The sequence below is a fragment of the Enterobacter sp. R4-368 genome (genome assembly GCF_000410515.1).
GTDB lineage: Bacteria > Pseudomonadota > Gammaproteobacteria > Enterobacterales > Enterobacteriaceae > Kosakonia.
In genome coordinates this window covers 3,502,967-3,616,335 of sequence record NC_021500.1, presented here as the reverse complement: position 1 = coordinate 3,616,335, position 113,369 = coordinate 3,502,967, and the positions used below count along the sequence as shown (strand labels likewise).

Sequence of the window (113,369 nt, the reverse complement as noted above, 5' to 3'; positions counted from 1 at the left end):
CACAGCTTTGATAGGTACGAGCAGATCCCGCGTCTTCAATTCAGCAATGTTACGCTTACCGATAATAGCAAAGAGATTATCTTCGAGGCTTTTCAATACACGAGCACTATGCGATGCAGACCACTTCTGATTACTGGCATGCCAGTCTCTGGCAACCACTTCAAACGTTATCGCCTCTTGTTCCTGCTCTACTTTAACTGCTTTCTTGTTCTCAGTGGGATCGACACCATTAGCTAACAGCTTACGGGCTTCATCCCGCCGTGCCCTGGCATCCGCCAGCGAGACTTCGGGATATTTTCCCAACGCCAGCATCTTTTCTTTACCGCCAAAGCGATAACGAAGTCGCCAGTATTTAGAACCGTTAGGGTGAACCAGCAATACCATGCCGTCACCGTCAGTCAGCTTATAGGCTTTTGCTTCAGGCTTAGCCGAACGAACCTTCACATCACTCAGAGCCATGATGAGCATCCTTTCAAGGGTTCTGTGTGGGTACAAACATTATCGAACCGGGATATACCCGCAGTTGTACCCGCATCAGTAAGTTGATGTAGATTGAATCAGGTTGACTTAGGTTGAGTGAAAAAGCGAGGAAAGCCTTGCGGATACTGGATTTCAGGCACAAAAAAAGACGTCCGTTGACGTCTATTGATGTTCCGATGGTGCCGAAGGCCGGACTCGAACCGGCACGTATTTCTACGGTTGATTTTGAATCAACTGCGTCTACCGATTTCGCCACTTCGGCACTGAAGGGGATGCGGAAACGTGTTGGATTATACCTGCCGCGGGCGGCTATGCAAGTCACGATGTTGTCATACGCCGCTAAGTGCTGAAAAAATCAACGTTCTGCATGCTGTCACCTCTCTCTTTCTAAATCCTTTCCTTCTTAACCTCTTTTTGACCTCTTAATCCCTTACCCGCTGCCCCCTTCGATCCATAACGTTCATCCTTCCAGCACCCATCGTTGAACATTCCACATCAGCCCCTGCCCTTCCAACATCACAATCCGCCAGCACTTCAACCTTCCCTTCTTCTGCCAGTCTCGCAAATAACCCGACTAGCGAAATAAACGTTCGCGCCACTCTGCCGATATTTGTAAAAACAAAGCTTGCTAACAATCCGTAAAATAGCAATGCGACCATTCTTTATATATAATATTTTCTTCATCAGTTTAAACCATCCAATAATGTTTAAACCGTCATATCGGTTAAAAGACCTATGACAATTAGCCTGTTTCTTTTTTTGCATTTCATTGAATACTTTGATGATTACCAGTCTCAATGGCGAACGCTATTACGTGGAGATAATGTATGCATGTACTCATGATTGACAAGCAGTCAATATTTATTGAAGGAATGACATCAGTACTATCGCAATATATTCCGGAGGTAAAAGTTCGTGGGCTGAATAATCAAAAAGACATTGATGATACGCTTAATGAATTTCCGGCATCGTTAATTCTGCTCGATGGCGATGGTAATAAAACCTCAAGCCTCGAATTGCTGGATATTTTAGCTTGTCGTCATCCGAATATCCCCGTAGTGATGCTGATGAATAAATGTCAGCCGACATTATTACGGCTTTTTTTAAATCATCATGCCATGGCGTTTATCAGGCGTGATTCTCCCCCGGAAACCATCGCGCAAACGCTCCGTACCGCGTCGCTTGGCATGTTTTGTCTGCCACAGGAGAGCATTACGTTACTGGACAACGGGCAGAGCGCGCTTGCCCGCCTGAGTGAACGCCAGCGTGAAATCCTGAAATTACTGGCCGCCGGGGAGTCAAATAAACAAATTAGCCGCCATTTAAATATCAGCGCGGGCACGGTGAAAGCGCATCTGGAATCGATTTTCCGCCGTCTGAATGTGAATAACCGCACTCAGGCTGCGATGATGTATTCGGAAGAGTAGTCCTGATTGTCGTTATTTGATTCACGTTAGCTTGTTTTCGTTTTCCTGAGCGTAAAAGGAGCATTATGCGTGGGCATAATGCTCCTGTCGTTTAACTTAATTTCTTGGATAACTTGTTTGTACGCGCCACTGTCCACCGTTATTCACTAAGCGGATAAACGCGTGGCGATCGTTGGCGATATTATAAAAAGCCCCATTGCCATATGCCCTGCCCACGTTCGCAGTGCCATTCCCGCCCAGCGCAATGGTGAAATTAACCGCCGCGGTATGGTTGGCCGCGCCAGCACAGAACGCCTGAATGGTGTTACCGATCGAATTCCACGCCACATTCGCATCCGTCCATGTCGAAGCGGTATTCGTTTGCGGGCATCCCGGCTGGTTGGCAACAGTGCGCTGCTGCAGCCATGCGTCGGCTTTACCGACATGGCAAGTCGTCATATGCCCGCCGGCGTTATCCTGATTCTGCGCCCATTGCGCGGCAGTCAGGCCAGCACCGGGCAGGTTACAGGCCGGACCAACATTAACTGCCATCGCCGCTGTTGAAAAGCAAAATAGTGATACCGCAGCCACAGAAATAATGCTGCGCGTTTTAACCTTACGTGAAAAAACAGAGTTTACAGACATAATCATCTCCTGCGAGTGAAATAAAGGAAGTGCGAATTCGCAGGATTAAATTAGCGCCGCAGTGAATTGCTGAATATTTGCCAAGTGACCAGTGCAGACGAGATAAATGGCCTGGGCCACTTCACGGAGCAGCAAAAGAAATTTACTACTCCGCGTTAATTATTGGGCGGGTGTCTTCTTCCGTGGTGCGCGTGGGGTTGGTGTTTTTTTAGCAACAGGGACTTTTTTAGCGACCGGCGTCTTTTTCACTCCCGCCGTTTTTTTACGTATCGGTGCTTTGCTGGATTTATCATCTTTGTGCATGGTGTGCCAAAAATAATAAATTGAGATTATCCCAATACCTACATCTTTTAAGATCCAGAAAGGTAACTCCTGAGCCATTAATATCACGTTAAACAACAGGTAGGGTAAATTCAAACAGCCCTGCACGGTAAAACCGAACGCCGTAATTAAAAGCCCAATGCGATACCACAGTGGAATATCAAGCATACGGCTGCTAAGGGCGCTAATAAAAATGATCGCCGCAATCGCCACATCCACCAGCGTGATGGCCCAAAAAAGGAGTTTAAGCGTCATAATGGTTCCCCTGGTTTGCGTCGCGGCGCACGGCGACGCGGTGCGGCTTTCACGCCGCGAGCTGCGCGTTTTAACTCACCGGCCACCTGCAAAATGTCATGCCCTTCGCGGCGGTTAAAGAAGTTGGCCAGCCAGGCAATCATGCCGACGCTTATCGCGCCCACAAAATAGCCGATCCCCATGGCGATATCGCTGTCTTTAAAGTTCATCCCCAGCCAGCGGGCAATAAACCCGCCGAGCGTGAAAGTGGTGCTCACGCTAATCGCGCCAATGATGATCCCGGCGGCCAGGCGCCCGTGTTGATGCAGTTTTTTCGGCTGCCAGAAAAACGACACGCTCAGCCCGCCGAACAATCCGGCGAGCGCGGCCAGCCCCTGGCTTAGCAATTGCAGCCCATCTGCGGCCATCGTATTTCCCTCCTGAACAGGCGGCCTCAACGAATGGGATGAGGCCGCAATAGCGACTACTGGCAAGGAGGAAGCGCGACGGTTGTGGCGTCGTTATCTGTAGTGAGATAACGCGTCGCGCTTTCCGGGCTGTAAATCAGGTGCTTGTTACTGCGCAGACCGCGTACGCTATCGATATCCGCGCTGTACCACTTGCCTTTGCCCGGCAGCGGTTTACCGCTCCACGGGTCGCCGCCCAACTGCTTCTTGTTCAGCGCCCACACGCTCCATAGCGAGTCCTCCGCCTTGCCGCTCCAGCCCAGTTTGATGGCCTGATCGTGCGTGACGTAATCGGCTGGCAGCACGTCATCGCGGTTCAGGGTTTTGAGCAGAGCCGTCAGTTTTTTGTCATCCTGAACGGTTTTCTTATTCAGTTTTGCTAACTCTTGATTAGCCGCCTGCACCACCGCGCTGCACTGCGGCACTTCTGCCCACGCGGGCTGCGTTAGCAGCAGACCGACAAAGGTGACTATCGGGAGATATCGTTTCATCTCTTCACTCCTGGGATCAGTTAATCGGTGCCAGAAACAGCGCACGTTCGGCGTCACGTCGGCGCGTCAGCCCCGCCAGAATCTTGCCGCCAGCTTTATTCCAGCGCGGCAGTTGATCGGCCGCCTCCTGATACTGGCCCTGGTTGAGCAGGCGCAGCAGCGTTGAGTTCTGCAGGTTGCCAAGCCCGACGTTAAAGGCGAAGGCGACCAGCGCGTCGAACTGGTTCTGGTTAAGATCCACCGTCACATACTTGTGGATGCCGCGTTCGGTCATCCCGAGATCTGCGCGCAACAGATCTTCCGCCTCCACTTTGCTCAGCGCCTGGGGGAAGTTTTCATTGGGCAAAATCAAATGCCCGTAGCCGATGGTCCATTTGCCTACCGCGTCGCGGTACTTCTCAAGGCTTAGCCCTTCGAAAGATTTAATCAGCGTCAGCCCGGCAGCGCCGGTGCTCAGGGGTTGATTAGCCATTGTCATCGCTCCTGTCAGTTACTTGAGGAAGAACTTGTCGGGTGTACTCTTCGATAAGCCGCAGCACGCTCTCCGGCGGCTCCAGCACGGTGAACTGCATTTCGATATCCACATGTCCGCTGTCGCGCCCGCTGCTTCCATGGCTCGGTGGCGACATGCTGACGTGAAAACGGCTGACCGCGTCGTCAGGCGTGCCGGACATTGCGCTCTGCTGTTCCACCGCGTCGGTACGCACGGTAAGAAACACTTTCATTTTCTCGAGCATCAGCCCGCGCGGCGTCGCGAGCGCTACCAGCGGCAACTCAAAGTGGTGGCGATCATCAAGTGCCATTTCGATGATCTTCGGCACCAGCCGCCCGTCGTCGCTGTGTTCAAAAAAAGGATCCAGCGCCTGCATGTACTGGTGCGCGATAAGCTGGTTTGCCGCCGAGGCCGCATGCTGCATGCCGCGGGTGATATCGGCCAGCGTCACACCCGAAGCAGAAGGTGGCGTACCGTCGCCCGGAGACGGGGGCGGATCCTGTGGTGGATCGGCAGGCGGTAATCCGGCGATATCGTCGGGTGGCGGATCGGCAGGTGGCAGCCCGGCCCCCTCCTCCGGCGCAGGCTGTGGCGCGGGGGAATCCGCCTTCGGTGCCGCGCCACGGTTGCCGCGAAGCCAGTCTTTCATTGACATAGTGCGCTCCGTGAGAAATGAGGCTGCCAGGCAGCCTCAGGGTGGAGATAGCGAGAATTACGCCGGCGCTTTTTCCGCTGTGGCAGGCGTTTCGGGGTAGGCATCAAGCTGTTTCGATTCCAGCTTTTTCGCCTCTGACGGCAGGACAGCCGGGCGTGTTGCGGCATCCGTCAGGAAATCAATCACGCGCATCAGAGCTTCCGGCGGTGGCTGACGTTTAACCTGGGTATGGATGCTGTACTTCGCGCGGGTATCGCTGGAGCGGGTTTGCTGGGCTTTGTGCGAGACGCGACCGGTGATTTTCACGCTGAACGGCCCCCAGCCAACAGACGCTTCCAGCGAGGCTTCCGCTTCGGTCTGGCTGCTGCTGGCTTCGCTCTGGGAGACTTCCAGCTCGAAGTCGATGGTGCCCTCTTCGATGCTGATGTTAGGGTGGGAAATGGCCGCCAGCAGCGGGATGCGCATGGTCTTTTTCACCACGCCCTGGATAACGCCCTTGTCATCCACCACGGTTTCGTCGTAGTCAAACTGCACCGACTCCGCCTTACCGTCCTTGATACACACCGAGAGCAGGAAGTCGGCGTACGCTTTACTCGCCTGCACCTGCGCTTTGATCATTGCCTGCAGTGGGCCGCCAATCATGTGCTCCAGCGGCAGTGCATTAATGACCGATCCAATAAATTGTGAATCCATAATGCATACTCCTGTGGGTTATACGAAAACATCGCGTTGCGAATCCGCAAACCCACAGTAATAGAGCGAAGAGGCTGAAAATATTGGCTGGATGGCGGTAAAAAACGGGGAAAATGGCCTAAGACACGTGCCCGGTTAAACAGGTTTTAAAAACAGCGCGCGCTCGGCTTCACGCCGCCTTGTCAGCCCGGCCAGCACTTTACCGCCCGCTTTGTTCCAGCGCAGAAACTGGTCTGCCGCCTGCGCGTACTCCCCCTGGTTGAGCAGTTTAAGCAGCGTCGAGCTCTGCAAATTGCCTGCGCCAAGGTTAAAGGTAAATGCCACCAGCGCATCAAACTGGTTCTGATTGAGATCCACCGTCACGGCTTTGTGTACCCCACGCTCGGTCATCAGCAGATCGGTACGCAGGAGCGCTTCGGCCTCGGCTTCGGTAATCGGGTGGGAGAAGTTTTCATTCGGTAAGATCAAATGTCCGTAGCCAATGGTCCACTTACCCACGGCATCTTTGTATTTTTCCAGCCTAAGCCCTTCAAAAGATTTAATTAGCGCCAGGCCGCCAGCGCCTGTACTTTGCGGTTGATTCACCATGGTGGTTGCTCCGGGTTTGTGGGTGGGTACAGCACCTTTTGAGGATGGTTCGGACACATCGTGTTGCAAAGTCACCGCGCCAAAATAGCCGTATGGAAAATCCGAAAATAGCGGCCTGCGGCGTGCCATACACCGCCATACATTAACGAAACGGGCGGTATGTACACCCGCAAGCTGCCGCAGAGCCTGCCAATGCCCTACACTTCATGCGTCTCCCTCTAAATCAAAGGAATCCGTGATGAGCATCATTAAAAGTTACGCCGCACCGCAGGCTGGCGCCGCCCTGGAGCTGCAGGAGTATGACGCTGGCCCACTGGCGGCGGAAGATGTGGAAGTGCAGGTGGATTACTGCGGGATCTGCCATTCGGATCTCTCGATGATCGATAACGAATGGGGCTTCTCCCAGTATCCGCTGGTCGCCGGGCATGAAGTGATTGGCCGCGTGGTGGATCTGGGCAGCGCGGCACAAAATAAAGGTCTGAAAATCGGACAACGCGTGGGCATCGGCTGGACGGCGCGCAGTTGTGGGCACTGTGATGCCTGTATTGATGGCAATCAGATCAACTGCCAGGAAGGCGCGGTGCCAACCATTCTCAACCGCGGTGGCTTTGCCGATAAACTGCGCGCCGACTGGCAATGGGTGATCCCGCTGCCGGACAGCATTGATATCGAAACCGCCGGCCCGCTGTTATGTGGCGGCATTACCGTGTTTAAACCGCTGCTGATGCACAACATCACCGCCACCAGCCGCGTTGGCGTGATCGGTATCGGCGGGCTGGGCCATATCGCTATTAAACTGCTGCACGCGATGGGCTGCGAAGTAACGGCGTTTAGCTCGAACCCGGCGAAAGAGGCAGAAGTGCGTATTATGGGGGCCGATTACGTGGTGAACAGCCGCGATGCGGATGCGCTGAAAGCGCTGGCGGGTCAGTACGATCTGATCATCAACACGGTAAACGTTGATCTGAACTGGCAGCCCTACTTTGAGGCACTCACCCACGGCGGGCATTTTCACACCGTTGGCGCGGTGCTGAAGCCGCTCGAAGTCCCGGCCTTTACGCTGATCGCAGGCGATCGCAGCGTTTCCGGCTCCGCAACCGGCACACCGTATGAACTGCGTAAGCTGATGAAATTCGCCGGACGCGCGAAAGTGGCACCGACGACGGAGATGTTCCCGATGTCGCAGATTAACGAAGCGTTGCAGCACGTGCGCGACGGCAAAGCCCGTTACCGCGTGGTGTTAAAAGCGGATTTCTGATGTGAAAAAGCCCGGCACTATGGCCGGGCTTTTTTTATTTCGCAATAGCAGCAAACACTTCCGCAATCGCGACAGCCCCCGGATCGGTTACCCCGTCGAGATTTTCGCTGTTCACATACGATGAGCGCCCGGCACCCGCTTTTTGCATTGTCGCCGTGCTGTCCGCACCAGTTTTAGCCGCAGCGACCGCGGCATCCAGCCCGCTATCGCGTAGCGCTTCAAGCGCCGGTTGCAGCGCGTCGATCAGTGTCCGATCGCCGAGATCCGCACCGCCGTAATGTTTCATCTGCTTCAGCCCCAGCAGTAACGCTGCCGGCAACGGCGTACCGTTGTGTACGGCCAGACCTGCGGCGGTGAAGAAAATCGACATCAGCACGCCGCTGGAACCGCCCATCACTGTCGCCAGCCGCTCGCCAACCAGTTGCAGCAGTTGCGAGGTGTTGTTCAACGGCAGGGCATTCTGCTCCAGCAACTGTTTGATTTCCCGCGCCCCTTCAGCAAAGGTGGAACCAGTATCGCCATCGCCCACTTTCGCATCCAGCGCGTTAAGCCGATTTTCCAGGCCAATCAACGTATTCACCGCCGTACTGACCAGCGCTTTCACCTGCGGGTTGTCGGATGGTTCAATCTCCAGTCCGTCATACACCGCACTGTGTGGCTGGGTTTTCATCGGCGCGAACGGCACCGGTTTCTGCCAGCCTACGGTCTGCACATCGGCGCAAATCGCCTGCTCGAAAGTGTCATTCAGGCGCAAGACGGATAGCGAAAACCCTTTCATATCCAGTGAACTGACCAGCGGCGCGGGGCCAATCAGATAGGCGATTTGCTCTTTAAAGGCTGAGTGCGCCAGTTCTTTAGTCAGCAGCGCCATTTCCAGCGCCGAGACGCCGCCGAGGTTGTTAATCAGCACCGCTACCCGATCGTCACCTACTGCCGCTTTTAGCGGTTTAACCAGCGTATCGATAAGCTCCTTGCTGTTGTGCGTATCAACAGTGGTCGCGCCAGGTTCGCCGTGGATCCCCAGCCCCAGCTCGACTTTCCCGTGCTGAATGCGCCCCTCTTCACTATCGCCGCCCGGCAGGTTGCAGGTCTCCATCGCCAGCCCGAGGCTGAAAACGTTGTCGCAGGCCTGCTGAGCGATATCGCGCACTTCGCTCAGCGACTTACCATGTTCCGCAGCATGACCCGCAATCTTATGCACCAGCGCTGTACCGGCGATGCCGCGCGGCTGCTTATTGTCCGGCAGGGCGATGTCGTCTGCGACAATCACCATTTCCACCTTCAGGCCGTAGCGCTTGGCTTTCTCTGCTGCGAGGCCGAAGTTCAGCCGGTCGCCGGTGTAGTTCTTCACGATCAGCAGACAGCCGCGATCGCCGGTGACTGCCACAATCGCGTTCAACACCGCATCCACGCTTGGCGAAGCGAAGACATCACCACAGACGGCGGCGGTGAGCATCCCTTTGCCGACAAAACCGGCATGCGCCGGTTCATGCCCGGAACCACCGCCGGAAATCACCGCGACGCGGCTTTTATCCCAGTCGGCGCGGGCCACAATACGAATAGCGGGATCGATATCAAGTCGAACGAGGTTGCCGTGTGGTGCAGAAATTACCAAACCTTCAATGGCATCATTGACCAGCTGTTTGCGGTCATTGAAAAAGAATCTGGACATAATATTCCAAAAAGTTGTGAATCGTTCCTCAAGCATAGCCCGCGCGGTGCGGGACGGGGTAAAGAACAGATTTTACTGAATGGGTTTTACGGTGCTTTGCGACCAAAATCCACCGCGTATCCGCGCAGGTTGCGCAGCGTGTCGAGACGGTTGCCCAGCACAATCGCGCCGATAATCGCCAGTACCAGCAACGCAGCGTGCAGATACCTGGCAATATGCGAATCCAGCAGAAAGAACCCGGCGATGGCCGGAAGTGAAAAAACGCCCCACAGACTGCTCAGCGTGTTTTCCGCCGCGCTAAAACGGGCGAGCACCCGGTCTGCCTGCGACTCTTGCGGCGAACCGCGTCGCACGGTGCCAACCTGCTGCGCCAGCGCATCCGCTCGCTGGATCAGCCAGCGTACCAGGCTCAGCGCAATAATGGCCACCAGCAGTTCAAGTACCAGCACCGCACTATCGCTGAGCATGGAAAGCGCCCACTGCGCGCCAAGCATTGCTATGGTAACCAGCGTACTCAACAAACAAGAGACAATCATGGCTGAGAGATGCGTTGCTGCGCGTATCAACATGCGGTGCTCCTTGCAGAAAAAAGAAGAGAGGCCTCAGCCTCTCTTTTCAGGTATCAACTAGCTTTTTCGCGTCATCAGCCACAGACTAATGAGGAAAAAGCTGGCGCTCGGCAACAGCGCGCCGACGACTGGCGGGATGCCGTACACCAGCGTCAACGGGCCGAAAATCTGATCCAGCACGTAGAAGACAAAGCCGAAACTGATACCGGTGACAACACGTACGCCCATCGCCACGCTACGCAGCGGCCCGAAGATAAACGACAGCGCCATCAGCATCATCACCGCCACGGACAGCGGCTGGAAGATTTTGCTCCACATATTGAGCTGGTAGCGCCCGGAATCCTGGCCACTCGATTTGAGGTACTTCACGTAGTTGTGCAAACCGCTGATCGAGAGCGCGTCCGGATCCAGCGCCACCACGCCAAGTTTGTCCGGCGTCAGGTTCGTTTTCCAGGTGCCACTCACGGTTTGCGCACCGGTAACTTGTTTCGGGTCCGTCAGGTTAGATTCATCAACCTGCGACAGTCGCCAGAGTTTCTCCTGCGGATCGAACTTCGCCGACGCGGCATAACGCACCGACTGCAAACGACGCTCTTTATTGAAGGCATAAATGCTCACGCCGCCGAGTTCATCGTCGCCTTTTACACGCTCAATATAGATAAAGTTATTACCATCTTTCGCCCACAAACCTGACTGCGTGGAGAGCAGCGAGCCGCCATACATCGACTGCGCACGCTGGTTACGCGCCATTTGCTCACCCTGCGGCGCGACCCACTCGCCAATCGCCATGGTCAGCAGCACCAGCGGAATAGCGGTTTTCATTACCGACAGCGCCACCTGCATGCGGGTGTAGCCGGAAGCCTGCATGACCACCAGCTCGCTGCGCTGCGCCAGCATGCCCAGCCCTAACAGCGCGCCAAGCAGCGCCGCCATCGGGAAGAAGATCTGAATATCTTTCGGGATGCTGAGAATGGTGTACATCCCGGCGCCCAGCGCGTCATAGCTCCCCTGGCCTGCTTTTTTCAGCTGATCGACAAACTTGATAATGCCGGAGAGCGACACCAGCATAAACAGCGTCATCATGATGGTGGTGAAAATGGTTTTACCGATATAGCGGTCAAGTACGCCAAAAGCCTGCATTATAGCGCTCCTTTACGCGTAAAACGGGCGCGAACCCGGCGCATTGGCACCGTATCCCACAAGTTCAGCACCACAGCCAGCGCTAAATAGGCCAGGTTTACCAGCCACATCCACACCAACGGATCGAGTTTGCCTTTCGCACCGTTCGAGCGCAGCGTGGTTTGCAGCAGGAAGAAGACCAGATAAAGCAGCATGGCGGGGAGCATCGACAGTACGCGGCCCTGACGCGGGTTGACCACGCTCAGCGGCACTACCATCAGCGCCATCATAACGACCGTAAACACCAGCGTTAAGCGCCAGTGCAGTTCGGCGCGCGCGCGCGGCGTATCGGTTTTGAATAGCGTGCGCATGTCCATCTGCTCGGTATCTGACGGATCGAGCGCCACCGCCTGGTGGCCAATAATCGCCTGATAGTTCTGGAAATCAGTGATGCGGAAATCGCGCAGCATGGCGGTGCCTTCAAAACGGGTACCGGTATTGAGCGTCACCACCTGAGAGCCATCTTTGTGCTGCGAGAGATGTCCGGAATCCGCCACGACGACTGATGGACGGGCGGAACCTTTAGTACGAATCTGCGCCAGGAAGACATTCTTGAAGTTTTTGCCCTCAACGCCTTCGATAAACAGCACCGAATTGCCATCCGTCGCCTGCTGGAATTGCCCTTGTGCCAGCGCCGCCATGCCGGGGTTCGCTTTCGCGTCGGCAAGCACCTGATCCTGATGGCGGGAAGACCACGGGCCCGCCCACATAACGTTGACCGCAGCGACAATGCCGGTGAACAACGCGAGGATCATCGCCGCTTTCACCAATACCGCGCGGCTCAGGCCGCAGGCGTGCATCACGGTGATTTCACTTTCGGTATAAAGTTTGCCCAGCGTCATCAACAGACCGAGGAACAGACTCAACGGCAGGATAAGCTGCGCCATTTCCGGCACGCCCAGCCCCAGCAGTGAGAGCACGAGGTTCGTCGGGATTTCGCCATCAGCGGCTGCGCCTAAAATCCTGACCAGTTTCTGACAAAAGAAAATCAGAAGCAGGATGAATAGGATCGCAAGCTGGCTTTTTAGCGTCTCCCGTACCAGATATCTTATGATTATCACTTTAAATACGCCCGTAAAAACCAGTGTTTTTGCTGGAAAATAGCTTGTTTCATGGCTTAAACGTCATTTATTCTCTTGAGTCGTCGAAATGATCGCTAAGATTAATATACTCAGCGGATACGCGCGTAAGACCCGATTTTGACGTGCCGAAACCGAAGTAACATTAAGATTAACACGAAGTCACCGCAACAGCGGACACGAGTTACGAAAGCTTGCAATTCTATCCGTAGCCGCCGCCGTTGTCTTTAAGATTCAGGAGCGTAGTGCATGGAGTTCAGTGTAAAAAGCGGTAGCCCGGAGAAACAGCGGAGTGCCTGCATCGTTGTGGGCGTCTTTGAACCGCGCCGGCTCTCTCCGATCGCCGAGCAACTCGATAAAATCAGTGACGGCTACATCAGTGCGCTGCTGCGTCGCGGGGAACTGGAAGGCAAGCCGGGGCAGACGTTGTTGCTGCACCACGTACCGAATGTCCTCTCCGAACGTATTTTACTGATTGGCTGTGGTAAAGAGCGTGAACTGGACGAGCGCCAGTATAAGCAGGTGATTCAAAAAACCATTAACACGCTGAATGATACCGGCTCAATGGAAGCCGTCTGCTTCCTGACCGAACTGCATGTAAAAGGGCGGAATACTTACTGGAAAGTACGCCAGGCCGTTGAGACCGCGAAAGAGACCCTTTACAGCTTCGACCAACTGAAAACCAACAAAAGCGAGCCGCGCCGTCCGCTGCGTAAAATGGTGTTCAACGTGCCGACCCGCCGCGAGCTGACCAGCGGCGAGCGCGCCATTCAGCACGGTCTGGCGATTGCCGCCGGTATCAAAGCGGCGAAAGATCTCGGCAATATGCCGCCAAATATCTGTAACGCGGGCTACCTCGCGTCTCAGGCGCGCCAGTTAGCTGACACCTACAGCAAAAATGTGGTGACCCGCGTGATTGGCGAGCAGCAGATGCGCGAGCTGGGCATGCACTCGTACCTCGCGGTCGGCCAGGGTTCGCAAAACGAATCGCTGATGTCGGTGATTGAATACAAAGGCAACCCGGCGGAAGACGCGCGTCCAATCGTGCTGGTCGGTAAAGGCCTGACTTTTGACTCCGGCGGTATCTCCATCAAGCCTGCTGAAGGCATGGATGAGATGAAGTACGACATGTGCGGCGCGGCGGCGGTGTATGGCGTGATGCGCATGGTTGCTGAACTGCAACTGCCGATCAACGTAATTGGCGTGCTTGCTGGCTGTGAAAACATGCCTGGCGGGCGCGCTTATCGTCCGGGCGACGTGCTGACCACTATGTCCGGCCAGACGGTAGAAGTGCTGAACACCGACGCCGAAGGCCGTCTGGTACTGTGCGACGTGCTGACTTACGTTGAGCGTTTCGAGCCGGAAGCGGTAATCGATGTCGCGACATTGACCGGTGCGTGTGTGATTGCGCTCGGCCACCACATCACCGGACTGCTGTCGAACCACAACCCGTTGGCGCACGAACTGATTGGCGCGTCCGAGCAGGCGGGCGATCGCGCGTGGCGTTTGCCGATGGCCGATGAGTACCAGGAACAACTGGAATCTAACTTCGCGGATATGGCGAACATTGGCGGCCGTCCCGGCGGGGCAATCACCGCTGGCTGCTTCCTTTCTCGCTTTGCCCGTAAGTATAACTGGGCGCACCTGGACATCGCCGGTACTGCATGGCGTTCCGGTAAAGCCAAAGGCGCAACCGGTCGTCCGGTGGCGTTGCTGTCGCAGTTCCTGCTGAACCGCGCCGGGTTTAACGGCGAAGAGTAAGCCTCATAAGGCCGGATAGCTGTGTTTGCCGGATGGCGGCTACGCCTTATCCGGCCTGGAGCCTCAGCAATGCTGAATTCAATACCCAATAGATTTCGCGTTGCATCGCGCGGCAACTGAGCAAATCCCCGGCAGCATAGATAACTATGTGACCGGGGTGCGCCACAAATCTGCCGGGAGCAGATTTGAACGCTGCCTGCAGCGGCCCCTTGAGGGCGAGGCCCGGGGATGGGCCGACTATTCGCAGCCAACAAAGAGGCAGCGTGAAAGACCGACAGCAATAGCGTTTAAATCCTCAACCAAAAGCCCCATATATGAAAAATGCGACGTTCTACCTTCTGGATAATGATACCCAACAGGATGGCTTAAGCGCCGTCGAACAACTGGTGTGTGAAATTGCCGCAGAACGTTGGCGTAACGGTAAACGCGTGCTGATTGCCTGTGCCGATGAGCAACAAGCTATTCGTCTGGATGAAGCGCTGTGGGCGCGCCCGGCGGAGAGCTTTGTCCCGCACAACCTGGCAGGCGAAGGACCTCGCGGCGGTGCGCCAGTGGAGCTGGCCTGGCCTCAAAAACGCAACAGCAGCCCGCGCGATATTTTGATCAGCCTGCGCGCGGAATTTGCAGATTTTGCCACCGCTTTCACAGAAGTGATAGACTTCGTTCCTCACGAAGATTCTCTGAAACAACTGGCGCGCGAACGCTATAAAGCGTACCGCATGGCTGGTTTCAACCTGAACACGGCAACCTGGAAATAATGGAAAAGACATACAACCCCAAAGATATCGAACAGCCGCTGTACGAGCAGTGGGAAAAGCAGGGCTATTTCAAACCGAACGGTGATGAAAGCCAGGAAAGCTTCTGCATCATGATCCCGCCGCCGAACGTCACCGGCAGTTTGCATATGGGCCACGCCTTCCAGCAGACCATCATGGATACCATGATCCGTTACCAGCGCATGCAGGGCAAAAACACCCTGTGGCAGGTCGGTACCGACCACGCCGGTATCGCGACCCAGATGGTGGTGGAGCGTAAAATTGCCGCGGAAGAAGGTAAAACCCGCCACGACTACGGCCGTGACGCCTTTATCGACAAAATCTGGCAGTGGAAGGCGGAATCGGGCGGCACCATCACCAACCAGATGCGCCGTCTCGGCAACTCCGTGGACTGGGAGCGCGAGCGTTTCACCATGGACGAAGGCCTTTCTAACGCCGTAAAAGAAGTGTTCGTCCGCCTGTATAAAGAAGACCTGATTTACCGCGGCAAACGCCTGGTGAACTGGGACCCGAAACTGCGCACGGCGATTTCCGATCTGGAAGTGGAAAACCGCGAGTCGAAAGGCTCAATGTGGCATATCCGCTACCCGCTGGCTGACGGCGCGAAAACCGCCGACGGTAAAGATTATCTGGTAGTTGCCACTACGCGTCCGGAAACCCTGCTCGGTGATACCGGCGTGGCGGTGAACCCGGAAGATCCGCGCTACAAAGATCTGATTGGCAAATTCGTGGTGTTGCCGCTGGTCAACCGCCGTATTCCGATTGTCGGCGACGAACACGCCGACATGGAAAAAGGCACCGGCTGCGTGAAAATCACCCCGGCGCACGACTTTAACGACTATGAAGTCGGCCGTCGCCACAAGCTGCCGATGATCAACATCCTGACCTTTGACGGCGATATCCGTGAAAGCGCGCAGGTATATGACACTAACGGCAATGAATCCGACGTTTACCCGGCGGATATCCCGGCTGAGTTTCAGAAGCTGGAGCGTTTTGCCGCGCGTAAAGCGATTGTCGCGGCGGTGGACGCGCTTGGCCTGCTGGAAGAGATCAAACCGCACGACCTGACCGTTCCGTACGGCGATCGCGGCGGCGTGGTTATCGAACCGATGCTCACCGACCAGTGGTACGTCCGTGCGGATGTGCTGGCGAAACCGGCGGTAGAAGCGGTGGAAAACGGCGATATCCAGTTCGTGCCGAAACAGTACGAAAACATGTATTTCTCCTGGATGCGCGACATTCAGGACTGGTGTATCTCCCGCCAGTTGTGGTGGGGTCACCGTATTCCGGCGTGGTACGACAACGACGGCAACGTTTATGTTGGCCGCAACGAAGAGGAAGTGCGCCAGGAAAACAATCTGGCCGCCGATGTTGCCCTGCGCCAGGACGATGACGTGCTGGATACCTGGTTCTCCTCCGCGCTGTGGACCTTCTCGACCCTCGGCTGGCCGGAAAACACCGACGCGCTGCGCCAGTTCCACCCGACCAGCGTGATGGTTTCTGGCTTCGACATCATCTTCTTCTGGATTGCGCGCATGATCATGATGACCATGCACTTCATCAAAGATGAAAATGGCAAGCCGCAGGTGCCGTTTAAAACGGTCTATATGACCGGTCTTATCCGCGACGACGAAGGCCAGAAGATGTCCAAATCCAAGGGCAACGTCATTGACCCGCTGGATATGGTTGACGGTATTTCGCTGGCGGATCTGCTGGAAAAACGCACCGGTAACATGATGCAGCCGCAGCTGGCAGAGAAAATCCGCAAGCGCACCGAGAAACAGTTCCCGGACGGCATTGAACCGCACGGCACCGACGCCCTGCGCTTCACCCTCGCGGCGCTAGCTTCTACCGGTCGTGACATCAACTGGGATATGAAGCGCCTGGAAGGTTACCGTAACTTCTGTAACAAGCTGTGGAACGCCAGCCGCTTTGTACTGATGAACACCGAAGATCAGGATTGCGGCTTCAACGGCGGCGAAATGGTGCTGTCGCTGGCAGACCGCTGGATCCTCGCGGAATTCAACCAGACCATCAAAGCCTACCGTGAGGCGCTGGATAACTTCCGCTTCGATATCGCCGCAGGCATTTTGTATGAGTTCACCTGGAACCAGTTCTGCGACTGGTATCTGGAGCTGACCAAACCGGTAATGAACGGTGGTGCTGAAGCGGAACTGCGCGGTACCCGCAACACGCTGGTCACCGTGCTGGAAGGTCTGCTGCGCCTTGCTCATCCGATCATTCCGTTTATCACTGAAACCATCTGGCAGCGCGTGAAAGTGCTGAAAGGCATTACCGCCGACACCATCATGCTGCAGCCGTTCCCGCAGTACGACGCGGCGCAGGTGGATGAGAAAGCGCTGGCAGACACCGAGTGGCTGAAGCAGGCGATCATCGCGGTACGTAACATTCGCGCCGAAATGAACATCGCGCCGGGGAAACCGCTGGAGCTGCTGCTGCGTAGCGCGAGCGAGGACGCGAAGCGCCGTGTGAACGACAACCTGAGCTTCCTGCAAACGCTGGCGCGTCTGGAGAGCATTACCATTCTGCCTGCCGACGATAAAGGCCCGGTTTCGGTAACCAAAATCGTTGATGGCGCAGAGCTGCTGATCCCGATGCTGGGTCTTATCGACAAAGAGGCGGAGCTGGCGCGTCTGGCGAAAGAAGTGGCGAAAGTTGAGCAGGAAATTGGCCGCATCGAAAGCAAACTGGGCAACGAAGGTTTCGTGGCGCGCGCGCCGGAAGCGGTAATTGCCAAAGAGCGCGAGAAGCTGGATGGCTATGCGGAAGCAAAAGCGAAGCTGATTGAGCAGCAGGCGGTTATCGCCGCGCTGTAATCACCGCGCATAAGAAAAAGCCGGGCATCGCTGCCCGGCTTTTTTATTTTGCAGGCCAGATAAGGCGTCACCGCCATCCGGCAAGTTTTCCCGAATTACAGTACCGCCGGGTAGAACGACAAACCGCGAGCCAGCAGGTTCGCCGGATCTTTTGCGGGCTGCACACCATGGTCTTCCAGCGTCAGCGCTTCCAGGTCACCATGAACATGGGTATTTTCCAGTAAATAACGGGTCATACGCACTTTCGCCCACGGCCATGCCAGGAACAGCGTGACGCCACACACCAGCATATTGGTAATGGAAATCCAGAACATACGCCCCATCGCCACCGTCGAGGAGAAACGAATGTTCCCTTCCAGCGTCAGTTGCCCGTAAATATAGGCGCGCAGTTTCACAAACGCGAAAAGGAAGCAGACTATCGCCCCGGCAATATAGATCAAATAGCTCAGCACCAATTTGCCGTAAATCGGCCCCATCATCATCGCTAATTGTTCCGGATCGCCACCTGCTGCGTAGGCATTCTCTTGCAGAGTCATCAGTGACGGCATAACCAGTACCATTACCAGCAAAATAAACGGTACAAACAGCAGCATCGATAGCACCACAATGGTGATGCATTTTTTCATTGAAATTTCAGCGGAGAATTTCAGTTTGCCGTACTGCAAATTATTAATCAGCATGCTAAACCATTGCGCAACATATACGCCCTGCATAATGGCAATCCCCAGCAGCAATACCAATGTACCGATACCAATTATCACAGAAATAGCGCCATATGAGCCGCTACTTAATGCAGACGTCACAAAGAGGGAGAACACCACCACCGAGGCGATAATAACCAGCAACGGGCATCCCATCATCACCCACCAGGCACGCAACGGACTGGCGTAGAAATTAAAACGCACACCGTTAATCTCTGTCATCAGCATTTGATAACGCAGGCCCTGAGTAATCAACCACGGGAAGAAAATCAGGAACAGCCCCATCATACAGAGCTGTAACAGCACGTTCTGGTAGGCCACATTAATAAAGAAAATCACATACAGCACCAGCAGGCAGAGCCAGCCGACAAAAATAGAACGCCCGGTCGCGTGATAAGAAAAACGCGCACCGCTAAGTTCAGTATTCTCATAAAAATAACGACGCGCGCGCACTAACGCCCACGGCAAATATAACCCCAGCGTTATTAAGGTCAGTAAAATATTAACCAGCCAAACCACGAAATAGCCTTTCCCGCTGCCCTGAAAGAGAAAACGGCGCACGGGAACCGCCACGGAACCATGAGTTTCGGGAGTCATAACAATCCTTATCGAAAAAAAGAAGCCAGGAAAAAGGCAGTCAACCATAACAATATTGCGAAATGGTTATCTCCACTATTAAGTCTAAATAGCTGCCGGTCAAAAAAATAGCGCCCAATATTCCTGGTCTTGCCAGAACGCCCCTGTAGTGGTATTAAGCAGGATCAGCTTATAACCCCGAAAACAGAGTGCAGAGATGAATGTGACCGCGCCGGTAGAGGTAAAAATGCGCCGGATTGCTGCCGCCGACAACGCAGCAATCGCATCTGTGATCCGCCAGGTATCTGCGGAATATGGCCTCACTGCCGATAAAGGCTACACCGTTGCCGACCCCGAACTGGATGAGCTCTATCAGCTTTATAACCGACCGGGTTGCGCCTATTGGGTGGTGGAGCAAAACGGCGAAGTCGTGGGCGGCGGCGGCGTCGCACCGCTGAAATGTAGCGAGCCGGATATCTGCGAACTGCAAAAGATGTATTTCCTGCCCAGCGCGCGTGGGCAAGGGCTGGCGAAGAAACTGGCGCTAATGGCGCTGGAACATGCCCGAGCGCAGGGCTTTAGCCGTTGTTATCTGGAAACCACTGCATTTCTGACCGATGCCATTGGGCTTTATGAGCACCTTGGTTTTGAGCATATCGACGGCCCGCTCGGCTGCACCGGTCACGTAGACTGTGAAGTGCGGATGCTGAAAACGCTGTGACGCCAACGCGTACCGGCGTTTTACACCGGTACGCCGCTGTGAAAACGAAACTCCGCATCCGGTGTGGAGATAAGCGCCGCTTCCACTTCACCGAAATGGCGTACGCGCGGGCTGATATCCGTAGTCGAAATCTGCTGCGCCAGCGCCAGGTAATCCTGATAGTGGCGCGCTTCTGAACGCAGCAACGACAGGTAAAATTTCTGCAAGTCATCGTCAAGCCACGGCGCCAGTGCAGCAAAACGCTCGCAGGAACGCGCTTCGATATAGGCGCCGCAGATTAACTTATCGACCAATGTCAGCGGTTCATGCGTGCGAACCTCTTTGAGCATCCCTTTCGCATAACGGCTGGCGGTAATTTTCACGTAGGGAATGTTACGGGCGAGCATCGCTTCCCGCACCTGCCAGAAGTGGTGCAACTCCTCTTTGATCAGCAGCACCATGCTATCAATCAGCGCCTGGCCCCAGGCATCGTCCGTTTGCGGCATCACGCTTTTGCCAATCTGCTTATGCAACGCGACAAAATCCGGCTCCGGTCCTTCGCGAAAGGTAAATTCTTCATACGGTTTCAGCCACGCCAGTAGCGCGTCCGACCCGCTTTTATCCGCCACATAACGGCGCACCAGCAGCATGGCGGTTTGCGCCGCTTTCAGTTCACACACCATATGATCGGTAAGCAGCAGCGGCAGCATTGATGGATCGCGTGCTTTGTCCAGCCAGGATTGCGGTGTCGGGCAGTGCAGAAAGTTTAAAACCGGGGAGAGTATTTGCGGGTAATCCATTGTGATTCCTTGCATTGCGGCAGCGAGCGCTGCCGCAATATTTACTCAGTGACGAACACCGTCATCTTCTTCGTCGACGTAATCCTCGTCGTCATCGTCACCCTCTTCGCCGTTCGGGTCTTCGTAGTAGGTTCCCCAACCGTCGTATTCCACATCGAATTTCTCAGCCAGGTTAAGCAGTTGCTCAACTTGCGCGTCGATCAAATCGGCATTCAGCGCGCTTTCGCTCAGCACATCGCAGCAGATAACCACTTCACCTTCGTCCAGTTCCAGCTCTTCCGGCTCTGTTACTTCGTAGCCCAGTTTAAAGGCTTCAACAGCGGCTTTTTCCAGCGTTTCGAAATCATCTGCCGACAGGTGATGCTCAATGGTATACAGCGCATCAGGATCGCTGCCGTCTTCGAGCAGTTCTTCAATAATCAAACGCGTCTCTTCGCGCTGTTCTTCCAGGTGTTCCGGGTTCGCCATGGCTCGTTCCTCATCAATGTGGCAGATACACTTATTGTCACACACCGCTGGCATTGCCTCCACTCCTCGCCGAAAAGATTTATATTCCGGGGTTGCAAATGCATATTCATACATATAAATTGAATTTTAATTCAATAAGTGGCCTTCGCCATGTGAGGGGAATATGTCCGCGTTTTATCAAAAGCATTTTTTGAAACTGCTCGATTTTACACCTGCTGAAATCAATACCCTGCTGCAACTCGCCGCTCAGCTGAAAGCGGATAAGAAAAAAGGCCAGGAAGTCCAGAAACTTACCGGGAAAAATATCGCGCTCATCTTCGAAAAAGACTCAACCCGCACACGATGCTCTTTCGAAGTTGCCGCATATGATCAGGGTGCTCGCGTGACATATCTCGCCCCAAGCGGCAGCCAAATCGGGCATAAAGAGTCAATTAAAGACACCGCGCGCGTGCTGGGGCGCATGTACGACGGCATTCAGTATCGCGGTTATGGCCAGGAGATTGTCGAAACGCTGGCGCAATACGCCGGTGTGCCGGTGTGGAACGGCTTAACCAATGAATTTCACCCGACCCAGTTGCTGGCCGATCTGCTGACCATGCGCGAGCACTTGCCGGGCAAAGCTTTTAATCAGATGAAACTGGTTTATGCCGGTGACGCGCGTAACAACATGGGCAACTCGATGCTGGAAGCCGCCGCGCTGGTGGGTTTGGATCTGCGCCTTGTCGCGCCAAAAGCCTGCTGGCCGGACGCGAGCCTGGTCGCCGAATGCAAAGCGCTGGCGGTGAAAAACGGCGGCAACATTCTGCTGACGGAAGATATCGCGAGCGGAGTGAAAGATGCCGATTTCATTTACACCGATGTGTGGGTATCGATGGGCGAAGCGAAAGAGAAATGGGCGGAGCGTATCGCGCTGCTGCGGCCTTACCAGGTCAACAGCAAAATGTTGTCGCTCACCGGCAACCCGCAGGTGAAATTCCTGCACTGCCTGCCCGCGTTTCATGACGATAAGACCACGCTCGGCAAGAAAATGGCAGAAGAGTTTGGCCTGCACGGCGGCATGGAAGTGACTGACGAGGTGTTTGAATCACCGGCGAGTATTGTGTTTGATCAGGCAGAAAACCGGATGCACACCATCAAAGCGGTGATGGTCGCCACCTTAAGCCAGTGACTTAACAAGCCCGGTTGCGCAGCGCGACCGGGCATTACGCTTACGCCATCAGCAGTTTCACCACCACTTTACGCACCTGGGCTGGCGCGTTTACCGCACACAGCGGTTTGTGCACTTCACCCGGGTAGAACACCACAAAATCCCCTTCGCTCAGTACCACGGTTTTTTCCTGCGCGCCTTCCGGCAAAAAGGCGATGTCTTTATCCGCCAGCCAGTCGGTGTCCGGCGCGCCCGCTGGCTGGGTGCTAAAAGTCATCCCTTCCTGGCCTTTCAGCACAATCTGGATATCCAGATAACGGGCGTGATACTCGGCGCGGCGTTCTGCAAATGGCTGGGTCATATCTTCAGAAACGAGGAAAAACAGGCGGTTGCCGTCGATATCATGTTTGCCAACAGGCGTGGCATCGGTAACGTGCTGCTTAACGTGCTCAATAGCCTGGCGCAGCTCTTCCGGTAGCCAGGATTGTAAATTGTGAATATTGCCAACGATCATGGTGTAGCCCTCAACATAAAACATCGTTTCATTTTCAGCTTTTATACGAAAATTCACACTGCCATACCACCACTTTTTACGGGAGATTTGTTGCAACGCATGTTTATCGGAAAATATGTTATATGCCTGTTAAGGCCGATTACGCTTTTATGCAGCATAGATGCATAAAGCCGACGCCAGTGCGCGGGCGAAAAGTTTTTACCCACTGATTAACAAGTATTTATTTAAATAAACCTTTCCCGATCACACTTCAGCAGCCTGGTAATTTGCGCATTCATTCACTGGTTATTTCCCTTTTTTGCGCCCGGCAGCACCGCTCTATTCATTTTTATGCATATCTATTCCATTCACTGTTGAAAAAACTTATCAATCAACGGTTTACATATTCACGAAAATAGGTGTATAGCTACAAAACAATAACAACCATGAATAAGTTCAGCCGTTAATGCGTAAGCATTCATCCTGATAATTAGGCTAATTCTCTATTCTCTGATGCGAATCATGCATTTGAACGGCGGCGATTTAATTCCCTATTCGACGTGAGCACAATCACACTATTAATTCTTACGGCTTCTACTATGAGCCATGAAATTAATCGTTATTAACGCGCGATGAAATTAATCACATTTCATTGCCGCCCCCTTTTTATTCTGAAAAAAGTTAAAGGAATAATTATGGAAAAGCACTACGTCGGTTCTGAAATAGGTCAATTGCGTAGCGTTATGCTGCACCGCCCCAATTTAAGCCTGAAACGGTTAACACCCTCGAATTGTCAGGAGCTGTTATTCGATGACGTGTTATCAGTCGAGCGCGCCGGGGAAGAGCATGACGCCTTCGCAAACACACTGCGCGAGCAGGGTGTGGAAGTCCTGCTGTTGACCGATCTTCTGACACAAACGCTTGATATTGCAGAGGCAAAAGCCTGGCTGCTGGAAATGCAGATCTCTGATTATCGCCTTGGCCCGACCTTCGCCGCAGACGTGCGCAGCTGGCTGGCGGATATGCCGCACCGCGAACTGGCGCGGCGACTCAGCGGTGGATTAACCTACGGCGAGATCCCGGCATTTATTAAAAATATGGTGGTTGATACCCATACAGCGAATGATTTTATTATGAAGCCGCTGCCCAACCATTTATTTACCCGTGACACATCGTGCTGGATTTATAATGGCGTGTCGATTAATCCGATGGCTAAACCGGCCCGCCAGCGTGAAACGAATAATCTGCGTGCTATTTATCGCTGGCACCCCGCGTTCGCCGATGGCAATTTTATTAAATATTTTGGCGACGAGAATATTAATTACGACCACGCCACCTTAGAGGGCGGCGATGTATTAGTCATTGGTCGCGGCGCGGTATTAATTGGCCTCTCTGAACGAACCACACCGCAGGGCGTGGAATTTCTTGCCAATAGCCTGTTCAAACACCGCCAGGCCGAACGCGTTATCGTCGTTGAACTGCCAAAACACCGTTCCTGTATGCACCTCGACACGGTGATGACCCATATCGATATCGACACTTTTTCCGTTTACCCCGAAGTAGTGCGCAAAGACGCCCAGTGCTGGACGCTCACCCCGGACGGGCGCGGCGGTCTGCAACGCACGCAGGAAAGCGACCTGCTGCACGCCATCGAAAAAGCGCTCGGTATAGACCAGATCCGGCTTATTACCACCGGCGGCGACGCTTTTGAAGCCGAACGCGAACAGTGGAATGACGCCAACAACGTCCTCACGCTGCGCCCCGGCGTGGTCGTCGGCTACGAGCGCAATATCTGGACCAACGAGAAATATGACAAAGCCGGGATCACCGTGCTGCCCATTCCCGGAGATGAGCTGGGACGCGGGCGCGGCGGTGCACGCTGCATGAGTTGCCCACTGGAACGCGACGGCATTTAAAGGAGCCATCATGGAAAGAAAACCTACGCTGGTTGTCGCGCTGGGCGGCAACGCGCTGTTAAAACGCGGCGAACCGCTGGAAGCGAACATCCAGCGCCAGAACATTGATCTTGCCGCGCGCACCATCGCCGGGCTGACCGCGCAGTGGCGCGTGGTGCTGGTACACGGCAACGGGCCGCAGGTCGGCCTGCTGGCGCTGCAAAACAGCGCTTACGACAAAGTTACCCCCTACCCGCTCGATATTCTCGGCGCGGAAAGCCAGGGGATGATTGGCTACATGCTGCAACAGTCGCTGAAAAACAGCCTGCCACAGCGCGAAGTGAGCGTACTGCTCACCCAGGTGGAAGTCGACGCCAGTGACCCGGCGTTCAGCAACCCGAGCAAATACATCGGCCCGGTTTACAGCGAGGCGCAAGCCCAGACGCTGCAGCAGGAGAAAGGCTGGGTATTTAAGGCTGATGGTCGTTATTTCCGCCGCGTTGTGCCCTCCCCGCAACCCAAACGCATTGTCGAAAGCGACGCCATTAGCGCGCTGATAAACCGCGATCACCTGGTGATTTGCAACGGCGGCGGCGGCGTGCCGGTGGTGGAAAACGCCAACGGCTACCACGGCATCGAAGCGGTGATCGACAAAGATCTCTCGGCGGCACTGCTGGCGCGGCAAATCGAAGCCGATGCGCTGTTGATTCTTACCGACGCCGACGCGGTGTACCTCGACTGGGGCAAACCCACGCAGCGCCCGCTGGCGCAAGTCACCCCGGACATGCTGCAGGGCATGCAGTTTGACGCAGGCTCGATGGGGCCGAAGGTCGCCGCCTGCCGCCAGTTTGTTGAGCAGTGTCACGGCATTGCGGGCATCGGTGCGCTGGCTGATGGTCCGGCCATTCTCGCCGGGGACAAAGGCACATTGATTCGTTACTGATTTAAAAAAGGAAATCTCATGAGCATCAACCTGAAAAACCGCAACTTTCTCAAACTGCTCGACTACACCCCGGCGGAGATCCAGTACCTGATCGATCTGGCTATTCAGCTCAAAGCAGACAAAAAAGCAGGTCGTGAAAAGAAAACGCTGGTCGGCAAAAACATCGCGCTGATTTTTGAAAAAACCTCCACCCGTACCCGCTGCGCGTTTGAAGTCGGCGCATTCGATCAGGGCGCGCAGGTCACTTATCTCGGCCCAAGCGGATCGCAGATTGGCCACAAAGAGTCGATGAAAGACACCGCCCGCGTGCTGGGACGTATGTATGACGGCATCGAATATCGCGGTTACGGCCAGCAGATAGTAGAAGAGCTGGGTCAATACGCAGGCGTGCCGGTGTGGAACGGACTGACCAATGAATTTCACCCCACGCAGATCCTCGCCGATCTGATGACCATGCTGGAACACGTGCCGGGCAAACGCTTGTCGGAATTACGTTTTGCTTATCTGGGCGATGCGCGCAACAACATGGGCAACTCGCTGATGGTCGGCGCAGCGAAAATGGGCATGGATATTCGCCTGGTGGCACCGAAATCCTTCTGGCCAGAGGCTGCACTGGTGGAACAGTGTCGCGGCATCGCCCGTGAAACCGGCGCGCGCATCATGCTCACCGAGGATGTGGAAGAAGGCGTGCAGGGCGTTGATTTCGTCTACACCGATGTGTGGGTGTCGATGGGCGAGCCGAAAGAAGCGTGGTCTGAGCGCGTCAGCCTGATGAAACCCTACCAGGTAAACGCTGCGGTGGTGAAAGCCACCGGTAATCCGCAGGTGAAATTTATGCACTGCCTGCCCGCGTTTCATAACGAGCACACCAAAGTGGGCGGCGAGATCGAAATGGCGTATGGCCTGAAAGGGCTGGAAGTCACCGAAGAGGTTTTCGAATCGCCTAACTCTATCGTTTTTGATGAAGCAGAAAACCGGATGCACACCATCAAAGCGGTGATGGTGGCAACCCTCGGCGACTAACCACTCCCCCGGCGCGCCGCGGGTGCGCCGGGGTTAAGGAGCACATCATGGGCAAGTTCAAGTTCCCTTCCGCTTACACCATCCTCTTTTTGTTGATTGCCATTGTCGCCGCGCTCAGTTGGGTGATCCCCGCCGGGCAATACCAGATGGCAATGAACCCAGCCCTCGGTAAAGAAGTACCGATTGCCGGTACTTACGCGCATGTCGCCGCGCATCCTCAGGGGTTAATCGCGGTAATCATGGCGCCAATAAGCGGCCTTTACGATCCTGATACCGGCCAGGCCGGCGCAATTGATGTGGCGCTGTTTATTCTGATCATCGGCGGGTTTCTGGGCATCGTCACCAAAACCGGTGCCATCGACGCCGGGATAGAGCGCGTCACCACCCGTTTGCGTGGCCGTGAAGAGTGGATGATCCCGATCCTGATGGCGCTGTTCGCCGCAGGCGGCACCATCTACGGTATGGCCGAAGAGTCGCTGCCGTTTTATACGCTGCTGGTTCCCGTGATGCTCGCCGCCCGTTTTGATCCGGTTGTCGCCGCCTCCACCGTGCTGCTCGGCGCGGGGATCGGCACGCTGGGATCGACCATCAACCCGTTCGCCACAGTGATCGCCGCTAATGCCGCCGGGATCCCGTTTACCCATGGCATCCTGCTGCGCGTTGCGCTGCTGGTGATAGGCTGGGTGATTTGCGTTGCGTGGGTGATGCGCTACGCCCGCAACGTGCGCGCCAACCCGGCGCGGTCGATCGTCGCCGACAAGCAGGACGAAGATCGGGCGTTTTTCCTCGGCAATAAATCGCCGGAGATGCTCGAATTCACGCCGGTGCGCAAACTGATCCTGCTTATTTTCGCGCTGGCCTTTGTGGTGATGATTTACGGCGTGGCGGTGCTCGGCTGGTGGATGGCGCAGATTTCGGCGGTGTTTCTGGCAAGCGCCATCATCGTGGGTTTGATCGCCCGCATGAGCGAAGAGGAGCTGACCTCAACATTTATCAACGGCGCGCGGGATCTGCTGGGCGTAGCGCTGATTATCGGCATTGCCCGCGGTATCGTAGTGATCATGGATAAAGGTATGATTACTCATACTATTTTGCACAGTGCCGAAGGCATGGTCAGCGGGTTATCCACCGTCGCGTTTATCAACGTTATGTACTGGCTGGAAGTGGTGCTGTCGTTCCTCGTGCCCTCGTCCTCTGGCCTTGCGGTGCTGACCATGCCGATTATGGCGCCGCTGGCCGATTTCGCTAACGTCAACCGCGATCTGGTCGTTACCGCGTACCAATCGGCGTCCGGCATCGTCAACCTGGTGACGCCTACGTCGGCGGTGGTGATGGGCGGGCTGGCTATCGCCCATGTCCCCTATGTGCGCTACCTGAAGTGGGTCGCGCCATTGCTGGCGATATTGACGGTGGTGATCATGGCGGCGCTCAGCCTTGGCGCTCTGCTGTAACGCACCGGGTGGCGCTTTGCTTACCCGGTCTGTGGCTAATATACAGGCCCGGTAAGCATGGCGTTGCCGGGCGTTTTGTTTCGGCAACCAATACGGGAAAAGAGATGATGGAATATGGAGATTATTCACCGAAAGAGCAGCTACAACTGGCGGTCTGCCAGCGCCTGATTAGCGAAAAAAGTTATCTTTCACAGGAGGAGATCCGCCGCGATTTGCAGCGCCACGGCTTCGACAGTATCAGCCAGTCCACCGTTTCACGCCTGTTGAAGCTGCTCGGAGTAATCAAAATTCGCAACGCCAAAGGACAAAAAATTTATTCGCTGAATCCGCAGTCACGCCCGGTGCCGGACGCCGCCCGCTCCGTCTCCGAAATGGTGGTTAGCGTTGAGCACAATAGCGAGTTTATCCTTATTCACACCGTGGCGGGATATGGCCGCGCAGTGGCACGTATTCTGGATTACCACCAGTTGCCGGAGATCCTCGGCGTGGTGGCAGGAAGCAGTATCGTCTGGGTCGCGCCGAGAATAGTGAAGCATACGGCGCTGGTGCATAAGCAAATTAATTATTTACTTAGAACGCATTAATATTCAAAGAGAACCGTTTGCATTGCGTAAAATGTGCATCAATCGCTTGATCCGCGAAAACAGCTGCGTATAATCCGGGACAATTTGCCGGGAGGAAGCATGAATCAGTGTGTACGACAAACTGTCTTACCGCGTCTGAAAAAAGGCGCTGGCCTGCCGTTTTCCTTCCCGTTGATCACCGAATTCCACAGCCCCTCTATTGAGGGGCTTTTTTTTGCGCAGTCGTCAGGAGATAACCATGGCTAACCCGCTATATCAGAAACATATCATTTCCATAAACGATCTCAGCCGCGAAGAACTCGAACTGGTGCTACACACCGCCGCACGACTGAAGGCCAACCCGCAGCCGGAGTTGCTCAAGCATAAAGTGATCGCCAGTTGCTTCTTTGAAGCCTCCACCCGCACGCGTTTATCGTTTGAAACCTCCATGCACCGCCTCGGCGCGAGCGTGGTCGGCTTCTCCGACAGCAGCAACACGTCGCTGGGCAAAAAAGGCGAAACGCTGGCCGACACCATTTCGGTGATCAGTACCTATGTGGACGCCATTGTGATGCGCCATCCGCAAGAGGGCGCGGCGCGACTGGCAACCGAGTTTTCCGGCGGCATTCCGGTGCTCAACGCTGGCGACGGGGCTAACCAGCATCCGACGCAAACGCTGCTCGATCTGTTCACGATTCAGGAAACGCAAGGCCGTCTCGAGAACCTCAACATCGCGATGGTCGGCGACCTGAAATATGGCCGCACCGTGCATTCGCTGGCGCAGGCGCTGGCGAAATTCAGCGGCAACCGCTTTTACTTTATCGCCCCGGACGCGCTGGCGATGCCGCAGTACATTCTCGATATGCTGGACGAAAAAGGCATGGCCTGGAGCGTACACGCCAGCATCGAAGAGGTGATGGCAGAGGTGGATATTCTCTATATGACGCGCGTGCAAAAAGAGCGTCTGGATCCGTCGGAATACGCCAACGTCAAAGCTCAATTTGTCCTGCGCGCCAGCGACTTAACCCACGCGCGCAGCAATATGAAGGTGCTACACCCGCTGCCGCGCGTGGATGAAATCACCACCGACGTGGATAAAACGCCGCACGCCTGGTATTTCCAGCAGGCCGGCAACGGCATCTTCGCTCGCCAGGCTCTGCTGGCGCTGGTTCTCAATCGCGATTTGGCGCTGTAAGGAGAAACGACAATGACACACGATAACAAACTGCAGGTCGAAGCCATCAAACGCGGCACCGTGATTGACCACATCCCGGCGCGCGTCGGATTTAAACTGCTGACGCTGTTTAAGCTGACGGAAACCGATCAGCGCATCACCATTGGCCTGAACTTGCCGTCCGGCGAGATGGGGCGCAAAGATTTGATCAAGATCGAGAACACATTTCTGACCGACGAGCAGGTAAACCAGCTGGCGCTGTACGCACCCCAGGCCACCGTTAACCGCATTGATGAGTATGAAGTGGTGGGTAAATCGCGCCCGAGCCTGCCGGAGCGCATTACTGGCGTGCTGGTGTGCCCGAACAGCAACTGCATCAGCCATGCAGAGCCGGTTGCCTCCAGCTTTGCGGTGAAAAAACGCGAAAGCGACATCGCGCTGAAGTGCAAATATTGTGAGAAAGAGTTCTCGCACCATGTGGTGCTGGCTAACTAATTGCGGTTGGTATTGCGTTTTTCCCTCCCTATAATGGGGCGGAACCTCAATACCGCTGTCATTCAGGAGTTATTATGACCAAAGTTATCGCCACGGAAAACGCGCCAGCAGCGATTGGCCCTTATGTTCAAGCTGTTGATCTTGGCAACATGATCCTGACCTCAGGTCAGATCCCGGTTGATCCGAAGACCGGTAGCGTACCGGAAGATGTGGCGGCGCAGGCGCGTCAGTCGCTGGACAACGTGAAAGCGATCGTTGAAGCGGCGGGTCTGAAAGTAGGCGACATCGTGAAAACCACCGTTTTCGTGAAAGATCTCAACGATTTCGCTACCGTTAACGCCACGTATGAAGCCTTTTTCAACGAACATAACGCCAGCTTCCCGGCGCGTTCCTGCGTGGAAGTCGCCCGTCTGCCAAAAGACGTGAAAATCGAGATTGAAGCCATCGCCGTTCGCCGTTAATGGCGGAGAAGCGAGAGATAAAAGGCAGCTTACGCTGCCTTTTTTATTGCCCACTTAAAACTAAAACGCGACCAGCTTTTGGCTCTGCCCGCTTACCTTTAAATTTAAATCTCACAGGCTGCAGAGATTTCTTTCGAAGAAGTGGGTACACCTTTCCAGGGAATCAATTTATGTACGCTTATCCCCCAGGCGTTCACCGGTTGCGCGTAGCGCGCAGCAGCTTTTCCAGCGGATAGACCGCAGCTATCACCACTTCGTCCTGAATCTGCGCCGCGTTATCCAGTTCTCCCTGAATAGACGCTATCTCGCCATCGTCCAGCGTCCCCTGACGCGCCACCAAATCCGTCAGCCGCAGCCCAATAGTGGCGAGCTTATCCACCTGCAAAATCACCGGGCGCATCGCTTTTAGCTGGTAATTGCTGTCGCTGAGCGCCAGCGCATCGCTGGTGTTACCCTGCCAGCGGCTAAAGAGGTGGCGCAGCGCCACCGCGCTGGTGCTGTCTTCCGCATCGCTCACCAGCCTGTCGACCCACTGGTTCATCTGGCGAACGGTGCTGCTCTCCGGTGCCAGCGCATCGGCAAAGCGGTTCAGCGGCTCGAACTGATGATAGTTACCGGCCTGGAATTTCAGATGCTGGCGCGTGTAGTAGTGCGCCGGTTCGACAGCCTGGGCGAGGATCTGCAGCGGCAATGTATCGGCGCTGTTCGCAAGGCGCGTGAACTGCACCGATTGCTGGTTGTGTTGTTGCAGGCCGACCGATACCGTCGACCAGCTGTCCATCGCCTGTAAACGGCTGTACATGTTATCGGTGTCGTTCACATCCTGCGCCGACCATAACCGTTCCGCCACGGCAAACGCACGCGGCCACAGTTTGATATCCAGCACCGGCGCGACCACATTTTCCGCCCACAGCGCGGCTTCGCCTCCCAGTAAATTCGCCTGCTGGCTGGCGTCCGGCACCGCGGGAGCAATGCCTTTCGGCACCTCGTTTAACCGCGTGCCGGTGACGGGGTAGCGCGCGTTGCCCAGCAGGAAGTAACCGCCAAGTTTATCGTCGGTGAGAGTGATGACCGGGCGGGTTTCGCCCATCCACGTATCGACGACAAAACTCACCTGGCGATCGCTGCGCCAGTCGATATGCTGCACGGCGCGACGAGATTTGCCTTTGAAATCAATAAATCCGCGCCATCCACTTTCGCCTTTCACCAGCGTAAACGTCCCTTCCACCGGGCTGCCTTTCAGGCGCGGCATCGAAAACGACCAGCTTTGCGCGCTGTCGTTATCGGCAATCACATCCACACCATTTAAGCCCTGCGGCACAATCTCATTGCGGTAGTGATAGGCGGTGTACTGCGGCTGATCGAGGTAGAAACCGGTCGAGAGAATGCCTTTGTAACCCTGCTTTGCCACCTCGCCCAGCGCGTCCTGCCCCTGCCAGGACTGGATGACAATACTTTTGGGCAGATCCGGGTGGAAGATTTCATCCCAGCCCACCATCTGGCGCTGATGTTTTTCGAGGATCGCCTCCAGTTTGCGATTGAAATAGGCCTGCAACGCGTGGCTGTCGGCCAGTTTGTTGTCGCGCATAAATTGCTGGATCGCCGGGTTATTTTTCCACTGCGTATCGTCCACCTCATCGCCGCCGATATGCAAATACGCATCCGGGAAGATCGCCGCCAGTTCGCTGACTATCGCTTCAGCAAAGGTGTACGTCGCCGCTTTTGTCGGATCCAGCACCGGTTTCAGCACGCCCCAGTGGCGCTCCATCTGATACGGCCCCGGCGCGCTCATCAGTTCCGGGTAGGCGACGGCAATCGCCGACGCGTGTCCCGGCATGTCGATTTCCGGCACCACGCGAATACCACGCGCCGTGGCGTAACGCACCACATCGCGCATTTGTTCTTCGCTGTAAAAGAGACCATCGCTGGCAAGCTGCGTCAGTTTGGGGTAGCGCCTGGAGCTAAAACGCCAGCCCTGGTCGTCGGTTAAATGCCAGTGCAGCACGTTCAGTTTCGCCGCCGCCATGCCGTCGATCTGCCGTTTAATATCCTCAACCGGTATAAAATGGCGGGCGGAATCGAGCAGCAAACCGCGCCACGGGAAGCGCGGCGAATCGTCAATGGTCACCCACGGCAAGGTGGTCTTTTCCGTGCCGTTTTGTATCAACTGGAGCAACGTTTCCATGGCGCGCAGTGCGCCAAAGCGGGTATTTGCGGCGATCTGCACGCCATTCGCATCAATGGTCAACGTGTAGTGCTCATCGCTATCCAGCTTCGGCAGCGGCGCCACTTTTTTGGCGATGGTTATCGAAATGGTGGGATGTTGCGGTTTTTCGGCCTGCGGTTGCAGCGTCCAGCCGGTTTGCCGGGCGATGCGCTGGCGCAATCGCGTAACGGCGTCGCCCAGATCGTCGCCGCTGACGCTGACAGAGAGCGTATCCGTCAGTACCAGCGAGCCCTGCGTTGCCGGACGTTCAACCTTTGCCGGCCACGGCATCAGTGACAAGTCACCTGCGGGTGCAGCAAAAGCGGAAGAACCGAGCAGCAACCCGGCAGTTAACAGGCTGTAACGCAACATAAATGTTCCTTCAGACGACGTCAGGCGAGGGAAAACATTTTGTTAACATGCGCCCTCAGGAGCGTCAAGCGCGCCGGGCGACGGGGATCACAGCTTGCGGGAATTGAGAGAAATACCCGGCCCGCACAGAGTGCGCAGACCGGGTTTAAGACAAAAGTTTATTGCCAGCCGTAGCGACGGCTATAGAAGCCTTTCATCCACTGCGTGAGCGTCATATAACCTGCGAGGATCGCCACCAGCCACGGGAAGTACGCCAGCGGCAGCGCCTGTAATTGCAGGTATTGCGCCAGCGGCGAGAATGGCAGCGCGATGCCGACACAAATCACCATCAGCGTCATCGCCACCAGCGGCCAGGCGGCGCGGCTCTGGATAAACGGCACGCGGCGAGTGCGGATCATATGCACAATCAGCGTTTGCGACAGCAAACCGACGACAAACCAGCCGGACTGGAACAGGGTTTGCGCTTCCGGCACGTTAGCTTTAAACACCCACCACATCACGCAAAACGTCACAATGTCGAAGATCGAACTGATCGGGCCAAAGAAGATCATAAAACGGCCCAGATCCGCCGGGTTCCAGCGTTGTGGTTTGGCGATCTGTTCTTCATCGACGTTATCAAACGGGATCGCCACCTGCGAGACGTCATACACCAGATTCTGAATCAGTAAGTGCAGCGGCAACATGGGCAAAAACGGCAGAAACGCGCTCGCCACCAGCACACTGAAGACGTTGCCGAAGTTGGAACTGGCGGTGATTTTGATGTATTTCAGCATGTTGGCGAAAGTGCGGCGCCCTTCGATTACTCCCTCTTCCAGCACCATCAGGCTCTTTTCCAGCAAAATAATATCGGCCGCTTCGCGGGCGATATCGACGGCGCCATCGACGGAAATCCCGATGTCCGCCGCGCGCAGCGCCGGGGCGTCGTTTATGCCATCGCCCATAAAACCGACCACGTGCCCTTCGCGTTTCAGCAGACGGACAATGCGTTCTTTATGCATCGGCGTCAGGCGGGCAAAGAGCGTGATGTGCTTCGCCATTTGCGCCAGTTCATCATCGCTCATGTGCTCAATTTCGCTGCCGATCAGCGCATCGCCCACTTCCAGCCCCACCTCGTGGCACACTTTCGCCGCCACCAGTTCGCTGTCGCCGGTAAGGATTTTGACGGTGATCCCGCTCGCTTTTAGCGCTTTGAGTGCCGGTGCGGTGGTCTCTTTCGGCGGATCGAGAAAGGCGATGTAGCCTTCGAGGATCAGATCCGACTCGTCAATACGCTGGTAGTCACCGCTACGCGCCGGCAGATATTTGGTCGCCACCGCAACCACGCGCAGCCCCTGGCGGTTCAGTGTGCTGGTTACGCGCTCAATGCGACGCAGCATGGTGTCATCCAGCGGGAAGATCTCGCCGTTGAAGCGCACCTGCGAGCAGACGCTGAGGATCTCCGTCAACGCGCCTTTGCAAATCAGTTGATGAACATCCGTCTGCTGCGCCACCACCACCGACATGCGGCGGCGCTCGAAATCAAAGGGGATCTCATCCACTTTGCGCCAGCTCGCCGCCAGCGTCTGCGCCGCTTCCGCGTCCACCCCTTCCAGTACGGCGGTATCGAGCAGGTTTTTCAGTCCGGTCTGGTAGTGGCTGTTCAGCCAGGCGCTGTGCAGCACCAGTTCGCTGACTTTACCGCTGATATCCGTATGATTTTCCAGCACGATTTTGTCCTGCGTCAGGGTGCCGGTTTTATCGGTACAGAGGATATCCATCGCGCCAAAGTTCTGAATGGCGTCCAAATGTTTAACGATCACTTTCTGTTTCGACAGTTTCACCGCACCGCGCGCCAGCGTGGAGGTGACAATCATTGGCAGCATTTCCGGCGTCAACCCCACGGCAACCGACAACGCAAACAGCGCCGCTTCCCACCAGTCACCTTTGGTAAAGCCGTTGATCAGCAGCACAATCGGCGTCATCACCAGCATAAAACGGATCAACAACATGCTGACGCGGCTGATGCCTTTCTGAAATGCATTTTGCTCGGTTTCTTGCTCACTGACACGCCCGGCCAGTTGGCCAAACCAGGTATTGCCGCCGGTGGCGATGACTATCGCCTGCGCCGTGCCGCTCACCACATTGGTGCCCATAAAGCACAGCGTATCGGTTTCCAGCGGGTTGCGCTGCGCGGCCTGGCGCGTCGTCGCCACTTTCTCTACCGGCAAGGATTCGCCGGTCAGCGAAGCCTGGGCGACAAACAGATCCCGCGCCTGCAACACGCGCAGATCCGCCGGGATCATATCGCCTGCGGCCAGCTTGACGATATCGCCCGGCACCAGTTGGTCGATAGGCAATTCGCACCAGCCATTTTCACCTTTCTCATTCACCACGCGCAGCACCGTCGCGGTGTTGCTGACCATTGCTTTCAGCGCATCGGCCGCTTTGGTCGAGCGCGCCTCTTGCAGGAAGTTGAGCAGCGTCGAAATCGCCACCATCAACGCAATTACGCAGGCGGCGAACAGATCTTCCGAGGCATAGGAAATAATGCCTAAGCAGGTCAGCAGCAGGTTAAACGGGTTGCGATAGCACACCCACAGATGCACCCACCAGGGGGCGGGTTTCTGCGCCGGGATCAGGTTTTCGCCGTGGGTTTCCCGCGCCAGTTCCACTTCCTGCGGGTTCAGCCCTTCCGGGTGGCTGGCAAAAGTGTGCCAGAGCTGCTCATGTTCCATCGCAGCAATCTGCAGACAGCGTTCACCCATCGAGGCGGGGATAGCGCTCTGGGCGATATGTTGTACGCCGGGAAGCGGATCGCGCTGCACCAGACGACGCGGTAAATGGCGGTTGAGGCGAGCGAAAAGCTGCCGGGTAATGTTTTTCAGCATGATAGTGTCCTTGCCCCCGCATCACGCGGGTGCGATTGACAACTGGCGTAACAAAGCCGCGCCAGCTGGCGTTTTTAATCGGGCAGGGACGAAAACGACGTCGCTGCCTTACGCATCCGGTAAGGCAGCAACAGCAGGCTTACCGGAAAAAGTATCTCCGTCGCGGGAGAGGGGTGGGATCGGGATCCATCTGGCCTCCGGTAAGGTGTGAAGGGCGAATCATAACGTAGCGGTATCATAGCTCCGCTGAATTAAACCAAACATATACACACCATCAATTGGTAGCACAAAGTGCATAAACCAGACTTTGCTCATTGCTGGCGCTTGGAAGGGATGCAAAACTCCTTTATCCTGCAACCCGCCCCCATCAGGAAAGGATTGAAGTATGCAAAACCGGCTGACAATCAAAGACATCGCACGCTTAAGCGGCGTGGGCAAATCCACTGTTTCCCGTGTGCTGAATAACGAAAGCGGCGTCAGCCAGCGCACACGCGAACGGGTGGAAGCGGTGGTCAATCAGCACGGTTTCTCCCCTTCCCGCTCCGCGCGCGCCATGCGCGGACAGAGCGATAAAGTGGTGGCGATTATCGTCTCGCGTCTGGATTCGCTCTCGGAAAACCTTGCCGTACAGACCATGCTCCCGGCGTTTTACGAACAGGGTTATGACCCGATTATGATGGAAAGCCAGTTCTCGCCGCAGTTAGTCGAAGAGCATTTGCAGATGCTGAGCCACCGTAATATTGATGGCGTGGTGCTGTTTGGCTTTACCGGCGTCACCGAAAGCCTGCTTACTGCCTGGCAGTCGTCGCTGGTGCTGCTGGCGCGCGACGCCAGTGGTTTCGCCTCGGTCTGTTACGATGATGACGGCGCAATCCAGCTATTGATGGAAAATCTTTATGCCCGTGGGCATCGCCATATCAGTTTTATTGGCGTCCCGCACAGCGATGCCACCACCGGCAAACGCCGCCACGACGCCTATATGGCGTTTTGTCAAAAACACCAGCTCGAACCAACGTTCGCCTTACCGGGCCTTGCCATGAAGCAGGGTTATGAACATGTCGCCCACGTTTTAACCCCGGACACCACCGCGCTGCTCTGCGCGACCGATACGCTGGCGCTCGGTGCCAGTAAATATTTGCAGGAACAGCGCATTGATAATCTGCAACTGGCCAGCGTCGGCAATACGCCGCTGATGAAGTTTCTGCACCCGGAAATTGTGACCGTTGATCCCGGTTACGCCGAAGCGGGCCGCCAGGCCGCCGCGCAATTAATAGAACAGGTTAATGGCCGCGCCACGCCTCGCCAAATCGTGATCCCTGCCCGCCTCGTTTAAGCCGCTTTATCGTTTATTGTGATCCTCGCCAAGTTTCGGGAACGTTCCCATTTTTAATTTTTTTGCCTGCGGTTACGCTTTGCCTCGGTCATGTTACGCATCATTTCTCCCCCCGAGAGGCACCAGGATGAGCAAAGTCAATCCATCAGATATTGAACAACTTATTACGCTGGTTGGCGGACGCGAAAACATCGCGACGGTCAGTCACTGTATTACCCGTTTGCGTTTTGTATTAAATAACCCGGGCGCCGCCGACCCAAAAGCGATTGACCAGCTACCGATGGTCAAAGGCTGTTTCACCAACGCCGGGCAGTTCCAGGTGGTGATCGGCACCAACGTCGGCGACTACTATCAGGCGTTGCTCGCCGCCACCGGTCTGGCTCATGCGGATAAAGAGCAGGCCAAACAGGCAGCGCGACAAAATATGAAATGGCACGAGCGCTTAATCTCCCACTTCGCGGAAATCTTCTTCCCGCTGCTGCCCGCACTGATTAGCGGCGGTTTGATCCTCGGTTTTCGCAACATTGTCGGCGATGTGCCGATGAGCAACGGCCAGACGCTGGTGCAGATATTTCCGCCATTGAAAACCGTGTATGACTTTCTCTGGCTGATTGGTGAAGCGGTCTTCTTCTATCTGCCGGTCGGCGTTTGCTGGTCTGCGGTGCGCAAAATGGGCGGAACGCCAATCCTCGGCATCATCCTCGGCGTAACGCTGGTTTCACCACAGTTGATGAATGCTTATTTACTGGGTTCGCAGGTGCCGGAAGTGTGGAACTTTGGTCTGTTCAGCATCGCGAAAGTGGGCTATCAGGCGCAGGTGATCCCGGCACTGCTGGCGGGCCTGGCGCTCGGCATTATTGAAACGCGGCTTAAAAAGCTGATACCGGACTCCCTCTATCTGGTGATTGTTCCGGTCTGTTCGCTGATCCTGGCGGTCTTCCTGGCACATGCGCTAATCGGCCCGTTCGGTCGCATGATTGGTGACGGCGTGGCGTGGGCGGTTCGCCATCTGATGACAGGCAGCTTCGCCCCGATTGGCGCGACGCTGTTTGGTTTCCTCTACGCACCGCTGGTGATTACCGGTGTGCACCAGACCACGCTGGCTATCGACATGCAGATGATTCAGAACATGGGCGGTACGCCGGTGTGGCCGTTGATTGCGCTGTCAAACGTTGCACAGGCCTCGGCGGTAGTGGGCATCATTATCTCCAGCCGTAAAGAGAATGAACGTGAAATCTCGGTTCCGGCGGCTATCTCCGCGTTTCTCGGCGTAACCGAGCCGGCCATGTACGGCATCAACCTGAAATATCGCTTCCCGATGCTGTGCGCGATGATCGGTTCCGGCCTTGCCGGGTTGTTGTGCGGCCTTAACGGCGTGCTGGCGAACGGGATTGGCGTGGCGGGTCTGCCGGGTTTCCTCTCGATTCAACCCGCTTTTTGGCAGGTCTTCGCACTGGCTACAGCGGTGGCGGTTGTCATCCCGCTGGTGCTGACCTCCTTTGTTTATCAGCGTAAGTTCCGTCACGGCACATTGCAGATTGTGTAATTTTTGGGGCGCGTTTGCGCCCCTTCGTTTTCGCAGGAAATCATGATGAATACCCTTCCCCACTGGTGGCAAAACGGCGTTATCTACCAGATTTACCCAAAGAGTTTTCAGGACACGACCGGCACTGGCACCGGTGATTTACGCGGCGTGATTACGCGCCTCGACTACTTACAAACCCTCGGCGTCGACGCCATCTGGCTGACGCCATTTTATATCTCCCCGCAGGTGGATAACGGCTACGACGTGGCGAATTACACCGCCATCGATCCGCTTTACGGCACCCTGGCAGACTTTGATGAACTGGTCGCCCAGGCGCACCAGCGCGGTATCCGCCTGGTGCTGGATATGGTGTTCAACCACACCTCGACCCAGCATGCCTGGTTCCAGGCATCGCAGGATCCGGACAGCCCATACCGTTCTTTCTATATCTGGCGCGACGGCGAACCAGAAACGCCGCCGAATAACTGGCGTTCGAAATTCGGCGGCAGCGCATGGCGCTGGCACAGCCAGAGCGGCCAGTACTATTTGCATCTGTTCGCGCCAGAGCAGGCAGATCTCAACTGGGAAAACCCGGCGGTACGCGACGAGCTGAAAAAAGTCTGCACCTTCTGGGCCGATCGCGGTGTCGACGGTTTGCGTCTCGATGTGGTGAATTTAATCTCCAAACAGCAGGATTTCCCCGACGATCACAGCGGCGACGGGCGACGTTTTTATACCGATGGCCCACGCGCCCATGAGTTTTTGCAGGAGATGAGCCGCGAGGTTTTTCGCCCGCGCGAGTTGATGACGGTCGGTGAGATGTCATCCACCACGCTGGAACATTGCCAGCGCTACGGCGCACTCGACGGCAGCGAGCTGTCGATGACGTTTAACTTCCACCATCTGAAAGTTGACTATCCCGACGGTGAAAAATGGTCGCTGGCGAAACCGGATTTTGTGGCGTTGAAATCGCTGTTCCGCCACTGGCAGCAAGGGATGCACAACGTGGCGTGGAACGCGCTGTTCTGGTGTAACCACGATCAACCGCGCATTGTGTCGCGCTTTGGCGAAGAAGGCGCGCTGCGCGTGCCCGCCGCCAAAATGCTGGCGCTGGTGCTGCACGGCATGCAGGGCACGCCGTACATTTATCAGGGCGAAGAGATCGGTATGACCAACCCGCATTTTGCGCGCATTACCGACTACCGCGATGTGGAAAGCCAGAATATGTTTGCCGAACTGCGTGCCGCCGGGCGCGAGCCGGAAGCGCTGCTGGCGATCCTCGCCAGTAAATCGCGCGATAACAGCCGCACGCCGATGCAGTGGACCGCGCGTAAAAACGCCGGTTTCACCACTGCCGATCCGTGGATTGGTCTGTGCGATAACTATCGGGAAATCAACGTCGAAAACGCGGTCAACGATCGCGATTCGGTGTTCTATACCTACCAGTCGTTGATTCGCCTGCGTAAAAACTTGCCGATACTCTGTTGGGGCGATTATCAGGATCTTCTCCCCACTCACCCACATTTATGGTGCTACCGCCGTCAGTGGCAGGGAGAAACGTTGTTGGTTATCGCCAACCTCAGCAATCAGTTCCAGCCGTGGCGGCCAGAAACCCTGCCGGGCGATTGGCAGGTGGTCATCAGCAACTATGCGGAAGTTTCCCCTGTTCCCAGTGAAATGACCCTGCGGCCGTTCGAAGCCGTGTGGTGGCATCAAAAATAAGCGTTTTCCACTTCCCTGGCGCAAAAAAACAGCAGGCATAAACCTGCTGTTTTTGTTGAATTTTTAGTCAAAACGAGAATGCCTGAATTTACATTTCCTCAGAGCGCCCGTCCTCTGCGCTATCCGGTTTTTACTTTGTCCTGAGTCAATAAAAACGCAAACATGTTTGATGCAAATCACTATATATAGAAATTAGAATGCACCCCGGCCCTATATGTTGTATTAATCGACTACTATTCGAACAAGCTGACCACCGCGAAAGCGATACACGCTGTGGATAACACGGGCCTGGATGGGACGAACTTATTGGTTTTAGTAATGAATAACCAGCCAGTCTGCGCGTCCTCATATTGTGGATAACCTGTTTTCTAAAATGGAGTGATCATGACACCGCATGTGATGAAACGAGATGGCTGTAAAGTGCCTTTCAACTCAGAGCGCATACAAGAAGCCATTTTGCGTGCAGCTAAAGCAGCGGGAGTCGATGACGCAGACTATTGCGCCACCGTCGCAGAGGTAATTAGTCGTCAGATGCAGGGCCGATCGCAGGTCGATATTAGCGAAATCCAGACTGCCGTCGAAAACCAGTTGATGTCCGGGCCGTACAAACAACTGGCACGTGCCTACATTGAGTATCGCCACGATCGCGATATCGCCCGTGAAAAACGCGGCCGTCTGAACCAGGATATTCGCGGTCTTGTTGAGCAAACCAACTCGGCGCTGCTCAATGAGAACGCCAACAAAGACAGTAAAGTGATCCCGACTCAGCGCGATCTGCTGGCGGGAATTGTCGCCAAACACTACGCGCGCCAGCATTTGTTGCCGCGCGATGTGGTACTGGCGCACGAACGCGGTGAGATCCACTATCACGATCTCGACTACTCCCCGTTCTTCCCGATGTTCAACTGTATGCTGATCGATCTGAAAGGCATGCTGACCCACGGCTTCAAAATGGGCAACGCGGAGATTGAACCGCCAAAATCGATCTCGACCGCCACGGCGGTTACCGCGCAGATCATCGCCCAGGTCGCCAGCCATATTTATGGCGGCACCACCATCAACCGGATCGATGAAGTGCTGGCACCCTTCGTCAGCGCCAGCTTCGAAAAACACCGCAAAGTCGCCAGCGAGTGGAACATCCCGGATGCCGACGGCTATGCGCGCAGCCGCACCGAGAAAGAGTGTTACGACGCGTTCCAGTCGCTGGAATATGAAGTTAACACCCTGCATACCGCGAACGGCCAGACACCGTTTGTCACCTTCGGTTTCGGGCTGGGCACCAGTTGGGAATCCCGCTTGATCCAGCAGTCGATCCTGCGTAACCGCATAGCAGGTCTGGGTAAAAACCGTAAAACCGCCGTGTTCCCGAAACTGGTGTTCGCCATCCGCGATGGTCTGAATCACAAGTTCGACGATCCGAATTACGACATCAAACAACTGGCGCTGGAGTGCGCGAGCAAGCGCATGTACCCGGATATTCTCAATTACGATCAGGTCGTCAAAGTGACCGGTTCGTTTAAAACGCCGATGGGCTGCCGCAGCTTCCTTGGCGTGTATGAAGAGAATGGCGAACAAATTCATGACGGGCGTAACAACCTCGGCGTCATCAGCCTTAACCTGCCGCGCATCGCGCTGGAAGCGAAAGGCGATGAAGCGGCGTTCTGGAAACTGCTGGACAGCCGCCTGCAACTGGCGAAAAAAGCGCTGATGACCCGCATCGCGCGCCTCGAAGGGGTGAAAGCCCGCGTTGCGCCGATCCTCTATATGGAAGGGGCTTGCGGCGTGCGCCTGAAAGCGGACGACGATATCGCGCCGATCTTTAAAAACGGCCGCGCGTCGATTTCGCTGGGTTATATCGGCATACACGAAACGATCAACGCGCTGTCCGGCAACAAGCATATCTACGACAGCGAAGCACTGCGCGCCAAAGGCGTGGCAATTGTGGAACGCCTGCGCCAGGCGGTGGATCAGTGGAAAGAAGAGACCGGTTACGGTTTTAGCCTTTACAGCACGCCGAGCGAAAACCTGTGTGACCGTTTCTGCCGTATCGATACCGCCGATTTCGGCGTGGTAGAAGGTGTGACCGATAAAGGTTACTACACCAACAGCTTCCACCTTGATGTCGAGAAAAAGGTGAACCCGTACGACAAAATCGATTTCGAAGCGCCGTACCCGCCGTTAGCCAGCGGTGGTTTTATCTGCTACGGCGAGTATCCGAACATTCAGCACAACCTGCGCGCACTGGAAGATGTCTGGGATTACAGCTATCAGCACGTGCCGTATTACGGCACCAACACGCCAATTGATGAGTGTTACGAGTGCGGTTTTACCGGCGAGTTCGAATGCACCAGCAAAGGCTTTACCTGCCCGAAATGCGGTAACCACGACGCGTCCCGCGTCTCCGTTACCCGCCGCGTTTGCGGCTACCTCGGCAGCCCGGACGCGCGTCCGTTCAACGCCGGCAAGCAGGAAGAAGTGAAACGCCGCGTGAAACACCTCGGCAACGGGCAAATCGGTTAACACCTCCGTCGCCCGGTGAGTGGCGTTTACCCGCGCCGGGCACACAGTCAGTGATTTCACCGTACCTGATTGCCCGATGGCGCTACGCTTATCGGGCCTACGTTTTCTGCCGCTACGATTTTTCTCTGCTACGTTTCCTCTAAGCAGTTGACGTTGTAGCAAGGCGGCAAACGAGTAAATCCCGGGGAGCTTACATAAGTAAGTGACCCGGGTGCGCGAGAGTAGCCAACGCAGCTACAGCGCCAAATGCGACGAGGAAACATGAATTACCACCAATACTATCCAGTCGACATCGTCAACGGCCCCGGCACCCGCTGCACACTGTTCGTCTCCGGTTGCGTACACGAATGCCCTGGCTGCTACAACAAAAGCACCTGGCGGCTGAACTCCGGCGTGCCGTTTACTGAAGAAATGGAAGATCGGATCATTGCCGATCTCAACGATACGCGCATCAAACGCCAGGGGATTTCGCTCTCCGGCGGCGATCCGCTGCACCCGCAAAACGTGCCGGATATTTTAAAGCTGGTGACCCGCATCCGCGCCGAGTGCCCCGGTAAAGATATCTGGGTGTGGACCGGTTACAAAATGGACGAACTGAACGCCGCGCAGCGGGAGGTGGTCGGGTTGATCAACGTGCTAATCGACGGCAAATTTGTTCAGGATCTGAAAGACCCGATGCTTATCTGGCGTGGCAGCAGCAACCAGGTTGTGCATCACTTGCGTTGATTTCCTCGCGCAATTTTCACAATACTTCCCTGCATATTCTCATTTCAGTGCGACGATATGTATTCCGACGCTGAATGCGCCGGAGGAACGGCAAAACTGTTTTGCATACGTCTGACCTCCTCCGCCGGCGGTAAACCGAAGAGCCGTTTGAATTCGCGGTTAAACTGTGACGGGCTTTCGTAACCGACGGCGTAACAGGCCGCTGCGGCAGTGAGTCGCTGGCGAACCATTAACATCCGCGCCTGGTGCAGCCGTACCGATTTCACATACTGCATTGGCGGCATGCGGGTTATCGCTTTGAAATGACTGTGGAATGTTGGCACGCTCATCCCGGCTTGCTGAGCCAGTTGCGACAGCGTTAAGGGTTGAGCATAAGCCGCATGAATGTAACGCAGCGTTTTGCCAATTTTACCGAACTGCCCCTGCAAGGCTAACGCGGCGCGCATCGCATTGCCTTGTGCGCCGGTCAAAACACGAAAATAGAGTTCCCGTACCCGCGCCGGACCAAGGATTGCCGCCTCAAGCGGGTTACCGAGCGTCTCCAGTAAACGCAGCACCGCTGTTTTCAGCGTCTCGTCCATCGGGCTGGAGATCATGCTTTGCGGCGAAGCGGATAGCAGCGGAAAGCCGTGCTGTTCAATTTGCAGCATCACATCTGCGGCAACCTGAAAATCCAGATGCATGTAAATCGCCAGCAGCGGGTGGTCTGCCGATGCATCCGTTTCCATTACAAAAGGCACAGGAACCGATACCGCCAGGTAGTGCTGTTCGTCGTAAAGATAGATCTGCTGACCGAAATACCCCCGCTTGCTGCCCTGGCAGACAATCACGATCCCCGGATCGTACAGCACCGGCGTGCGGGCCAGCGGGCGATCGGAACGCAAAATGCGCACATCCGCCAGCGCGGTCAGGTTGTACCCCTCCTGCGGGGCAAGTTCCATTAACCTGGCGATCATATCTGACATCGCGTACCTCATAAGATCAGGCAATAAAAAGAGAAGATATGGCCTAAAAAGCCAGCAAATCTGAGAATACTATGCAGCTTCCATTTTTCATGGGAGTAGACGTTATGTCATCTGTAAAAACACTTTTTATCACCGGCGTCAGCAGCGGCTTTGGTCGCGCGCTGGCGCAGGAAGCACTGGCGGCGGGCCACAACGTTATTGGCACAGTGCGCAACCACGACGCGCAGCAGGCATTTGAAGCCCTGCATCCGCATCGGGCGTTTGCCCGCTTGCTTGATGTCACTGATTTTGCGCAAATCAATGACGTAGTCGCAGAGGTTGAATCACACATCGGGGCAATCGACGTGCTGGTAAACAACGCCGGTTACGGCCATGAAGGGATCATGGAAGAGTCCTCGCTTGCAGAGATGCGCCACCAATTCGACGTCAATGTATTTGGTGCCGCAGCCATGATGAAAGCCGTGCTGCCCGGCATGCGCCAGCGCCGCAGCGGGCACATTATCAATATCACCTCGATGGGCGGTTATATCACCATGCCGGGGATCGCCTGGTACTGCGGGAGCAAATTCGCGCTGGAAGGGATCAGCGAAACGCTGGGCAAAGAGGTGAAGCCTTTTGGTATCCACGTCACGGCCGTAGCGCCGGGATCGTTTCGTACCGAGTGGGCCGGACGCTCGATGATCCGCACCCCGCGCGCCATTGCCGATTACGATGCGCTTTTTGATCCGATTCGCCAGGCGCGCGAGGAAAAGAGCGGAAAACAGCCCGGCGATGCCGTCAAAGCGGCTCGCGCCATGCTGGCGATAATAGACAGCGACACGCCGCCCGCGCACCTGCTGCTGGGCAGCGATGCGCTCAGCCTGGTGCGTGAAAAACTGGCGGCACTCGCTGCGGAGATTGACGCATGGGAGGCACTGACCCGCTCTACCGATGGTTAACGGGTACGGGGCGTGCAAGCGCCCCGGTATGGGCTCAAAAGCGGCTCAGCGACTCCATCGCCACGCTTTTAAACGACGCGAAATCCGCGCAGGCACAGAGCCTCGCCGTTACACGCTCGCGCAGGAAGGTGACGAAAATATCGTAGATAGCCATCGCTTCTTCATACTCGCTCTTGCTGATCGCCAGCAAGAAGATGACATGCGCAGTTTCATCGCCCCACGCGATCCCCTGCGGAGCCAGCACGGTGTAGACCACCGTTTTTTTCGCCAGCAGCCCGAGGGCGTGCGGCAACGCAATGCCCTCGCCGAGCAGAGTGCTGACAATCGCTTCGCGCTCGACCACCGAATCGAGAAACTCCGCATCGACAAAGCCTTCATCCTGCAACTGATGGCATAAGGTGTTGAACAGCGTTTGTTGATCCATCGCGCCGTGAATGATGCGGAAATGCGCGGCATCAAAATACTTTTCCAGCATCCACGGCCGCGTTCTGTCTACCAGCACCAGCTTGCCGATCTGCTCCAGTTGATACTCGCTGGGAAACGGCGCGATGGTGACGACCGGCTTATCTTTTTCATTTACCCGCGCGGTGGAGATGACAAAATCTTCCGCGATGCCGTCGCACTGCTCGTACTCACGCAGCGTCACGGTGCGTGTTACCACAATCTGCGGATATTTACGCGACAGCACCGCTTCAATCATCCGCACCATCGCATTTCCGACATCGCACACCAGTAACACCCGCGGCTGGCGCTGATAACCCACGTTGTAATGGCGCTCAAGACCCACGCCGATATGCAGCACCAGAAAACCTATCTCGTTTTCGCTGATCACATACGGCGTGTATTTCCCCCAACTGGAGACCGCCGCCAGCGTCATATCCCACGCCATGGGGTAGTGCTGTTTAATGTTATCCAGCAACGGGTTAGGGATCATTATCTGGTAGCGCACGCGGGTGATCATGGTTTTGATATGCGTGAGCAGATCCGCATGTAGCTGGTCATCGTTTTGCAGGTTGTAGTTATAGTGCGTGTTGATGTAGCCAAGGATGTAGTTGACCAGCGCTTCGTCGTCATCGGCGCTGATGGCGCTGGGTGCGATCTCCTGCACGCGTCGCCCGGCGATATGCACCCGCAGCCAGTGCTCTTCCGCCGCCGCCAGCGGTTTTCCCGCCAGATGTTGCAGCGCAGCAGAGATATCCCGCGCCGCCTCTTTGACATTTTCGTCCCCATCTTCGGCGCTGAATTCAGAGAGCGGATAGCCCTCGCTGATGCGGCGAACCGCCACCGCGCAGTAAAGGCGGATAAACAGATCGCCCTCATCCGTCAGGCGAATATGATGGCGGTTAAAACAGTCATGCAGAATAGTAGCCAGCGCCTCAGGCACCCCCGGATTGAGCGCTTCTTCCGTGATCAGCGGGTTATCGGCATTTTGCTGCGCCAGTTCCCACAACAGATCCGTCAGACAGGCGCGCAGCGCCATTTCGCTGCCAAACAGTTTCATGCCGTGGCGCGGGCGCGTTTCCAGCGTCAGACGGTAGCGGGAAAACCACTCCCGCACCTCGGTCATATCATTTTGCAGCGTGGCGCGGCTAACAAACCACTCATCCGCCAGATCTTCCAGCTTGAGCGAGAAGGCGGAGGTGAGAAAACGCACCACCAGATAATGCACCCGCTCCGGCCCGCTACGCGGAATGCGCAGCGCGCGCGGGCGCGACGCCTGCAAGCTCTGGTAACGCGTGACGTCATCAATTTTCAGTTGATAGCCGCTGCCGCGCGTCAAAATAAACTGCGCGCCGTGGTGCAGCAGCAGAGCGTTCAGTGCGGTGATATCGGCCCGAACGGTACGCGTCGAGACCGACAAGCGCTGTGCCAGCTCATCCTGCGGTAGCGTCTCGTTTTGCAACATCATGAACAGTTGCGCCAAACGTTGGTTCGGGAATCGCACGTCGCTCTCCAGGCTTAGGGGTGAGATGAAATAACCATCTGAGATGGGCTGCCTACCGGCGTGTAGTCCGGCTCAAACTGCAATTTACCGTCGCGTTCCACGCGAAAACGGGTGATGTTATCGCTGCGCTGGTTCATCACGTATAGCCAGCGGCCATTCTCCGCCAGCGTTAGCGTGCGCGGGTAATCGCCGCGCGTCCAGACATCATCCTGATGGGTTAGCGAACCATCGGCTTTCACCGTAAAGTGCGCGATGCTGTTATGCAACCGGTTGGCAACATACAGCTGTTTACCGTCACCACTTAATACCAGCCCGGAGGCAAAACTGGTGCCTTTATACTCTTTCGGCAGCGCCGAAAAGGTTTTCCCCGGCTGCAACGTGCCGGTGGTTTTGTTCAGCGCATAGTGTGTAAGCGTCGAGGCTTCTTCATTGATCAGCCACAGGCCATCGCCCTTTGGCGTGAACACAAAGTGGCGCGGCCCGGCACCTTGCGAAGAGGCGCTAATAAAGGGTGGATCATTCGGCGTTAACGCGCCCGTTTTGCCATCAAACTGATACTGATAAATGCGATCCAGTCCAAGATCGGTGGAAAAGACGAATTTCCCGCTCGGATCGACGGCGATCATATGCGCATGCGGACCATTGTGATCGCTAATCGCAAAACTGCCTTCCACCGCCGCAGCCGGTTTCGCGGCTCCCGGTTCGCCCTGATCCTGACGCGTATCCACCGCTTCGCCGAGGCTACCATCCGCTTTCACCGGCAGCACGGCAATCGACCCGCTGACATAGTTCGCCACCAGCAGAAAACGGCCATCCGGCGTCAGCGACAGATAGACCGGTCCGGCACCGCCGGACGCCACCTGGTTCAGCACACTTAACTCGCCGTTAGCGCCAATACGCAGCGCCTGCACCGCGCCCTTTTCCACTTCGCTGGCGAGGTAGAGGGTTTTACCATCCCGCGCCACCGTTAGCTGTGCCGCATTCGGCAACGGACTGACCAGCGTTTTATTGCCAAGCGCACCGGATTGCGGATCAACGGTAAAGCGATAAAGCCCTTCGCCGTTCGGGTTGTAGGTTCCGACCCAGGCGTACTGCGTTTGTGCCATGGCGCTGGTTGCCAGCAGAGAAAGTGAAACGGTAAGCAGATGACGAGCGGTAAGCATGGTGACTCCTTACGTGACGAGGGGGGGTTCCCTCCCTTATCGGGAGGGAAGATCGTTTACTTCACCAGTGCTTTGGTCATGTCCAGCAACTGGCGAACATCCGCCGGGCGCGTGTCGCCACTCGCCTTATCAATGATCGAACTGTAAATATGCGGGATCACCTTGCGAACACCCGCATCCAGCGCGATTTGCAGGATTTCACTGAAGTTGTCCAGATCGATGCCGCCGGTCGGCTCCAGCCAGAAATCATGGCGCGCACAGGCTTGCGCCACGGCGATAAATTCGTCGCGGCATTTCAGCCCGCCCATCGGGAAGTATTTAATGGAGCTGCCGCCCATATCTTTTAGCAGTGCAATGGCGGTTTCCACCGGCACAATGCCGTCTGGCGCCTGGCTGCTCAGCGGCCCGGTGGAAATTTTTACCCTTCCCGGCGTACCGGTTGGCGAGACCAGGCCATTAACCACCGTGTCGTTCTGCCCGAGCAGCGCGCGGCTGGTCGCCACGCCGGTGAACACCTGGTTAACGTGCTGCGGTTGAACTTCACGGGAGATGGCGCTAACCATGGCCGACTGGTTTGGATCGCCTGCGCCGAGGCCAACGGAAAGTGCATTATCGATACGCGCCGCGTAGTCGCGCATATCCGCGACGGCAGTAGCGACATCGGGGTAGTTTTTCGACAGCACGCCGACCAGCACATGGCCTTCCGCGGCCTCGTAAATCGCGCTGGCGTTCTCTTTGCTGCCCGCCAGCACGTTCAGGCATACGCGGTCGCGGTAAAAATTCGGCGTCAGTTTCATGCATTTGCTCCCTTGTTCAGTTCTTCGGCGATGCGGCGATAAATGATCGTCAGTTGATCGGCGGTGACGCTGCGCACATCGGCTTCGATAATCCCTTCGTTGGCTTTATAACCACGGAAGTAAATGGCGTATTCCCCCAGTTTCAGGGCGCTGACCAGCTCGCCGGTAGCGATACCGGTGACGGCTTCATCAAATTTGATTTCGCTGCGGGCAATATCGCGCCCGGCGCTATCCCACACCACGCGCGCACTCACGCCTTTTAGCGTGTTGAGCTGCTCAATAAACGGTGTCATTTTGGCGACCATCTCCGCCCCGCTCTCTTTGCTGGCAGAAAGATAGTGTTCAATGGCGCAGGTCAGGCCGAGAATGCCCTCCTTGCCCACTTTCATTGCGCGGCCAATGCCCGCCGTCTGGCGTTTTACCCACTCCACATACTGCGTTTTGCCGATCACCAGCCCGCTGGTTGGCCCTTCAATCGCTTTTGCGCCGCTGTAGATAACGAGGTCGGCTCCGGCGCGGTAGTAGCACTGCAAATCCTCTTCGGCTGCGGCATCGACAATCAGCGGCAGGTTGTGCTTGCGTGCCACCACGGCGGCCTGCTCCACGCTGAGCATGCTTTTTTGTACGCAGTGATGAGATTTGATAAAGAGGATCGCTGCCGTGCGCGGCGAGATTGCCGCCGCCAGTTGATCGGCAGAGCATTCATTGGCGTAACCGGCTTCCACCACTTTGCCACCGCCCAGCGCCACCATGGTGCCTACCGGTGCGCCAAAGTTAACGTTGTGCCCGCGCGGCAGTACGATTTCATTGTTCTCAATCGGTGTGCTGTGCAGGTTTTCCAGCAGCCAGTCGCTGTCTTTCACCAGCACGGCGGCGACGGATTGCGCAATGCCGGCGGAAGCGCACGACACCACGATCGCGCCTTCGACATCCAGCAGTTTTGCAATGTACTCCCCGGTTTTATTCACCAGGTCTTTCATTTCGAAGTAGTGATTCATGCCGCTGACTACAGCGTCGACCACTTCCGGGCGCGGCGTGGAAACGCCGAGCGCCGTCATGCGCCCGGAGGCATTAATCACCTGTTTTAGCTGGTACTTATCATAAATCGAAGGCATGTTCGGCACTCCCTTGTTCGGTCATATAGCCCTTGCCCGCGCGAATGGCGGCAAGCGGCGTGAGGATGTGTTCGGCCTGTAACGTCTCGTTTTCCGCATCGGTGAACAGCACCGGCTGGCGTTTCAGGTCGAAAATGGTCAGATCGGCGTCGAAACCCACGGCAAGACGCCCTTTATGTTGCAGGCGCAGGCCATCAGCGGCGTGGTCGGTCACACAGGCGATCACCTGCGGCAGCGACATGCCGATGGCGAGGAATTTCGCCATCACATTCGCCAGCGAGCGCACCGGGCCATCGATGCGGTTGCGGCAGTAAATGTCGGAGCTGATGGTCTGCGGCAAAATACCCAGCGCGATGGCCTGCTGAGCCACCGCAAAGCTGAAACTGGCGCTGCCGTGCCCGACATCAAGCCGCACCCCGCGCGCAATGGCGCGCGTCACCGAGGCGCGCAGCTCGCCGGAAGGCGTCAAAATGCGGTTCGGTTTGCCGTTATAGCAGTGGGTAATGATGTCGCCGGAGGTCAGCAGTTCAGCAATCTCATCAAGGTTTGGCGGGTTGTTGCCAATATGCACCACCAATGGCAAATCGCCGTTTTCCTGCTGGATGACTTTGGCGCGTTGCAGCGGTGTGATGCCGTTGTCGCCGACCACGCTGCTGCTCATGCGCGCTTTCAGGCCGACAATAAAATCCGGGTGGCGTTTTATGGCCTCACGCGCAGCGTCGGCGTCGATATTATTCAGGTTCGCCAGCTCGTTTTGCGCAATCAGCCCGACGCGCGAGATATTCAGCAGCGCATAGACGTCCGTCGACGCCTTACGGGTAATGGCATAGAAATCATCGATGTCATCCGCGCCGGTGCTACCGGCATCAATCACCGTGGTAACACCGGTCTGAATGCCGACGCTATCGGGCTCGTCGTGATAAATGGGTGAGTTCGGGTAACAGTGGACATGGGAGTCGATCCACCCAGCGCTGACATAATGTTCGCCGCGTAAATCCACGCTTTTCGCCGCCGGGCCGTCGATATCGCCAAGCGCTGCGATTTTGCCCGCCGCGATGGCGATATCCGTCACCGTGTCGTCAACCAGACGCGCCCGGCGCAGGAGTAAATCAAACATGCGTATCTCCAGGAGTAACGGGCGCCGCAGCGCCCGTGGGTGTCAGAGGGCTACCGGGAAAATGGAGCCCAGCAGCATCGCGCCGAGGATCGCGCCCCCGGTGATCGGCTTCTGCCAGAGGTAAAACAGCAGCGCGCCAATCAGCGAACCAATACCAATCGGAATGGAAGCGGTCATCGCGCTGAGGATAATCAACGGGCCAAGGAAGCGGCCGGACGCGTTACCCGCGCCCATCATCACGTCTGCGCCGTAGGTGGAGTCGCTCTGGTTGATGGTGAACTTACGCGCCAGGATAATCAGATAGCCAATCGCCAGGCCGATGATCAGCCCGGTAGCCAGCGAAGCCACAAAGTTCGCCACCGGGAAGACAAAGCCCGCGCCGAGCAGCAGCGCCGGCACGCCAAGCCCCACCCCGGTCTGGATAGCGCCACCGATATCCAAAATCCCTACCAGCGAACCTTCGATAATGCGGGCAAACAGGAAGCTCGCGCCAAATGCCGCCACCGCGCCGTAAACGCCGGTATCCATGCCGGAACGCAGCATCGAAACAAACGCCACTTCGTTAAACGCGCCAATGCCGTACAGGTAGTACATGTGTGTCCCGGCGAACACGCCGGAAGAGAGCAGGCCGACGAAAATCGGGAATGACCAGTCGGCGTACCAAAAGCCTTTATTCTGTTCCATCTCGGTTCCTTATTTGCCGCTGAGCGAGTTGTGGATAAGCGACAGCCAGTCCGGCGCGCTCAGGTGGAAGGACTCGATCATTTTCAGATCAAAGCCGCGGAAGAACGCGCTCAGCACAAACAGCGCGACAATCGCTGTCATCATCACTTTGGTGACGCGGTTCCAGCCGCTCTCTTCCACACCTTTACCAATCAGAATGCCCAACACCAGACCCGGTACGGCGTTACCCATAATGAGCTGCGCCGCGCCGCCAAAAACGGTCGCCCAGAAACCGGATTTCTTGCCTGCATCAATTGCCGCCAGCCAGAAAATCACCGGCATCACGGTGTTGACCAGCAGGTTTGCGGCCGGAACCAGCACTTTCACCGCTGTCACCTGCAACGCCGCCGGAACGGAGGAAGCAGTCAGGTTGAGGAAGGTGACAACCACCATGCCGATCAAGCCGCAGGCGATAGCCATCTTTTTCGGATCGTGCAGGGTTTCGCCCACGTTGCGGTTTTTCACCATCAACGCAGCAGCGCCCCAGTTCGGAATAATGCGGTGGTCAACGTCCTGGGTGAACGACCCCGCCGCAACGGATGACGCCCAGGCGTTAAAGAAGAAACCCAGACCAAAAGAGAAGTGCGAAGCCGGGTCCCCTTCGCAGGAGTTCAGTTCGCCCAGTGTACGAAACGCGCCCATCCCTTGCGTGGTCGGCGCATGGAACATGCGTGCAGCCCCTGCGCCCACGCCGACGCCCACCAGGCCGCCGATAATGAGCGATTTTATTAGTATGATTAAGAACATCAGTCTGCCCTCTTCTACCCTGTGATAGTGATTTCTGGGGTATGCGGTGAGTTATTGCGTGACGAAATCCACTTTATCGAGATTGATGGCGGTCACGTTGACGGTGACGTCCAGCTCCACGCTGTACGTGCGTCTTATACGGCGCAGAAAGAGGAACAAAAACGCCTCTTTGCGCGTCGTTTCCTGCGCCTGAACAACCTGCACGTCCTGTGGCTCAATGCGCAGTAAAATGTGCGGCGACGTTTTCATCACCGCGGCCTGAACATGGTTCAGCGCATCGGCGAAGGCGCGCGCTTTCGCATCGCCCTTGCCCTTTACCCTGACCGTGGTGGTGAACTGTTCTTTCATGGTTATGCGCCGTATTTTTTCTGCCACGCCTGCACCAGACGCTCGCCTAACTCTTCTTTGTCCATAAAGCCAAAGCCCAGCACGTTGCAGCCTTCGTTAATCGCCGTCACGCCCTCTTCCACAGAACGCATGCCATATTTGGCTTTGTAGCCATGTTTGTTTTGCGCGGTGATAGCGCCCGCGCCGCCGCTGCCGCAAAAGGAGATGCCAAAGGTGGCGTTTTCCGCTTTCATCACGTCGCCAAGTTTCATATCCGCCGCCACGCCCGGCACGACCACCGCGCGGCCGCCCGCTTTTTCTACACCGGCCGCCACTTTCTGGCCTTTCCCCAGACGGTCGCCAATCACTACGGTAATCTGTTCCATTGTTCGCTCCTTAAAGGTTGTCTTTCGCCACTTCGAAATGCACCGACAGCAGCCAGGCTTCTTCTTCCGGAAGGTTGCCAAAGGCCGCCACGACGTCGCGGGCAAGGTTCATGGAATCCGCCGAGATCTCATCAAACAGGCTGGCATCCACTTCCGGTAGCGGTTCGCCGGTTACCGACCGGTGCGCCATAGCGCGGACATGAGAGGTCAGCATCTGTTGCTGCACCGCGTTCGGCGTAATGTTCTGAGAACTGAGTAAGGCATACACCTGCTTCAGCATGCGTTCAGCGAGGGTTGCCGTTTGCGCAGCCTGCTCCGCGTCGTTTATTACCGCTCCGTTATTCACTCGTCGTACCCCGTTAATGGCTTCGGAATAAAACTAACGTTGCAGGTTAAGAGTTTGTAGCGAGGAGTTTTCCACTTCGAAGTGGAAACGCGGAAGGCTTTAGTGATCTGCGCCTCAAAATGAGGCCGCTGAGGGATTTTTCACTGTATTGCGGTCACAATTTTGACCAAAAGCGGCGGAAAAACGGCAGCCCAAAAGCACAAAAAAACGGCGGGCGGGAGAGGAAAAGTGTGAGGTGAATAAGGTTTACTTATTCCTGCCCGTTGTTCAGCGCCCGCAACAGATAATCTGTGAATGATGACACCAGCGGCAGCAACGGCCTGCCGGGTAAATGTAATAAGTGCATCGGGCGCGGTGGCGGTAAATAGCCCGGCAGTACGGCACACAGGCGACCTGCGTCGATATCCCGCTGCAACATGATGTCGGCGTGCTGCACAATCCCCAGCCCGGCCAGCGCCGCCTGGCGAATCGCCTCGCCGGAATCCACCATCAGCCGCGGGGTAATCGCCACCTCTTGCTTACCGTCCGGCCCTTGCAGCTGCCAGCTGTGATCGGATCGCCACTGGCTAAAACTGATGCAGTGGTGCTGTTTCAACTCTTCCGGGGTTTCGGGCGTGCCGTGTCGCGCTAAATAGTCTGGCGATGCGGCGAGGATCATCTGGTACGGCGCCAGCGGAATGGCAATCATCCCTTCATCTTGGACAGCGCCGACGCGCACAGCGAGCTGGAAGCGCTCCTCAATCAGCGAGACTTTGCGATCGCCCAGCACTATTTCCGCATTCACGCCGGGATATTGCTGTAAAAAACGTGACAGGATCGGCGTTAAGACATGGTTGCCCCAGGCCACCGGCGCGCTGATGCGCAGCAGGCCAGAGACATTTTCATAAAGATGACTGGCTAACCCGTCTGCTTCGCGAACGGTGGCGAGGATTTGCAGACCATACTGGTAAAAACGCTGGCCCGCTTCGGTGAGACCCTGGCGGCGCGTGGTGCGGTGCAGCAGCTTGCAACCGGTACGACGCTCGAGTTCGCGCACATGTTTACCGACCATTGCCGGCGTGATGCCTAACGAGTCGGCGGCGGCGGTAAAACTGCCGAACTTGATGGTGCTGACAAACGACTCAACGCATTTGAGATAATCCATTTTCCACCCGCATTCTAAACCCACAGTATCAAATGAAGATAACAACGCCCCATTTATCCGCAACAGGACGCGGGAAATAATAGCGCCATTATCGTTTATTGGGTTCTTAATGATGCAATCGCTGGTTTTCAATGAATTTGGCGCATCGGATGTGCTGTACCTGCACAATCACCCTACGCCGCAGCCCGGCGCGGGTGAGTTGCTGGTTGACGTGTCTGCCGCCGGGCTGAATTTTGCGGATATTTATCGCCGCCAGGGGCGTTACCCGCTGGCAGGAAGCGCCCCCTGGGTTGCCGGGTATGAAGGCGCCGGTCAGGTGATTGCCGTGGGAAGCGGGGTAAGCGGCTGGCAGCCGGGCGATCGCGTGGGTTTTGCCGATGTGCCGCTGGCGCACGCCAGCCATATTGTGGTGGCGCAGGAAAACGCCATTCGCCTTCCCGACTGGCTTTCTGAAGCGCAGGCCGCGTCAATTCTGTTGCAAGGCTTAACCGCAGATTATCTGGTGCATGATGTGTTACCGGTGCTACCCGGCATGCGTGTCGCCGTGCTGGCCGCCGCTGGCGGCGTGGGCAGCCTGCTGACGCAAATGCTGGTACACCGGGGGGTGCAGGTGTTCGCCGTGGCTTCAAACCAAGCCAAGCAACGCCTCTGCCTGCGTAACGGCGCAGACGCCGCCGCCGATTACGACTCATGGCCTGAAAAGGTTCGCGCCTGGCATACGCCGGGTTGCGATATCGTGTTTGATTCGGTTGGCAGCACACTGCAACAAAGCCTGGACAGCCTGAAAGATGGCGGGCGCGTTGTGCTGTTCGGTATGTCCGGCGGCACGATCCCCACGCCGGATCCGGCGCAGTTTTTGTTGCGTTCCACCGGCGTTATCGGTGCCGATCTGTGGACTTATCTGACCTCGCAGCACGAGCGGCAGCGTCGCGCCGATCGCCTGTTTGCGCTGCTGAAAGCAGGACATATTAAATTGCCGGAGGTGACATCTTTTCCGCTCTATCGGGGTAAAGAGGCGCATGACTTGCTGGAAAACAGAGAGTTTAGCGGGAAGGTGATTTTGATCCCCTGACATAACGCGTTTTAAAAATGAAACAGCACCAGGGAAGCACATAATAAAAAGCGGACACCGGAAATGCCGGTCGAGAAGCTGAAGTAAAAAGCGGGGCGATTGCCCCGCTTCGTTTAATCAGATACCGAATTAACGGTATTTCTTGTGATACGTATTGCGGGTATCAATGAACCCTTTGGCGGCGTCCTGCGCCTCTTTCACTTTGCCTTCGTTAGCCAGTTTCAGCGCGCCGTCAATCTGCCCGACCAGCACATCAAAGCCGTGACGATAATCTTTCATCTCCGCGCTATCTGCCGCTTTACCTTCCAGTTTCGGCGGCGTCGCTTTTTGTGCATCCAGCGCAGCGGTACGCATTTTGGTTAATGCATCTTTCATCTCGCCAGCGTCGCTGGTTTTCTGCACCACTTTCAGATTGTCATTCAGGGTGCCCATATCATCTTCGAGATCGGCGGCGAACACCGACGATCCAACAAACAACGATGACACAGCAAGGATCGCTAACAGGTTTTTACGCATTGCTCACTTCCTTTTTTTATTATTCACGCTAAAGGCGCAACTCTGTGCGCCACGGAGTTATTGTCCGGCGATTTTCATCTCCGGGAGTAACACTGAACCACACTGAATATTGCTACGGTGTTCGATATCGTCACCAACGGTAACGATATTACGCCACATATCTTTCAAATTTCCTGCAATGGTAATTTCGCTCACCGGGTACTGGATTTCACCATTTTCTACCCAAAAACCGGACGCACCGCGCGAATAATCACCGGTAATGCCGCTCACGCCCTGGCCCATCAGCTCGGTGACCACAAGCCCGGTGCCCATCTCTTTTAGCATCTGTTCAAAGCTCAAGCCGCGTCCGGCAATGCGCCAGTTATGGATACCGCCCGCATGTCCGGTGCTTTTCAGCCCCAGCTTACGCGCGGAATAATTGGTCAGCAGCCACTGCATCAGTACGCCATCTTTCACGATATCGCGGCGTTCGGTACGCACGCCTTCGCTGTCGAACGGTGAAGATGCCAGCCCTTTAAGCAGGTGCGGATGTTCTTCAATAGTCAGCCACTCTGGCAGGATCTGCTTGCCAAGATAGTCCAGCAGAAACGTCGATTTGCGGTAGACAGAACCACCGGCAATCGCCCCCACCAGGTGACCAAACAGGCCGGTCGCTACTTCGTGGCCGAAAATGACCGGCGCTTTCATGGTCGGCAGCTTGCGCGGCGACAGGCGGGACAACGTGCGACGCGCACACTCTTCGCCCACCCACTCCGGCGTTTGCAGTTCGTTAATATCACGGCTGATGGTGTACGCGTAATCGCGCTCCATGTCGCCATTCTCTTCGGCAATCACGCAGCTCGACAGCGAGTGGCGCGTGGAACAGTAGCTTTGCAGCATGCCGTGGCTATTACCGAAGACTTTAATGCCGTAATGGCTATTGAAGCTGCCACCTTCGGTATTATTAATGCGTTTATCCGCTTTCAGCGCCGCCTGCTCGGCGCGCGCGGCCCATTCGATGGCTTCATCCGGCGTCACTTCCGCCGGGTGGAACAGGTCAAGATCGGGTGCCTCAAACGCCAGCAGATCTTTATCTGCCACGCCCGCGTAAGGATCCGGCGAAGTGTAACGCGCGATATCGAGCGCCGCCTGTACGGTGCGGGCAATCGCGTCCGGGCTGAGATCGGTTGACGAGGCGCTGCCTTTACGGTTCTGGTGATAAACGGTTATCCCCAGAGCCCCATCGCTGTTAAATTCGACATTCTCCACTTCGCCGTAGCGCGTGCTCACGCCGATCCCGGTGGTTTTGCTGACAGCCACTTCCGCACCGTCCGCTTTTCCGGCAGCTAATTCCAGCGCTGTGGAAACCGCCTCTTCCAGCGTTTTGCGTTGTTGTGCAACTTGTGTGATTACTTTCATTGCCAATGCCATAATTAAGGGAGAGATTCTTTGAAGTCTAACAGAGAACCGTTTTTCAGTGCGCGCCTTAACTGGTAACATTAGCCTCTTTTTTTAAGGAGCCTGAGATGACAAAGCAGCCCGACGACTGGCTCGACGACGTGCCCGGTGATGATATTGAAGACGAAGATGACGAGATCATCTGGGTCAGTAAGAGTGAAATTAAGCGCGATGCTGAAGAGTTAAAGCAGCTCGGCGCGGAAATGGTCGATCTTGGTAAAAACGCGCTGGATAAACTCCCGCTCGACCAGGATCTGCGCGACGCTATTGAGCTGGCGCAGCGCATTAAGAAAGAGGGTCGCCGCCGTCAGTTGCAGTTGATCGGTAAAATGCTGCGTCAGCGCGATGTCGATCCGATTCGCCAGGCGCTGGATAAGCTGAAAAACCGCCACAACCAGCAAGTTGCCTTTTTCCACAAGCTGGAGCAGATCCGCGATCGCCTGATTGAAGAGGGTGATGATGCGGTGCCAGAGGTGCTGAACCTGTGGCCGGATGCTGACCGCCAGCAGTTACGTTCGCTGATCCGTAATGCGAAAAAAGAGAAAGAAGGGAACAAACCGCCGAAATCCGCGCGTTTAATCTTCCAGTATCTGCGTGAACTGGCTGAAACCAGCGAGCAATAATCTTTCTGCATTATCCCTCTCCTGCGGGAGAGGGCTTTTCCCACTTCCCTTTTCCTGTTTCATTTATTCCCTTCTTAATGCGATCAAAATTTAGCTGAATCGTTAAAGCTAAAAACGTTCTCTATCACATATTTATCACGCATATATCTTTCATTTCATAGATAAATGCGATCAATATCAGCTATTTTCATTCTCATCCTCGCTCATTTTCACCAAATGAAACGGATCACATTTTCTCCCCTGCGCAAAACGTAGATTTCAGCCGTGGTGCAAATAATCGATTCAGCTAAAAAGGACGAAATGATGAAAAAAACCGTAATGCTTTCCGCACTTGCCCTGCTTGTATCTGCTCCGGTAATGGCGAAAACCTGGGTGCTGACAAGTGCTGAAGGCGGCGTTGAGCAGGGAAACTGGCGCATCAGCAGCGATCAGCTGAACATCAAAGATCAGCAGTTCAGCATTGAGCAGGTGGTACTGCATGGTGGCAAACAAGAGGGCAGCAAAGTTATCAAACTGAGCAGTAAAAACGGCCTGACTATCGCACTGAGCCCGACGCGCGGGATGAATTTACTCTATGCAGACGGTTTTGGTGTGCATATGGGCTGGAATTCACCGGTAAAAGAGGTCGTTAACCCGGCATTCATCAACCTAGAAAGCCGCAACGGACTCGGCTGGCTGGAAGGTTTCAACGAGATGGTGGTGCGCTGCGGTTACGAGTGGACCGGCCATCCGGTAACGGCGGACGGACAGATTTACACCCTGCATGGCAAAGTGGGTAACACGCCCGCTTCGCAGGTTTCCGTCGATGTTAGCGAAACGGCACCCTATGAAATTCGCATTCGCGGATTAGTGAAAGAGAGCACCTTCAAAAAAGCGGATTTGCAAACGGAAATGGAGTTGCGCTACATTCCGGGCAGCAACAGTTTCAGCCTGCATGACGTGCTGACCAACCATGCTGACTATCCGCACGATTACCAAATCATCTACCACAGCAACTTCAGCAAACCGATCCTTGAACAGGGCGCGCGCTTTATTACGCCGTATGAAAACGTCAGCCCGTTCAATGATTACGCTAAAAAGGGGCTGAAAGAGTGGCAAACCTACGCTGGGCCAACCAAGGGCTTCGACGAAATGGTGTTTAATATCAAGCCGCTGGCCGACGCCAGTAAACAGACTGTCGCGGCACTGCTCAACAGGGCCGGAGATAAAGGCGTGGCGATCAGCTATAACACTGAACAGTTGCCGGTGCTGACGCTGTGGAAAAATACCGACACGGAAAAACAGGGCTACGTCACCGGTATCGAGCCGGGCACCAGCTACGCCTACCCGGTGACCATTGAGCGTGAACAAAAACGCGTGAAACAGTTGCAACCAGGCCAGAGCACCCGCTTCGATTTAACCTATACGTTGCTGCACAACAGCGGTCAGGTGGCTGAAGTAGAGAAACGCGTGCAGGAAATTCAGGGCAGCAAAACCCCGCAGTCGATTGAAACGCCGATGGCGAAAGAGTAACGCGCAGGCATAAAAAAACCGCGCCAGGTTTCAGGCGCGGTTTTTTATTCGGCTTATCTAATCAGGCGCTTTCAGCAGCGAGTTGCGCTTTTTTCGCCAGTCCGTCCAGCAGTTTCTGGTGGATACTGCCAAACCCGCCGTTGCTCATCACCAGAATGTGATCGCCCGGCTGGGCGCTTTTGACAATCATCTCCGCCAGCGTATCTACATCCGCACTCCAGTACGCAGGCTGTACGCAGGCATCCGCCACTTCCGCCACCTGCCAGGGAATATGCGGCGGCTGCAGCAGGTACACTTCGTCGGCACGTCCCAGCGACGGAGCCAGATCGGCTTTGCAGATGCCCATTTTCATGGTGTTTGAGCGTGGCTCCAGCACGGCGATAATTTTCGCGGTGCCGCCCACTTTCCCGCGCAGCGCCGCGAGGGTTGCCAGGATTGCCGTCGGGTGATGGGCAAAGTCGTCATACACGGTCACGCCATTGGCTTCGCCACGCAGCTCCAGACGTCGGCGCGCATTGATGAAAGAGCCCAGCGCGTTCGCCGCATCTGCCGGGGCAACACCAACATGACGCGCAGCGGCAATCGCCATCAGGCCGTTATGCATGTTGTGCTCGCCCACCAGACCCCAGTTCACCTGGCCTACGCATTCGTTATCCAGCCACACTTCCCAACTGGAGGCGTCAGTATTCAGTTTTTTCGCCTGCCAGTGGCCCTGCTCGCCCACCAGCTCCTGCTCGCTCCAGCAGCCCATCGCCATCGTCTGTTTCAGGTTGATGTCGTTTTCCGGCCAGATGATTTTCCCCTGCCCCGGCACGATGCGCACCAGGTGGTGGAACTGTTTCTGAATCGCTTTCAGGTCATCGAAAATATCCGCGTGGTCAAACTCAAGATTATTGAGCACCAGCGTGCGCGGGCAGTAATGGACAAATTTGGAACGTTTGTCGAAGAAGGCGCAGTCATATTCATCGGCTTCAATCACGAAGAACGGGCTCTCACCCAGACGCGCGGATACATCAAAATTGCCCGGTACGCCGCCAATCACGAAGCCCGGTTTGTAACCGCAGGCTTCCAGAATCCAGGTCGCCATGCCAGCGGTGGTGGTTTTACCGTGCGTACCGGCAATGGCGACAACCCAACGGTCGCGCAGCACAAAGTCATGGAGCCATTGCGGGCCCGACATAAACGGAATGTTCTTTTCCAGCACCGCTTCCACACAGGGATTACCGCGCTTCATCACGTTGCCGATGATGACCAAATCCGGCACCGGATCGAGCTGGCTGGCGTCATAACCTTCAATCAGTTCAATCCCTTGATTCTCAAGCAGCGTGCTCATCGGCGGATAGACACTGTCGTCCGAGCCCGTTACCTGGTGTCCCAGCGAGCGCGCCAGCATTGCCAGCCCGCCCATGAAAGTGCCACAAATCCCCAATATATGAATGCGCATACGTCGTTATCCTTTCTTAAACTGGCGCACATTTTACTCATATGTTTACGCACAGAGAAATGCATTTCAGGATAATCCGCATATAGCTGGCGCGATTCACCTGTGCGCGAGCTTTTGAATGTTTGTTAGTATTGTTACAGGACCTTCGCGTTTTCGTTTGCGAAAGCTCTGGCTGTTACGGCGTCGGCTGTTTACTATCCGGAACTTGCTGTGAGCAGCAACCTGAAAACCACAGGCTACAATCGCTTTACTCCATCATGAAAAATGCAGGGAAAGTGTTATGAAAACGTTAGGTGAATTTATTGTCGAAAAGCAGCATGAGTTCTCGCATGCAACGGGTGAACTGACTGCTTTGCTGTCGGCGATAAAACTGGGCGCCAAGATCATTCATCGCGATATCAATAAGGCCGGTCTGGTCGATATCCTGGGTGCAAGCGGTGCTGAAAACGTGCAGGGCGAGCAGCAGCAAAAACTCGACCTGTTCGCGAACGAAAAACTGAAAGCCGCACTCCGCGCCCGCGATATCGTGGCTGGCATCGCCTCTGAAGAAGAAGATGAGATCGTCGTTTTCGAAGGCTGCGAGCACGCAAAATATGTGGTGCTGATGGATCCTCTGGATGGTTCCTCCAACATCGACGTTAACGTCTCCGTCGGGACAATTTTCTCCATCTATCGCCGCGTAACGCCAGTCGGCACGCCGGTCACCATGGAAGATTTCCTGCAACCGGGCAACAAACAAGTCGCCGCCGGTTATGTGGTTTACGGTTCGTCCACCATGCTGGTTTACACCACCGGCTGTGGCGTACACGCCTTCACTTACGATCCGTCACTTGGCGTGTTCTGCCTGTGTCAGGAGCGTATGCGCTTCCCGGATCGTGGCAACACGTACTCCATTAACGAAGGCAACTACATCAAATTCCCGCAGGGCGTGAAGAAATACCTGAAGTTCTGCCAGGAAGAAGATAAAGCGACCAACCGCCCTTACACCACGCGCTACATCGGCTCGCTGGTAGCGGATTTCCACCGTAACCTGCTGAAGGGCGGCATCTACCTCTACCCAAGCACCGCCAGCCACCCGGAAGGGAAACTGCGTCTGCTGTACGAATGCAACCCGATGGCGTTCCTCGCGGAACAAGCGGGCGGCAAAGCCAGCGACGGCAAAAACCGTATTCTGGATATCCAACCGGAAAGCCTGCATCAGCGCCGTCCGTTCTTTGTCGGCAACGAGCATATGGTGGATGACGTAGAACGCTATATGCGTGAGTTCCCGGACGCGTAATCAGCCGGGCAAAACGAGAAAAGCGCCACGATTGTGGCGCTTTTTTTTAGCATACGAAGGTGCGTTTGACGCGCTCGGACACCACAAAATAGGGGATCCAAATCGCCGCGCTTATTACGCTACGAACCAGTGAGCTTACGGTATCGTAGACATACGGCACATCAAACACCTGATGCGCCAGCCATACATCTACGCCATGAAAGGCAATCCATAACAGCAGAAAACCAATGTAAAAACGCGGAAGCAGCCGTTTCTTGCGAAAGAACAGGCTCCCGACGAAGACCGTGTAGGCGAACATTACCCCGTAGAATACCAGTTCGAAAACGAGCATCCCTTTTTGTCCACCAACGAGCACGCTGTAATGCTCCATCACCACTTTGAGCGTCGCGCTGAAAGAGACAATCACGCTGAGCAGCGACAGCACCAGCCCAATAGCAGGAACAAACAGCCAGCCGCGAATTTTTTTAAACTCGCGCGCCTCACACTCCGCGCAGAAATCACTCTCTTTCAGCGCTTCCTTATCGCATTGAATACAGATTCCCATGTCGTTGCCTTTCGTTATCCCTGCGTCTGTAAACGGAATGAAGCCATTGCCTGCAACAATTCGCGCGACTGCTCTTCCAGCGAACGGGTCGCCGCAGAAGATTGCTGTACCAGCGCCGCGTTTTGCTGCGCGGTTTCATCCATCTGGCTGACGGCGATATTCACCTGCTCAATACCGCGGCTCTGCTCCTGCGACGCATTGGCGATTTCGCGCATCAGTTTGGTCATGCGCAACACTTCTTCGGCGATTTCGTCCATCGTTTCGCCGGCCTGCATCGCCAGATCGCTGCCTTCAGACACCTGCGCCTGCGAGCTGCTGATCAGCGCCCGGATCTCTTTCGCCGATTCGGCGCTGCGGCTGGCAAGGTTACGCACTTCACCGGCTACGACTGCAAAACCGCGCCCCTGCTCACCCGCGCGCGCCGCTTCAACGGCGGCGTTCAGCGCCAGAATATTGGTCTGGAAAGCAATGGCGTCAATCACGCTAAGAATGTCGGCAATGCGATCGGAACTGGCGGAGATATCGCGCATTTTTTCAATTACATAGCAGACCATTTCGCTGCCGCGATCGGCGGTATCGGAAACCGTCTTCGCCAGTTTGTGTGCCTGTTCGGCGTTGTCGGCGTTCAGTTTCACCGTGGCGGTGATCTGCTCCATGCTGGCCGCGGTTTGCTCCAGCGATGTGGCGGTCGATTCCGTACGCTGCGACAAATCGATGTTGCCCGCCGCCAGTTCACGGCTGCCGGTATCAATTTGCGAGCTGGCATCACGCACGCGGGTGACCGACCCCACCAGCGACTGGCGCATCTCTTCGATGGCCGCATTCAGCCGGTTAAATTCTTTGCTACTGACGTCGGTTTTCAGATAGGTCAAATCCCCTGCCGCTACCTGTTCCAGTTGCTGAATAGACGTATCCAGCGGCTTGAGCAGTAAATGGCGCAGCGCCAGCCAGGCCAGTACGATGATCCCGGCCACCAGTAACGCCACCACCAGAATCAGTAGCATAACGCCGTTTTTGCTGCTCTGAACGGCGCTCACTTCCGCTTTGCCGCGCACTTCGCCCCATTTCTGGAAAGCCTGCATGTCGTTGTCGAACTGGCGGGAGATAGGGATAAGTTTGTTTTCCAGCAGATCGTAATAGGCATCGGCGCTCTGTTGGTTGAGCGCATCCTGCATCGGTTTAATGCCCTGATTGACGTAGTCGCCGTAGCTTTTCGCTAACGCCGCCAGCAGTGCAGCACCTTGTTCATCATCGACGCCCGCCTTAATCACACCAGCAAGCGATTGCTCACCGAGTTCGATTTCGCCATTGATCATTTTTACCGATTTGGCGGCATCGTCCAGCAAACCAACTTCCATCATGCGCACGGCCTGACCCGCTTCATTACGCGCACGCAGGATCAGCGTGTAGCCTTCGCTCAGGCGCGCCATCTTTTCGCCCTGAAGCTGGCTAATTCGCTCCAGCGATGAGGAACTTTTATTGAGTGCATAAACTCCGATGCCGCTAACCAGCAGCAGGAGAAACGTCATAACAGCCAGCAAAGAAAGTAAACCAGTACGGATCGAAAGCGTTTTAAGCATGATGTGAATCCCGGTAGCAGCGATACTTTTTGGCGTAAATTAAGCCGATTCGTCAGTTATCGACCGCCACCGGAATTACTTTAGGGAAAAATAGTCATTTCAATATGTTATTACTTTGTTGCCGTTGTGCTAACGCGTGTAACAGGTGAGCTTTGGCGGTTCTCCCACAGCACCGTTAAGCCACGTTGCAACGCGATAAAAATAAACAACAGGATGCCAATGGCAATCTTGGTCCACCATGAACTGAGTGTGCCGTCGAAGTTAATATAGGTCTGGATAAGTCCCTGAATACCCACGCCAAAAAGCGTACCCAACACGGTGCCGACGCCGCCGCTAAGCAACGTGCCGCCAATCACCACCGAGGCGATAGCATCCAGTTCACCCCCCACGCCTGCCAGCGCGTAACCGGCCTGGGTGTAAATGGAGAAGACAATCCCCGCCAGTGTCGCAAGACCAGTCGAGAGCATATAGATACGAATGGTGGTACTGCGCGTTGAGATACCCATCAGGTTCGCGGAAGTGGCATTACCGCCAATCGCGTAGACTTCGTTGCCAAAGCGGGTGCGGTGTGCGAGGAAAATACCGATCACCACCACGAATAACATCAGCAGCCCCATCGCGCTCAAACGCCCGCCGCCGGGGATCATCCACGCCAGGCTGGAGAGCGAATCATAGACCGGGTGATTAATCGGAATCGACTCTTCCGACAGCAGGTAGCTGACGCCGCGCAGGAAAAACATCCCCGCGAGGGTGATGATAAACGCCGGGATTTTTAACGCGTCGATCATAAGCCCCATAAACGCGCCAAACGCGGTGCCCATCAGCAGAATCAGCGGGAACGCCAGCAGCGGCGAGATGCCCCAGTCGCCAATGGCTTTCGCCAGAAAAACCCCGGTAAAGGCAATCACCGAGCCGACGGACAAATCAATGCCGCCAGAGAGGATCACGAAAGTCATACCAACGGCAATAATCCCCAGGAAAGCGTTATCCGTCAGGATGTTGCAAATCACACGTGTCGACGCGAAACCGGGAAACTGCGTCAGGCAGTAGAGGTAGCCGAGCACAAACACGCCCAGCGTTATCATCAGCGGTAAATTACGTTTTATCATGACCGCGTACTCCTTTAATCAGCGCGATAAAGCGCGGCGACTGAACAATCAGCACGCACATCACCACCACCGCTTTCACCACCTGGTTGAGTTCCGGCTGGAAACCGGAGAGCAAAATGCCGGTGTTCATACCCTGAATAATCAGCGCGCCCACCACCGACAGCACAAGATTGAAGCGCCCGCCCATTAGCGAACCGCCGCCGATCACCACCGCCAGGATCGCGTCCAGCTCCAGCCATAGCCCGGCGTTGTTGGCATCCGCGCCGCGAATGTCCGCCGCGACAATCACCCCGGCTATCGCCGCGCACACGCCGCTCAGCACATAGGTCAGCATCACCACAACACGGGTATTCACACCGGCGTTTTTCGCTGCGCGAATGTTGATGCCTACCGCTTCAATGAACATGCCGAGCGCGGTTTTGCGCGTGAACAGCCAGAACAGCACCAGCGTAACCAGCGCGATAATCACCGGGGTGGGAAACAGCAGCAGCGAACCGCTGCCCAGCCAGGCCAGCGACGGGGCGTTAAAGGTGACAATCTGCCCCGAGGTGATCAACTGCGCGACACCGCGCCCGGCGACCATCAAAATCAGCGTGGCGACAAACGGCTGGATCTTCAAAATCGCCACCAGAATGCCGTTCCATAAACCGGCCAGCACACCGGTGCCGATCGCCGCCAGCAGTACCACCGTCAGGCTGTGTCCGGCGACCGTTAACGACGCCGCCGTCGCACCGGCAATCGCCATCACCGCCCCGACCGACAGATCAATACCGCCGGTGGCAATCACCAGCGTCATACCAATGGCCAGCAGCGCCACCGGCGCGGCACGGTTAAGAATGTCTATCGGGCTACCGAACAGGCGACCATCCTGTAACACCACCTGATAAAAATGCGGCGCGACCAGGCTATCCACCACCAACACCAGCAGCAGCGCTATCAACTGCGGCGTTCCGGTCGGCCAGTTAAAACGGCGCTTTGGCGGCGTCGTTTGGCCAAGTGATTGAGGCATCACACTCTACTCCTTACGCCGCAATGGCATTCATGATCGCCGGAACGGACAACTCAGCGAGCGGGATCTCCGCCACCTGTTTACGATCGCGCATGATAATCACCCGATCCGCATAGCCGACCAGCTCTTCCAGTTCGGACGAAATAACCAGCAGCGCAAGGCCATCGGCACAGAGGGTTTCGATCAGGCGAATGATCTCCGCATGCGCCCCCACATCGATACCGCGCGTGGGCTCATCGAGGATCAGGAATTGCGGGCGCGTCAGCAGCCAGCGTGAAAGCAGCACTTTCTGCTGGTTGCCGCCGGAAAGAAATTCAATCGGCTGCTCGGCGCTCGGTGTGCGAATGCCAAGCTGGCGAATGAAACGCTCGGCAATCGCATTCTGCTCTTTGCGCGGGATCGGCCGCAGCCAGCCGCGCTGCGCCTGCAACGCCAGCACAATGTTTTCCCGCACCGATGCGGCGGCGATAATGCCGTCGGTTTTACGGTCTTCCGGGCAAAAACCGATGCCCAGACACGAAGCCTGGTGTGGCGAACGTAAAGATTGCGACTTGCCTTTGATGGTCGCGCTGCCGCTGTCGGCGGGTTTAATGCCAAAAATCACTTCGGCGGTTTCGGTACGCCCCGAGCCTAGCAACCCGGCCAGACCGACAATCTCACCGGGGCGCACTTCCAGATCGAACGGCGCGATCACCCCTTTTTTGCCGTAACCATTGAACGCCGCCACCGGTTTTTCACTCAGTAGCGTGCGCCCGGCACGTTGCAGGGCGTTGCTTTCCAGCTCACGGCCCAGCATCATTTTGACCAGTTCGATTTGCGGCAACTCACTGGTTGGTTTGCAACCGACAAAACCGCCGTTACGCAGCACGGTGATGCGGTCGCTGACTTCATACACCTGATCGAGAAAGTGGGTAACGAAGATCAAGCTGACGCCCTGATCGCGCAACTGGCGCATCAGGGTAAACAGCATCTCCACTTCCTGGGTATCGAGGCTGGCGGTAGGTTCATCAAGGATCAGCACCTTGGCGGAGAGATCGATAGCGCGGCAGATTGCCACAATCTGCTGCATCGCCACCGAATAGCGGTTAAGCGGCTCGCGCACATCCAGTGAAAAGCCGTAGGATTCCATCAGTTCAGTCGCGCGCTTTTCCATCTCTTTACGACGCAATAAACCAAAACGCCGGGGTTCGCGACCAATGAATAAATTATCCGCCACCGACATATTCGGCAGCAGGTTGACTTCCTGGTACACCGTCCCGATGCCAAGCTGCTGGGCGTGGGCGGTATTTTTCGGGTTGATTTGCTGGCCTTCCAGCCAGATAGCCCCTTTATCGGCGTGGTAAACGCCGGTTAACGCTTTAATCAGCGTCGATTTTCCTGCACCGTTCTCCCCAAGCAGGGCCATGATTTCGCCGCGGCGCAAGCTGAAATCCACGTTATCGAGCGCTTTTACGCCGGGAAAAAATTTACTTAAGCCTTCAGTACGCAGGATTTCCTGGTGTGCTTCCGCGTTCATTGTTGACCCCTTACACATTTACCCTCTCCCCGGCGGGGAGAGGGTTTTTGCGACTCAGTAACCCATGTTTTTCTTTTTCTCTAACTCCTCTTTCGCCGTATCCGGCAGATAGAGCGTCGATTTGGTAATGGTCAACTTCGGCGGCAGGGTGCCGTCTTTTTTGTATTTCTCCAGCGCGTCGAATGCCGGGCCTGCCATATTTGGCGTCAACTCAACGCTGGCATTCGCTTCGCCGTCGATCATCGCTTTGTAGATATCCGGCACACCGTCAATAGAACCGGTAAGAATGTCTTTACCCGGTTTCAGACCCGCTTCTTTGATGGCCTGAATAGCGCCGATCGCCATGTCATCGTTGTGGGCGTAAACCATGCAGATGTTTTTGCCGTTGTTTTCCGCCTTGATAAAGCTCTCCATCACCTCTTTACCTTTACTGCGGGTAAAGTCGCCAGACTGAGAACGGATGATTTTGATGTTAGAGGCTTTCGAAATGGCTTCGGCAAACCCTTTCTTACGATCGATCGCCACGCTCGCACCCACGGTGCCTTGCAGCTCAACGACGTTACACGGTTTGCCATCGACCGTTTTCACCAGCCAGTCACCAATCAGCTTGCCTTCAAGAATGTTGTCGGCGGTCACCGTGGTCATGTAGAGCGATTTGTCTTTGACATCGATGGAGCGGTCGAGCAAGAACACCGGGATTTTGGCGTCTTTGGCTTCTTTCAACACCGGCTCCCAGCCTGTTGCCACCACCGGCGCAATAAAGATGGCGTCAACGCCCTGGGCGATGAACGAACGCACCGCTTTGATTTGGTTTTCCTGCTTCTGCTGAGCGTCAGCAATCTTCAGCGTAATGCCGCGCTTGCTGGCTTCGCTTTTGGCGACGTTGGTTTCAGCGGCTCGCCAGCCGGATTCAGATCCGACCTGCGAAAATCCTACGGTTAACGGGGCGGCCATTGCCATAGACGACATGGCTGCCGAAACTGCTGTGACAAGAAGTAAGCGCTTCCACATAAGAGCATCCTCGAGGGTTATTGTTGGCTACAACTTCACCTGCGGGAAAACTATAGACAATCGAGGATGTAACAGAATGCGTTACATCACAAATCGGAAAAGTGAATGAATTGTTGATGACCAGTTGCGATCTGGCGCGCGAAAAGCGCGGTTTTAATTCACCTCATTTATCCATTGAAATTGCAGAAATTTACTGCGTACGGATTAGAACGAAATTTCGCTGTAATCGGTTACACAAAATTATTGATGATGCTGCTATGGTTATGGATAAAACGGTCATAAATGGCGTGTCAGAAAGCGTCTGAAAAAGTGTGAGTAAGTTAAAACAGCCCAAGACATTCACCGCCAGTTGGCTATAATACCCGGCACTTGTTTGCCACACATTTTAAAGGAAACAAACATGAGCTTACTGAACGTCCCGGCGGGTAAAGATCTGCCAGAAGATATCTACGTTGTTATCGAAATTCCGGCTAACGCTGACCCGATCAAATACGAAGTCGACAAAGAGAGCGGCGCGCTGTTCGTTGACCGTTTCATGTCCACCGCGATGTTCTATCCGTGCAACTACGGTTATATCAACCACACCCTTTCGCTGGATGGTGACCCGGTAGACGTGCTGGTGCCGACGCCGTACCCGCTGCAGCCTGGTTCTGTGATCCGCTGCCGTCCGGTTGGCGTGCTGAAAATGACCGACGAATCCGGTGAAGATGCCAAACTGGTTGCCGTACCGCACACCAAACTGAGCAAAGAGTACGATCACATTAAAGATGTGAACGACCTGCCGGAACTGCTGAAAGCGCAGATCACCCACTTCTTCGAGCACTACAAAGATCTCGAAAAAGGCAAATGGGTGAAAGTGGACGGCTGGGACAACGCTGAAGCGGCGAAAGCTGAAATCGTTGCCTCTTTCGAGCGCGCAGCGAAGAAGTAATCCGTTTTAGTGAAAAAAGCCCCGGTGCGCGTAATGCGACCGGGGCTTTTTTTCGTCCAGGCTTTGTGAGCTGCCGGTTTAATGACTCTGCCTGAGCCAGGCAGAGATCGGATTAAGCGGAACGCGCGTTGGCCACCTTACGCTGGCCGGGTTTTATGCCGCCAGGCAGAGAACGCCAGCACAATAACCGTGCTCAGCACCCGCTCCGGGTGGAAATAGTCATGAGTGATATTCACGCTCACACCTGGCGGTATTTGCGGTGCCAGCAGAAATTTATGCCCGGCGACAAACAGGCTAAACAGCGCCACGTTACCCAGCGCAGCCCCCAGGCTTCTTACCACAATCCGCTGCGCGGAAAAACGCTGCCGGGCATTTTGTCGTAGCATCAAAAGCAGTATCAGCAAGCCAGAAAAAGCGAACAGTAGACCGTTAATCAGCGTCGCCAGCATAGCGGCGGAAACGGAGGTCATTACCAGCCCGGCACGCCCCCAGAAAAAGTGGAGGAAAGGGTAATAAGTGAGGTAGCCAAAACTAAAGAGACCCGCCAGCAGCAGCGCTGCGGCAACTACCCAGGCTGTCTTACGTAACATGTTTCTCGTCCTTACTCGGCTGAAAAGAAAAACCGCGCCAGCGGCGCGGTTCTCTAAGTGTGATTACTTCTGGTACTGCTCGCGGTCGAGCCAGTTACCGCTCTCGATCAAGGTTTTTCCCTCAACCGAACGCTGGTAAACATACATCCAGGCGCTGCCATAAGGCGTCTGGATCAACTGGCGTTTGTATTCACCGCCCGCGGTGCGCAGAGCGTCCAGCTCACCGAGCGTTGCTGCGTCGATACGATAAACTTCGCCCTTGACGCTTCCTTCACCGGCTACTGCGCCCGGATAGTGCCCCAGACTATACAGCTGATGATTTTCGACACAAAAGTCCCCCAGCCACTGAGCATTGGTCATCCAGTGGCTGTTGCCCTGCTTGCGTCGTAAACTGCCGTAGACAAATATTCGCATTGCTAAAACTCAAACTGATAGAGCAAATCTAGTGCCTGATCTACGCCAGACACCGCTTCAAGATACAGCTTAGGCATCAGGCGATAACGTAACGTGAGAGTCGCCAGTGAGTCAAAAATTCCTACACCATATTTTACTTGTAGACCCGGTAGCACATAGCCGCTGACCACCACTTGCGAGGAGTCGCCGACGCCCTGGGTGTCCAGCGCCAGATTGCTGACGCCAAAAGTCTCGCCGATTTTACCCACAACCTGCCCACTTTGTGCAACCCCTAAGCCGATCAGCATCGATGTCATCGCCGCACTGTCGCTCTGTTCGCTCTCCAGCCCCTGACCACGTAGCAGGTACGAGAGCGCTTCTTGTTGCGACATCGCCGGATCGGAGAAAATCTCCGCTTTCGGCTCATCGGCGGTGCCGGTGACGCGAACCCCGGCAATCACATCGTTTTCTGTCGATTCCGGGTTACGAATCGCTTCGATATTCAGCATCGGCTGATCCGGCGGCCCGGAGAACAGCAGTTCGCCTTTACGCACCAGCAAATCCTGGCCGTAAGCATGGAAACGCCCTTCCGGAATGTTGATCTGCCCGTTCAGGCCCAGCCCCTGCTTATCCTGTGCGACTTTCAGATCGCCCGTCAGCCGCGCTTTCAGGCCGAATGCATTGAGCCGCACGTTGTTGCCGACATGCACCGTCAGGTTGCTGTTGATCGGAATCGACGCGCTTTTTGGCTGCTCAGGCTGCAAGTCGTTATTCAGCATCACTTCATCACTGGAGACACCCACCGCGCTTTCCGGTAAGTCATGCACCACAATGCGCGCCCACGGCACATCCACGTTGCCATCCAGCGTAAACAGGCTTGGCGTCGCCTCAAATACCACATCCGGCGAGACATCCAGGCGCACCATCGGCGGCACGGTAATGCGCACTTTGCTGCCTTTCGCCGCCACGCGCGCGCGCCAGTTATCGATTTGGCTCCAGTCGGCGTCGCCGCTCAGATTGATCTGCCCCTGCCCGGTACGCACCACGCCCTGCAAGGTCGAACTCATGCCGTTGAAATTCATCGCCAGCTGGCTGGGCTGCATATCAAACGGCATAAAGTTGCCGTCAATGTCCAGCCCGTTCAGCCCCAGTTGCCCGAACAGCTGTGGGCTTTGCACGTTGCCGCCAAGACGTAAACTGGCATTCAACGTACCTGCCGCTTTCTCGCCCCGGCTGAAAATGGCGTTCGCCATCGCCAGCGAGAGGTTGCGAATATTCACGTTGCCGCCCAGATTACGCCGCCCTTGCGGATCGGTTACCTGCACCTGGCCATCGAACTGGCCGTTATTGGTCAGGCGGATCAACCAGCCGAGATCGGCCCGGTTATCGCGCAGTTTTGCGTTGAGATTGAGGGTGTCAAACGCGAGCGGCAGCGGCGCGTCGTTTACCACCTGCGTCACTTTCACACCGCGCCCGGCGAGCGTCACTTCACCTTGTGGCAGCCCCGCTTTGGTGGTGTCCCAGCTGACATCCGCTTTACCGCTAAACACGCCGCTTGCTTGCGTGGTTTCCGGCATAAAGGGTTTCAGCATCGCCAGGTCGAAGCGGTTCAGGTTCACGACCGCACGCCCTTCTGCGCCTGCGTCGATGGTTTGCGGAATGCAGAGTTCGGCGTTCGGGTTCAGCCAGCAGTGCGGGCCGATAGCGATTTTCTGCTCCTGATTGCGGTAATCCAGCGTTACCGGGCGGTTAATCGACCACGGGCCAACCGGCGTGGCAAAGCGCGTATCGCTCAGTGTCCCTTTCCAGCGCTGCTGCTGGCGGTCAAAACTGCCCGCCAGATTAAGCTGGCCGGAAACCGGCTCGCCCTGCACGCGCAATTGGAGTTTATGCTGTTGCTCATTGCCGTCCGCCGCCAGGGTCACCAGGCTCAGGTTCACGCCTGGCTGGGCAATGCGTTCCACGCGCACGTTCAGTTTGCCACCAATCTGGTCGCTGGATTTGACATCGCCTTCCACGCGCACGCGAGCCACGGAAAGATCCTGCCAGCGCAGGTTATTGGCGGTGATATCCGCCAGCGCCTGCGGCGCATCCACCGTACCGCGAATTTTCACCAGCCCTTTCGCCGTGCCGCCCAGACCTGGCAGCGCGTTATTCAACCCCGGCGCATCAATCGTGGCATCAAGGTTGAGATCTTTAACCCCCAGTTCGCCTTTAATATCGGCGCTGTTTTTCCCCAGTTCCAGGTGCAGGCCGGGGATCGTCCACTGCAAATAGCTGTTGCCTTTTAGCTGCCCGTCAACGTTGACCTTGTTCTGCTTCACGTTGCCGCTCAGTTTCAGCTCCGGCACCTCCATTTGCCAGCTGCCGCCATACAGGCTGCCGCGCGTTTTGATCAGGCCATTCAGTTTCGATGGCCACTCCGGGAAGGCTTTCGCGGTATCGATATCTTTCAGCGTTAATTCACCGCGCCAGCTAATCGCTTGCTGCCAGTCGAGCAGCGCTTTTAACTCGGTTTTGCCTTCCAGCGCCGCAATAACCAGTTTATCGAGGTTCAGTTGCTGTTCGTTGCCCTTACCATCAAGCGTAATGGTCGCAGGCGGTACATTCTGGCCTTTCACTGCCGTGCGAAACGACAAAACATAGTCGGTCATTTTGCCGGTAAGCTTCAGGTTCAGGTCATCAGCCTGGTACTGTTTTTCCCCGCTAAACGGCCAGTAAAGCTGCTTGCTGGTTATCTGCAGATCCAGCGGCAAACCGGCTTCGGCCAGTTGCGTTTGCGCCCGCAGATCCATGTCGACCGGCCCGGAGAGATTGACGCCAACGTCGAGTTGCTTACGCATTTCGCCGCCGACTTTCAGTTTCACTTTCTCGCCTTTCAGCGGATCGATATTCAGCGTGGTATTGAGCGTAATATCTACCGGCCAGGTATCGCGCAACTGGGCGCTACCGGTGGCGCGCACCTGGCCCTGATTAGAATCCACATTCAGCGCGTCAAGCTTCATCTGCCCGTCGATACTGCTTACTTTCAGCAACAGGCTGCGCACCAGAATGTCGGTATCGCCGGTAAGACGCAGTTGTTCGCCGCGAAACTCTTCAATGTTGAGATTGAGCGGCAGATGAACATCGGTCATTTCCGGCAGCAGCGGCTTTTCAAACAGCGCTTTTAGGGTTTCGCCGAGCGGTTTTTCCTGCGGCTGCGGGTCCTGGATTTTCGGTTCAACGACCTCTTTTTGCGCCACATCGGCCACTTTCGGCAGCGCAATCAGCAGCCCTTGTAGCGATGTCGGTTTCAGCGTCAGGTTTTTCTCCTGCCAGTTCAGACCGGTGCTGAAATCCATCACCGAAACGGTGGTGTCGTCGATTTTGATATTGACATTGTTGAGCGCCACCCGGCTTAGCGTTATCGGGTATGGCGTGGAGAGGTTCAGCGGCCCGCTCTCTTCCTCTTTTACCGGTGCGGCGGGCGGCATTTTTTTGCTGTCGATAACGACATTGATATCTTTCAGTGACAAATCGTTCACGCACAGGCTGCTGTCGCGCAGGCAGCCAAGCTTCACCGCCAGGTGCACTTCGCCCGCGTTCACCGCCACGCCCGGCTGGGTAAAACGGATATTTTTTAACGTCAGATCGCGCCAGCCGCCAGTCACCTGGCTAATTTCCAGCCCCGGCACCCAGCGGTTGGCCGCGTTAAATAACAGATGCAGCCCGCTGGTAGTGCCCACCAGAAAGACCACGGTGCCCAGCACCAGCAGGATAAACACCAGGACGCCGAGGCTGATTTTCTTCCATAAACTCATAATTCCGGCCCCAACCCGATGTAAAACTGTAATCCGTGTTCTTCTTTATCACCGACCGGTACGGCGAAATCGAGCTTGATAGGCCCGACCGGCGACTCCCAGCGCACGCCAACACCCGCGCCGGTTTTCACATTACTGCGGCGGATATCGCTCACCGCTTCGCCGCTATCGACAAACGCCGCCCCCCACCATTTGCCGGTGACGTTGTACTGATACTCCAGTGAACCGGTCGCCAGTTTGGAGGCACCAATCAGCTTGCCGTCATCATTTTTAGGCGCGATAGATTTGTATTTGTAGCCGCGAATACTGCGATCTCCCCCGGCGAAGAAGCGCAGATCCGGCGGCACGCGCTCAAAGTCCCCGGTTTCGATCCAGCCCAGATTGCCGCGCATGACAAAGCGGTGGCGATCGTAAAGCGTGCGGATCCAGACGTTTTGCGCCTGTAATACCAGGAAGTCGACATCCGATCCCCAGGCGGTATTCGAGTAATCCACCGAGTAGCGCTGCGAATCCCCCCAGGTTGGCATCAGGCCGCCGCGCGAGCGGGTACGGCTGATCATCACGCCAGGGTAAAGCAGCATGGTGGTGTTGGTCACGTTCGCCTGGGTAAAGTGATCGAGGCTCCAGCGCAGGTTAATAGCGCGCTGCCAGCCGCTGGAGAGATCCCAGTAGCGCGACAGCGCGAGCGTGGTGGAATCCGCTTCGGTATCGTTCAGATCGGTACGCTTAAAGCCGCCCTGCACCAGGTAATATTGCTCAAGCGGGTTTTTCAGCAGCGGCATCTTGTAGCTGAAATCAAGCTGCTGTTCCGGCGCGGAGATGCTGGTGCTGGTGGTCAGGCTGTGGCCGTAGGAGTTCATCCACGGCTTTTTCCATGTTGCTTTGACGCGCGGCCCGACGTCGGTCGAGTACCCCACCCCGGTTTCAATGGTGTTTTCCGTGCGCGGCGATACCACGCCTTTAAGCGGCAACACTTTGGTTTTACGCGCTTTATCAAACTCTGGCGCGACCACCACCGAATTAAACCAGCCGGTGGCGGACAGGCGGCGGTTTAGCTCTGCCAGATCCTGCGTCTGGTAATAATCGCCTTTGTGGAAAGGCACCAGGTTTTGCAGGTATTCGTCGCGGATTTGCGAGCCTTCAAACGTCACCGTACCAAAGCGGTAACGCTCGCCGCTGTCGTAATCGATATCCCAGAACGCCTGGCGGCGCTCAAGGGCAATACCAAGCTGGCTTTTAAGAAACTGACTGTCGAAGTAGCCTTTACGCAGCGCCACGCTGGTGAGCGATTTTTTGAAATTGTCGTAATCGTTATGGTGCAGCACCGTGCCGATAGCGGGGCGTTTTTTGAGTAAGTCGAGATAATCGCGGTCCGTACGCGCGCCACCGCGCAGGATCACGCTATTGCCGCCAATGCGCACCGGTTCACCGGCCTGCACGCGCGCAATCAGCACCTGACGCCCTTTCGCCGGTGGCGGGCGCAGTTCGAAATCGATGGTGGGTTCGTAGTAACCTAAGGCTTTTAACCCTTCGCGGATGGCGTCATCCACGCGCGCCTGAAAACGGCGGTCCGGGGTCACTTCATCACTTTCAATGGTGGACAACTGGGCGCGCACGTTTTTTTGCAGCTCCCCGGTTAGCCCCTCCAGCTGCAATCGCACATTGGCGGCGAAAGCCGTTTCGCTCACCAGCAGTAAAGCGGCAAAACATAACAGACGGATCTTTGGCACGTTCTCTCCTGAATATCCTTGTTCCCACCCCTGGAAGGAAACGTAAGCGCAGCTCCGCGCTGAGCCAGGTTTTGCCTTACGACAGAACACAAGCCGATAAAAACCCGTTAACACAGGTTGAAAAACAGACGACTACCCCAAAATTTCTTATGTTTAAATCTAGTCTGATTTATGGCGTTTATTGTGTTAAAACACAGGCCGCAACACAACCCTAACCGCAATTAGCCCCTCCGGGAGGTATCACCGTGAGTCTGTTCGATAAAAAAGAGCTTGTTTCCCAATCAGATGCATTGCCCGGACGCAATACACCGATGCCCGTTGCCAGTTTACATGCTGTTAACGAGCATTCAATGAGTCATGTTCCGGAAGGGATGGAAGTCGCCCTGTTCGCCATGGGCTGTTTCTGGGGCGTGGAACGCCTGTTCTGGCAGTTAGATGGCGTTTACAGCACCGCCGCGGGTTACACCGGCGGGTACACGCCGAACCCGACCTACCGCGAAGTCTGCTCCGGTCTGACCGGCCACGCGGAAGCGGTGCGGGTGGTATATGACCCGAAGGTGGTGAGTTATGAAAAACTGCTGCAGGTTTTCTGGGAAAACCACGATCCGGCGCAGGGCATGCGCCAGGGTAATGATTCTGGCACCCAATACCGTTCCGGGATTTACCCGCTGACGCCAGAGCAAAGCGACGCCGCACAAGCCAGCCTTGCGCGCTTTCAGCAAGCGATGCGCAGCGCAGGCGACGCGCGCCAGGTGACCACGGAAATCAAACCTGCGACACCGTTCTATTACGCGGAAGATGAGCATCAGCAATATCTGTATAAAAACCCGCACGGCTACTGCGGTATCGGCGGTATTGGTGTTTGTTTGCCACCGCAGCTTAACCCTTAAAAAATCACGGGTTTTATCGCCGAAAAACGGCGCAAATTAAGCCTCTGGCAGCCTGCGACAGGCTTACGCTATACTACCCCTCGAAATTGCCGGTCCACCGCTTCGGGCCGGCTTTCATAAGTGTTTACCACATGGATATTCAAAAACCCCTTCCGAGGATCCGGTTAATAGCTGGATAAATTATGTTAAACAGTATCTTAGTCATACTCTGTCTGATCGCGGTAAGTGCGTTTTTCTCGTTGTCTGAGATTTCACTCGCCGCATCGCGAAAAATTAAGCTCAAACTGCTAGCCGATGAAGGCAATATCAACGCGCAACGCATTCTGAAAATGCAGGAAACGCCCGGCACGTTCTTTACCGTGGTGCAAATCGGCCTGAACGCCGTCGCCATTCTTGGCGGTATCGTCGGCGACGCGGCGTTCTCTCCCGTTTTTCACAGCATGTTGATCAACGTGGTTTCGCCGGAAATGGCCGAACAGCTCAGCTTTATTATTTCGTTCTCGCTGGTAACCGGGTTGTTCATCCTGTTTGCCGATCTCACCCCGAAACGCATCGGTATGATTGCGCCTGAAGCCGTGGCTTTGCGTATCATCAACCCGATGCGCTTCTGCTTATTTGTTTTCCGCCCGCTGGTCTGGTTTTTCAACGGCCTGGCCAACGTCATTTTCCGCATCTTCAAGCTGCCGATGGCGCGTAAAGATGACATCACTTCTGATGATATTTACGCGGTGGTGGAAGCCGGTGCGTTAGCCGGGGTGTTGCGTAAGCAGGAACACGAACTGATTGAGAACGTGTTTGAACTGGAATCGCGCACCGTGCCGTCGTCGATGACCTCGCGCGAAAACGTGATTTGGTTCGATCTGCACGAAGATGAGCAGAGCCTGAAAAAGAAAGTGTCGGAACATCCGCACTCGAAGTTTCTGGTCTGTAACGATGATATCGACCACATTGTCGGCTATGTCGACTCCAAAGATCTGCTCAACCGCGTGCTGGCAAACCAGAGCATGGCGCTGAATAGCGGCGTGCAGATCCGCAATACGTTGATTGTTCCGGATACGTTAACGCTCTCTGAAGCGCTGGAAAGCTTCAAAACCGCAGGCGAAGACTTCGCGGTGATCATGAACGAATACGCGCTGGTGGTGGGCGTTATCACCCTTAACGATGTCATGACGACACTGATGGGCGATCTGGTCGGCCAGGTGGAAGAGATGATCGTCGCGCGTGATGAAAACTCGTGGCTGATTGACGGCGGCACACCGATTGATGACGTGATGCGCGTACTGGATATCGATGAATTCCCGCAGTCCGGTAACTACGAAACCATCGGCGGCTTTATGATGTTTATGCTGCGTAAAATCCCGAAACGCACCGATGCGGTGAAGTTTTCCGGCTACAAATTCGAGGTGGTGGACATTGATAACTACCGCATCGATCAGCTGCTGGTGACCCGCATCGATACCCGCGCGGCGGTGTTAACGCCGAAGCTGCCGGACGCCGAAGGTAAAGGCGCGGCGTAATCTGTCGCAGAAATGTCAACGGCCCCTTTGGGGCCGTTTTTTTATCGTATTTAAACTACTGCATAGCACAGCTGTTAAGCCATCTCGGTCTGCAAACGCAGCACCTGACGGTTAACTTCAGACATGACAGACAGATGCTGTTTGTCTTTCACTTTCGGGATCAGGATCTTGCCTTTATCGAACTCGAAAGCGCCAACGTCCTTGATATACAACCGTCCACGAAACAGGATTTTTACGTACTTAGCCACCTGAAGTGGGTTGTAACGCTGGAAAATTTTCATTCTTGTATCTCCTGTGAAACATTACGCTCTTGCGGTTCCACAATCGGACCAACGTAGGTGAGCGCAAATTTTAATGCTCAATGACTATAGTTCAGAACCTAACCCATACATAGTGTGAATAACTTTATTTACCTTTTGATGACAATTATTCAGAATATTCTTTTCAACACCTTACTCTGCGCAGTATAAGCCCACATTTTTTCACGGTTATGTGCGTTCGCCCGCAAACTGGCATCCAGATTGCGAGAAAAACGCATTGATCGCATTTATGATTAAAACGCGAGCCCAAGTGGTCGGATCACCTGCACAAACACAAGAGATAATAAGGAAACGCCATGACCCTACGTAACATCCTGGCAGCGACATGCCTGTTACTGCCGCTGGTTGCTTCAGCCCATAATTTTGAAAACAACCAACGCGTGCCGCCTGTGGGCATAGCCGACAGAGGGGAGTTGATACTGGATAACGATAAGTTTAGCTATAAAAAATGGAATAGCGCCCAACTTCCAGGCAAAGTGCGAGTGGTGCAGCATATTGCTGGTCGAACGTCAGCAAAAGAGAAGAATGCCGCGCTGATTGAAGCGATCAAATCCGCAAAGCTGCCGCACGATAAATACCAAACCACCACCATCGTTAACACCGATGACGCCATTCCCGGTAGCGCGATGTTTGTGCGCAGCAGTATCGAAAGCAATAAGAAGCTCTATCCGTGGTCACAATTTATTGTGGATAGCGAAGGCGTGACGCGCAAAGCCTGGAAGCTGGACGAGGAGAGCTCGGCGATTGTGGTGCTGGATAAAGACGGGCGCGTACAGTACGCAAAAGATGGCGGGCTGAGCCAGCAAGAGGTGCAGCAAGTCATCGACCTGCTGCACAAACTGCTTAATCAGTAGAGCGAGACCCGAAAGCCGGGGTTAAGGAAAGATTCACGCGGGGTGTAATCCAGAGTGCGCCCCTGCCAGTCGTGAACATGTGCCCCGGCGGCGACCGCCACCGCATGGCCTGCCGCGGTGTCCCAGACGCTGGTTGGCCCAAAGCGCGGGTAAAGCTGCGCTTTGCCTTCTGCCACCAGGCAAAACTTCAGCGAAGAGCCAATGGCGGTGGTCTGGTGTTCACCAAGATGCTGTAAATACTCTTTCAGTTCATCATCTGCATGTGAGCGGCTCACCACCACCAGCGGCGGACGCGCATCGCGTACCTGAATCTGCTGATGGTGCCCCGCCTCATCTTTCCACGCCTTCCCTTCCGCGGCGGAATACATCACATTCAGCACCGGCGCGTAAACCACGCCAAGCACCGGTTTTCCGTTCTCAATCAGGGCGATATTGACGGTAAACTCGCCGTTACGCTTGATGAACTCTTTGGTGCCGTCCAGCGGATCCACCAGCCAGTAACGCCCCCATGTCTGGCGAACTTCCCAGGTGGGCGGATCTTCTTCTGACAGCACCGGAATGTCCGGCGTCAACGCCTGTAAACCGCGCACAATCACCCCGTGTGCGGCAATATCGGCGGCCGTCACCGGTGAGTCATCCACTTTGCTGGTGACTTCCATCGGCTTATGCCCGTCGTAGACCTGCATAATGGCATCGCCCGCTTCGCGCGCGAGCTGGCAAATTGCATCTAACATTTTCCACCTCTTCTGTTCAGTGGTTTGTAACTCATTGTTTTACTTATATCGTATTGCGGCGGAATCTGCCATCTGTGATAGCGATTGCGTTTTCTTTGCGCGCTTTTATGGCAGTATTCACAATTCTGTAAGCAACAAAATGTACATAACACTTTCTTTTGTGGCTTAGATCGAAAAAGGATGCCTCTGATGATTAAGTTTAGTGCAACGCTTCTGGCCACGCTGATTGCGGCCAGCGTGCAGGCTGCAACGGTGGATTTACGTATTCTGGAAACCACTGATTTGCATAGCAACATGATGGATTTTGATTACTACAAAGACACGGCGACGGAAAAATTCGGCCTGGTACGTACCGCAAGCCTGATTAACGCCGCGCGAAATGAAGTCAAAAACAGCGTGCTGGTGGATAACGGTGACTTAATCCAGGGCAGCCCGTTGGGCGATTACATGGCGGCGAAAGGGCTGAAAGCCGGGGAAGTTCACCCGGTGTATAAAGCGATGAACACCCTTGATTACGCCGTCGGTAACCTGGGCAACCACGAATTTAACTACGGTCTGGATTACCTGCACAAAGCGCTGGCTGGCGCGAAATTCCCCTATGTGAACGCCAATATCATTGATGCGAAAAGCAAAAAACCGCTGTTCACGCCTTACTTAATCAAAGAGACGCCGGTCACCGACAGCGACGGCAAAACGCACACGCTGCGCATCGGTTATATCGGCTTTGTACCGCCGCAGATCATGGTCTGGGATAAAGCCAACCTGAGTGGAAAAGTGACGGTGAACGACATCACCGAAACCGCGCGTAAATATGTGCCGGAAATGCGCGCCAAAGGGGCCGATCTGGTGGTCGTGGTCGCACACTCCGGGCTGTCGGCGGAGCCGTACCAGGCGATGGCGGAAAACTCCGTTTATTACCTCAGCGAAGTGCCAGGCGTTGATGCGATCCTGTTTGGTCACGCTCACGCTGTTTTCCCGGGTAAAGATTTCGCGGCGATAAAAGGCGCGGATATCCAGAAAGGAACGTTGAACGGTATTCCGTCCGTGATGCCGGGCATGTGGGGCGATCATCTTGGCGTGGTCGATCTGGTGCTGAACAATGATTCTGGCAAATGGCAGGTACGCGAATCCAAAGCCGAAGCGCGCCCGATTTATGACGCCGCGGCGAAAAAAGCCCTCGTTGGCGAGGACAGTAAACTGGTGGAGATCCTGAAACACGATCACGACGCCACCCGCGAGTTTGTCAGCAAACCGATCGGCAAATCTGCCGACAACATGTACAGCTACCTGGCGCTGGTGCAGGACGATCCGACCGTGCAGGTGGTGAACAATGCGCAGAAAGCCTATGTCGAACACTTTATTCAGGGCGATCCGGATCTGGCGAAACTGCCGGTGCTTTCCGCTGCCGCGCCGTTTAAAGTGGGCGGTCGCAAAAACGATCCCGCCAGTTATGTCGAAGTGGAAAAAGGCCAGTTAACCTTCCGTAACGCCGCCGATTTGTACCTCTACCCGAACACGCTGGTGGTGGTGAAAGCGACCGGTAAAGAGGTTAAAGAGTGGCTGGAGTGCTCCGCCGGTCAGTTTAACCAGATCGATCCGCACAGCGATAAGCCGCAAAGCCTGATCAACTGGGACGGTTTCCGCACCTATAACTTCGATGTGATCGATGGTGTGAATTACCAGATTGATGTCACGCAACCGGCACGCTACGACGGCGAATGCCAGAGCGTTAACCCGCAGGCGGAACGCATTAAGAATCTGACCTTTAACGGCAAGCCGATTGATCCGAACGCCGCGTTCCTTGTGGCGACCAATAACTACCGCGCCTACGGCGGCAAGTTTGCCGGTACGGGCGACAGCCATATCGCTTTTGCCTCGCCGGATGAAAACCGCGCGGTGCTGGCGAAATGGATAAGCGATGAAACCAAACAGAAAGGGGAAATCCATCCGGCTGCCGACAACAACTGGCAACTGGCACCGATCCACAGCGACGCGAAGCTGGATATTCGTTTTGAAACCGCGCCCACGGACAAAGCCGCCGCGTTTATCAAAGAGAAAGCTCGCTACCCGATGGCGAAAGTCGCCAATGACGACATCGGCTTTGCTATCTATAACATCCAGCTAAACAAATAATTATTCCACCCATGCCTGCTGGCCTTCCCGTTCATCGCGGAAGGCCAGTACCTGCTCGATATTCAGCTCGATCCAGTCGGCAAGCGCCGCGACCTTCTCGCTGACCTGCTCACCCAGCGGGGTCAGACTATATTCAACATGCGGCGGAACGACGGGATACGACACGCGGTTAATAAAACCATCCTGCTCCAGCCATTGCAGGCTCTGCGCCAGCATCTTTTCACTGACGCCGCCCATTTTGCGGCGTAAATCGCTAAAACGGTGAGTGCCCTCGCGTAGCGCCACCAGTATCAGCACGCCCCAGCGGCTGGTGACGTGTTTCAGAACATCCCGCGAGGGACAATGCTCGGCGAACAGATTGCCGTCGCGCATCTGTTCACTCAACGTTTGCGGTCGGAGTTGCGTTTTCATACTTACCTTTTTGTGCGTACTTACTAAAAGTTAGTTAAGGTGTTAGCGTACCACAACACTCACCGAACACCGAAGGAGAATACTCATGATCGCACTCACCGGCGCGACCGGCCAACTGGGCCAGTTTGTGGTAGAAGAACTGCTGAAAACCGTGGCGGCAAAAGAGATTGTCGCTATCGTCCGTAACCCGGCGAAAGCCGAAGCGCTCAGCAAACAAGGCGTACTGGTACGCCAGGCCGATTATGGCGACCAGGCCGCGTTAACCCAGGCGTTAGCAGGCGTGAACAAGCTGCTGCTGATCTCCAGTAGCGAAGTGGGCCAGCGCGCCGCGCAACACCGCAATGTGATAAACGCCGCCAAAGCCGCCGGGGTGAAATTCATTGCTTACACCAGCCTGCTGCACGCCGATAAATCCCCGCTTGGTCTGCACGTTGAACACGTTGAAACCGAGAAAATGCTCGCCGATTCCGGTATTCCTTACACCCTGCTGCGTAACGGCTGGTATAGCGAAAACTACCTGGCAAGCGCACCAGCGGCGCTGGCGCACGGGGTATTTATTGGCGCTGCAGGTGACGGCAAAATCGCCTCCGCCACCCGCGCTGATTACGCTGTCGCCGCCGCGCGCGTGATAAGCGAAGAGGGGCATGCGGGCAAAGTCTATGAACTGGCCGGTGATCGCGGCTGGACGCTCACTGAACTGGCCGCGCTGCTCAGCAAAGCCAGCGGTAAAAACGTGGTCTACCAGAACCTGAGCGAAGCCGATTTCGCCGCCGCGCTGAAAGGTGCTGGCCTGCCGGACTGGCTCGCCACCATGCTGGCGGATTCCGATGCGGGTGCCGCCAAAGGTGGCCTGTTTGATGACAGTAAAACGCTCAGCAAATTGATTGGACGCCCGACCACGTCGATTGAAAAGAGCGTCAATGACCTCCTGTAAAGGTTACAAAGTGGTTAATTTTTGTAGCCTCCCGCCAGGTCATCCCTAATAATGAAGGGATGATCCGTGTGGAGAGAGAACGTGGAAGGCGTACCCGAACAGTTTACTGACGAGCGAGATTGCGCGCGCTTTCGCCACCTGGCGTTACTGCCGGGGGTGGAGCTGTACCACGCGCATATTTCGCGCTACGCCTTTGAGCCGCACACTCATGAAGCGTTTGGTATTGGCGCTATCGAAGCCGGTGCCGAACGCTTTCGTTATCGCGGTACGCAGTATGTCGCGCCAATGCATTCCGTGGTCACCATGAACCCTGACGAGCTGCACACCGGCGAGGCGGAAACCGCCGACGGCTGGCGCTATCGCATGGTTTATCTTGAGCCCGAACTGCTCGAAGAGGTCACCGGGATCCGCCACTGGTGGTTTAGCGATGTGATGCGTCACGATCCGCTGCGCACCCGGCAGATCTGCGCACAGATCCACGGCTTGTGGCACACCGACGATCCGCTGGCGCAACAGGGGATTTTGCTGGATCTCATCGATACCTTCCGCCCGCTGGCGCACCACGCGCCGCAGCGACCGGAAGGCGCGCACCGGTTTGAGCGCGTGCGCGATTACCTGCATGACAACTATATGCACAGCCTGACGCTCGACGAGCTGGCGAAAGTCGCGGCGCTCAGCCCGTACCATTTTCAACGCCAGTTCAAGGCGCATTTTCATGTCACCCCGCATCAGATGCTGATGGCGATCCGCCTGTGGCGCGCCAAATCGTTTCTGACTCAGGGCATGCCCGCCGCCGATGTCGCCGCCGTTACTGGCCTCACCGATCAATCACACCTGACCCGCGCGTTTACACACCGCTACGGCATCACGCCGGTGCGTTACCAAAAGCAGGTTACGCGCCGTTAATGCGCAATCTCATACAATATTCCCGCCCGTCGCTCTCCTACACTGTCCGCTGCCGATGTAAACGCAGGTGGAATGATGATTAGTGGTGTGTTGTATGCCCTGCTCGCCGGGCTATTTTGGGGGCTTATTTTTGTCGGGCCGTTGATCGTGCCGGATTATCCGGCGGCGCTGCAATCCACCGGGCGCTATCTGGCGCTGGGGATTATCGCCCTGCCGCTGGCGTGGCTCGGTCGCGCGCGTTTGCGCCAGCTTACGCGCAGCGACTGGTTCACAGCCTTATGGCTGACGATCATGGGCAACCTTGTCTATTACGTCTGCCTGGCAAGCGCCATTCAGCGTACGGGCGCGCCGGTATCGACGATGATTATCGCCACGCTGCCAGTGGTGATCCCGGTGTGCGCTAACCTGCTCTATAGCCAGCGCGACGGCAAACTCGCATGGCGGCGGCTGGCTCCCGCGCTACTCTGCATTGCGCTTGGGTTAGGCTGCGTCAATATCGCCGAACTGCGCCACGGGCTGCCGAACTTCAGCGGCTGGCGCTACGGTTCCGGTATTGTGCTGGCTTTCACTTCGGTGGCTTGCTGGGCCTGGTATGCGCTGCGCAATGCCCGCTGGCTGCGGGAAAACCCGGACAAAAACCCGATGATGTGGGCCACGGCACAAGCGCTGGTGACGCTACCGGTGTCACTGGTGGGCTATATTGCGGCGTGCCTGTGGCTTGGTGTTCAGCAACCGGATTTCACCCTGCCCTTCGGCCCGCGTCCGCTGGTGTTTATTACGCTGATGTTCACCATTGCAGTGCTCTGCTCGTGGGTGGGCGCGTTGTGCTGGAACATTGCCAGCCAGCGCTTACCGACGGTGATTGTCGGCCCGTTGATTGTCTTTGAAACCCTGGCTGGGCTGCTCTATACCTTTGTGCTGCGCCAAAGCCTGCCGCAGCTGCTCACCGTCTGCGGTATTGTCTTGCTGGTCGGCGGCGTGTTGATGGCGGTACTGTCGAAGCCGGAAAAAGCCAGCATCACCGCATTAAGGACCGAATAAACCGCCGCATTCGTAGTGCTTTCTCGCCGACACGCGGCGCGAAAATCAGGCGTCTGCCCGTTAGGTAAGAGTGAATGCCAAATAATCAGGCACAGCCACTCTGTGCCGCTGAGTGCCTCACCCTCCTGTGTTTTTCAAATGGGCATAAAAAAACCCGGCATTTGCCGGGTTTCGGGAGAGCGACGCAACCGTTATCAGAACGTTTCCCAGTTGGCTTCGCTGAAGCTTTCGGTCGCTTTGGCCTGCGGTTTGCTGACTGGCGTGATTAACGCCGGACGGCGTGCGCTGCGTGTGCGGTTGACCTTGAATACCGCCACGGTTTCAGTCAGGCGTGCCGCCTGCTCTTCCAGTGCCGCAGCCGCAGCGGCGGACTCTTCCACCAGCGAGGCGTTCTGCTGGGTAACGCGGTCCATCTCAGCAACGGCCTGGCCTACCTGATCAATACCACGGCTCTGCTCGTCAGAAGCAGACGAGATTTCGCCCATGATGTCGGTCACGCGCGTGACGGCGCTGACGATTTCAGCCATGGTTTCCCCGGCTTCATGCACCAGGGCGGCACCCGCATTGACACGATTACCGGAGTCTTCAATCAGCCCTTTAATCTCTTTTGCTGCCTGCGCACTGCGCTGCGCCAGGGTGCGCACTTCACCCGCCACCACGGCAAAGCCTCGGCCCTGTTCGCCCGCACGGGCCGCTTCAACGGCGGCGTTCAGCGCCAGGATGTTGGTCTGGAAGGCGATACCGTCAATCACGTTGGTGATTTGCGCGATTTTGCTGGAACTGGTGGCAATCTCATCCATGGTGCGCACCACGCCATCTACCACTTCCCCACCTTTCTTCGCGGTACCGGACGCGTTCAGCGCCAGTTGCGTTGCCTGACGGGCGTTGTCGGCGTTCTGTTTCACCGTGGCGGTGAGCTGCTCCATGCTGGCGGCGGTCTCTTCCAGCGACGCGGCTTGCTGCTCGGTGCGTGAAGAGAGATCGTTACTGCCGGCGGAAATTTCACCCGCGCCGGTGTAAATGGTATCGGCGCCGTCGCGCACTACGCTGACGGTTTTCACCAGCGACTGCTGCATTTCCTGCACATTCTGCGCCAGCAGCGCCATTTCGTTTTTGCCTTCGGCATCAATGTCATGCGTCAAATCGCCGCTTGCGATGTGGCGGATATGGCTCATCACCTCATGCAACGGCTTCAGCAGGACGCGCTGCATCGCAACCCAGCTCATGACGATCACCGCCAGCACGACCAGCATCACCGTACCGAGGATCCACAGGATACGCTGGTAATCGCGTTCATTCTGGACGATCCCTTCACTCGCCAGTACGGTTTGCGCATCGCGCCACGCGCGATAGCTCTTCTGCATGGCAACTTGTTTCGCTTCGGCGTTCTGGCGGAACATATCTTCCAGACTACCGGCGAGCAGCAGACGGTTCATCTCTGTCAACGTCGCATGGTAGATGCCGTATTGCGTTTCCAGATCTTTCGACAGCGCTTTATCCAGCCCTGGCGTGTCCGGAATGGTTTTGTACTTCTCGAAATGCTGTTGCGCCTGGTTCAGCAAGTTGGTGGCCGTTTGCGCCAGCTCATTAAGCTGACCGCCATTAATCTGGCTGGCGGTGCTGCTTTGCAGACGCAGCATGCCGCGGTTCAGCGTCACACGCGCCTGGTTGAGGCTGATCCAGGCATCAGTAAATTCGGAAACGTTCTGGCTGGAAACCTGAGAAACGTTGAAGTTGTTTTTATCGTTATTAAGCGCACTGATGAACACGACAGCGGAGATCAGCTGCATTGCACCAAGTACAAGTAATACCATGATTAATAAAGTAATAACTTTTATTCTTTTGAACATTGTAAGCCTTTATAGCGTGCAGGATATTGTCTGGAGTCTTGGTATCGGCAGCGAAGCGAAGTTGTTTAATTGTGATGCAGGTCGCAATCCAGTAATTTCCAATAAAAACACCGCTATTCAACATGTTAAACCCATAAGATTTTTTGTGATGAATATCACAGTTTTTCGTGTAAGAAAGGAATAAGGCGATTTCCGCCACCCCAAAAGGGGTATATCATCGTCTTAAAGATGCATTTAAAATACAACTTATAAATTACACATGAGGTAACTGCTATGGCTTTCCGCGATCAACCCCTGGGTGAGCTGGCGCTCTCTATCCCCCGCGCCTCCGCACTGTTCCGTAAATATGATATGGATTACTGCTGCGGCGGTAAGCAGACGCTGGGACGTTCTGCGGCCCGCAAAGAGCTGGATATTGACGTCATCGAAGCCGAGCTGGCGACGCTTGCCGAGCAGCCGATTGAGAAAGACTGGCGCGTGGCGGGGCTGGCGGAAATCATTGACCACATTATCGTGCGTTACCATGACCGTCACCGCGAACAACTGCCGGAACTGATCCTGCAGGCCACCAAAGTCGAGCGCGTCCACGCCGATAAACCGAACGTGCCGCGCGGCTTAACCAAATACCTGACGATGCTGCATGAAGAGCTTTCCAGCCACATGATGAAAGAGGAGCAGATCCTGTTCCCGATGATCAAACAGGGCATGGGTTCGCAGGCGATGGGGCCGATAAGCGTAATGGAGAGCGAGCACGATGAAGCGGGCGAACTGCTGGAAGTGATCAAACACATTACCAATAACGTCACCCCGCCGCCGGAAGCCTGCACCACCTGGAAAGCGATGTATAACGGCATCAATACCTTGATTGACGATCTGATGGAACACATCAGCCTGGAAAACAACAATCTGTTCCCGCGTGCCCTCGCTGGCGAATAAATAAAGGCGCCCGAGAGCGCCCTGATTCATGGAAGTTTAGAGCCGCCGCGCGGCTCTTTTTTATGGCTGGCGGTTAGCCAGACGCTTTTTGCCCGCGTACAGCCAGCCCGCGCCCAGCACCACAAACCACAACGGCGTCACGATCAGCGCCTGGCGGGTATCCGCTTCCAGCGTCAGCAGCACCAGTACAAAGACGAAGAACGCCATGCACACCCAGCACATCAGTTTGCCCAGCGGCATTTTGTAGTTCGACTTTTCATGCAACTGCGGGCGCTGCTTACGGTACACCAGGTACGAGCAGAGGATGATCGTCCAGACGAACATAAACAGGATCGCCGATACGGTGGTGATCATGGTGAACGCGGCAATCGCGCTCGGATTGACGTACAGCATCACCACACCGCCCAGCAGGCAGATACAGGAGAAGGTCAACCCTTTCGCCGGAACCGCGCGTTTAGAGAGCTTAGCGAACGCTTTCGGCGCCACGCCATCCTGCGCCAGGCCGAACAACATCCGGCTGGTGGAAAAGACGCCGCTGTTGGCAGAAGACGCCGCCGATGTCAGCACTACGAAGTTGATAATGCTCGCCGCCGCCGGAATACCCACCAGCACGAACAACTCAACAAATGGGCTCTTATCCGCCACCACGGAACTCCACGGTGTCACCGACATGATCACAATCAGCGCGAAAACGTAGAACATAATGATGCGCACCGGGATCGAGTTGATGGCGCGCGGCAGGGATTTCTCCGGATCTTTGGTTTCCGCTGCGGTCGTACCGACCAGCTCAATCCCCACAAAAGCAAACACCGCGATCTGGAAACCAGCAAAGAACCCGCTGATGCCTTTCGGGAACCAGCCGCCGTCATTCCACAGATGCGAGAAGGAAGCTTCAACGCCGGTCGGGGATTTAAAGTGCATCAGCACCATCACCACACCCACGATGATCAGCGCGACAATGGCGACGATTTTGATCATCGCAAACCAGAACTCCATCTCGCCGAACATTTTTACCGTCGCGAGATTGAGGCTCAGCAGCACGACGACAACGGCCAGCGCCGCTACCCAATCGGCAAGGCCGGGGAACCAGAACTGCGCGTAAGCCGTGATGGCGACGACATCGGCCATGCCGGTCACTACCCAGCAAAACCAGTATGTCCAGCCGGTAAAATACCCCGCCCACGGGCCTAACAGGTCGGCGGCGAAGTCGCTAAAGGATTTGTATTCGAGATTCGACAGCAGTAATTCACCCATGGCGCGCATGACGAAAAACAGCATAAAGCCGATGATCATATAGACAAAAATGATCGACGGACCGGCGAGGCTGATGGTTTTCCCGGAGCCCATAAACAGCCCGGTCCCGATGGCACCGCCAATGGCGATGAGCTGAATATGCCGGTTTGTGAGATTTCGCCGTAGCGACTGTTCAGTCGACGCCTGTTCGTCGGCCACGACTTTAACCTGATCTACCATGTTGTATTCCTGTCTGTGTTGTTGGGGCTCTACTGGCCTTTTTTAGTTGCGTGTTCCGCCCTTGTATGGACGCAAAGATATTAGGTAAGAATCGGCGGGATGAATACTCGGAATTAAAAACAATGTTAAATATTTGTTTAAAGTGAGTGTCATATCACTCAGGTAACGCGAAATAGCTCACAAAAATACACCCGATTGCGCCATTTGCAAGATAATCTGTCGGTATTGGTTTTATTAACAAACGATCAGCGCAGCAGGTGCAGCCTCTCCCCTAACGGGAAGAGGCATTTATGCGGGGAATTACAGGATTTCCAGCAGTTCCACTTCAAATACCAGCGTGCTGAACGGCGGAATAGACGCGCCAGCACCGCGCTCGCCGTACGCGAGGTTGTGCGGAATAGTCAGTTCCCATTTGGAACCCACCGGCATCAGCGTCAGGGCTTCGATCCAGCCAGCAATCACGCCGTTAACCGGAAATTCAGCCGGTTCGCCGCGCGCAACGGAGCTGTCGAACACGCTGCCATCAATCAGTTTACCGGTGTAGTGCACACGTACACGGTCGGTACGCGCCGGGATAGCGCCTTCGCCCTGGGTAATAACGCGGAATTGCAGACCGGATTCGGTGCTGTTCACGCCTTCACGCTCGCGGTTCTCTTCCAGATATTTCACGCCTTCCGCCGCCATCTCTTCGAAACGGGAACGACGCACAGCGTCGGCACGCTCGTGAATTTCACGCAGCGCACGATGTACAACATCTACCGGAACAGCGGGTTGTTTGCCTTCCAGTGCATCAGCGATGCCTGCGACCAGCGCTTCCGGTAACAGCCCCTCTAACCCGGATTCGCTCAGCTGCTGTCCTACCTGCAAACCAATGCCGTAGCTGGCTTGCGCTTCGATCGTGTCAAAAGTTGGGGTTGTCATGGGTTTTCCTTTCATCGCTTTTTAAGGTAGCGCGCAGCATAACAGCCGCGCTGCACCGGGTAAAACTTTGTCGCAGGAAAGATGACAAATCGCAGGGAAAGGGAAAGAATACAGCAAGTAAGATTTATCCCGAATTGCGGTCACAAAATGCAGCTTTTTGTCGACTTTCAGGCAGTTAAAAACGGCGTACGCCGCGGTGGCGGGATAAAGTGTATATACTCAACGAGACAGGACATTAAATGACGCGGAGCAGGAGGAAAGCCATGCCCGGGCGATTTGAACTGAAACCTACCCTGGTGAAAATCTGGCAAGCCCCGGACCATTTTCGCCTGATGGATCCGCTCCCGCCATTGCACCGTCGCGGCCTGATCCTCGCGGCTTTGCTGGTGGTTATCGGTTTTCTGTTACCGTCCACTGACGACAGCAACCGCTCCACTACGCCATCCGGTGCTCGCGAAGCGCAACTCAATCTTCCTGCCTCTTCACAGCCGCAACCTTCCACAGCGGAACCCACACCGCCGCAGGTGGTGAGTGAGCCGCAGCAGACCGCGCCGAGCGCGGAAGAATCAATGCAACAGCAACAAGCCGTAGAGCAACAGCAACCGGTGCAGCAACCGCGTCAGCATGCAGCACAGAACACGCTGCCCTCTTCCAGCGGCATCGAGCAGCAGTGGCGCGCTTACCGTGTTGAAGAGGGGAAAACGCTGGCGCAACTGTTCCGCGATCATAACCTGCCGCCAACCGATGTCTATGCGATGGCCAAAGTGGAAGGTGACGGTAAACCGCTGAGCACCCTGCAAAGCGGCCAGATGGTGAAAATTCGCCAGAACGCTAACGGCGTAGTAACCGGGCTGACCATCGAAACCGGCGGCCAGCCGGTGCTGTTTACCCGCCAGCCGGACGGCAGCTTTATCCGCGCGCGTTAAGCCACTATGCCGGGTACCTGTTACCCGGCTCGTTTATTGACCCACCAGATCCCTGAGCAGACCAGTACCAGCGCGACCGCGTATTTGATATCAAGAATATTTTCACCGAGGAAAATGGCGGAGAGCACCGTACCGGCAACCGGTATCACGAAATTGAACGGCGCGATCATGCTGACGCGGTTCACTTTCAGCAGCATGCTCCACAGCGCAAAAGCCACCGCAGACAGCAGTGTAAGATAACCGAGGATCGCGACCGCGCTGAGGCTATGCACTTCTAGCGTTCCCCCCGACAGATAGCCGCCAATCAGCAGCGCAACGCCGCCGATAGCCAACTGCCAGCCGGTCATCACCGTGGGATCTACTGTCTGGGAAATGCGTTTGCCATACAGCGTGGCGGCAGAGAGGATAAACGCCGCCAGCACAATGAAACCGTCGCCGTTCCAGACAAAAACAAAGTCACGCATACCGCTGTGGAAGTTCACCAGCATGACGCCGGCAAAGCCCAGAATACAGCCGAGGCTTTTGTTGTAGCTGAGCTTGTCGTTTTGATAGATAAAGTGCGCCAACAGCACGCTGAAGAAGGTGCCGGTCGCATTCATGATCGACCCGTTTACGCCGGTAGTATAAGCAAGACCAATATAGAAGAAGGTGTATTGCAGGGTCGTTTGCGTTAACCCGAGCACCGTCAGTTGCCCAAACTGCGTAGCCGATAACCTGCCAATCGGTTTGCGCTGCGCCAGGGCGAACAGCAGCAGCAATACCCCTGCAAACAGGAAACGGTAACCGGCAAATACCACCTTTGACGGGATATCGTCGGTGGCGATGTGAAAGAGTTCGTAGCCGTTTTTAATGGCCGGGTAGGAGCTACCCCAGAGCAGACAACAGAGCGTGGCGCAGGCGTAAGCCACATTGCGGCGGGCAAAAACGGACGCGGGCAGAGCGGTTTCCATGACAAATCTCAAAGATAAAATTGCGTTTCAATTATTACCTGAGGATGCGTCAGAATGCGAGATTAAACAAGCCACAATGGCCTGTTCTGCGAGGCCTGAAAAGCAAAACGCCGGCACAAGGCCGGCGTTTTACACATTGTTTTAGAGTAACGAATTACTCAGCAACAACGTTTACAGTCAGTTTAGCGAATACTTCGCTGTGAACCTGGAAGTCCACTTCGTGCTCACCAACAGTACGCAGAACGCCGTTCGGCAGGCGAACTTCGCTCTTCGCAACTTTCACGCCAGCTGCAGTTACAGCGTCAGCGATGTCGCGAGTACCGATGGAACCGAACAGTTTACCTTCGTCGCCAGATTTAGACGCGATGGTAACAGAGCCCAGTGCGTTGATGCTTTCAGCGCGAGCGTTAGCAGCCGCCAGAACGTCAGCCAGTTTGGCTTCCAGTTCAGCGCGACGAGCTTCGAAATACTCAACGTTTTTCTTGGTAGCCGGAACAGCTTTACCCTGCGGTACCAGGAAGTTACGAGCGTAGCCCGCTTTAACGTTAACCTGATCACCCAGGCTACCCAGGTTTGCTACTTTATCAAGCAGAATAACTTGCATTACCTTATCCTCTCAAAGTCGTATTAATGGACCGTGACCGATTACTGATGACGATCAGTGTACGGCAGCAGGGACAGGTAGCGAGCGCGTTTGATAGCGCGTGCCAGCTGGCGCTGATATTTTGCACGGGTACCGGTGATACGGCTCGGGACAATCTTACCGCTTTCGGTGATGTAGTTTTTCAGCGTAGCGATATCTTTATAGTCGATCTCTTGAACGCCTTCCGCGGTGAAACGGCAGAACTTGCGACGACGGAAATAACGTGCCATTTGGCTAGTCTCCAGAATCTATCAATTCAATCTGCTCGGCATGCAGAACCATTTTGCTCAAGCCGTTCTTTGCCTTGTGGCAACTGATGAACCCCTGAACAGTTACTGCGCTGCCGACCGTTATACTGTGAGTAATGGCCTGGTTCTCCTGCCCGCTGATTATTACAGGCATTTGGCACCACGCCTGCCGGTGGAAACCGGCTTCCTCCTGCATAGAACGGTGCTCAAGCACGAACTGGCAGTGAGGAATTCCTGACGGGCTGACCTTACGAAGCGGCGCCCTGCACACTGTGCCGGACAACACCAGGCGGTTGGCCATCAGTAATTACTCTTCAGAATCCCCAGCATCTGCATCATCTGCGGTTTCGTTAGCGAAATCATCGCGACGCTCACGGCGCTCGTCTTTCGCTTTAACCATCGGAGATGCTTCGGTAACAGCGTGTTTAGTACGCATAACCATGCTGCGAATAACGGCATCGTTGAAGCGGAAGTTTGTTTCCAGCTCATCGATCACTTCCTGCGGAGCTTCAACGTTCATCAGAACGTAGTGTGCTTTGTGCAGTTTGTTGATCGGGTAAGCCAGCTGACGGCGGCCCCAGTCTTCCAGACGGTGGATCGTACCTTCTGCTGCAGTGATTGCACCAGTGTAACGTTCGATCATGCCCGGAACCTGTTCGCTCTGGTCAGGATGGACCATAAAAACGATTTCGTAATGACGCATCGAATTGCTCCTTACGGATTATTCAGCCTCCTGTCTGGGTCAGCCGAATCCCGGGGAGGCAAGGAACGTGTTAAAGGTCGGCTGAAAAATTGACGCGTCATAATACTGATGTCCCCTGCCAAACTCAAGGCAATTGCACAAATAATTCGCACTAAGCGCAAAGAGAAGCGCGCCTGGCGAATTAAAATTAAGCACAACGCATTACGGCAATTTTTTGAACGACAGCATCAGAAATGGTCGCGATACCTTTTTGGGCTAACGCATACACTTTAAACAGGCCTCAAACATAAGGAGGAGAGATGTTAAAAAACTAAAAAACGACGTTTTATCGGAGCATAACATCATGAAATACATCGCAATATTATTAACAAGCTTGCTGCTTAGCGCCAATGCCGCAGCGGCAATTAAACTCAACAACCAGCAAGCCCGTAACATGGATGATGTGCACAGCTTAGGCGTTATCTATATCAATCATAACTTCGCTACTGAGCATGAAGCTGACGAGGCGCTCAATGACGAGGCCGACGCCCACAGCGCCAAATATTACCGTGCAGAGCTCACTCATGAGCCTGGGAGCAACGGCAACCTGCACGCCAGCGCGTTTATCTACCGCTAATTATACCTTTTACAGGCCACTCTCTCTTGCATTTGCGGCCCTGCATTGGGGCCGCACACCGACGTGAGAATTCTTTTTTTATCCCCCTTATCAAACCCCTTTCCGGCAGGTTTAATAGCGTTCTGGCTGCGGTGATGAAAAGGTGCGGGAAAAGCAATGTTCAAGCGGTTTTCAACGTTAGGTCGCATACCTGCAGGCGTCTGGGTATTAGGCGGCGTCAGTATGTTGATGGATATCTCCTCGGAGATGATCCACAGCTTGCTGCCACTGTTTATGGCCACGACGCTCGGCACAAGCGTCGTGATTATTGGCCTGATTGAAGGGCTGGCGGAAGCCACCGCGCTGATGATTAAAGTCTTTTCCGGCATGTTCAGCGACTACATCGGCAAACGCAAAGGGCTGGCGCTGCTAGGTTATGGCATGGGCGCATTAAGCAAGCCGCTGTTTGCGCTGGCCTCAACATCCGGCCTGGTGTTCGGCGCACGCATGATGGATCGGCTTGGCAAAGGTATTCGCGGGGCGCCGCGCGATGCGCTGGTTGCCGATGTCACCCCGACGGAAATCCGCGGCGCAGCGTTTGGTTTGCGCCAGTCGCTGGACACCGTTGGCGCGTTCCTCGGGCCATTGCTGGCGGTCGCATTGATGCTGTTGTGGAATGACGACTTTCAGGCCGTATTCTGGATCGCGGTGATCCCCGGAGTGCTGGCGGTCGCGCTGTTATTCTTTGGCCTGCACGAACCGAAAACCCCCATCGCCCATAAGCGCACCAATCCCATTCGCCGCGAAAATCTCAAACGGTTAAGCCGTGCTTACTGGTGGGTGGTGGCGCTCGGTTTTATCTTTACCCTCGCCCGCTTTAGCGAAGCATTTTTGGTGCTGCGCGCCCAGCAGCTGGAGATCCCGCTGGCGACCATTCCGCTGGTGATGGTCGCCATGAACCTGGTCTACTCGGTCACCGCCTATCCGTTTGGCAAACTGTCAGACCGCATCAGCCACAGCCGGTTATTACAGCTGGGTCTGGTGGTACTGATCTTCGCGGATATGGCGCTGGCGCTCAGCCAGCACTGGAGCACATTGCTGCTCGGTGTCGCACTGTGGGGTGTGCATATGGGCATGACGCAAGGCTTGCTCGCGACCATGGTTGCCGATACCGCGCCAGCGGAACTGCGCGGCACGGCGTTTGGCATGTTCAATCTACTCAGCGGTGTTGCGCTGCTGCTGGCAAGCCTCGGTGCCGGCGTTTTGTGGGAAACCCACGGTGCGGCGTCAACCTTCTGGGCGGGAGCCATCATCTGTGTGCTCGCGCTGGTGGTTATGCGCTTGCGCCGAACGGCTTAAAGATAACGGCTAAAAAAGTCCGTTGTTGCACTCAGCGCTTGCGGGGTAATACGGTGCGTTACCCCGGCTTCCCACTGGTAAGTGAGATTGGTGTCCAGCCCCTGTTCCTGCAATGCTTGCTGTAAACGGAAAGATTCCGCTGCTGGCACCACATCATCCTGCTCACCGTGCCACAGCAGCAGCGGGCGATCGGCAATGCGCGCCAGTTGCGTACTGACGTCCCACTGTGAGAGCGGATCAATAATCGCGTCGAATTCACATTGCTGTTCCGGCGTGGTCACGGCCAGCGGCGGGAAAAGCGTACGCGCAAGCGTGGTGAAATAGCCGGAGCCCATCAGGCTTGCGACGCAGCGCACTTCCGGGTGTTGGGTCATAATGCCCAGCGCAGTCATCCCGCCCATTGACGCACCACCGATCGCCAGCCGCCGGTTATCAATCAAGTCAAGGCGCTCCAGCGTGTCGCGCAGCGCGGCGAACTCTTCAATATTGCCCTGTAAGATTTGCCAGAACTGATGCAAGCGCCGCTCAACATCGCCGCTAAAGCGCGCACCATGATCCGGTGCATCCGGTATCACCACGCGGAAACCGGCTTGCGCCAGCGCCACGGCAAAGTAGCTGTAGACCAGCTTTGATGAGGTGAAACCGTGATAAAACACGACACAAGGCAGCGGTTCGCCGCGTTTTCCCGCCGGGAAGGCATGCAGCGTTTCGATACCCGCAAATTGTTCAACCTGAAGTTCAATCATTACTTCCTCCTTGATCTATAGTGCTGGTATGCCACTGGCAACAGGGTGGCGCAAGTCAGATTTCGCATGAGCATCTGACGACGTTGAGAGATAGCTTACGCTTTCAAAACACTTTCATTCGAAATTAGTGCTCGGGATAACATTTCGGGAACATTCCCCCAAACGGAAATTCACCAGGAACTACACTATGGCAATCAGGAGAGATGAGAAAACCATGCGTGCTTTACCGTGCTTACTGTTCGCCTTGTTATTAAGCGGCTGCGCAGTGCTGGAAGGTAAGCCGCAATCTGCACCGCCGGTTAGCGACCATCCGCAGGAAATCCGCCGTAATCAAACGCAGGATCTCCGCGAGATTGGTGCCGTTAGCGTAACGGTACTGGGTTCTCCCATGGACGTGGAAGACGCAATCAAAGCCAAAGCCGTGGCCGCCGGCGCCAATTATTACGTCATCATCATGATGGATGACACCATAATTCCCGGTCGTTGGTTCGGACGCGCCCTGCTGTATAAACAGTAGCGAGGCGTTGATTTTCAGGACATTTACATTGCTTTGCGTCCATTGATGTTCTCCTGTGCACAATAGGATTTTTCGAATCCGTTGCGCGAAAGGAAGCCCTGCACACTATCGGGGTAACGTAAAATGGAGCTGACTATGAAACGATCTCTTGCTTTAAACTCACTGTTGCTTTCTACCGGTTTGCTAAATACAACAGCGCAGCCTGCAGAGTTCGCCAGCGCTGACTGCGTGACGGGATTAAACGAAATCGGTCTTATCTCCGTCAATAATGTCTCAGGGAGCCTACAGGACGTTGAGCGGGTTATCGCGTTAAAAGCAGATGAACAGGGAGCCTCCTGGTATCGCATTGTGCGAATGCAGGAAGATCAACAAGTTGACAACTGGCGAGTGCAGGCCATTTTGTACGCCTGAGCCGTCGTAAAAAGCCACCTAAATCTGGTGGCTTTTTTATGCCCCTACAATCATTAAGATTATGTTATTGTAAGGATACATCGATGTAACATTTTGTTACATTGACAAACTAAATGTTATCGCAATTGTGCCGTTGAAGGAGCCTCATACACAGAACAACGGACAAATTATGAGCGCCTTTTTTCGCCGCACCGGCCTCGGTGCAAAATTGTCACTTCTGACTGGCGCAAGCGTTGCAACGCTTTTCCTCTTATTCACTTTTCTGATGAGCAATAAAGCCAGCCAACAGCTGGAAACGCTGGCCATGGAAGACCTGCACAGCCAGTCTACCGGGGTGGTGGATATGGTTGAAATGTTCAACAGTAGTCTCAGTGATGAGGTGGAGAGCTACACGCGCTTGTTCAGCAGTTTTCTGCCACAGCCGCTCGCGGTTGATTCACAGCAGCGCCGCGAGATTAACGGTATCGATGTGCCGCTCTTCAAAGGCGGCGATACTGAACTGCATAACAACAACGCTATCCCGGACGATTTCCTCAACCGAACCAGCGCTATCGCGACGCTATTCGTGCGCAGCGGTGACGACTTTGTGCGTGTCGCAACATCACTGCGCAAAGAGAACGGCGATCGCGCCATCGGCACAAAGCTGGATAAAGCCAGCCCGGCTTTTGCGCCGGTAATGAAAGGTGAAGTCTATCGCGGTCTGGCGCTGCTGTTTGGCAAACGCTATATCACCCAATACCAACCGGTGAAAGACGCCAGCGGCAACACCATTGCCATTCTGTTTGTTGGCGTTGATATCTCCCGTTCGTGGGAGGTGATGCGCAATAAGATCCTCGGTCGTAAGCTGGGTGAAAGCGGCCATTTCTTCGTGCTTGATCGCAACCAGGGCAAGAATTACGGCAACTATCTGTTCCACGATACCGATGAAGGCAAACGCCCGCAGTGGGATGAAAAAGATCTGCAAACCTTGCTGACAAACAGCAGCGGTACGCTGGCGCGCCAGAGCGCAGACGGCCGCACATTGCTGATGTCCTACACCGCGCTGCCCGGCTGGAACTGGACAGTCGTTGGCGAAGTCGACAAAGCCGTACTGCTGCGCGATGTTACCACCATGCGTAACCAGTTCCTGCTGGCTGGTATCGTGGTTTCCCTGCTGTTTGCCGCGCTGTTTGTGGTGATTATTCGCCGCTGGCTCAGCCGCCCGTTGCGTAACGTTATCGAACTCGCTCAGCAGTATTCGGCAGGCGATTTGCGCGCCACCCTGGTGGTGGATCGCCACGATGAAGTTGGGCAGTTGATCGAAGCCATTAACGGCATTGGCGACGGGCTGCACAAGATTGTGTTGCAGGTGCGCGAATCCGCCGCCGAAATTAACCTCGGCACCAACGCGCTGGCCGCCGACAGCGGCGAAATCAGCGAGCAGATCAACAAGCAAGCCAGCAGCGTGGAAGAGACCTCCGCCAGCATGGAGCAGCTTGCCGCCACCGTGCAGCAAAACGCTGCCAACATGGAACAAACGCAAAGCCTGGTGAATGAAACCACCGACGCGGTGCAAAAAGGCGGGAAAACCGTCGATCATTCCGTGGCGACAATGGAAGACATTCGCGCAGCATCACAGCGCATTGCCGACATTACCCATGTGATTGAATCCATCGCTTTCCAGACCAATATCCTGGCGCTCAACGCCGCGGTAGAAGCCGCGCGCGCAGGGGAACATGGTAAAGGTTTCGCCGTAGTTGCCCAGGAAGTTCGCGCCCTGGCGGCGCGCAGCGCGAACGCGGTGAAAGAGATTGAAGCGCTGATTGGTGACACGCTGAAAAAGGTGAGCGAAGGACATTCCCAGTCAGAAGCCACGCGCGTTGCCATGCAATCGATCATCAGCCACATGGATCAGATTAACCAACTGGTGCATGAAATTAACCATGCCTCCCATGAGCAATCAGCGGGCATCAACCAGGTTAACCTGGCGATGACGCACATCGGCGACGCCACGCACGTCAACGCCGGGCGCGTTTCGCAAAGCGAGGAGACGGCCCGTACGTTGCGGGAAAAAGGCGCACACCTGAGCGAGCTGGTAAGCCTGTTCCGCCTGAAGATGGATTAATTTGCCGCCCCCGTGGCGCGTAGCAGCAGGTCATTTTGCACCTGCTCGCCAATCGGCGACGTGCCACGGGTATCCAGCATCATCTGGCACCACGCCTGCGCGATCGGCGGCGATGCGTGGCGCAGCATTTGCGCTCCTGTTCCCAGCCGCCAAAGCAGTTGCGTTATCTCCCTTCCCTGCGCTTCATCCGGTCTGCGTAGCCGCTGCTGAAGCTGTCGCCATGCGCGATCAAAATGGCGATCCTGCCCTTTCACCGCCGCAAAATCATCACTGAGCAAATCCACTATCCCCGGCTGTTTACCCAGCACGCGCAGCACATCCAGGCACATGACGTTGCCGGAACCTTCCCAGATGCTATTGACCGGCATTTCGCGATACAAGCGCGGTAACTCGCTCTCCTCGCAATAGCCGATACCGCCAAGCACTTCCATCGCTTCGGCGACAAACGGGATCCCGCCCTTACAGACCGCAAATTTCGCCACCGGAGTAAACAGACGCGCAAAGAGCGCGTCTTGCTCATTGCGGCGGCTGTCCCATGCGCGGGCGAGGCGAAACAGCATGGTGGTTTGCCCCTCAAGTTCCAGCGCCATCCTGCTCAGTACGTGACGCATCAGCGGCTGATCGACCAGGTTTTTACCAAACGCCTGACGCCGGTGTGCGTGATAGAGCGCCACCGAAAAGGCGCGGCGCATCAGACCATGGCTTCCCAGCGCGCAATCAAAGCGCGTCAGCCCACCCATTTTGAGGATCTGCCGCACGCCGTCGCCCTCTTCGCCAAGCAGCCAGCCGCTGGCATCGCAAAACTCCGCTTCGCTACTGGCATTAGAACGGTTGCCGAGTTTCTCTTTCAGACGCTCAAGCCGCACGCCGTTACGCTGACCGCCAGGCAGAAAGCGCGGTACAAAAAAGCAGGAGAGCCCGCCTTTGGCCTGTGCCAGCACCAGATGTGCATCACTTTGCGGTACGGAAAAGAACCATTTATGTCCCACCAGCCGGTATTCATCCCCGCTTTTTTCCGCTCGGGTGGTATTGCTCAGTACATCCGTTCCGCCCTGTTTTTCGGTCATTCCCATACCAATCAGCAGGCCGCGTTTCTGGTTGCCCGGCGCTAAATGAGGATCGTAACGGTCGCTCAACAGCGGTTTTAACCAGTCATGAAAAGGCATCGGCAAGGCCTGTTGCAGCAGCGGCGTGGCCGCGAAAGTCATGGTGATGGGGCACAAGGTGCCGGATTCAACCTGGGCGTGCAGCACAAACCGCGCCGCCCGCGCGACAAAAGAACCGACGCGCGCCTCCTCTTCCCAGGCCAGGTTATGCACCCGGTTGGCGCACAGCCCCTGCATCAACAGATGCCACGCCGGGTGAAAACGGACATCATCCAGCCGCTCGCCGGTGGTGTCATAACGCAGCAGCTCCGGGGGATTGGCGTTAGCTAATCTTCCCAGCTCCAGCGATTCCGCCGCGCCCAATTGTTGGCCAATGCTGGCGAGCAGCTCGGCGTCCCACGCCGCGCCTTCGCGCATCACCGCCTCGCACAAAGGGCGATCGGAAAGAAAAAGGTTGCTGTTTTTTAACGGAATGGGTTGGTTAAAAACGGTATGCGTCTGCCAGTGCATCGTGTCTCCCTCCTTCAATGGCAATGAAGATAAGTATGGACAGCCCGCGCTAACGCTGCATGGGAGTAGGCTCACAAGGCCGCAATTTGACGGTAATCATTCGTGAAACGGCTCACACAATATAAGAATAATATATTTCACGAATGCGATTACTGATGAATAATTTATTCTCACCTTGCCAAAGAGAATCCTGATGCCAGCTTCCCAACACGCACCGAATGCGCACAAACGCGCTTTGATTGCCGGCTCGATCGGCAACTTTATCGAGTGGTACGAATTCGCGGTCTACGGCTTTCTCGCCACCGTAATTGCGAAAAACTTCTTTCAACTCGCGGGCGAAACCGGGCTCACCAGTCTGATCCTGACTTATGCCTCCTTTGCCGTCGCCTTTTTCTTCCGCCCACTTGGCGCAATGGTGTTCGGGCGTATCGGTGACCGGATTGGCCGCAAGCCGACGCTGATTATCGTGCTGGTGATGATGACGCTCGCTACCGCCGCGATTGGTCTTGTCCCGGTGTATGCCAGCATTGGCATCGCCGCGCCGCTCATTATTACCGGTTTACGCATTTTGCAGGGGCTGTTTGCCGGGGGCGAATACGGTGGCGCGGTATCGCTAATGACGGAGTTCGCGCCGCGCGGCAAACGCGGGCTGTATGGTGCATGGCAATCTTTTACCGTGGCGCTGGGGCTGCTGGCAGGTGCCGGTATTGTGGCGCTGCTTTCCGTGTTGCTGACGCCAGAGGCGTTGCATGACTGGGGCTGGCGCATCCCCTTCTTCCTTGCGCTGCCGATGGGCGTTGTCGCGCTGTGGTTGCGGGTGAGCATGGAGGAGACGCCAAGTTTTGTGCAACAGCAGGCGCATCCTGTTACCGAACGCGCCCGGCTGAGCGACACGTTCAAAGCCATCATCATGGGGATCGGCCGGGTGATGGTGTGGTCCGCCGCCGGTTATACCTACCTTGTGATCATGCCTGCGTATTTACAGTCGGCGCTGCATACCGGCTTTAACCAGGCGCTGCTGATTGCGGTGATATCCAATATCGGCTTTGCGGTGACGATCATTCCCTCCGGCATCCTGAGCGATCGCATCGGGCGTCGTACGGTGATGGTGATTGCCACCGCGCTGCTGCTGATCCTGGCGCTGCCGCTGCTGAAAATCCTGCAGGCGGAATCAAGCACGCTGGCGATAAAAGCCGTGGTGGTACTGGTAGCCGGCGGTCTGGTCGGTATGCTGGCAGGACCTGGCCCGGCGATGCTTGCGGAGATGTTTCCAACCCGCGTGCGTTATACCGGGCTGGGCCTGGCGTATTCGCTGTCGAACGCGCTGTTTTCCGGCTGCGCGGGGTTAATCATCACCGGTCTTATCAAAGAGACAGGAAATGTCGATATCCCGGCCTATTACGTTATGGCAACGGCGTTAGTCAGCATTGTGGCGCTGATGACGCTCAAAAAAGATGACCATTTGCGCTCGCTTGAGGAGTAACGTTCGTTGCCCGGCCGCGTTGCGCTTGCCGGGCGGTGCATTACCCGGCGATGTAATGCGGTACAAACCGCGAGGTATCTTTGGTAATCAAGGTGCAATCTTCGCGGATGCCCATACCGACCGCTTCATCGTCTACCACCCAACTGCCAATCAGCGTGTAGCTGTCGCCAAAGCGCGGCAGCGGCTGAAAAGCCTGGTAGATCATCGGTTCTTCACCGTAGTCGCCCTCTTCATGGTCAATCACGTTGTGCGCCCCGTCGAAAAGGGTGACATTGCCCCCTTCACGGGAAAACAGCGGCTTGCGCACGTAGCTGGCACCCGCCGCGATTTGCGGCTTTTCCCCGTCAAACCAGGCGGGCAGCAGGTTCGGATGATGGGGGAAGAAACGCCACAGCAGCGGCAGTAGCCCCTTATTGCTGAGCACGCTTTTCCACAACGGTTCCAGCCACTGCTCGCGGCGTTTACACAACAAGGGGCCGTTCTCGTCGCGCATCATCCACTCAAGCGGATAGAGCTTAAACGCCTGGCGAATGACATTATCATCCAGATCCGTCAATACACCGCCCAGCCCCAGCCCAACGTCTTCGATATAAATAAACCGCGTATCGAGTCCGGCCTGGCGGGCGCAATCCTCCAGGTAGAGCACCGTGCCGCGATCTTCCTCGGTTCCTTTGCAGCAGCAAAAATAGAGCGGATGACGACTCTGGATCTCGGCGAAACGGGCAATCAACTTGTCCTGAATCGCGTTGTACTGATCGGCATCGCGTGGGAGCGTACCGTTACGCCGCGCATCCTCCATCCACAGCCACTGGAAGTAGGCCGATTCGTACAGCGAGGTTGGCGTATCAGCGTTATATTCCAGCAACTTCACCGGGTCTTTGCCGCACCAGACAAAATCCATTCGCCCGTAGAGCGACGGATCGCGGTTGCGCCAGCTTGCCGCAATCGCATCCCAGTACAACGGCGGGATCGCCAGCTGGCGAAGGATCGCCTCGTCCGCCACGGCGCGATCGACTACCTCAAGGCACATTTGATGCAGTTCGGCGGTCGGCTTTTCAATCTGCTCTTCAATCTGGCGCAGCGTAAAACGGTAAGCACGGCTCTCATCCCAGTAAACTTCGTTATCAATGATATGGAAGTCAAAGCCGTGGTCGCGGGCGATCCGCTCAAGATCCGGGCGCACAGCAACATCATGACGCAGCATCGTTAGCCTCCCCAGCTTCCGCGCGCGCTGGAAGAGCGCCCGAAACCGCCACGTGATGAAGTGGTCGCCTTTTTGGTGGTGTAACCGTAATGGTTGCTCGCGCTGCTGCTTCCACCGGAGCGCCAGCTGTAATCTCCGTCGCGGTTGCGCCACACCGGGCGGGAAGCGTAGTAACTGCCGCCGCTGCTGTAGCTGTATTGCTCATCCCGGTCTTTGCGCACGGCCTGGCTTAACAGAAAACCGCTGAGCACTGGCATCCAGCGCTGGCCAATATTGTCGTAGTAGCAATTATCGTATTGCTGCACGCAATACGGCTGCGACATATTGCGCGGGATCTCTTGCTCGAAGTTCATGCGAGCATTGTTCCACGCATCGTTACACACCTGCGCAGCGTTACCGTCGTCAACGCAATCCTGCTGCGAGGTGTAATAGACCCCGTCACCGTCGTTATCGTCTTTATGATCGTTGCAGCCTTTTAAAGCAAAAAAGGCGGCGCCGCCCATAATTGCCAGCGTCAGGTATTGCCCGCTTTTACGCTCTTTCGGCTGGGTGAAAATGGGCCGCTGGGCGCGGCTCTGCGCAGGCGAAAGAATAGGATTTCTTTGCCGATTTGCTCTCTTTCTGGCCATGATGTTCCATTACCACGTCATGCAGGCGGCATTAAAAATCCCACCCGCCAGTGCCGCTGCCCCCATAAATAACCCGGCGGCAGTATTGCTGTTAATTATTTTGTCGCTCAGTTTCGGCATATAGAGACGCACACCGCCGTAAACAAGTAACTGCACCACCAGCGCAATAACACCCCAGATTAAATAATCCGGAATACTCACCGAGTTAATCGCCGCACTGGAAAGCGGAATAATATAGCCCAGCAGAGAACCACTAAACGCTAACGATGCGGCGACATTATTCTCTTTAATTAATCGCCATTCATCGTGCGGGGTAATGCGCGTATAAACGAAAAGAAAACAGAGCACCATCGCAATGCCAATAAAAAAATAAGAGCAAAACGCCAGCAGCGATCCGAGAATATGCATGTCTAATCCCATAATTAACCAATGACCTTTAATGATGTCAGCGGAATATCCACGCCCAGCGCGCGCGAGTAGATCCACTCCGGCTGGTTTTGCGCATTAAAGGTCTCTTCGCCGTTTAACAGCAAATATTCGAACACGTCAGCGGTGACTTCGCGCTGGTACGCCATCATAAAGTTGTGCACTTCCCAGCTTGCGCCAGCGTGGTTGTTGACGGTTTCCAGCGTATAGACCGGTTCGATATCGCCCCGCTCTTCCGCGTTAAACACGCGCTGCCACTGGCAATCCCGCCAGCGGAGCACGGGTTTGCCCATCGCGTTTGCGCTCAGCATATCGCGCCAGGCTTTTTCGCCGGAAACCCCCGCGCTCTCTTCATACACAAACAGTTTGATGTCATCGATATTGTGCGTTTCCAGACCGCCCGAGGTGCTGATTTGCAGGAACTCATCGCCCGTTGTGTAGTAGCGATGAATCATGCATCCGGCGCCGAGATCGAACGACCCGCACGCGCCAATGGTGTACTCTTCGCCGGGAAGTTGAACCAGCAAATCCTCTTCGCACAGGCGAAACAGCAGCGTATCAATGGTGAAACCCGCGTGCAGATGCAACCCAAGCGGACCTCTTACCGGGGCCGCCGCATCAGGCCGCCCCAGCAGGTTTTTCAGAAAAGAGAGCATCACGGTTTCTGTTGCTGTTGCAGACGCGCCAGCACATCCTGCGCCGAAGTTTTATCGCTGCCACCAATACCGGCCTGCGCCAGTTTTTCGTCGAGATCGCGTCCGTCAGCCACTTTTTCAAGCTGCGTTGCCGCATCCAGTCGGGCCTGGCGTTCAGCCTGACGCGCCTGCAGGCGTTTCAGGGACTCTGCCGCCGTGGCCACGTTGTTGGACGCGCCCACGGTGGAGGTAGTGACAGCCTGTTGCGCGCGCTGCATCGCATCGGTGGCTTTAATCACTTCCAGTTGCTGCTCAAACTGCTCAATACGTTGCGCCGTGGCGGTTACCGCTTTTTCAACGGCATCGCGCGACGTTTCAAGATTTGCCAGCACTTGTTCTTCCGCCGCAATGGTATTTTCCAGACGGGCGATTTCGCTGGCGACTTCATTCAGCAAACCGGCATCCACATTTTTCGCCATCGCTTCCAGCGCGCGGGCTTCAAGGCTGGCTTTGCGCTCACGCAAATCGTTGAGTTTATCGTTGCTCAACTTAACGCGCGCCAGCAGGTCGACGCGGGATTTACCCGCTTTATCCAGCTCAGCGCGCGCGTCGCGAATGTGTTGCTCCAGCATGCGCACGCCCTGCGTCTCTTCAATCGACTCTTCCGCCTGAGCAATAAAGGATTTACCCAGCGTAAACAGGCTTTTTAAAATTCCCATACAACCACTCCCTGACAATGTTATTGGGTAAAATCATCGGTTAGTTCAGCAAGATCCAGCGCGTTTTGCGCAAGCGTGGAGATTTCCAGCAGGATATCGTCGAGCGAGGAGTTAAGCGACAGCGCGCCGAAGGCGACATAATACTCTTCCCCGCCGACAGGCGAGATGCCAACAGACGATAAAGGTAAAAGTTTTTGATTGCGCAGCAGGAAGGCGTTAAAAGCGTCCTGTTGTTTAATTTCACTTAAAGGACAAATATAGGTTTCAATAATTATCTGCCGGGAAGTGAGCAACAGATTTAATTGCAAATCGCCGTAGTCATCCAGTTTAATAATTAACGCATCAGCTTCGTGTTGGATATTTAACGTAAGCGGCGATGATTGCAATAATGCCGCGCCAAGTGTCTCTACAGTCCATGCCATCATTTATACCCTGATTATTCCATCGCAATAAAAGTAAAAAGAGAAAATATCTGCCGGCAAATTCTACCAGTGTTCTGGGCAAAAAAAACCACCCGAATAAGGGTGGTTTTACCGTGCGCTGGAAGTTTAAAGCGCGCGCTGGCGCACCGCTTCAAACAAGCAGATGCCGGTGGCGACCGAGACGTTGAGCGACGACACGCTGCCCGCCATCGGAATGCTGATCAGCTCATCACAGTGCTCACGCGTCAGGCGGCGCATACCTTCACCTTCCGCGCCCATGACCAGCGCCATGCGCCCGGTCATTTTGCTCTGGAACAGGGTGTGATCGGCTTCGCCCGCTGTGCCGACAATCCAGATATTCTCTTCCTGCAACAGGCGCATGGTGCGCGCCAGGTTGGTCACGCGGATCAACGGTACGCTCTCTGCCGCGCCGCAGGCGACTTTTTTCGCCGTGGCATTCAGCTGCGCGGATTTGTCCTTCGGCACAATCACCGCATGCACACCCGCCGCGTCTGCGCTACGCAAACAGGCCCCCAGGTTGTGCGGATCGGTGACGCCATCGAGGATCAAAAAGAAGGGTTGCCCGAGGCTGGCGATCAGATCCGGCAGATCGTTTTCCTGGTACTGACGCCCCGGTTTCACGCGTGCAATGATCCCCTGGTGCACCGCGCCTTCGCTTTTTTCATCCAGATACTGGCGGTTCGCCACCTGGATCACCACGCCCTGCGCTTCCAGCGCGTGGATCAGCGGCAGCAGACGTTTGTCCTCGCGGCCTTTCAGAATAAACACTTCCTGAAAACGCTCCGGGGCGCGCTCCAGCAGGGCCTGCACCGCATGGATGCCGTAAATCATTTCACTCATTGATGGTACTCATTTGGGGCGGTTTCGCCGCGTTATGTGGGCCGTGACACTCATCACTTGCGCTCATTATAACCGACACGCGCCGCAGAAAGTACCTCCGCGGGCTCAGTTGCCGCTTTGCCGAACGTGGTATGGAGTGCGGAATTTCGCTGCACCGTAATGTTTCGCCCGCGCAAAGGGAATGGTTTCGCTTTTGCCCGGTAATTGTTGAACACGTTTCCGGGAAACCACGAAAGGTTGAGTGGCGATGTGATGCATCACTTCAGTTAATGACGCAGCGGTGCAAATGCCGGGGGACGAATGAGATAAAACAGGCTGGCAGATAATCGTACTGAGCTAATGCGGCGATTTTCCAGGGCTGTTTTATACGCGCACCAATATCGGTGTAAACCGCTCAGAAAACATAACAACCCGTGGAGTATTGAATAAGTGACGCAGAAAAAAGCCCTTCACGGGAAGGGCTTTGCTGGTATTACTGGGCAGCTTTCTTTTTCGCCGCGCGTTTCGCTTTGGTCGCGGCGGCGATTTTCTGCGTTTTCGCCGACGGTTTTTTGGCTTTTTTCGCTTTGCCTTTTCCACCTTCACCACGGAAGGCGCTGTCTGGCTCGAAATTCACTTTTTTACCCATCTGGCGACGCGGCGGCTTTTTCGCAGAGCCGTTTTTGCCTGCCGAACCTTTTTTCGCTCTTTCACGCTCGGTTTTCCCCACGTTACGCGGGCTGCGCTCACTGGAGATCAGCGAGAAGTCGATCTTGCGCTCATCCATATTGACCGCTTCGACTTTCACCTGCACCCGATCGCCGAGGCGATACGTCTGTCCGCCGGATTCGCCAATCAGGCGCTGACCGATCTGATCGAAGCGGTAGTAGTCGTTGTCCAGCGAAGAGACATGCACCAGCCCATCAATAAACAGATCGTCGAGCCGCACGAAGAAACCAAAGCCGGTAACGCTGGCGATAACGCCCGGGAAGGTGTTGCCGACCTGATCCTGCATAAAGTCGCATTTCAGCCAGTCCGAAACATCACGAGTGGCTTCATCGGCGCGGCGTTCGGTCATCGAACAGTGCTGACCCAGTTGCAGCACCTCTTCCATGCTGTAGTGCCAGCCGCCAGTTTCGGTGCTGTTGCCCTTCAGCCCCTGCTCTTTCGCCAGTAAATATTTAATGGCGCGGTGCAGTGATAAATCCGGGTAGCGGCGAATCGGTGAAGTGAAGTGCGCATAAGATTGCAGCGCCAGGCCGAAGTGACCGCGGTTTTCCGGATCGTAGATCGCCTGTTTCATCGAGCGCAGCAGCATGGTTTGCAGCATTTCGTGATCCGGGCGATCGGCAATCGATTCCAGCAGCTCAGCGTAATCGCGCGGCTCCGGTTTATTGCCGCCCGGTAGCTCCAGACCCAGCTCGGCAAGCACGGAGCGGAACGCGGTGATCGCATCGTTGGTCGGTTTATCGTGAATACGGAACAGCGCCGGCTCGTCGGCTTTCTCCACAAAACGTGCTGCGGAGATGTTGGCGAGGATCATGCACTCTTCAATCAGTTTGTGCGCATCGTTACGCTGAGTCTGCTCAATACGCTCAATGCGGCGCTCGGCGTTGAAGATAAACTTCGCTTCTTCGCTCTCAAACGAGATGCCGCCGCGCTCAGCGCGCGCCTGATCGAGCACTTTATACAGGTTATGCAGCTCTTCGATGTGTTTCACCAGCGGCGCGTACTGCTCACGCAGTTCCTGATCGCCTTGCAGCATATGCCACACTTTGGTGTAGGTCAGACGTGCGTGGGAGCTCATCACCGCTTCGTAGAATTTAAAGCCGGTTAAGCGCCCTTTTGAGGAGACGGTCATTTCACAGACCATGCACAGGCGATCCACTTGCGGGTTCAGCGAGCACAGACCGTTTGACAGCACTTCCGGCAGCATCGGCACTACTTGCGATGGAAAGTAAACCGATGTACCACGGTTACGGGCTTCGTTATCAAGCGCGGTGCCGTGACGCACGTAATAGCTCACATCGGCAATCGCCACCCACAAGCGCCAGCCACCGCCGCGTTTTTTCTCGCAGTAAACGGCATCGTCGAAGTCGCGGGCATCTTCGCCATCAATGGTCACCAGCGGCAGATCGCGTAAATCTACACGCCCGACTTTGGCCTCTTCCGGTACTTGCTCTTTCAGCCCGGCGACCTGTTTTTCCACTTCCGGCGGCCACTGGTACGGAATTTCATGGGTGCGCAGCGCCATGTCGACGGCCATGCCGGTACCCATGTTGTCGCCGAGCACTTCGACAATTTTACCAATCGCTTTCGTGCGGCGGGTTGGACGCTGCGTCAGCTCAACGACCACCACAAAGCCCATGCGCGCGCCCATAATCTCTTCAGGCGGGATAAGAATGTCGAAACTCATGCGGCTATCATCCGGCACGACAAAACCGACACCTGCGTCGGTAAAGTAGCGGCCAACGATCTGCCCGGTTTTCGGCACCAGCACGCGTACGATACGCGCTTCGCGGCGGCCTTTACGATCCGCGCCCAGCGGCTGCGCCAGCACCTGATCGCCGTGAATACACATTTTCATCTGCTCGCTGGAGAGATAAAGGTCGTCTTTGCGGCCTTCAACACGCAGAAAACCATAGCCGTCGCGGTGACCAATCACCACGCCTTTGAGCAGATCGAGACGTTCCGGTAAGGCGTAGCACTGACGGCGGGTAAAGACTAATTGCCCGTCGCGCTCCATAGCGCGCAGACGGCGGCGCAGCGCTTCTTGTTGCTCTTCACCTTCGATATTGAGTTCGATGGCCAGTTCATCCCGGCTGGCTGGTTTTTCGCGTTTGGCTAAGTGATCGAGGATGAATTCGCGGCTGGGAATGGGGTTGGTATATTTTTCAGATTCGCGTTCGAGGAAAGGATCTTGTGACATTGCGGTTCCTCCGTTGTCAGCTCTGGTGGAAATTTTCGTCATTCCACCAGCAATAATTTGTAAAGCGGTTGATTCTCTTCAACCAAATCGGCCAGCGTGTAGTTATCCAGCTCCTTAAGAAAACTTTGCACAGCTTTGGCAAGCGCCTTTTTCAGGCGACAGGCACTGGTAATATGGCAAAACTCGCTGCTGCAATTGACCAGCGCCAGCGGCTCCAGCGAGCGGACAACATCACCAATACGAATATCCTGCGCGGGTTTCCCCAGCCGGATCCCACCGTTTTTCCCACGGACGGCCGCGACGTAGCCTTCACGGCTCAGCTGATTGATTATCTTGACCATATGATTACGGGACACGCCATACGTTTCTGTAACTTCAGTAATGCTGGTCATTTGTCCTGCCGGCAGCGACGCCATGTAAATCAGGGCGCGCAAACCGTAATCGGTAAAGCTTGTTAACTGCACATCAACCTCATAAAAGGGAAAAAGATGAGATACCCGCAGGTATTGACACTATTGATGATAAACCAGCCACCTGTCAGGTCGCTAATTTATTTGAACGGAAGGGTGAAAAAAGCGAAGAAAAAGGGCGCGATTTACGCGCCCTTAAACCACATTATGCGTCGAACGGATCGCGCAGAATCATGGTTTCAGTACGATCCGGACCGGTGGAGATAATGTCGATCGGCACGCCGGTAAGTTCTTCAATGCGTTTGATGTAATTCAGCGCAGCCTGCGGCAGACCACTGCGATCTTTGACACCAAAGGTCG

At 55.6% G+C, this 113,369-nt stretch carries 113 protein-coding genes and 1 tRNA gene (2 of these 114 running past the window's edge); 44 read left to right on the top strand and 70 right to left on the bottom strand.

Features of this window, described 5'->3' with window-relative positions; all coding sequences use genetic code 11:
• Nucleotides 1-459, bottom strand: partial view of a tyrosine-type recombinase/integrase gene (locus H650_RS16970; protein WP_020456331.1) — the beginning only. The gene continues 789 nt to the left of window position 1, outside the view; only the first 459 of its 1,248 coding nucleotides appear in the window; it begins with the start codon at nucleotides 457-459; its stop codon lies beyond the left edge, outside the window.
• 198 nt (nucleotides 460-657) lie between these two features.
• Nucleotides 658-742, bottom strand: a tRNA-Leu gene (locus tag H650_RS16965).
• Between the two features lie 565 nt (nucleotides 743-1,307).
• On the opposite strand from H650_RS16965, the gene H650_RS16960 reads away from it, so the two are divergent.
• The gene (locus H650_RS16960) at nucleotides 1,308-1,907 is read left to right on the top strand and encodes a helix-turn-helix transcriptional regulator (RefSeq protein ID WP_020456330.1); all 600 of its coding nucleotides are present in this window, start codon (nucleotides 1,308-1,310) and stop codon (nucleotides 1,905-1,907) included.
• 96 nt (nucleotides 1,908-2,003) lie between these two features.
• Here H650_RS16960 and H650_RS16955 read toward each other — a convergent pair whose 3' ends face one another.
• The 8 genes from H650_RS16955 to H650_RS16920 form a co-directional block, all read right to left on the bottom strand.
• Nucleotides 2,004-2,531, bottom strand: coding sequence for an RNase A-like domain-containing protein (locus H650_RS16955; RefSeq protein ID WP_020456329.1), 528 nt, complete (start codon nucleotides 2,529-2,531; stop codon nucleotides 2,004-2,006).
• A 159-nt stretch (nucleotides 2,532-2,690) separates the two neighbouring features.
• The gene (locus tag H650_RS16950) at nucleotides 2,691-3,107 is read right to left on the bottom strand and encodes a hypothetical protein (protein WP_020456328.1); all 417 of its coding nucleotides are present in this window, start codon (nucleotides 3,105-3,107) and stop codon (nucleotides 2,691-2,693) included.
• Nucleotides 3,104-3,514 (bottom strand): hypothetical protein, encoded by a 411-nt coding sequence (locus tag H650_RS16945; protein WP_020456327.1) that lies wholly within the window; start codon nucleotides 3,512-3,514, stop codon nucleotides 3,104-3,106. Before H650_RS16945 ends, H650_RS16950 begins: the two co-directional genes overlap by 4 nt.
• Before the next feature lie 56 nt (nucleotides 3,515-3,570).
• On the bottom strand, nucleotides 3,571-4,044 hold the full coding sequence (locus tag H650_RS16940; protein WP_020456326.1) for a ribonuclease domain-containing protein: 474 nt from the start codon (nucleotides 4,042-4,044) through the stop codon (nucleotides 3,571-3,573).
• 16 nt (nucleotides 4,045-4,060) lie between these two features.
• Nucleotides 4,061-4,516, bottom strand: a complete 456-nt coding sequence (locus tag H650_RS16935) for a lysozyme (protein ID WP_020456325.1) — start codon at nucleotides 4,514-4,516, stop codon at nucleotides 4,061-4,063.
• Nucleotides 4,509-5,192 (bottom strand): DUF2589 domain-containing protein, encoded by a 684-nt coding sequence (locus H650_RS16930; RefSeq protein WP_020456324.1) that lies wholly within the window; start codon nucleotides 5,190-5,192, stop codon nucleotides 4,509-4,511. The genes H650_RS16935 and H650_RS16930 overlap by 8 nt, the downstream gene beginning before the upstream one ends.
• A gap of 57 nt (nucleotides 5,193-5,249) precedes the next feature.
• Entirely contained in the window at nucleotides 5,250-5,885 is a 636-nt protein-coding gene (locus H650_RS16925) for a DUF2589 domain-containing protein (RefSeq protein WP_017459065.1), read from the bottom strand.
• Between the two features lie 135 nt (nucleotides 5,886-6,020).
• Entirely contained in the window at nucleotides 6,021-6,473 is a 453-nt protein-coding gene (locus H650_RS16920) for a lysozyme (protein WP_020456323.1), read from the bottom strand.
• 238 nt (nucleotides 6,474-6,711) lie between these two features.
• Here H650_RS16920 and ahr point away from each other — a divergent pair, with 238 nt between their 5' ends.
• On the top strand, nucleotides 6,712-7,731 hold the full coding sequence (gene ahr / locus H650_RS16915; RefSeq protein ID WP_020456322.1) for an NADPH-dependent aldehyde reductase Ahr: 1,020 nt from the start codon (nucleotides 6,712-6,714) through the stop codon (nucleotides 7,729-7,731).
• A 34-nt stretch (nucleotides 7,732-7,765) separates the two neighbouring features.
• On the opposite strand, the gene H650_RS16910 is transcribed toward ahr, so the two are convergent.
• The 5 genes from H650_RS16910 to H650_RS26005 form a co-directional block, all read right to left on the bottom strand.
• The gene (locus H650_RS16910) at nucleotides 7,766-9,403 is read right to left on the bottom strand and encodes a dihydroxyacetone kinase subunit DhaK (protein ID WP_020456321.1); all 1,638 of its coding nucleotides are present in this window, start codon (nucleotides 9,401-9,403) and stop codon (nucleotides 7,766-7,768) included.
• 86 nt (nucleotides 9,404-9,489) lie between these two features.
• Nucleotides 9,490-9,972, bottom strand: coding sequence for a hypothetical protein (locus tag H650_RS16905; RefSeq protein WP_020456320.1), 483 nt, complete (start codon nucleotides 9,970-9,972; stop codon nucleotides 9,490-9,492).
• A gap of 57 nt (nucleotides 9,973-10,029) precedes the next feature.
• Entirely contained in the window at nucleotides 10,030-11,112 is a 1,083-nt protein-coding gene (gene lptG / locus H650_RS16900) for an LPS export ABC transporter permease LptG (protein WP_017459070.1), read from the bottom strand.
• A complete protein-coding gene (lptF, locus tag H650_RS16895) occupies nucleotides 11,112-12,212 on the bottom strand; it encodes an LPS export ABC transporter permease LptF (RefSeq protein ID WP_020456319.1) in 1,101 nt (366 codons plus the stop codon). The genes lptG and lptF overlap by 1 nt, the downstream gene beginning before the upstream one ends.
• Nucleotides 12,213-12,275: 63 nt before the next feature.
• A complete protein-coding gene (locus H650_RS26005; protein WP_216848985.1) occupies nucleotides 12,276-12,326 on the bottom strand; it encodes a hypothetical protein in 51 nt (16 codons plus the stop codon).
• Nucleotides 12,327-12,479: 153 nt separating this feature from the next.
• On the opposite strand from H650_RS26005, the gene pepA reads away from it, so the two are divergent.
• The 3 genes from pepA (at nucleotide 12,480) to H650_RS16880 (ending at nucleotide 17,604) form a co-directional block, all read left to right on the top strand.
• Nucleotides 12,480-13,991: a leucyl aminopeptidase gene (pepA, locus tag H650_RS16890; RefSeq protein ID WP_017459072.1), complete on the top strand. Its 1,512-nt coding sequence runs from the start codon at nucleotides 12,480-12,482 to the stop codon at nucleotides 13,989-13,991.
• Nucleotides 13,992-14,305: 314 nt separating this feature from the next.
• Nucleotides 14,306-14,749: a DNA polymerase III subunit chi gene (gene holC, locus H650_RS16885; RefSeq protein ID WP_020456318.1), complete on the top strand. Its 444-nt coding sequence runs from the start codon at nucleotides 14,306-14,308 to the stop codon at nucleotides 14,747-14,749.
• On the top strand, nucleotides 14,749-17,604 hold the full coding sequence (locus H650_RS16880) for a valine--tRNA ligase (RefSeq protein ID WP_020456317.1): 2,856 nt from the start codon (nucleotides 14,749-14,751) through the stop codon (nucleotides 17,602-17,604). The genes holC and H650_RS16880 overlap by 1 nt, the downstream gene beginning before the upstream one ends.
• A gap of 95 nt (nucleotides 17,605-17,699) precedes the next feature.
• Here the strand turns inward: H650_RS16880 and H650_RS16875 are convergent, their stop codons facing one another.
• A complete protein-coding gene (locus H650_RS16875; RefSeq protein WP_020456316.1) occupies nucleotides 17,700-18,902 on the bottom strand; it encodes a YjgN family protein in 1,203 nt (400 codons plus the stop codon).
• A 196-nt stretch (nucleotides 18,903-19,098) separates the two neighbouring features.
• Between H650_RS16875 and H650_RS16870 the strand changes: the two genes are divergently transcribed.
• Nucleotides 19,099-19,602, top strand: coding sequence for a GNAT family N-acetyltransferase (locus H650_RS16870; protein WP_020456315.1), 504 nt, complete (start codon nucleotides 19,099-19,101; stop codon nucleotides 19,600-19,602).
• A 20-nt stretch (nucleotides 19,603-19,622) separates the two neighbouring features.
• Here H650_RS16870 and miaE read toward each other — a convergent pair whose 3' ends face one another.
• Nucleotides 19,623-20,396 carry a tRNA isopentenyl-2-thiomethyl-A-37 hydroxylase MiaE gene (miaE, locus tag H650_RS16865; protein ID WP_502690843.1) on the bottom strand — a complete coding sequence of 258 codons (774 nt, stop codon included), beginning with the start codon at nucleotides 20,394-20,396 and terminating at the stop codon, nucleotides 19,623-19,625.
• Nucleotides 20,397-20,426: 30 nt separating this feature from the next.
• Complete coding sequence (rraB, locus tag H650_RS16860) at nucleotides 20,427-20,849, bottom strand: ribonuclease E inhibitor RraB (protein WP_017459078.1); 423 nt, start codon at nucleotides 20,847-20,849, stop codon at nucleotides 20,427-20,429.
• Nucleotides 20,850-20,947: 98 nt separating this feature from the next.
• On the opposite strand from rraB, the gene argL reads away from it, so the two are divergent.
• Both argL and argF (H650_RS16855) read left to right on the top strand, forming a co-directional pair.
• A complete protein-coding gene (argL, locus tag H650_RS26235) occupies nucleotides 20,948-21,043 on the top strand; it encodes a putative translational regulatory protein ArgL (RefSeq protein WP_238328355.1) in 96 nt (31 codons plus the stop codon).
• Nucleotides 21,013-22,017, top strand: coding sequence for an ornithine carbamoyltransferase (argF, locus tag H650_RS16855; protein ID WP_020456314.1), 1,005 nt, complete (start codon nucleotides 21,013-21,015; stop codon nucleotides 22,015-22,017). Before argL ends, argF (H650_RS16855) begins: the two co-directional genes overlap by 31 nt.
• Before the next feature lie 40 nt (nucleotides 22,018-22,057).
• On the opposite strand, the gene H650_RS16850 is transcribed toward argF (H650_RS16855), so the two are convergent.
• Nucleotides 22,058-22,510 (bottom strand): YhcH/YjgK/YiaL family protein, encoded by a 453-nt coding sequence (locus tag H650_RS16850; RefSeq protein ID WP_044489779.1) that lies wholly within the window; start codon nucleotides 22,508-22,510, stop codon nucleotides 22,058-22,060.
• A 674-nt stretch (nucleotides 22,511-23,184) separates the two neighbouring features.
• On the opposite strand from H650_RS16850, the gene arcA reads away from it, so the two are divergent.
• The 9 genes from arcA (at nucleotide 23,185) to ridA (ending at nucleotide 30,494) form a co-directional block, all read left to right on the top strand.
• Nucleotides 23,185-24,405, top strand: coding sequence for an arginine deiminase (arcA, locus tag H650_RS16845; RefSeq protein ID WP_020456312.1), 1,221 nt, complete (start codon nucleotides 23,185-23,187; stop codon nucleotides 24,403-24,405).
• A 10-nt stretch (nucleotides 24,406-24,415) separates the two neighbouring features.
• Entirely contained in the window at nucleotides 24,416-25,327 is a 912-nt protein-coding gene (gene arcC, locus H650_RS25430) for a carbamate kinase (RefSeq protein ID WP_020456311.1), read from the top strand.
• Between the two features lie 18 nt (nucleotides 25,328-25,345).
• Nucleotides 25,346-26,350, top strand: a complete 1,005-nt coding sequence (gene argF, locus H650_RS25425; protein WP_020456310.1) for an ornithine carbamoyltransferase — start codon at nucleotides 25,346-25,348, stop codon at nucleotides 26,348-26,350.
• Between the two features lie 47 nt (nucleotides 26,351-26,397).
• On the top strand, nucleotides 26,398-27,801 hold the full coding sequence (locus H650_RS16830; protein ID WP_020456309.1) for a YfcC family protein: 1,404 nt from the start codon (nucleotides 26,398-26,400) through the stop codon (nucleotides 27,799-27,801).
• Between the two features lie 104 nt (nucleotides 27,802-27,905).
• The gene (locus H650_RS16825; RefSeq protein ID WP_020456308.1) at nucleotides 27,906-28,385 is read left to right on the top strand and encodes an arginine repressor; all 480 of its coding nucleotides are present in this window, start codon (nucleotides 27,906-27,908) and stop codon (nucleotides 28,383-28,385) included.
• A 99-nt stretch (nucleotides 28,386-28,484) separates the two neighbouring features.
• Nucleotides 28,485-28,631, top strand: coding sequence for a pyrBI operon leader peptide (locus H650_RS25415; protein ID WP_020456307.1), 147 nt, complete (start codon nucleotides 28,485-28,487; stop codon nucleotides 28,629-28,631).
• The gene (pyrB, locus tag H650_RS16815) at nucleotides 28,624-29,559 is read left to right on the top strand and encodes an aspartate carbamoyltransferase (protein WP_020456306.1); all 936 of its coding nucleotides are present in this window, start codon (nucleotides 28,624-28,626) and stop codon (nucleotides 29,557-29,559) included. Before H650_RS25415 ends, pyrB begins: the two co-directional genes overlap by 8 nt.
• 12 nt (nucleotides 29,560-29,571) lie before the next feature.
• Nucleotides 29,572-30,033, top strand: coding sequence for an aspartate carbamoyltransferase regulatory subunit (pyrI, locus tag H650_RS16810; RefSeq protein ID WP_017459088.1), 462 nt, complete (start codon nucleotides 29,572-29,574; stop codon nucleotides 30,031-30,033).
• Nucleotides 30,034-30,107: 74 nt separating this feature from the next.
• Nucleotides 30,108-30,494, top strand: coding sequence for a 2-iminobutanoate/2-iminopropanoate deaminase (gene ridA, locus H650_RS16805; RefSeq protein ID WP_017459089.1), 387 nt, complete (start codon nucleotides 30,108-30,110; stop codon nucleotides 30,492-30,494).
• A gap of 193 nt (nucleotides 30,495-30,687) precedes the next feature.
• Here ridA and H650_RS16800 read toward each other — a convergent pair whose 3' ends face one another.
• The 3 genes from H650_RS16800 to mgtL all read right to left on the bottom strand — a co-directional run bounded on the left by H650_RS16800 (nucleotide 30,688) and on the right by mgtL (nucleotide 36,129).
• Complete coding sequence (locus H650_RS16800) at nucleotides 30,688-33,072, bottom strand: beta-N-acetylhexosaminidase (protein ID WP_020456305.1); 2,385 nt, start codon at nucleotides 33,070-33,072, stop codon at nucleotides 30,688-30,690.
• A 158-nt stretch (nucleotides 33,073-33,230) separates the two neighbouring features.
• Complete coding sequence (gene mgtA / locus H650_RS16795) at nucleotides 33,231-35,939, bottom strand: magnesium-translocating P-type ATPase (protein ID WP_020456304.1); 2,709 nt, start codon at nucleotides 35,937-35,939, stop codon at nucleotides 33,231-33,233.
• Nucleotides 35,940-36,078: 139 nt separating this feature from the next.
• Nucleotides 36,079-36,129 (bottom strand): mgtA regulatory leader peptide MgtL, encoded by a 51-nt coding sequence (mgtL, locus tag H650_RS26135; RefSeq protein ID WP_228007843.1) that lies wholly within the window; start codon nucleotides 36,127-36,129, stop codon nucleotides 36,079-36,081.
• Between the two features lie 195 nt (nucleotides 36,130-36,324).
• Between mgtL and treR the strand changes: the two genes are divergently transcribed.
• The 5 genes from treR (at nucleotide 36,325) to nrdG (ending at nucleotide 43,765) form a co-directional block, all read left to right on the top strand.
• Nucleotides 36,325-37,272, top strand: a complete 948-nt coding sequence (treR, locus tag H650_RS16790) for a trehalose operon repressor TreR (protein ID WP_020456302.1) — start codon at nucleotides 36,325-36,327, stop codon at nucleotides 37,270-37,272.
• 127 nt (nucleotides 37,273-37,399) lie between these two features.
• A complete protein-coding gene (gene treB, locus H650_RS16785) occupies nucleotides 37,400-38,818 on the top strand; it encodes a PTS trehalose transporter subunit IIBC (RefSeq protein ID WP_020456301.1) in 1,419 nt (472 codons plus the stop codon).
• 45 nt (nucleotides 38,819-38,863) lie between these two features.
• Nucleotides 38,864-40,519, top strand: coding sequence for an alpha,alpha-phosphotrehalase (gene treC, locus H650_RS16780; protein WP_020456300.1), 1,656 nt, complete (start codon nucleotides 38,864-38,866; stop codon nucleotides 40,517-40,519).
• A 384-nt stretch (nucleotides 40,520-40,903) separates the two neighbouring features.
• Nucleotides 40,904-43,039 (top strand): anaerobic ribonucleoside-triphosphate reductase, encoded by a 2,136-nt coding sequence (nrdD, locus tag H650_RS16775; protein ID WP_020456299.1) that lies wholly within the window; start codon nucleotides 40,904-40,906, stop codon nucleotides 43,037-43,039.
• Nucleotides 43,040-43,300: 261 nt separating this feature from the next.
• On the top strand, nucleotides 43,301-43,765 hold the full coding sequence (gene nrdG / locus H650_RS16770) for an anaerobic ribonucleoside-triphosphate reductase-activating protein (RefSeq protein WP_020456298.1): 465 nt from the start codon (nucleotides 43,301-43,303) through the stop codon (nucleotides 43,763-43,765).
• 44 nt (nucleotides 43,766-43,809) lie between these two features.
• Here nrdG and H650_RS16765 read toward each other — a convergent pair whose 3' ends face one another.
• Nucleotides 43,810-44,730: an AraC family transcriptional regulator gene (locus H650_RS16765; protein ID WP_020456297.1), complete on the bottom strand. Its 921-nt coding sequence runs from the start codon at nucleotides 44,728-44,730 to the stop codon at nucleotides 43,810-43,812.
• A 104-nt stretch (nucleotides 44,731-44,834) separates the two neighbouring features.
• Here H650_RS16765 and H650_RS16760 point away from each other — a divergent pair, with 104 nt between their 5' ends.
• Entirely contained in the window at nucleotides 44,835-45,668 is an 834-nt protein-coding gene (locus tag H650_RS16760; protein ID WP_020456296.1) for an oxidoreductase, read from the top strand.
• 34 nt (nucleotides 45,669-45,702) lie between these two features.
• Here the strand turns inward: H650_RS16760 and H650_RS16755 are convergent, their stop codons facing one another.
• The 11 genes from H650_RS16755 to H650_RS16705 form a co-directional block, all read right to left on the bottom strand.
• Nucleotides 45,703-47,613: a BglG family transcription antiterminator gene (locus tag H650_RS16755; RefSeq protein WP_020456295.1), complete on the bottom strand. Its 1,911-nt coding sequence runs from the start codon at nucleotides 47,611-47,613 to the stop codon at nucleotides 45,703-45,705.
• Between the two features lie 14 nt (nucleotides 47,614-47,627).
• A complete protein-coding gene (locus H650_RS16750; RefSeq protein WP_020456294.1) occupies nucleotides 47,628-48,776 on the bottom strand; it encodes a lactonase family protein in 1,149 nt (382 codons plus the stop codon).
• Between the two features lie 56 nt (nucleotides 48,777-48,832).
• Nucleotides 48,833-49,573, bottom strand: a complete 741-nt coding sequence (dagF, locus tag H650_RS16745) for a 2-dehydro-3-deoxy-phosphogluconate aldolase (protein WP_020456293.1) — start codon at nucleotides 49,571-49,573, stop codon at nucleotides 48,833-48,835.
• Nucleotides 49,570-50,688 carry a DgaE family pyridoxal phosphate-dependent ammonia lyase gene (locus tag H650_RS16740; protein ID WP_020456292.1) on the bottom strand — a complete coding sequence of 373 codons (1,119 nt, stop codon included), beginning with the start codon at nucleotides 50,686-50,688 and terminating at the stop codon, nucleotides 49,570-49,572. The genes dagF and H650_RS16740 overlap by 4 nt, the downstream gene beginning before the upstream one ends.
• Nucleotides 50,672-51,805, bottom strand: coding sequence for an amidohydrolase/deacetylase family metallohydrolase (locus H650_RS16735; RefSeq protein WP_020456291.1), 1,134 nt, complete (start codon nucleotides 51,803-51,805; stop codon nucleotides 50,672-50,674). The genes H650_RS16740 and H650_RS16735 overlap by 17 nt, the downstream gene beginning before the upstream one ends.
• Nucleotides 51,806-51,847: 42 nt before the next feature.
• Nucleotides 51,848-52,489, bottom strand: a complete 642-nt coding sequence (locus H650_RS16730) for a DUF4310 family protein (protein ID WP_020456290.1) — start codon at nucleotides 52,487-52,489, stop codon at nucleotides 51,848-51,850.
• Nucleotides 52,490-52,498: 9 nt separating this feature from the next.
• A complete protein-coding gene (locus tag H650_RS16725; protein WP_017459108.1) occupies nucleotides 52,499-53,275 on the bottom strand; it encodes a DUF4311 domain-containing protein in 777 nt (258 codons plus the stop codon).
• A 51-nt stretch (nucleotides 53,276-53,326) separates the two neighbouring features.
• Complete coding sequence (locus tag H650_RS16720) at nucleotides 53,327-53,623, bottom strand: DUF4312 family protein (protein WP_020456289.1); 297 nt, start codon at nucleotides 53,621-53,623, stop codon at nucleotides 53,327-53,329.
• Nucleotides 53,624-53,625: 2 nt separating this feature from the next.
• On the bottom strand, nucleotides 53,626-53,988 hold the full coding sequence (locus H650_RS16715; protein ID WP_020456288.1) for an SFCGS family glycine-rich protein: 363 nt from the start codon (nucleotides 53,986-53,988) through the stop codon (nucleotides 53,626-53,628).
• 10 nt (nucleotides 53,989-53,998) lie between these two features.
• Nucleotides 53,999-54,334, bottom strand: a complete 336-nt coding sequence (locus tag H650_RS16710) for a glycine dehydrogenase (RefSeq protein ID WP_020456287.1) — start codon at nucleotides 54,332-54,334, stop codon at nucleotides 53,999-54,001.
• Between the two features lie 250 nt (nucleotides 54,335-54,584).
• Nucleotides 54,585-55,478: a LysR family transcriptional regulator gene (locus tag H650_RS16705; protein WP_020456286.1), complete on the bottom strand. Its 894-nt coding sequence runs from the start codon at nucleotides 55,476-55,478 to the stop codon at nucleotides 54,585-54,587.
• A 109-nt stretch (nucleotides 55,479-55,587) separates the two neighbouring features.
• Here H650_RS16705 and H650_RS16700 point away from each other — a divergent pair, with 109 nt between their 5' ends.
• On the top strand, nucleotides 55,588-56,550 hold the full coding sequence (locus tag H650_RS16700) for a quinone oxidoreductase family protein (RefSeq protein ID WP_020456285.1): 963 nt from the start codon (nucleotides 55,588-55,590) through the stop codon (nucleotides 56,548-56,550).
• Between the two features lie 129 nt (nucleotides 56,551-56,679).
• Here H650_RS16700 and cybC read toward each other — a convergent pair whose 3' ends face one another.
• Nucleotides 56,680-57,066: a cytochrome b562 gene (cybC, locus tag H650_RS16695; protein WP_020456284.1), complete on the bottom strand. Its 387-nt coding sequence runs from the start codon at nucleotides 57,064-57,066 to the stop codon at nucleotides 56,680-56,682.
• Between the two features lie 57 nt (nucleotides 57,067-57,123).
• Nucleotides 57,124-58,476, bottom strand: coding sequence for a metalloprotease PmbA (gene pmbA, locus H650_RS16690; protein ID WP_044489553.1), 1,353 nt, complete (start codon nucleotides 58,474-58,476; stop codon nucleotides 57,124-57,126).
• Between the two features lie 95 nt (nucleotides 58,477-58,571).
• On the opposite strand from pmbA, the gene yjgA reads away from it, so the two are divergent.
• Nucleotides 58,572-59,126, top strand: a complete 555-nt coding sequence (gene yjgA, locus H650_RS16685; protein ID WP_017459116.1) for a ribosome biogenesis factor YjgA — start codon at nucleotides 58,572-58,574, stop codon at nucleotides 59,124-59,126.
• A 303-nt stretch (nucleotides 59,127-59,429) separates the two neighbouring features.
• A complete protein-coding gene (locus H650_RS16680) occupies nucleotides 59,430-60,638 on the top strand; it encodes an aldose 1-epimerase family protein (RefSeq protein WP_020456282.1) in 1,209 nt (402 codons plus the stop codon).
• Nucleotides 60,639-60,699: 61 nt separating this feature from the next.
• Here H650_RS16680 and mpl read toward each other — a convergent pair whose 3' ends face one another.
• The gene (mpl, locus tag H650_RS16675; protein ID WP_020456281.1) at nucleotides 60,700-62,082 is read right to left on the bottom strand and encodes a UDP-N-acetylmuramate:L-alanyl-gamma-D-glutamyl-meso-diaminopimelate ligase; all 1,383 of its coding nucleotides are present in this window, start codon (nucleotides 62,080-62,082) and stop codon (nucleotides 60,700-60,702) included.
• A 280-nt stretch (nucleotides 62,083-62,362) separates the two neighbouring features.
• On the opposite strand from mpl, the gene fbp reads away from it, so the two are divergent.
• Nucleotides 62,363-63,361 carry a class 1 fructose-bisphosphatase gene (fbp, locus tag H650_RS16670; protein WP_020456280.1) on the top strand — a complete coding sequence of 333 codons (999 nt, stop codon included), beginning with the start codon at nucleotides 62,363-62,365 and terminating at the stop codon, nucleotides 63,359-63,361.
• 46 nt (nucleotides 63,362-63,407) lie between these two features.
• On the opposite strand, the gene H650_RS16665 is transcribed toward fbp, so the two are convergent.
• The 6 genes from H650_RS16665 to ytfQ all read right to left on the bottom strand — a co-directional run bounded on the left by H650_RS16665 (nucleotide 63,408) and on the right by ytfQ (nucleotide 70,130).
• Nucleotides 63,408-63,905, bottom strand: a complete 498-nt coding sequence (locus H650_RS16665) for a DUF2569 domain-containing protein (RefSeq protein WP_020456279.1) — start codon at nucleotides 63,903-63,905, stop codon at nucleotides 63,408-63,410.
• A gap of 14 nt (nucleotides 63,906-63,919) precedes the next feature.
• Nucleotides 63,920-65,485 (bottom strand): methyl-accepting chemotaxis protein, encoded by a 1,566-nt coding sequence (locus H650_RS16660; protein WP_020456278.1) that lies wholly within the window; start codon nucleotides 65,483-65,485, stop codon nucleotides 63,920-63,922.
• Between the two features lie 110 nt (nucleotides 65,486-65,595).
• On the bottom strand, nucleotides 65,596-66,594 hold the full coding sequence (yjfF, locus tag H650_RS16655) for a galactofuranose ABC transporter, permease protein YjfF (protein ID WP_020456277.1): 999 nt from the start codon (nucleotides 66,592-66,594) through the stop codon (nucleotides 65,596-65,598).
• Nucleotides 66,581-67,606, bottom strand: coding sequence for a galactofuranose ABC transporter, ATP-binding protein YtfT (gene ytfT, locus H650_RS16650; protein WP_161796292.1), 1,026 nt, complete (start codon nucleotides 67,604-67,606; stop codon nucleotides 66,581-66,583). Before ytfT ends, yjfF begins: the two co-directional genes overlap by 14 nt.
• A gap of 10 nt (nucleotides 67,607-67,616) precedes the next feature.
• Nucleotides 67,617-69,119, bottom strand: a complete 1,503-nt coding sequence (ytfR, locus tag H650_RS16645; RefSeq protein ID WP_020456275.1) for a galactofuranose ABC transporter, ATP-binding protein YtfR — start codon at nucleotides 69,117-69,119, stop codon at nucleotides 67,617-67,619.
• 54 nt (nucleotides 69,120-69,173) lie between these two features.
• On the bottom strand, nucleotides 69,174-70,130 hold the full coding sequence (gene ytfQ, locus H650_RS16640) for a galactofuranose ABC transporter substrate-binding protein YtfQ (protein WP_044489552.1): 957 nt from the start codon (nucleotides 70,128-70,130) through the stop codon (nucleotides 69,174-69,176).
• Between the two features lie 400 nt (nucleotides 70,131-70,530).
• Between ytfQ and ppa the strand changes: the two genes are divergently transcribed.
• On the top strand, nucleotides 70,531-71,061 hold the full coding sequence (ppa, locus tag H650_RS16630) for an inorganic diphosphatase (protein ID WP_020456272.1): 531 nt from the start codon (nucleotides 70,531-70,533) through the stop codon (nucleotides 71,059-71,061).
• A gap of 137 nt (nucleotides 71,062-71,198) precedes the next feature.
• On the opposite strand, the gene H650_RS16625 is transcribed toward ppa, so the two are convergent.
• The 4 genes from H650_RS16625 to tamA all read right to left on the bottom strand — a co-directional run bounded on the left by H650_RS16625 (nucleotide 71,199) and on the right by tamA (nucleotide 77,574).
• The gene (locus H650_RS16625; protein ID WP_020456271.1) at nucleotides 71,199-71,651 is read right to left on the bottom strand and encodes a hypothetical protein; all 453 of its coding nucleotides are present in this window, start codon (nucleotides 71,649-71,651) and stop codon (nucleotides 71,199-71,201) included.
• A gap of 63 nt (nucleotides 71,652-71,714) precedes the next feature.
• Nucleotides 71,715-72,065, bottom strand: a complete 351-nt coding sequence (locus tag H650_RS16620) for a gamma-glutamylcyclotransferase family protein (RefSeq protein WP_020456270.1) — start codon at nucleotides 72,063-72,065, stop codon at nucleotides 71,715-71,717.
• Between the two features lie 2 nt (nucleotides 72,066-72,067).
• Complete coding sequence (tamB, locus tag H650_RS16615; RefSeq protein ID WP_020456269.1) at nucleotides 72,068-75,844, bottom strand: autotransporter assembly complex protein TamB; 3,777 nt, start codon at nucleotides 75,842-75,844, stop codon at nucleotides 72,068-72,070.
• On the bottom strand, nucleotides 75,841-77,574 hold the full coding sequence (gene tamA, locus H650_RS16610; RefSeq protein ID WP_020456268.1) for an autotransporter assembly complex protein TamA: 1,734 nt from the start codon (nucleotides 77,572-77,574) through the stop codon (nucleotides 75,841-75,843). Before tamA ends, tamB begins: the two co-directional genes overlap by 4 nt.
• Before the next feature lie 245 nt (nucleotides 77,575-77,819).
• On the opposite strand from tamA, the gene msrA reads away from it, so the two are divergent.
• Both msrA and paeA read left to right on the top strand, forming a co-directional pair.
• A complete protein-coding gene (gene msrA / locus H650_RS16605; RefSeq protein ID WP_044489551.1) occupies nucleotides 77,820-78,464 on the top strand; it encodes a peptide-methionine (S)-S-oxide reductase MsrA in 645 nt (214 codons plus the stop codon).
• Between the two features lie 182 nt (nucleotides 78,465-78,646).
• On the top strand, nucleotides 78,647-79,981 hold the full coding sequence (gene paeA / locus H650_RS16600) for a polyamine export protein PaeA (RefSeq protein WP_020456266.1): 1,335 nt from the start codon (nucleotides 78,647-78,649) through the stop codon (nucleotides 79,979-79,981).
• Between the two features lie 74 nt (nucleotides 79,982-80,055).
• Here the strand turns inward: paeA and H650_RS16595 are convergent, their stop codons facing one another.
• On the bottom strand, nucleotides 80,056-80,262 hold the full coding sequence (locus tag H650_RS16595; protein WP_004857160.1) for a DUF1107 domain-containing protein: 207 nt from the start codon (nucleotides 80,260-80,262) through the stop codon (nucleotides 80,056-80,058).
• Nucleotides 80,263-80,597: 335 nt separating this feature from the next.
• Here H650_RS16595 and H650_RS16590 point away from each other — a divergent pair, with 335 nt between their 5' ends.
• The gene (locus H650_RS16590; protein WP_017459133.1) at nucleotides 80,598-81,155 is read left to right on the top strand and encodes a YtfJ family protein; all 558 of its coding nucleotides are present in this window, start codon (nucleotides 80,598-80,600) and stop codon (nucleotides 81,153-81,155) included.
• On the opposite strand, the gene cysQ is transcribed toward H650_RS16590, so the two are convergent.
• Nucleotides 81,149-81,889, bottom strand: coding sequence for a 3'(2'),5'-bisphosphate nucleotidase CysQ (gene cysQ / locus H650_RS16585; RefSeq protein WP_020456265.1), 741 nt, complete (start codon nucleotides 81,887-81,889; stop codon nucleotides 81,149-81,151). The two genes, H650_RS16590 and cysQ, sit on opposite strands and share 7 nt — an antisense overlap.
• 189 nt (nucleotides 81,890-82,078) lie before the next feature.
• Between cysQ and H650_RS16580 the strand changes: the two genes are divergently transcribed.
• On the top strand, nucleotides 82,079-84,022 hold the full coding sequence (locus H650_RS16580; protein ID WP_020456264.1) for a bifunctional 2',3'-cyclic-nucleotide 2'-phosphodiesterase/3'-nucleotidase: 1,944 nt from the start codon (nucleotides 82,079-82,081) through the stop codon (nucleotides 84,020-84,022).
• Here the strand turns inward: H650_RS16580 and H650_RS16575 are convergent, their stop codons facing one another.
• Nucleotides 84,023-84,433, bottom strand: coding sequence for a winged helix-turn-helix transcriptional regulator (locus H650_RS16575; protein WP_020456263.1), 411 nt, complete (start codon nucleotides 84,431-84,433; stop codon nucleotides 84,023-84,025).
• 85 nt (nucleotides 84,434-84,518) lie between these two features.
• Between H650_RS16575 and H650_RS16570 the strand changes: the two genes are divergently transcribed.
• From H650_RS16570 to H650_RS16560, 3 genes are all read left to right on the top strand, one after another.
• Nucleotides 84,519-85,367 carry an SDR family oxidoreductase gene (locus tag H650_RS16570; protein WP_020456262.1) on the top strand — a complete coding sequence of 283 codons (849 nt, stop codon included), beginning with the start codon at nucleotides 84,519-84,521 and terminating at the stop codon, nucleotides 85,365-85,367.
• A gap of 81 nt (nucleotides 85,368-85,448) precedes the next feature.
• Entirely contained in the window at nucleotides 85,449-86,273 is an 825-nt protein-coding gene (locus tag H650_RS16565; protein ID WP_020456261.1) for an AraC family transcriptional regulator, read from the top strand.
• A gap of 75 nt (nucleotides 86,274-86,348) precedes the next feature.
• Nucleotides 86,349-87,314 carry a DMT family transporter gene (locus H650_RS16560; protein WP_020456260.1) on the top strand — a complete coding sequence of 322 codons (966 nt, stop codon included), beginning with the start codon at nucleotides 86,349-86,351 and terminating at the stop codon, nucleotides 87,312-87,314.
• 194 nt (nucleotides 87,315-87,508) lie between these two features.
• Here H650_RS16560 and H650_RS16555 read toward each other — a convergent pair whose 3' ends face one another.
• Nucleotides 87,509-89,164, bottom strand: a complete 1,656-nt coding sequence (locus H650_RS16555) for a methyl-accepting chemotaxis protein (protein ID WP_044489549.1) — start codon at nucleotides 89,162-89,164, stop codon at nucleotides 87,509-87,511.
• Between H650_RS16555 and H650_RS25770 the strand changes: the two genes are divergently transcribed.
• On the top strand, nucleotides 89,127-89,348 hold the full coding sequence (locus H650_RS25770) for a hypothetical protein (RefSeq protein WP_020456258.1): 222 nt from the start codon (nucleotides 89,127-89,129) through the stop codon (nucleotides 89,346-89,348). The genes H650_RS16555 and H650_RS25770 overlap by 38 nt on opposite strands.
• An 89-nt stretch (nucleotides 89,349-89,437) precedes the next feature.
• Nucleotides 89,438-90,100 (top strand): iron-sulfur cluster repair protein YtfE, encoded by a 663-nt coding sequence (ytfE, locus tag H650_RS16550; protein ID WP_020456257.1) that lies wholly within the window; start codon nucleotides 89,438-89,440, stop codon nucleotides 90,098-90,100.
• Between the two features lie 60 nt (nucleotides 90,101-90,160).
• Here the strand turns inward: ytfE and cycA are convergent, their stop codons facing one another.
• Both cycA and bamJ read right to left on the bottom strand, forming a co-directional pair.
• Complete coding sequence (gene cycA / locus H650_RS16545; RefSeq protein WP_020456256.1) at nucleotides 90,161-91,573, bottom strand: D-serine/D-alanine/glycine transporter; 1,413 nt, start codon at nucleotides 91,571-91,573, stop codon at nucleotides 90,161-90,163.
• Nucleotides 91,574-91,873: 300 nt separating this feature from the next.
• Nucleotides 91,874-92,494, bottom strand: a complete 621-nt coding sequence (bamJ, locus tag H650_RS16540) for a BamJ family beta-barrel-assembly machinery protein (protein WP_020456255.1) — start codon at nucleotides 92,492-92,494, stop codon at nucleotides 91,874-91,876.
• 263 nt (nucleotides 92,495-92,757) lie between these two features.
• Here bamJ and H650_RS16535 point away from each other — a divergent pair, with 263 nt between their 5' ends.
• Nucleotides 92,758-93,420 carry a LysM-like peptidoglycan-binding domain-containing protein gene (locus H650_RS16535; protein ID WP_020456254.1) on the top strand — a complete coding sequence of 221 codons (663 nt, stop codon included), beginning with the start codon at nucleotides 92,758-92,760 and terminating at the stop codon, nucleotides 93,418-93,420.
• Between the two features lie 20 nt (nucleotides 93,421-93,440).
• On the opposite strand, the gene H650_RS16530 is transcribed toward H650_RS16535, so the two are convergent.
• The 5 genes from H650_RS16530 to rpsF form a co-directional block, all read right to left on the bottom strand.
• Nucleotides 93,441-94,370, bottom strand: coding sequence for a DMT family transporter (locus H650_RS16530; RefSeq protein WP_020456253.1), 930 nt, complete (start codon nucleotides 94,368-94,370; stop codon nucleotides 93,441-93,443).
• Between the two features lie 154 nt (nucleotides 94,371-94,524).
• Nucleotides 94,525-94,974, bottom strand: coding sequence for a 50S ribosomal protein L9 (gene rplI, locus H650_RS16525; protein ID WP_017459146.1), 450 nt, complete (start codon nucleotides 94,972-94,974; stop codon nucleotides 94,525-94,527).
• 41 nt (nucleotides 94,975-95,015) lie between these two features.
• Nucleotides 95,016-95,243, bottom strand: coding sequence for a 30S ribosomal protein S18 (gene rpsR, locus H650_RS16520; protein WP_000135199.1), 228 nt, complete (start codon nucleotides 95,241-95,243; stop codon nucleotides 95,016-95,018).
• Nucleotides 95,244-95,247: 4 nt separating this feature from the next.
• Nucleotides 95,248-95,562, bottom strand: coding sequence for a primosomal replication protein N (priB, locus tag H650_RS16515; protein ID WP_044489548.1), 315 nt, complete (start codon nucleotides 95,560-95,562; stop codon nucleotides 95,248-95,250).
• Between the two features lie 6 nt (nucleotides 95,563-95,568).
• The gene (gene rpsF, locus H650_RS16510; protein ID WP_020456251.1) at nucleotides 95,569-95,964 is read right to left on the bottom strand and encodes a 30S ribosomal protein S6; all 396 of its coding nucleotides are present in this window, start codon (nucleotides 95,962-95,964) and stop codon (nucleotides 95,569-95,571) included.
• 343 nt (nucleotides 95,965-96,307) lie between these two features.
• Here rpsF and yjfY point away from each other — a divergent pair, with 343 nt between their 5' ends.
• Together yjfY and H650_RS16500 are read left to right on the top strand one after the other, a co-directional pair.
• On the top strand, nucleotides 96,308-96,580 hold the full coding sequence (yjfY, locus tag H650_RS16505; RefSeq protein WP_020456250.1) for a DUF1471 family protein YjfY: 273 nt from the start codon (nucleotides 96,308-96,310) through the stop codon (nucleotides 96,578-96,580).
• Nucleotides 96,581-96,736: 156 nt separating this feature from the next.
• Nucleotides 96,737-97,918 (top strand): MFS transporter, encoded by a 1,182-nt coding sequence (locus tag H650_RS16500; RefSeq protein ID WP_044489547.1) that lies wholly within the window; start codon nucleotides 96,737-96,739, stop codon nucleotides 97,916-97,918.
• On the opposite strand, the gene yjfP is transcribed toward H650_RS16500, so the two are convergent.
• Nucleotides 97,915-98,664 carry an esterase gene (yjfP, locus tag H650_RS16495; protein WP_020456248.1) on the bottom strand — a complete coding sequence of 250 codons (750 nt, stop codon included), beginning with the start codon at nucleotides 98,662-98,664 and terminating at the stop codon, nucleotides 97,915-97,917. The two genes, H650_RS16500 and yjfP, sit on opposite strands and share 4 nt — an antisense overlap.
• Before the next feature lie 187 nt (nucleotides 98,665-98,851).
• Between yjfP and bsmA the strand changes: the two genes are divergently transcribed.
• The 3 genes from bsmA (at nucleotide 98,852) to H650_RS16480 (ending at nucleotide 101,696) form a co-directional block, all read left to right on the top strand.
• Nucleotides 98,852-99,181 carry a biofilm peroxide resistance protein BsmA gene (gene bsmA, locus H650_RS16490; RefSeq protein WP_044489546.1) on the top strand — a complete coding sequence of 110 codons (330 nt, stop codon included), beginning with the start codon at nucleotides 98,852-98,854 and terminating at the stop codon, nucleotides 99,179-99,181.
• A 123-nt stretch (nucleotides 99,182-99,304) separates the two neighbouring features.
• Nucleotides 99,305-99,592 (top strand): DUF1471 family protease activator YjfN, encoded by a 288-nt coding sequence (gene yjfN, locus H650_RS16485; RefSeq protein WP_020456246.1) that lies wholly within the window; start codon nucleotides 99,305-99,307, stop codon nucleotides 99,590-99,592.
• Between the two features lie 169 nt (nucleotides 99,593-99,761).
• The gene (locus H650_RS16480) at nucleotides 99,762-101,696 is read left to right on the top strand and encodes a methyl-accepting chemotaxis protein (RefSeq protein WP_020456245.1); all 1,935 of its coding nucleotides are present in this window, start codon (nucleotides 99,762-99,764) and stop codon (nucleotides 101,694-101,696) included.
• Here the strand turns inward: H650_RS16480 and H650_RS16475 are convergent.
• A complete protein-coding gene (locus tag H650_RS16475; RefSeq protein ID WP_020456244.1) occupies nucleotides 101,693-103,312 on the bottom strand; it encodes an isovaleryl-CoA dehydrogenase in 1,620 nt (539 codons plus the stop codon). The genes H650_RS16480 and H650_RS16475 overlap by 4 nt on opposite strands.
• A 193-nt stretch (nucleotides 103,313-103,505) precedes the next feature.
• On the opposite strand from H650_RS16475, the gene H650_RS16470 reads away from it, so the two are divergent.
• Entirely contained in the window at nucleotides 103,506-104,795 is a 1,290-nt protein-coding gene (locus H650_RS16470) for an MFS transporter (protein ID WP_020456243.1), read from the top strand.
• 40 nt (nucleotides 104,796-104,835) lie between these two features.
• Here the strand turns inward: H650_RS16470 and H650_RS16465 are convergent, their stop codons facing one another.
• The 10 genes from H650_RS16465 to purA form a co-directional block, all read right to left on the bottom strand.
• A complete protein-coding gene (locus H650_RS16465) occupies nucleotides 104,836-105,999 on the bottom strand; it encodes a glutathionylspermidine synthase family protein (RefSeq protein ID WP_020456242.1) in 1,164 nt (387 codons plus the stop codon).
• 2 nt (nucleotides 106,000-106,001) lie between these two features.
• A complete protein-coding gene (locus tag H650_RS16460; protein ID WP_020456241.1) occupies nucleotides 106,002-106,628 on the bottom strand; it encodes a DUF1190 domain-containing protein in 627 nt (208 codons plus the stop codon).
• A gap of 9 nt (nucleotides 106,629-106,637) precedes the next feature.
• Complete coding sequence (locus H650_RS16455; protein WP_020456240.1) at nucleotides 106,638-107,036, bottom strand: DUF350 domain-containing protein; 399 nt, start codon at nucleotides 107,034-107,036, stop codon at nucleotides 106,638-106,640.
• Nucleotides 107,037-107,050: 14 nt separating this feature from the next.
• A complete protein-coding gene (locus tag H650_RS16450) occupies nucleotides 107,051-107,710 on the bottom strand; it encodes a DUF2491 family protein (RefSeq protein WP_020456239.1) in 660 nt (219 codons plus the stop codon).
• Nucleotides 107,710-108,408 carry a PspA/IM30 family protein gene (locus H650_RS16445; protein WP_020456238.1) on the bottom strand — a complete coding sequence of 233 codons (699 nt, stop codon included), beginning with the start codon at nucleotides 108,406-108,408 and terminating at the stop codon, nucleotides 107,710-107,712. Before H650_RS16445 ends, H650_RS16450 begins: the two co-directional genes overlap by 1 nt.
• 20 nt (nucleotides 108,409-108,428) lie before the next feature.
• Nucleotides 108,429-108,830, bottom strand: coding sequence for a YjfI family protein (locus H650_RS16440; RefSeq protein WP_020456237.1), 402 nt, complete (start codon nucleotides 108,828-108,830; stop codon nucleotides 108,429-108,431).
• Between the two features lie 126 nt (nucleotides 108,831-108,956).
• Nucleotides 108,957-109,691 carry a 23S rRNA (guanosine(2251)-2'-O)-methyltransferase RlmB gene (rlmB, locus tag H650_RS16435; RefSeq protein WP_020456236.1) on the bottom strand — a complete coding sequence of 245 codons (735 nt, stop codon included), beginning with the start codon at nucleotides 109,689-109,691 and terminating at the stop codon, nucleotides 108,957-108,959.
• A 472-nt stretch (nucleotides 109,692-110,163) separates the two neighbouring features.
• A complete protein-coding gene (rnr, locus tag H650_RS16430; protein WP_020456235.1) occupies nucleotides 110,164-112,599 on the bottom strand; it encodes a ribonuclease R in 2,436 nt (811 codons plus the stop codon).
• Between the two features lie 38 nt (nucleotides 112,600-112,637).
• Nucleotides 112,638-113,063, bottom strand: coding sequence for a nitric oxide-sensing transcriptional repressor NsrR (gene nsrR, locus H650_RS16425; RefSeq protein WP_020456234.1), 426 nt, complete (start codon nucleotides 113,061-113,063; stop codon nucleotides 112,638-112,640).
• 151 nt (nucleotides 113,064-113,214) lie between these two features.
• Nucleotides 113,215-113,369 carry the 3' end of an adenylosuccinate synthase gene (gene purA / locus H650_RS16420; RefSeq protein WP_017459166.1) on the bottom strand. The gene runs 1,144 nt beyond the window's last position, so 155 of the gene's 1,299 nt are visible here — the last part of the coding sequence; the start codon falls outside the window, past its right edge; its stop codon occupies nucleotides 113,215-113,217.

Excerpts from the sequence above, each read along its gene's own strand:
- H650_RS16910 (WP_020456321.1), bottom strand. The coding sequence starts at position 9,403 with ATGTCCAGATTCTTTTTCAATGACCGCAAACAGCTGGTCAATGATGCC.
- H650_RS16880 (WP_020456317.1), top strand. The coding sequence starts at position 14,749 with ATGGAAAAGACATACAACCCCAAAGATATCGAACAGCCGCTGTACGAG.
- H650_RS16625 (WP_020456271.1), bottom strand. The coding sequence starts at position 71,651 with ATGTTACGTAAGACAGCCTGGGTAGTTGCCGCAGCGCTGCTGCTGGCG.
- H650_RS16580 (WP_020456264.1), top strand. The coding sequence starts at position 82,079 with ATGATTAAGTTTAGTGCAACGCTTCTGGCCACGCTGATTGCGGCCAGC.
- mpl (WP_020456281.1), bottom strand. The coding sequence starts at position 62,082 with ATGCGCATTCATATATTGGGGATTTGTGGCACTTTCATGGGCGGGCTG.
- treB (WP_020456301.1), top strand. The coding sequence starts at position 37,400 with ATGAGCAAAGTCAATCCATCAGATATTGAACAACTTATTACGCTGGTT.
- H650_RS16700 (WP_020456285.1), top strand. The coding sequence starts at position 55,588 with ATGATGCAATCGCTGGTTTTCAATGAATTTGGCGCATCGGATGTGCTG.
- H650_RS16595 (WP_004857160.1), bottom strand. The coding sequence starts at position 80,262 with ATGAAAATTTTCCAGCGTTACAACCCACTTCAGGTGGCTAAGTACGTA.
- cysQ (WP_020456265.1), bottom strand. The coding sequence starts at position 81,889 with ATGTTAGATGCAATTTGCCAGCTCGCGCGCGAAGCGGGCGATGCCATT.
- H650_RS16955 (WP_020456329.1), bottom strand. The coding sequence starts at position 2,531 with ATGTCTGTAAACTCTGTTTTTTCACGTAAGGTTAAAACGCGCAGCATT.
- H650_RS16500 (WP_044489547.1), top strand. The coding sequence starts at position 96,737 with ATGTTCAAGCGGTTTTCAACGTTAGGTCGCATACCTGCAGGCGTCTGG.
- dagF (WP_020456293.1), bottom strand. The coding sequence starts at position 49,573 with ATGAAACTGACGCCGAATTTTTACCGCGACCGCGTATGCCTGAACGTG.
- pepA (WP_017459072.1), top strand. The coding sequence starts at position 12,480 with ATGGAGTTCAGTGTAAAAAGCGGTAGCCCGGAGAAACAGCGGAGTGCC.
- H650_RS16960 (WP_020456330.1), top strand. The coding sequence starts at position 1,308 with ATGCATGTACTCATGATTGACAAGCAGTCAATATTTATTGAAGGAATG.
- H650_RS16470 (WP_020456243.1), top strand. The coding sequence starts at position 103,506 with ATGCCAGCTTCCCAACACGCACCGAATGCGCACAAACGCGCTTTGATT.
- argF (WP_020456314.1), top strand. The coding sequence starts at position 21,013 with ATGTCCGCGTTTTATCAAAAGCATTTTTTGAAACTGCTCGATTTTACA.
- H650_RS16930 (WP_020456324.1), bottom strand. The coding sequence starts at position 5,192 with ATGTCAATGAAAGACTGGCTTCGCGGCAACCGTGGCGCGGCACCGAAG.
- H650_RS16950 (WP_020456328.1), bottom strand. The coding sequence starts at position 3,107 with ATGACGCTTAAACTCCTTTTTTGGGCCATCACGCTGGTGGATGTGGCG.
- bamJ (WP_020456255.1), bottom strand. The coding sequence starts at position 92,494 with ATGACAACCCCAACTTTTGACACGATCGAAGCGCAAGCCAGCTACGGC.
- treC (WP_020456300.1), top strand. The coding sequence starts at position 38,864 with ATGAATACCCTTCCCCACTGGTGGCAAAACGGCGTTATCTACCAGATT.
- ytfE (WP_020456257.1), top strand. The coding sequence starts at position 89,438 with ATGGCTTTCCGCGATCAACCCCTGGGTGAGCTGGCGCTCTCTATCCCC.
- cycA (WP_020456256.1), bottom strand. The coding sequence starts at position 91,573 with ATGGTAGATCAGGTTAAAGTCGTGGCCGACGAACAGGCGTCGACTGAA.
- priB (WP_044489548.1), bottom strand. The coding sequence starts at position 95,562 with ATGGCCAACCGCCTGGTGTTGTCCGGCACAGTGTGCAGGGCGCCGCTT.
- H650_RS16750 (WP_020456294.1), bottom strand. The coding sequence starts at position 48,776 with ATGCTTACCGCTCGTCATCTGCTTACCGTTTCACTTTCTCTGCTGGCA.
- H650_RS16575 (WP_020456263.1), bottom strand. The coding sequence starts at position 84,433 with ATGAAAACGCAACTCCGACCGCAAACGTTGAGTGAACAGATGCGCGAC.
- H650_RS16740 (WP_020456292.1), bottom strand. The coding sequence starts at position 50,688 with ATGCCTTCGATTTATGATAAGTACCAGCTAAAACAGGTGATTAATGCC.
- H650_RS16940 (WP_020456326.1), bottom strand. The coding sequence starts at position 4,044 with ATGAAACGATATCTCCCGATAGTCACCTTTGTCGGTCTGCTGCTAACG.
- H650_RS16660 (WP_020456278.1), bottom strand. The coding sequence starts at position 65,485 with ATGCTTAAAACGCTTTCGATCCGTACTGGTTTACTTTCTTTGCTGGCT.
- ppa (WP_020456272.1), top strand. The coding sequence starts at position 70,531 with ATGAGCTTACTGAACGTCCCGGCGGGTAAAGATCTGCCAGAAGATATC.
- yjfN (WP_020456246.1), top strand. The coding sequence starts at position 99,305 with ATGGAGCTGACTATGAAACGATCTCTTGCTTTAAACTCACTGTTGCTT.
- H650_RS16760 (WP_020456296.1), top strand. The coding sequence starts at position 44,835 with ATGTCATCTGTAAAAACACTTTTTATCACCGGCGTCAGCAGCGGCTTT.
- ridA (WP_017459089.1), top strand. The coding sequence starts at position 30,108 with ATGACCAAAGTTATCGCCACGGAAAACGCGCCAGCAGCGATTGGCCCT.
- yjfP (WP_020456248.1), bottom strand. The coding sequence starts at position 98,664 with ATGATTGAACTTCAGGTTGAACAATTTGCGGGTATCGAAACGCTGCAT.
- argL (WP_238328355.1), top strand. The coding sequence starts at position 20,948 with ATGCATATTCATACATATAAATTGAATTTTAATTCAATAAGTGGCCTT.
- H650_RS16725 (WP_017459108.1), bottom strand. The coding sequence starts at position 53,275 with ATGTTCTTAATCATACTAATAAAATCGCTCATTATCGGCGGCCTGGTG.
- H650_RS16665 (WP_020456279.1), bottom strand. The coding sequence starts at position 63,905 with ATGGGAATCTGTATTCAATGCGATAAGGAAGCGCTGAAAGAGAGTGAT.
- H650_RS25415 (WP_020456307.1), top strand. The coding sequence starts at position 28,485 with ATGAATCAGTGTGTACGACAAACTGTCTTACCGCGTCTGAAAAAAGGC.
- ytfQ (WP_044489552.1), bottom strand. The coding sequence starts at position 70,130 with ATGTGGAAGCGCTTACTTCTTGTCACAGCAGTTTCGGCAGCCATGTCG.
- H650_RS16445 (WP_020456238.1), bottom strand. The coding sequence starts at position 108,408 with ATGGGAATTTTAAAAAGCCTGTTTACGCTGGGTAAATCCTTTATTGCT.
- H650_RS16555 (WP_044489549.1), bottom strand. The coding sequence starts at position 89,164 with ATGTTCAAAAGAATAAAAGTTATTACTTTATTAATCATGGTATTACTT.
- H650_RS16560 (WP_020456260.1), top strand. The coding sequence starts at position 86,349 with ATGATTAGTGGTGTGTTGTATGCCCTGCTCGCCGGGCTATTTTGGGGG.
- fbp (WP_020456280.1), top strand. The coding sequence starts at position 62,363 with ATGAAAACGTTAGGTGAATTTATTGTCGAAAAGCAGCATGAGTTCTCG.
- H650_RS16850 (WP_044489779.1), bottom strand. The coding sequence starts at position 22,510 with ATGATCGTTGGCAATATTCACAATTTACAATCCTGGCTACCGGAAGAG.
- ytfR (WP_020456275.1), bottom strand. The coding sequence starts at position 69,119 with ATGAACGCGGAAGCACACCAGGAAATCCTGCGTACTGAAGGCTTAAGT.
- rraB (WP_017459078.1), bottom strand. The coding sequence starts at position 20,849 with ATGGCGAACCCGGAACACCTGGAAGAACAGCGCGAAGAGACGCGTTTG.
- H650_RS16905 (WP_020456320.1), bottom strand. The coding sequence starts at position 9,972 with ATGTTGATACGCGCAGCAACGCATCTCTCAGCCATGATTGTCTCTTGT.
- H650_RS16765 (WP_020456297.1), bottom strand. The coding sequence starts at position 44,730 with ATGTCAGATATGATCGCCAGGTTAATGGAACTTGCCCCGCAGGAGGGG.
- rpsR (WP_000135199.1), bottom strand. The coding sequence starts at position 95,243 with ATGGCACGTTATTTCCGTCGTCGCAAGTTCTGCCGTTTCACCGCGGAA.
- H650_RS16720 (WP_020456289.1), bottom strand. The coding sequence starts at position 53,623 with ATGAAAGAACAGTTCACCACCACGGTCAGGGTAAAGGGCAAGGGCGAT.
- arcC (WP_020456311.1), top strand. The coding sequence starts at position 24,416 with ATGGAAAGAAAACCTACGCTGGTTGTCGCGCTGGGCGGCAACGCGCTG.
- tamB (WP_020456269.1), bottom strand. The coding sequence starts at position 75,844 with ATGAGTTTATGGAAGAAAATCAGCCTCGGCGTCCTGGTGTTTATCCTG.
- H650_RS16570 (WP_020456262.1), top strand. The coding sequence starts at position 84,519 with ATGATCGCACTCACCGGCGCGACCGGCCAACTGGGCCAGTTTGTGGTA.
- pyrI (WP_017459088.1), top strand. The coding sequence starts at position 29,572 with ATGACACACGATAACAAACTGCAGGTCGAAGCCATCAAACGCGGCACC.
- H650_RS16480 (WP_020456245.1), top strand. The coding sequence starts at position 99,762 with ATGAGCGCCTTTTTTCGCCGCACCGGCCTCGGTGCAAAATTGTCACTT.
- H650_RS16530 (WP_020456253.1), bottom strand. The coding sequence starts at position 94,370 with ATGGAAACCGCTCTGCCCGCGTCCGTTTTTGCCCGCCGCAATGTGGCT.
- rpsF (WP_020456251.1), bottom strand. The coding sequence starts at position 95,964 with ATGCGTCATTACGAAATCGTTTTTATGGTCCATCCTGACCAGAGCGAA.
- H650_RS16705 (WP_020456286.1), bottom strand. The coding sequence starts at position 55,478 with ATGGATTATCTCAAATGCGTTGAGTCGTTTGTCAGCACCATCAAGTTC.
- H650_RS16730 (WP_020456290.1), bottom strand. The coding sequence starts at position 52,489 with ATGGAACAGAATAAAGGCTTTTGGTACGCCGACTGGTCATTCCCGATT.
- H650_RS16475 (WP_020456244.1), bottom strand. The coding sequence starts at position 103,312 with ATGCACTGGCAGACGCATACCGTTTTTAACCAACCCATTCCGTTAAAA.
- rlmB (WP_020456236.1), bottom strand. The coding sequence starts at position 109,691 with ATGAGTGAAATGATTTACGGCATCCATGCGGTGCAGGCCCTGCTGGAG.
- bsmA (WP_044489546.1), top strand. The coding sequence starts at position 98,852 with ATGGCAATCAGGAGAGATGAGAAAACCATGCGTGCTTTACCGTGCTTA.
- ahr (WP_020456322.1), top strand. The coding sequence starts at position 6,712 with ATGAGCATCATTAAAAGTTACGCCGCACCGCAGGCTGGCGCCGCCCTG.
- H650_RS16735 (WP_020456291.1), bottom strand. The coding sequence starts at position 51,805 with ATGTTTGATTTACTCCTGCGCCGGGCGCGTCTGGTTGACGACACGGTG.
- yjfF (WP_020456277.1), bottom strand. The coding sequence starts at position 66,594 with ATGATAAAACGTAATTTACCGCTGATGATAACGCTGGGCGTGTTTGTG.
- H650_RS16935 (WP_020456325.1), bottom strand. The coding sequence starts at position 4,516 with ATGGCTAATCAACCCCTGAGCACCGGCGCTGCCGGGCTGACGCTGATT.
- nrdG (WP_020456298.1), top strand. The coding sequence starts at position 43,301 with ATGAATTACCACCAATACTATCCAGTCGACATCGTCAACGGCCCCGGC.
- H650_RS16535 (WP_020456254.1), top strand. The coding sequence starts at position 92,758 with ATGCCCGGGCGATTTGAACTGAAACCTACCCTGGTGAAAATCTGGCAA.
- argF (WP_020456310.1), top strand. The coding sequence starts at position 25,346 with ATGAGCATCAACCTGAAAAACCGCAACTTTCTCAAACTGCTCGACTAC.
- holC (WP_020456318.1), top strand. The coding sequence starts at position 14,306 with ATGAAAAATGCGACGTTCTACCTTCTGGATAATGATACCCAACAGGAT.
- miaE (WP_502690843.1), bottom strand. The coding sequence starts at position 20,396 with ATGCAAGGAATCACAATGGATTACCCGCAAATACTCTCCCCGGTTTTA.
- H650_RS16715 (WP_020456288.1), bottom strand. The coding sequence starts at position 53,988 with ATGGAACAGATTACCGTAGTGATTGGCGACCGTCTGGGGAAAGGCCAG.
- pyrB (WP_020456306.1), top strand. The coding sequence starts at position 28,624 with ATGGCTAACCCGCTATATCAGAAACATATCATTTCCATAAACGATCTC.
- paeA (WP_020456266.1), top strand. The coding sequence starts at position 78,647 with ATGTTAAACAGTATCTTAGTCATACTCTGTCTGATCGCGGTAAGTGCG.
- H650_RS16620 (WP_020456270.1), bottom strand. The coding sequence starts at position 72,065 with ATGCGAATATTTGTCTACGGCAGTTTACGACGCAAGCAGGGCAACAGC.
- H650_RS16455 (WP_020456240.1), bottom strand. The coding sequence starts at position 107,036 with ATGCATATTCTCGGATCGCTGCTGGCGTTTTGCTCTTATTTTTTTATT.
- H650_RS16870 (WP_020456315.1), top strand. The coding sequence starts at position 19,099 with ATGAATGTGACCGCGCCGGTAGAGGTAAAAATGCGCCGGATTGCTGCC.
- cybC (WP_020456284.1), bottom strand. The coding sequence starts at position 57,066 with ATGCGTAAAAACCTGTTAGCGATCCTTGCTGTGTCATCGTTGTTTGTT.
- rnr (WP_020456235.1), bottom strand. The coding sequence starts at position 112,599 with ATGTCACAAGATCCTTTCCTCGAACGCGAATCTGAAAAATATACCAAC.
- H650_RS16465 (WP_020456242.1), bottom strand. The coding sequence starts at position 105,999 with ATGCTGCGTCATGATGTTGCTGTGCGCCCGGATCTTGAGCGGATCGCC.
- H650_RS16460 (WP_020456241.1), bottom strand. The coding sequence starts at position 106,628 with ATGGCCAGAAAGAGAGCAAATCGGCAAAGAAATCCTATTCTTTCGCCT.
- H650_RS16875 (WP_020456316.1), bottom strand. The coding sequence starts at position 18,902 with ATGACTCCCGAAACTCATGGTTCCGTGGCGGTTCCCGTGCGCCGTTTT.
- H650_RS16800 (WP_020456305.1), bottom strand. The coding sequence starts at position 33,072 with ATGTTGCGTTACAGCCTGTTAACTGCCGGGTTGCTGCTCGGTTCTTCC.
- H650_RS16920 (WP_020456323.1), bottom strand. The coding sequence starts at position 6,473 with ATGGTGAATCAACCGCAAAGTACAGGCGCTGGCGGCCTGGCGCTAATT.
- H650_RS16440 (WP_020456237.1), bottom strand. The coding sequence starts at position 108,830 with ATGGCATGGACTGTAGAGACACTTGGCGCGGCATTATTGCAATCATCG.
- arcA (WP_020456312.1), top strand. The coding sequence starts at position 23,185 with ATGGAAAAGCACTACGTCGGTTCTGAAATAGGTCAATTGCGTAGCGTT.
- H650_RS16830 (WP_020456309.1), top strand. The coding sequence starts at position 26,398 with ATGGGCAAGTTCAAGTTCCCTTCCGCTTACACCATCCTCTTTTTGTTG.
- rplI (WP_017459146.1), bottom strand. The coding sequence starts at position 94,974 with ATGCAAGTTATTCTGCTTGATAAAGTAGCAAACCTGGGTAGCCTGGGT.
- treR (WP_020456302.1), top strand. The coding sequence starts at position 36,325 with ATGCAAAACCGGCTGACAATCAAAGACATCGCACGCTTAAGCGGCGTG.
- H650_RS16925 (WP_017459065.1), bottom strand. The coding sequence starts at position 5,885 with ATGGATTCACAATTTATTGGATCGGTCATTAATGCACTGCCGCTGGAG.
- pmbA (WP_044489553.1), bottom strand. The coding sequence starts at position 58,476 with ATGGCATTGGCAATGAAAGTAATCACACAAGTTGCACAACAACGCAAA.
- H650_RS25770 (WP_020456258.1), top strand. The coding sequence starts at position 89,127 with ATGATTAATAAAGTAATAACTTTTATTCTTTTGAACATTGTAAGCCTT.
- lptG (WP_017459070.1), bottom strand. The coding sequence starts at position 11,112 with ATGCAGGCTTTTGGCGTACTTGACCGCTATATCGGTAAAACCATTTTC.
- H650_RS16680 (WP_020456282.1), top strand. The coding sequence starts at position 59,430 with ATGAAAAAAACCGTAATGCTTTCCGCACTTGCCCTGCTTGTATCTGCT.
- yjfY (WP_020456250.1), top strand. The coding sequence starts at position 96,308 with ATGAAATACATCGCAATATTATTAACAAGCTTGCTGCTTAGCGCCAAT.
- H650_RS16450 (WP_020456239.1), bottom strand. The coding sequence starts at position 107,710 with ATGCTCTCTTTTCTGAAAAACCTGCTGGGGCGGCCTGATGCGGCGGCC.
- nrdD (WP_020456299.1), top strand. The coding sequence starts at position 40,904 with ATGACACCGCATGTGATGAAACGAGATGGCTGTAAAGTGCCTTTCAAC.
- H650_RS16945 (WP_020456327.1), bottom strand. The coding sequence starts at position 3,514 with ATGGCCGCAGATGGGCTGCAATTGCTAAGCCAGGGGCTGGCCGCGCTC.
- H650_RS16590 (WP_017459133.1), top strand. The coding sequence starts at position 80,598 with ATGACCCTACGTAACATCCTGGCAGCGACATGCCTGTTACTGCCGCTG.
- yjgA (WP_017459116.1), top strand. The coding sequence starts at position 58,572 with ATGACAAAGCAGCCCGACGACTGGCTCGACGACGTGCCCGGTGATGAT.
- H650_RS16825 (WP_020456308.1), top strand. The coding sequence starts at position 27,906 with ATGATGGAATATGGAGATTATTCACCGAAAGAGCAGCTACAACTGGCG.
- mgtA (WP_020456304.1), bottom strand. The coding sequence starts at position 35,939 with ATGCTGAAAAACATTACCCGGCAGCTTTTCGCTCGCCTCAACCGCCAT.